This window comes from Paenibacillus sp. FSL H8-0259, from assembly GCF_037963255.1.
GTDB lineage: Bacteria > Bacillota > Bacilli > Paenibacillales > Paenibacillaceae > Paenibacillus_AQ > Paenibacillus_AQ phytohabitans.
The window spans coordinates 8,070,712-8,185,665 of record NZ_CP150147.1 but is presented as its reverse complement, the minus strand read 5'-3'; the positions used below and the strand labels follow the sequence as shown (position 1 = coordinate 8,185,665).

116 protein-coding genes, 1 pseudogene and 1 riboswitch (2 of these 118 cut by a window edge) are annotated in these 114,954 nt (G+C 48.9%); of the genes and pseudogenes, 85 read left to right on the top strand and 32 right to left on the bottom strand.

The window, feature by feature from the left end; translation table 11 throughout:
- Nucleotides 1-211: the 5' portion of a helix-turn-helix transcriptional regulator gene (locus NSU01_RS35290; protein ID WP_081972309.1), read on the bottom strand. Its footprint begins 47 nt before the window's first position; only the first 211 of its 258 coding nucleotides appear in the window; it begins with the start codon at nt 209-211; its stop codon lies beyond the left edge, outside the window.
- 218 nt (nt 212-429) lie between these two features.
- Between NSU01_RS35290 and NSU01_RS35285 the strand changes: the two genes are divergently transcribed.
- From NSU01_RS35285 to NSU01_RS35250, 8 genes and pseudogenes are all read left to right on the top strand, one after another.
- On the top strand, nt 430-1,227 hold the full coding sequence (locus NSU01_RS35285) for a DNA-binding protein (protein ID WP_144026066.1): 798 nt from the start codon (nt 430-432) through the stop codon (nt 1,225-1,227).
- 5 nt (nt 1,228-1,232) lie between these two features.
- Entirely contained in the window at nt 1,233-1,568 is a 336-nt protein-coding gene (locus tag NSU01_RS35280; protein ID WP_076243721.1) for a helix-turn-helix transcriptional regulator, read from the top strand.
- A 199-nt stretch (nt 1,569-1,767) separates the two neighbouring features.
- Nucleotides 1,768-4,011: a U32 family peptidase gene (locus tag NSU01_RS35275; protein WP_076243720.1), complete on the top strand. Its 2,244-nt coding sequence runs from the start codon at nt 1,768-1,770 to the stop codon at nt 4,009-4,011.
- 224 nt (nt 4,012-4,235) lie between these two features.
- Nucleotides 4,236-4,682: a hypothetical protein gene (locus tag NSU01_RS35270; protein ID WP_042140572.1), complete on the top strand. Its 447-nt coding sequence runs from the start codon at nt 4,236-4,238 to the stop codon at nt 4,680-4,682.
- A gap of 1 nt (nt 4,683) precedes the next feature.
- Nucleotides 4,684-4,911, top strand: coding sequence for a helix-turn-helix transcriptional regulator (locus NSU01_RS35265; protein ID WP_042140571.1), 228 nt, complete (start codon nt 4,684-4,686; stop codon nt 4,909-4,911).
- A gap of 23 nt (nt 4,912-4,934) precedes the next feature.
- On the top strand, nt 4,935-5,852 hold the full coding sequence (locus NSU01_RS35260; protein WP_076243719.1) for an NAD(P)-dependent alcohol dehydrogenase: 918 nt from the start codon (nt 4,935-4,937) through the stop codon (nt 5,850-5,852).
- A gap of 84 nt (nt 5,853-5,936) precedes the next feature.
- Nucleotides 5,937-6,104, top strand: a pseudogene (locus tag NSU01_RS35255) (HTH domain-containing protein); the annotation flags it as partial.
- A gap of 177 nt (nt 6,105-6,281) precedes the next feature.
- Nucleotides 6,282-6,686 (top strand): VOC family protein, encoded by a 405-nt coding sequence (locus NSU01_RS35250; RefSeq protein ID WP_042140569.1) that lies wholly within the window; start codon nt 6,282-6,284, stop codon nt 6,684-6,686.
- A gap of 99 nt (nt 6,687-6,785) precedes the next feature.
- Here the strand turns inward: NSU01_RS35250 and NSU01_RS35245 are convergent, their stop codons facing one another.
- Nucleotides 6,786-7,199, bottom strand: a complete 414-nt coding sequence (locus tag NSU01_RS35245) for a MerR family transcriptional regulator (RefSeq protein ID WP_042140568.1) — start codon at nt 7,197-7,199, stop codon at nt 6,786-6,788.
- Between the two features lie 138 nt (nt 7,200-7,337).
- Between NSU01_RS35245 and NSU01_RS35240 the strand changes: the two genes are divergently transcribed.
- Nucleotides 7,338-8,282, top strand: a complete 945-nt coding sequence (locus tag NSU01_RS35240; RefSeq protein WP_083705490.1) for an MBL fold metallo-hydrolase — start codon at nt 7,338-7,340, stop codon at nt 8,280-8,282.
- A gap of 93 nt (nt 8,283-8,375) precedes the next feature.
- Here NSU01_RS35240 and NSU01_RS35235 read toward each other — a convergent pair whose 3' ends face one another.
- Nucleotides 8,376-9,230 (bottom strand): LysR family transcriptional regulator, encoded by an 855-nt coding sequence (locus NSU01_RS35235; RefSeq protein ID WP_076243760.1) that lies wholly within the window; start codon nt 9,228-9,230, stop codon nt 8,376-8,378.
- 128 nt (nt 9,231-9,358) lie between these two features.
- Here NSU01_RS35235 and NSU01_RS35230 point away from each other — a divergent pair, with 128 nt between their 5' ends.
- The 13 genes from NSU01_RS35230 (at nt 9,359) to NSU01_RS35170 (ending at nt 28,352) form a co-directional block, all read left to right on the top strand.
- Nucleotides 9,359-10,348, top strand: coding sequence for a zinc-binding dehydrogenase (locus NSU01_RS35230; RefSeq protein ID WP_042140566.1), 990 nt, complete (start codon nt 9,359-9,361; stop codon nt 10,346-10,348).
- A 276-nt stretch (nt 10,349-10,624) separates the two neighbouring features.
- On the top strand, nt 10,625-11,308 hold the full coding sequence (locus tag NSU01_RS35225; RefSeq protein ID WP_042141824.1) for a response regulator transcription factor: 684 nt from the start codon (nt 10,625-10,627) through the stop codon (nt 11,306-11,308).
- Nucleotides 11,309-12,310 carry a HAMP domain-containing sensor histidine kinase gene (locus NSU01_RS35220; RefSeq protein WP_076243718.1) on the top strand — a complete coding sequence of 334 codons (1,002 nt, stop codon included), beginning with the start codon at nt 11,309-11,311 and terminating at the stop codon, nt 12,308-12,310. It begins immediately after the preceding gene.
- A 101-nt stretch (nt 12,311-12,411) separates the two neighbouring features.
- On the top strand, nt 12,412-13,350 hold the full coding sequence (locus NSU01_RS35215) for a VanZ family protein (protein WP_076243717.1): 939 nt from the start codon (nt 12,412-12,414) through the stop codon (nt 13,348-13,350).
- A gap of 24 nt (nt 13,351-13,374) precedes the next feature.
- Nucleotides 13,375-14,058, top strand: coding sequence for an ABC transporter ATP-binding protein (locus NSU01_RS35210; RefSeq protein WP_076243716.1), 684 nt, complete (start codon nt 13,375-13,377; stop codon nt 14,056-14,058).
- Entirely contained in the window at nt 14,055-16,646 is a 2,592-nt protein-coding gene (locus NSU01_RS35205; protein ID WP_042140562.1) for an FtsX-like permease family protein, read from the top strand. Before NSU01_RS35210 ends, NSU01_RS35205 begins: the two co-directional genes overlap by 4 nt.
- A gap of 51 nt (nt 16,647-16,697) precedes the next feature.
- Nucleotides 16,698-17,618 (top strand): YafY family protein, encoded by a 921-nt coding sequence (locus tag NSU01_RS35200; protein ID WP_076243715.1) that lies wholly within the window; start codon nt 16,698-16,700, stop codon nt 17,616-17,618.
- Between the two features lie 94 nt (nt 17,619-17,712).
- Nucleotides 17,713-18,606: a DUF2785 domain-containing protein gene (locus NSU01_RS35195; RefSeq protein ID WP_076243714.1), complete on the top strand. Its 894-nt coding sequence runs from the start codon at nt 17,713-17,715 to the stop codon at nt 18,604-18,606.
- Between the two features lie 39 nt (nt 18,607-18,645).
- Complete coding sequence (locus NSU01_RS35190; RefSeq protein WP_076243713.1) at nt 18,646-19,314, top strand: cyanophycinase; 669 nt, start codon at nt 18,646-18,648, stop codon at nt 19,312-19,314.
- 322 nt (nt 19,315-19,636) lie between these two features.
- The gene (locus NSU01_RS35185; protein WP_076243712.1) at nt 19,637-25,168 is read left to right on the top strand and encodes an S-layer homology domain-containing protein; all 5,532 of its coding nucleotides are present in this window, start codon (nt 19,637-19,639) and stop codon (nt 25,166-25,168) included.
- A gap of 310 nt (nt 25,169-25,478) precedes the next feature.
- A complete protein-coding gene (locus NSU01_RS35180; protein WP_076243711.1) occupies nt 25,479-26,681 on the top strand; it encodes an AraC family transcriptional regulator in 1,203 nt (400 codons plus the stop codon).
- Nucleotides 26,682-26,766: 85 nt separating this feature from the next.
- A complete protein-coding gene (locus NSU01_RS35175) occupies nt 26,767-27,774 on the top strand; it encodes an ABC transporter substrate-binding protein (protein WP_076243710.1) in 1,008 nt (335 codons plus the stop codon).
- Nucleotides 27,771-28,352, top strand: a complete 582-nt coding sequence (locus NSU01_RS35170) for a nitroreductase (protein ID WP_305954199.1) — start codon at nt 27,771-27,773, stop codon at nt 28,350-28,352. Before NSU01_RS35175 ends, NSU01_RS35170 begins: the two co-directional genes overlap by 4 nt.
- 233 nt (nt 28,353-28,585) lie before the next feature.
- Here the strand turns inward: NSU01_RS35170 and NSU01_RS35165 are convergent, their stop codons facing one another.
- Nucleotides 28,586-28,963 carry a MarR family transcriptional regulator gene (locus NSU01_RS35165; protein ID WP_231575465.1) on the bottom strand — a complete coding sequence of 126 codons (378 nt, stop codon included), beginning with the start codon at nt 28,961-28,963 and terminating at the stop codon, nt 28,586-28,588.
- A 238-nt stretch (nt 28,964-29,201) separates the two neighbouring features.
- On the opposite strand from NSU01_RS35165, the gene NSU01_RS35160 reads away from it, so the two are divergent.
- The 5 genes from NSU01_RS35160 to NSU01_RS35140 all read left to right on the top strand — a co-directional run bounded on the left by NSU01_RS35160 (nt 29,202) and on the right by NSU01_RS35140 (nt 34,107).
- A complete protein-coding gene (locus NSU01_RS35160; RefSeq protein WP_042140553.1) occupies nt 29,202-30,482 on the top strand; it encodes an amidohydrolase family protein in 1,281 nt (426 codons plus the stop codon).
- 573 nt (nt 30,483-31,055) lie between these two features.
- The gene (locus NSU01_RS35155; protein WP_042140552.1) at nt 31,056-31,622 is read left to right on the top strand and encodes a TetR/AcrR family transcriptional regulator; all 567 of its coding nucleotides are present in this window, start codon (nt 31,056-31,058) and stop codon (nt 31,620-31,622) included.
- A 120-nt stretch (nt 31,623-31,742) separates the two neighbouring features.
- A complete protein-coding gene (locus NSU01_RS35150) occupies nt 31,743-32,864 on the top strand; it encodes an FtsX-like permease family protein (RefSeq protein WP_042140551.1) in 1,122 nt (373 codons plus the stop codon).
- Nucleotides 32,864-33,541, top strand: a complete 678-nt coding sequence (locus tag NSU01_RS35145) for an ABC transporter ATP-binding protein (RefSeq protein WP_042140550.1) — start codon at nt 32,864-32,866, stop codon at nt 33,539-33,541. The genes NSU01_RS35150 and NSU01_RS35145 overlap by 1 nt, the downstream gene beginning before the upstream one ends.
- Nucleotides 33,542-33,654: 113 nt before the next feature.
- Nucleotides 33,655-34,107, top strand: coding sequence for a VOC family protein (locus tag NSU01_RS35140; protein WP_042140549.1), 453 nt, complete (start codon nt 33,655-33,657; stop codon nt 34,105-34,107).
- A 108-nt stretch (nt 34,108-34,215) separates the two neighbouring features.
- Here the strand turns inward: NSU01_RS35140 and NSU01_RS35135 are convergent, their stop codons facing one another.
- Together NSU01_RS35135 and NSU01_RS35130 are read right to left on the bottom strand one after the other, a co-directional pair.
- Nucleotides 34,216-35,925 carry an AarF/ABC1/UbiB kinase family protein gene (locus tag NSU01_RS35135; RefSeq protein ID WP_076243709.1) on the bottom strand — a complete coding sequence of 570 codons (1,710 nt, stop codon included), beginning with the start codon at nt 35,923-35,925 and terminating at the stop codon, nt 34,216-34,218.
- Entirely contained in the window at nt 35,922-36,272 is a 351-nt protein-coding gene (locus tag NSU01_RS35130; RefSeq protein WP_076243708.1) for an AbrB/MazE/SpoVT family DNA-binding domain-containing protein, read from the bottom strand. Before NSU01_RS35130 ends, NSU01_RS35135 begins: the two co-directional genes overlap by 4 nt.
- Nucleotides 36,273-36,564: 292 nt before the next feature.
- Here NSU01_RS35130 and NSU01_RS35125 point away from each other — a divergent pair, with 292 nt between their 5' ends.
- Nucleotides 36,565-37,740 (top strand): discoidin domain-containing protein, encoded by a 1,176-nt coding sequence (locus tag NSU01_RS35125; RefSeq protein ID WP_076243707.1) that lies wholly within the window; start codon nt 36,565-36,567, stop codon nt 37,738-37,740.
- A 146-nt stretch (nt 37,741-37,886) separates the two neighbouring features.
- Here NSU01_RS35125 and NSU01_RS35120 read toward each other — a convergent pair whose 3' ends face one another.
- Together NSU01_RS35120 and NSU01_RS35115 are read right to left on the bottom strand one after the other, a co-directional pair.
- Entirely contained in the window at nt 37,887-38,663 is a 777-nt protein-coding gene (locus NSU01_RS35120) for an isocitrate lyase/phosphoenolpyruvate mutase family protein (RefSeq protein WP_076243706.1), read from the bottom strand.
- Complete coding sequence (locus NSU01_RS35115) at nt 38,647-39,717, bottom strand: trifunctional transcriptional activator/DNA repair protein Ada/methylated-DNA--[protein]-cysteine S-methyltransferase (protein ID WP_179093502.1); 1,071 nt, start codon at nt 39,715-39,717, stop codon at nt 38,647-38,649. The genes NSU01_RS35120 and NSU01_RS35115 overlap by 17 nt, the downstream gene beginning before the upstream one ends.
- A 211-nt stretch (nt 39,718-39,928) precedes the next feature.
- Here NSU01_RS35115 and NSU01_RS35110 point away from each other — a divergent pair, with 211 nt between their 5' ends.
- The 7 genes from NSU01_RS35110 (at nt 39,929) to NSU01_RS35080 (ending at nt 46,412) form a co-directional block, all read left to right on the top strand.
- On the top strand, nt 39,929-41,074 hold the full coding sequence (locus NSU01_RS35110; RefSeq protein WP_179093501.1) for a hypothetical protein: 1,146 nt from the start codon (nt 39,929-39,931) through the stop codon (nt 41,072-41,074).
- Nucleotides 41,075-41,261: 187 nt separating this feature from the next.
- Nucleotides 41,262-42,785, top strand: a complete 1,524-nt coding sequence (gene mqo / locus NSU01_RS35105) for a malate dehydrogenase (quinone) (RefSeq protein WP_076243704.1) — start codon at nt 41,262-41,264, stop codon at nt 42,783-42,785.
- Nucleotides 42,786-42,931: 146 nt separating this feature from the next.
- Complete coding sequence (locus tag NSU01_RS35100) at nt 42,932-44,188, top strand: acyltransferase (protein ID WP_076243703.1); 1,257 nt, start codon at nt 42,932-42,934, stop codon at nt 44,186-44,188.
- A gap of 104 nt (nt 44,189-44,292) precedes the next feature.
- A complete protein-coding gene (locus tag NSU01_RS35095) occupies nt 44,293-45,147 on the top strand; it encodes an ABC transporter ATP-binding protein (protein WP_076243702.1) in 855 nt (284 codons plus the stop codon).
- Complete coding sequence (locus NSU01_RS35090; RefSeq protein WP_042140540.1) at nt 45,140-45,796, top strand: ABC-2 transporter permease; 657 nt, start codon at nt 45,140-45,142, stop codon at nt 45,794-45,796. The genes NSU01_RS35095 and NSU01_RS35090 overlap by 8 nt, the downstream gene beginning before the upstream one ends.
- Nucleotides 45,793-46,158: a GntR family transcriptional regulator gene (locus NSU01_RS35085; RefSeq protein WP_076243701.1), complete on the top strand. Its 366-nt coding sequence runs from the start codon at nt 45,793-45,795 to the stop codon at nt 46,156-46,158. Before NSU01_RS35090 ends, NSU01_RS35085 begins: the two co-directional genes overlap by 4 nt.
- An 86-nt stretch (nt 46,159-46,244) precedes the next feature.
- Nucleotides 46,245-46,412 (top strand): hypothetical protein, encoded by a 168-nt coding sequence (locus tag NSU01_RS35080; RefSeq protein WP_179093500.1) that lies wholly within the window; start codon nt 46,245-46,247, stop codon nt 46,410-46,412.
- A gap of 69 nt (nt 46,413-46,481) precedes the next feature.
- Here NSU01_RS35080 and NSU01_RS35075 read toward each other — a convergent pair whose 3' ends face one another.
- Nucleotides 46,482-47,111, bottom strand: a complete 630-nt coding sequence (locus NSU01_RS35075; RefSeq protein ID WP_231575256.1) for a pentapeptide repeat-containing protein — start codon at nt 47,109-47,111, stop codon at nt 46,482-46,484.
- A 151-nt stretch (nt 47,112-47,262) separates the two neighbouring features.
- Here NSU01_RS35075 and NSU01_RS35070 point away from each other — a divergent pair, with 151 nt between their 5' ends.
- From NSU01_RS35070 to NSU01_RS35010, 13 genes are all read left to right on the top strand, one after another.
- On the top strand, nt 47,263-47,706 hold the full coding sequence (locus NSU01_RS35070) for an SMI1/KNR4 family protein (RefSeq protein ID WP_042140537.1): 444 nt from the start codon (nt 47,263-47,265) through the stop codon (nt 47,704-47,706).
- Nucleotides 47,696-48,904 carry a hypothetical protein gene (locus NSU01_RS35065; protein ID WP_076243700.1) on the top strand — a complete coding sequence of 403 codons (1,209 nt, stop codon included), beginning with the start codon at nt 47,696-47,698 and terminating at the stop codon, nt 48,902-48,904. Before NSU01_RS35070 ends, NSU01_RS35065 begins: the two co-directional genes overlap by 11 nt.
- Before the next feature lie 31 nt (nt 48,905-48,935).
- Nucleotides 48,936-49,508 (top strand): hypothetical protein, encoded by a 573-nt coding sequence (locus NSU01_RS35060; RefSeq protein WP_076243699.1) that lies wholly within the window; start codon nt 48,936-48,938, stop codon nt 49,506-49,508.
- A 68-nt stretch (nt 49,509-49,576) separates the two neighbouring features.
- On the top strand, nt 49,577-50,587 hold the full coding sequence (locus NSU01_RS35055) for a hypothetical protein (protein WP_042140534.1): 1,011 nt from the start codon (nt 49,577-49,579) through the stop codon (nt 50,585-50,587).
- Nucleotides 50,588-50,601: 14 nt separating this feature from the next.
- On the top strand, nt 50,602-51,348 hold the full coding sequence (locus NSU01_RS35050) for a hypothetical protein (RefSeq protein ID WP_076243698.1): 747 nt from the start codon (nt 50,602-50,604) through the stop codon (nt 51,346-51,348).
- Between the two features lie 42 nt (nt 51,349-51,390).
- Nucleotides 51,391-51,951, top strand: coding sequence for a DUF4303 domain-containing protein (locus tag NSU01_RS35045; RefSeq protein ID WP_076243697.1), 561 nt, complete (start codon nt 51,391-51,393; stop codon nt 51,949-51,951).
- A complete protein-coding gene (locus tag NSU01_RS35040) occupies nt 51,927-52,979 on the top strand; it encodes a sigma-70 family RNA polymerase sigma factor (RefSeq protein ID WP_256703844.1) in 1,053 nt (350 codons plus the stop codon). Before NSU01_RS35045 ends, NSU01_RS35040 begins: the two co-directional genes overlap by 25 nt.
- A 76-nt stretch (nt 52,980-53,055) precedes the next feature.
- Nucleotides 53,056-53,478, top strand: a complete 423-nt coding sequence (locus NSU01_RS35035) for a VOC family protein (RefSeq protein WP_042140530.1) — start codon at nt 53,056-53,058, stop codon at nt 53,476-53,478.
- A 177-nt stretch (nt 53,479-53,655) separates the two neighbouring features.
- Nucleotides 53,656-54,045, top strand: coding sequence for a hypothetical protein (locus NSU01_RS35030; protein ID WP_042140528.1), 390 nt, complete (start codon nt 53,656-53,658; stop codon nt 54,043-54,045).
- Between the two features lie 103 nt (nt 54,046-54,148).
- Complete coding sequence (locus NSU01_RS35025; RefSeq protein WP_076243696.1) at nt 54,149-55,084, top strand: LytTR family transcriptional regulator DNA-binding domain-containing protein; 936 nt, start codon at nt 54,149-54,151, stop codon at nt 55,082-55,084.
- A 104-nt stretch (nt 55,085-55,188) separates the two neighbouring features.
- A complete protein-coding gene (locus tag NSU01_RS35020) occupies nt 55,189-56,034 on the top strand; it encodes an ABC transporter ATP-binding protein (protein ID WP_076243759.1) in 846 nt (281 codons plus the stop codon).
- Nucleotides 56,031-56,741 carry an ABC transporter permease subunit gene (locus NSU01_RS35015; protein ID WP_076243695.1) on the top strand — a complete coding sequence of 237 codons (711 nt, stop codon included), beginning with the start codon at nt 56,031-56,033 and terminating at the stop codon, nt 56,739-56,741. The genes NSU01_RS35020 and NSU01_RS35015 overlap by 4 nt, the downstream gene beginning before the upstream one ends.
- 203 nt (nt 56,742-56,944) lie before the next feature.
- Complete coding sequence (locus tag NSU01_RS35010) at nt 56,945-57,325, top strand: hypothetical protein (protein WP_076243694.1); 381 nt, start codon at nt 56,945-56,947, stop codon at nt 57,323-57,325.
- A gap of 76 nt (nt 57,326-57,401) precedes the next feature.
- On the opposite strand, the gene NSU01_RS35005 is transcribed toward NSU01_RS35010, so the two are convergent.
- The gene (locus NSU01_RS35005) at nt 57,402-57,947 is read right to left on the bottom strand and encodes a MerR family transcriptional regulator (protein WP_042140524.1); all 546 of its coding nucleotides are present in this window, start codon (nt 57,945-57,947) and stop codon (nt 57,402-57,404) included.
- Between the two features lie 461 nt (nt 57,948-58,408).
- Here NSU01_RS35005 and NSU01_RS35000 point away from each other — a divergent pair, with 461 nt between their 5' ends.
- Together NSU01_RS35000 and NSU01_RS34995 are read left to right on the top strand one after the other, a co-directional pair.
- Nucleotides 58,409-58,966, top strand: a complete 558-nt coding sequence (locus NSU01_RS35000) for a sigma-70 family RNA polymerase sigma factor (protein WP_076243693.1) — start codon at nt 58,409-58,411, stop codon at nt 58,964-58,966.
- Entirely contained in the window at nt 58,963-59,907 is a 945-nt protein-coding gene (locus NSU01_RS34995; RefSeq protein ID WP_076243692.1) for a hypothetical protein, read from the top strand. The genes NSU01_RS35000 and NSU01_RS34995 overlap by 4 nt, the downstream gene beginning before the upstream one ends.
- Before the next feature lie 63 nt (nt 59,908-59,970).
- Here NSU01_RS34995 and NSU01_RS34990 read toward each other — a convergent pair whose 3' ends face one another.
- Nucleotides 59,971-61,125 (bottom strand): MFS transporter, encoded by a 1,155-nt coding sequence (locus NSU01_RS34990; RefSeq protein ID WP_081970592.1) that lies wholly within the window; start codon nt 61,123-61,125, stop codon nt 59,971-59,973.
- A gap of 246 nt (nt 61,126-61,371) precedes the next feature.
- On the opposite strand from NSU01_RS34990, the gene NSU01_RS34985 reads away from it, so the two are divergent.
- Both NSU01_RS34985 and NSU01_RS34980 read left to right on the top strand, forming a co-directional pair.
- Nucleotides 61,372-61,953: a TetR/AcrR family transcriptional regulator gene (locus NSU01_RS34985; RefSeq protein ID WP_042140520.1), complete on the top strand. Its 582-nt coding sequence runs from the start codon at nt 61,372-61,374 to the stop codon at nt 61,951-61,953.
- A gap of 41 nt (nt 61,954-61,994) precedes the next feature.
- On the top strand, nt 61,995-63,002 hold the full coding sequence (locus NSU01_RS34980; protein ID WP_076243691.1) for a phosphotransferase: 1,008 nt from the start codon (nt 61,995-61,997) through the stop codon (nt 63,000-63,002).
- A 132-nt stretch (nt 63,003-63,134) separates the two neighbouring features.
- Here the strand turns inward: NSU01_RS34980 and NSU01_RS34975 are convergent, their stop codons facing one another.
- Nucleotides 63,135-63,782, bottom strand: coding sequence for a glycosyltransferase (locus NSU01_RS34975; RefSeq protein ID WP_179093499.1), 648 nt, complete (start codon nt 63,780-63,782; stop codon nt 63,135-63,137).
- Nucleotides 63,783-63,936: 154 nt separating this feature from the next.
- Between NSU01_RS34975 and NSU01_RS34970 the strand changes: the two genes are divergently transcribed.
- A complete protein-coding gene (locus NSU01_RS34970) occupies nt 63,937-64,443 on the top strand; it encodes a hypothetical protein (protein ID WP_076243689.1) in 507 nt (168 codons plus the stop codon).
- On the opposite strand, the gene NSU01_RS34965 is transcribed toward NSU01_RS34970, so the two are convergent.
- Complete coding sequence (locus NSU01_RS34965; protein WP_076243688.1) at nt 64,436-64,912, bottom strand: VOC family protein; 477 nt, start codon at nt 64,910-64,912, stop codon at nt 64,436-64,438. The two genes, NSU01_RS34970 and NSU01_RS34965, sit on opposite strands and share 8 nt — an antisense overlap.
- A 161-nt stretch (nt 64,913-65,073) precedes the next feature.
- On the opposite strand from NSU01_RS34965, the gene NSU01_RS34960 reads away from it, so the two are divergent.
- From NSU01_RS34960 to NSU01_RS34940, 5 genes are all read left to right on the top strand, one after another.
- Entirely contained in the window at nt 65,074-65,496 is a 423-nt protein-coding gene (locus NSU01_RS34960; RefSeq protein WP_076243687.1) for an Lrp/AsnC family transcriptional regulator, read from the top strand.
- Between the two features lie 45 nt (nt 65,497-65,541).
- Complete coding sequence (locus NSU01_RS34955) at nt 65,542-65,955, top strand: VOC family protein (RefSeq protein ID WP_042140514.1); 414 nt, start codon at nt 65,542-65,544, stop codon at nt 65,953-65,955.
- A 200-nt stretch (nt 65,956-66,155) separates the two neighbouring features.
- Complete coding sequence (gene pnuC / locus NSU01_RS34950) at nt 66,156-66,833, top strand: nicotinamide riboside transporter PnuC (protein WP_042140513.1); 678 nt, start codon at nt 66,156-66,158, stop codon at nt 66,831-66,833.
- A complete protein-coding gene (locus NSU01_RS34945; RefSeq protein ID WP_042140512.1) occupies nt 66,830-67,843 on the top strand; it encodes an AAA family ATPase in 1,014 nt (337 codons plus the stop codon). Before pnuC ends, NSU01_RS34945 begins: the two co-directional genes overlap by 4 nt.
- A gap of 27 nt (nt 67,844-67,870) precedes the next feature.
- Nucleotides 67,871-68,761 carry an NUDIX hydrolase gene (locus NSU01_RS34940; protein WP_076243686.1) on the top strand — a complete coding sequence of 297 codons (891 nt, stop codon included), beginning with the start codon at nt 67,871-67,873 and terminating at the stop codon, nt 68,759-68,761.
- Nucleotides 68,762-68,825: 64 nt separating this feature from the next.
- On the opposite strand, the gene NSU01_RS34935 is transcribed toward NSU01_RS34940, so the two are convergent.
- Nucleotides 68,826-70,301 carry a DHA2 family efflux MFS transporter permease subunit gene (locus NSU01_RS34935; RefSeq protein WP_076243685.1) on the bottom strand — a complete coding sequence of 492 codons (1,476 nt, stop codon included), beginning with the start codon at nt 70,299-70,301 and terminating at the stop codon, nt 68,826-68,828.
- A gap of 165 nt (nt 70,302-70,466) precedes the next feature.
- Between NSU01_RS34935 and NSU01_RS34930 the strand changes: the two genes are divergently transcribed.
- On the top strand, nt 70,467-71,021 hold the full coding sequence (locus NSU01_RS34930; protein WP_076243684.1) for a TetR-like C-terminal domain-containing protein: 555 nt from the start codon (nt 70,467-70,469) through the stop codon (nt 71,019-71,021).
- 60 nt (nt 71,022-71,081) lie between these two features.
- On the opposite strand, the gene NSU01_RS34925 is transcribed toward NSU01_RS34930, so the two are convergent.
- From NSU01_RS34925 to NSU01_RS34900, 6 genes are all read right to left on the bottom strand, one after another.
- Nucleotides 71,082-72,461 carry a HAMP domain-containing sensor histidine kinase gene (locus NSU01_RS34925; RefSeq protein ID WP_076243683.1) on the bottom strand — a complete coding sequence of 460 codons (1,380 nt, stop codon included), beginning with the start codon at nt 72,459-72,461 and terminating at the stop codon, nt 71,082-71,084.
- Nucleotides 72,449-73,111: a response regulator transcription factor gene (locus NSU01_RS34920; RefSeq protein ID WP_042140507.1), complete on the bottom strand. Its 663-nt coding sequence runs from the start codon at nt 73,109-73,111 to the stop codon at nt 72,449-72,451. Before NSU01_RS34920 ends, NSU01_RS34925 begins: the two co-directional genes overlap by 13 nt.
- Before the next feature lie 29 nt (nt 73,112-73,140).
- Nucleotides 73,141-73,899 carry a lantibiotic immunity ABC transporter MutG family permease subunit gene (locus NSU01_RS34915; RefSeq protein WP_076243682.1) on the bottom strand — a complete coding sequence of 253 codons (759 nt, stop codon included), beginning with the start codon at nt 73,897-73,899 and terminating at the stop codon, nt 73,141-73,143.
- Nucleotide 73,900: 1 nt separating this feature from the next.
- A complete protein-coding gene (locus NSU01_RS34910; protein WP_076243681.1) occupies nt 73,901-74,629 on the bottom strand; it encodes a lantibiotic immunity ABC transporter MutE/EpiE family permease subunit in 729 nt (242 codons plus the stop codon).
- The gene (locus tag NSU01_RS34905) at nt 74,622-75,338 is read right to left on the bottom strand and encodes a lantibiotic protection ABC transporter ATP-binding protein (protein WP_076243680.1); all 717 of its coding nucleotides are present in this window, start codon (nt 75,336-75,338) and stop codon (nt 74,622-74,624) included. Before NSU01_RS34905 ends, NSU01_RS34910 begins: the two co-directional genes overlap by 8 nt.
- A gap of 166 nt (nt 75,339-75,504) precedes the next feature.
- Nucleotides 75,505-75,762 (bottom strand): GlsB/YeaQ/YmgE family stress response membrane protein, encoded by a 258-nt coding sequence (locus tag NSU01_RS34900; protein WP_039296107.1) that lies wholly within the window; start codon nt 75,760-75,762, stop codon nt 75,505-75,507.
- A 220-nt stretch (nt 75,763-75,982) separates the two neighbouring features.
- Between NSU01_RS34900 and NSU01_RS34895 the strand changes: the two genes are divergently transcribed.
- The 3 genes from NSU01_RS34895 to NSU01_RS34885 all read left to right on the top strand — a co-directional run bounded on the left by NSU01_RS34895 (nt 75,983) and on the right by NSU01_RS34885 (nt 78,896).
- Nucleotides 75,983-76,681 (top strand): response regulator transcription factor, encoded by a 699-nt coding sequence (locus NSU01_RS34895; RefSeq protein ID WP_076243679.1) that lies wholly within the window; start codon nt 75,983-75,985, stop codon nt 76,679-76,681.
- Nucleotides 76,682-76,698: 17 nt separating this feature from the next.
- Nucleotides 76,699-78,078 carry a HAMP domain-containing sensor histidine kinase gene (locus NSU01_RS34890; protein WP_339302388.1) on the top strand — a complete coding sequence of 460 codons (1,380 nt, stop codon included), beginning with the start codon at nt 76,699-76,701 and terminating at the stop codon, nt 78,076-78,078.
- 95 nt (nt 78,079-78,173) lie between these two features.
- Nucleotides 78,174-78,896 carry a hypothetical protein gene (locus tag NSU01_RS34885; protein ID WP_076243678.1) on the top strand — a complete coding sequence of 241 codons (723 nt, stop codon included), beginning with the start codon at nt 78,174-78,176 and terminating at the stop codon, nt 78,894-78,896.
- 2 nt (nt 78,897-78,898) lie between these two features.
- Here the strand turns inward: NSU01_RS34885 and NSU01_RS34880 are convergent, their stop codons facing one another.
- The gene (locus NSU01_RS34880; RefSeq protein WP_076243677.1) at nt 78,899-79,984 is read right to left on the bottom strand and encodes a GntR family transcriptional regulator; all 1,086 of its coding nucleotides are present in this window, start codon (nt 79,982-79,984) and stop codon (nt 78,899-78,901) included.
- Between the two features lie 281 nt (nt 79,985-80,265).
- Here NSU01_RS34880 and NSU01_RS34875 point away from each other — a divergent pair, with 281 nt between their 5' ends.
- The 5 genes from NSU01_RS34875 to NSU01_RS34855 all read left to right on the top strand — a co-directional run bounded on the left by NSU01_RS34875 (nt 80,266) and on the right by NSU01_RS34855 (nt 86,770).
- Nucleotides 80,266-81,879, top strand: a complete 1,614-nt coding sequence (locus NSU01_RS34875; RefSeq protein ID WP_076243676.1) for an FGGY-family carbohydrate kinase — start codon at nt 80,266-80,268, stop codon at nt 81,877-81,879.
- Nucleotides 81,880-81,882: 3 nt separating this feature from the next.
- Nucleotides 81,883-82,578 carry an L-ribulose-5-phosphate 4-epimerase gene (locus tag NSU01_RS34870; RefSeq protein ID WP_042240989.1) on the top strand — a complete coding sequence of 232 codons (696 nt, stop codon included), beginning with the start codon at nt 81,883-81,885 and terminating at the stop codon, nt 82,576-82,578.
- A gap of 40 nt (nt 82,579-82,618) precedes the next feature.
- A complete protein-coding gene (araA, locus tag NSU01_RS34865; RefSeq protein WP_039296120.1) occupies nt 82,619-84,043 on the top strand; it encodes an L-arabinose isomerase in 1,425 nt (474 codons plus the stop codon).
- Between the two features lie 460 nt (nt 84,044-84,503).
- A riboswitch (glycine riboswitch) is annotated at nt 84,504-84,583 on the top strand.
- Between the two features lie 150 nt (nt 84,584-84,733).
- A complete protein-coding gene (locus NSU01_RS34860; RefSeq protein ID WP_039296123.1) occupies nt 84,734-86,110 on the top strand; it encodes an amino acid permease in 1,377 nt (458 codons plus the stop codon).
- Nucleotides 86,111-86,173: 63 nt separating this feature from the next.
- A complete protein-coding gene (locus tag NSU01_RS34855) occupies nt 86,174-86,770 on the top strand; it encodes a Crp/Fnr family transcriptional regulator (RefSeq protein WP_076243675.1) in 597 nt (198 codons plus the stop codon).
- Here the strand turns inward: NSU01_RS34855 and NSU01_RS34850 are convergent.
- Nucleotides 86,727-87,434 (bottom strand): DUF4386 domain-containing protein, encoded by a 708-nt coding sequence (locus NSU01_RS34850; RefSeq protein ID WP_076243674.1) that lies wholly within the window; start codon nt 87,432-87,434, stop codon nt 86,727-86,729. The two genes, NSU01_RS34855 and NSU01_RS34850, sit on opposite strands and share 44 nt — an antisense overlap.
- 219 nt (nt 87,435-87,653) lie before the next feature.
- Between NSU01_RS34850 and NSU01_RS34845 the strand changes: the two genes are divergently transcribed.
- Nucleotides 87,654-88,475, top strand: coding sequence for a methyl-accepting chemotaxis protein (locus tag NSU01_RS34845; RefSeq protein WP_042140495.1), 822 nt, complete (start codon nt 87,654-87,656; stop codon nt 88,473-88,475).
- Nucleotides 88,476-88,498: 23 nt separating this feature from the next.
- Here NSU01_RS34845 and NSU01_RS34840 read toward each other — a convergent pair whose 3' ends face one another.
- Nucleotides 88,499-88,867 carry a DUF1304 domain-containing protein gene (locus tag NSU01_RS34840; protein ID WP_042140494.1) on the bottom strand — a complete coding sequence of 123 codons (369 nt, stop codon included), beginning with the start codon at nt 88,865-88,867 and terminating at the stop codon, nt 88,499-88,501.
- Nucleotides 88,868-89,012: 145 nt separating this feature from the next.
- On the opposite strand from NSU01_RS34840, the gene NSU01_RS34835 reads away from it, so the two are divergent.
- Nucleotides 89,013-89,516 (top strand): GNAT family N-acetyltransferase, encoded by a 504-nt coding sequence (locus NSU01_RS34835; protein ID WP_076243673.1) that lies wholly within the window; start codon nt 89,013-89,015, stop codon nt 89,514-89,516.
- Nucleotides 89,517-89,627: 111 nt separating this feature from the next.
- Here NSU01_RS34835 and NSU01_RS34830 read toward each other — a convergent pair whose 3' ends face one another.
- The 3 genes from NSU01_RS34830 to NSU01_RS34820 all read right to left on the bottom strand — a co-directional run bounded on the left by NSU01_RS34830 (nt 89,628) and on the right by NSU01_RS34820 (nt 93,895).
- A complete protein-coding gene (locus NSU01_RS34830) occupies nt 89,628-91,034 on the bottom strand; it encodes an S-layer homology domain-containing protein (protein WP_063779816.1) in 1,407 nt (468 codons plus the stop codon).
- A 103-nt stretch (nt 91,035-91,137) separates the two neighbouring features.
- The gene (locus NSU01_RS34825; RefSeq protein WP_042140492.1) at nt 91,138-92,061 is read right to left on the bottom strand and encodes a phosphotransferase; all 924 of its coding nucleotides are present in this window, start codon (nt 92,059-92,061) and stop codon (nt 91,138-91,140) included.
- Nucleotides 92,062-92,230: 169 nt separating this feature from the next.
- Nucleotides 92,231-93,895 carry a diguanylate cyclase gene (locus NSU01_RS34820; RefSeq protein ID WP_083705487.1) on the bottom strand — a complete coding sequence of 555 codons (1,665 nt, stop codon included), beginning with the start codon at nt 93,893-93,895 and terminating at the stop codon, nt 92,231-92,233.
- A 149-nt stretch (nt 93,896-94,044) separates the two neighbouring features.
- On the opposite strand from NSU01_RS34820, the gene hprK reads away from it, so the two are divergent.
- Together hprK and NSU01_RS34810 are read left to right on the top strand one after the other, a co-directional pair.
- Nucleotides 94,045-94,962, top strand: coding sequence for an HPr(Ser) kinase/phosphatase (gene hprK / locus NSU01_RS34815; RefSeq protein ID WP_039296145.1), 918 nt, complete (start codon nt 94,045-94,047; stop codon nt 94,960-94,962).
- A 64-nt stretch (nt 94,963-95,026) separates the two neighbouring features.
- Nucleotides 95,027-95,311: an alpha/beta-type small acid-soluble spore protein gene (locus NSU01_RS34810; RefSeq protein WP_039296148.1), complete on the top strand. Its 285-nt coding sequence runs from the start codon at nt 95,027-95,029 to the stop codon at nt 95,309-95,311.
- 75 nt (nt 95,312-95,386) lie between these two features.
- Here NSU01_RS34810 and NSU01_RS34805 read toward each other — a convergent pair whose 3' ends face one another.
- The 3 genes from NSU01_RS34805 to NSU01_RS34795 form a co-directional block, all read right to left on the bottom strand.
- Nucleotides 95,387-95,965, bottom strand: a complete 579-nt coding sequence (locus tag NSU01_RS34805; RefSeq protein ID WP_042140491.1) for a class I SAM-dependent methyltransferase — start codon at nt 95,963-95,965, stop codon at nt 95,387-95,389.
- A 24-nt stretch (nt 95,966-95,989) separates the two neighbouring features.
- Nucleotides 95,990-97,489: a GNAT family N-acetyltransferase gene (locus tag NSU01_RS34800; protein ID WP_076243672.1), complete on the bottom strand. Its 1,500-nt coding sequence runs from the start codon at nt 97,487-97,489 to the stop codon at nt 95,990-95,992.
- Between the two features lie 64 nt (nt 97,490-97,553).
- Nucleotides 97,554-98,351: an AIM24 family protein gene (locus NSU01_RS34795; protein ID WP_039296152.1), complete on the bottom strand. Its 798-nt coding sequence runs from the start codon at nt 98,349-98,351 to the stop codon at nt 97,554-97,556.
- A 216-nt stretch (nt 98,352-98,567) separates the two neighbouring features.
- Here NSU01_RS34795 and NSU01_RS34790 point away from each other — a divergent pair, with 216 nt between their 5' ends.
- The 5 genes from NSU01_RS34790 (at nt 98,568) to NSU01_RS34770 (ending at nt 103,847) form a co-directional block, all read left to right on the top strand.
- On the top strand, nt 98,568-99,806 hold the full coding sequence (locus tag NSU01_RS34790; RefSeq protein WP_076243671.1) for an ATP-binding protein: 1,239 nt from the start codon (nt 98,568-98,570) through the stop codon (nt 99,804-99,806).
- A gap of 89 nt (nt 99,807-99,895) precedes the next feature.
- A complete protein-coding gene (locus tag NSU01_RS34785) occupies nt 99,896-100,363 on the top strand; it encodes a tetratricopeptide repeat protein (protein WP_076243670.1) in 468 nt (155 codons plus the stop codon).
- Nucleotides 100,364-100,383: 20 nt separating this feature from the next.
- Nucleotides 100,384-101,196: a sugar phosphate isomerase/epimerase family protein gene (locus tag NSU01_RS34780; RefSeq protein WP_076243669.1), complete on the top strand. Its 813-nt coding sequence runs from the start codon at nt 100,384-100,386 to the stop codon at nt 101,194-101,196.
- Between the two features lie 289 nt (nt 101,197-101,485).
- Entirely contained in the window at nt 101,486-103,192 is a 1,707-nt protein-coding gene (locus tag NSU01_RS34775; protein WP_076243668.1) for an ABC transporter ATP-binding protein, read from the top strand.
- Between the two features lie 79 nt (nt 103,193-103,271).
- Nucleotides 103,272-103,847 carry a GNAT family N-acetyltransferase gene (locus NSU01_RS34770; protein WP_076243667.1) on the top strand — a complete coding sequence of 192 codons (576 nt, stop codon included), beginning with the start codon at nt 103,272-103,274 and terminating at the stop codon, nt 103,845-103,847.
- A gap of 418 nt (nt 103,848-104,265) precedes the next feature.
- Here NSU01_RS34770 and infC read toward each other — a convergent pair whose 3' ends face one another.
- Nucleotides 104,266-104,778: a translation initiation factor IF-3 gene (gene infC, locus NSU01_RS34765; RefSeq protein WP_076243756.1), complete on the bottom strand. Its 513-nt coding sequence runs from the start codon at nt 104,776-104,778 to the stop codon at nt 104,266-104,268.
- 192 nt (nt 104,779-104,970) lie between these two features.
- Between infC and NSU01_RS34760 the strand changes: the two genes are divergently transcribed.
- Nucleotides 104,971-105,552, top strand: a complete 582-nt coding sequence (locus NSU01_RS34760) for a sigma-70 family RNA polymerase sigma factor (protein WP_042140486.1) — start codon at nt 104,971-104,973, stop codon at nt 105,550-105,552.
- Entirely contained in the window at nt 105,545-106,390 is an 846-nt protein-coding gene (locus NSU01_RS34755) for an anti-sigma factor (RefSeq protein WP_076243666.1), read from the top strand. Before NSU01_RS34760 ends, NSU01_RS34755 begins: the two co-directional genes overlap by 8 nt.
- Nucleotides 106,391-106,589: 199 nt before the next feature.
- Here the strand turns inward: NSU01_RS34755 and NSU01_RS34750 are convergent, their stop codons facing one another.
- Nucleotides 106,590-107,840 (bottom strand): MFS transporter, encoded by a 1,251-nt coding sequence (locus tag NSU01_RS34750; RefSeq protein ID WP_076243665.1) that lies wholly within the window; start codon nt 107,838-107,840, stop codon nt 106,590-106,592.
- Entirely contained in the window at nt 107,837-109,009 is a 1,173-nt protein-coding gene (locus NSU01_RS34745) for a serine hydrolase domain-containing protein (RefSeq protein ID WP_179093498.1), read from the bottom strand. The genes NSU01_RS34750 and NSU01_RS34745 overlap by 4 nt, the downstream gene beginning before the upstream one ends.
- Before the next feature lie 176 nt (nt 109,010-109,185).
- Between NSU01_RS34745 and NSU01_RS34740 the strand changes: the two genes are divergently transcribed.
- From NSU01_RS34740 to NSU01_RS34710, 7 genes are all read left to right on the top strand, one after another.
- A complete protein-coding gene (locus NSU01_RS34740) occupies nt 109,186-109,644 on the top strand; it encodes an Lrp/AsnC family transcriptional regulator (protein ID WP_076243664.1) in 459 nt (152 codons plus the stop codon).
- A gap of 138 nt (nt 109,645-109,782) precedes the next feature.
- Nucleotides 109,783-110,829 (top strand): DUF4097 family beta strand repeat-containing protein, encoded by a 1,047-nt coding sequence (locus tag NSU01_RS34735; RefSeq protein ID WP_076243663.1) that lies wholly within the window; start codon nt 109,783-109,785, stop codon nt 110,827-110,829.
- Between the two features lie 24 nt (nt 110,830-110,853).
- Nucleotides 110,854-111,531, top strand: coding sequence for a response regulator transcription factor (locus NSU01_RS34730; protein WP_076243662.1), 678 nt, complete (start codon nt 110,854-110,856; stop codon nt 111,529-111,531).
- A gap of 9 nt (nt 111,532-111,540) precedes the next feature.
- Nucleotides 111,541-112,923, top strand: coding sequence for a HAMP domain-containing sensor histidine kinase (locus tag NSU01_RS34725; RefSeq protein ID WP_076243661.1), 1,383 nt, complete (start codon nt 111,541-111,543; stop codon nt 112,921-112,923).
- 162 nt (nt 112,924-113,085) lie between these two features.
- Complete coding sequence (locus NSU01_RS34720; protein ID WP_076243660.1) at nt 113,086-113,409, top strand: metalloregulator ArsR/SmtB family transcription factor; 324 nt, start codon at nt 113,086-113,088, stop codon at nt 113,407-113,409.
- Between the two features lie 19 nt (nt 113,410-113,428).
- Nucleotides 113,429-113,938 carry an SRPBCC domain-containing protein gene (locus tag NSU01_RS34715; protein ID WP_042140480.1) on the top strand — a complete coding sequence of 170 codons (510 nt, stop codon included), beginning with the start codon at nt 113,429-113,431 and terminating at the stop codon, nt 113,936-113,938.
- Nucleotides 113,939-114,189: 251 nt separating this feature from the next.
- A protein-coding gene (locus tag NSU01_RS34710) for an Imm51 family immunity protein (RefSeq protein WP_076243659.1) crosses the window boundary here: on the top strand, nt 114,190-114,954 show its 5' end (the start). The gene runs 966 nt beyond the window's last position; 765 of the gene's 1,731 nt are visible here — the first part of the coding sequence; its start codon is at nt 114,190-114,192; its stop codon lies beyond the right edge, outside the window.

Genomic DNA, 114,954 nt, shown 5'->3' with positions numbered 1-114,954 from the left:
AAAAATCAGATGGTTTGATTTTCAGTCCCTTGCAGAGATCAAATATTTTCGTGACGGAAGGCTCATTTCTGCCAACCTCAATCATGGAAATGTAGGATCGGTCGACATTGCATTCATGGGCCAGATCTTCTTGGCTTAAACCTTGTTTGATACGTATAGCTTTAACGGTTTTTCCGATTATCTGCTTAATGATGTTGGACGGATCGCTCAAGGAAAATAACCCCTTTTAAGTCCATTATCAATCTGATATAATGGTCGTGACAGATAAAGTATTCAACAAAAAGTAAAAAATATACATATTTCGAGCCTCTTCTGCACTTCCCTGTAGTTTCTCTATGATTCAAAGTTGCTCAGCCCAAAACATGCCTTACAGATAACGTACCTTCATCTAATTAAAAATATTCTTACAGTCTAAAGGAGGCCCTACCCGTGCGCCCTTCCTTTCTAAAATCACTCAACCTTGATGTTATTGTGGAGATGATAGAGATGGCTTGCCGCTTGGAGAAGTGGGACAAAGTCATTGAGACATCGGAGATTTTGTATGAATGTGTGCAGTACTTGTATCAGGAACAGCAGTATCGGAAGGCTAAAGCTTCACCACTTTTGACAATCGGGCTAGAGCATCCACTGGTCTATTATTACGGATTCAGTTATCTGACTCGGGGGATGGCTTATCAAACGAAAGAGAACTATGAGGAAGCACGGGCATACATAGATAAGTATGCCGAGTTGGGATGGTTGGAGGATCTAGGTGAGGACGGGCTGGAAGTTGTAGAGGAATTCCGATTTCTAGCACAAGCAAACGGATATGCACTTGAACTTATGTCTGGGCGGGGGGGCGTTCTGACTTCTTATACTGCCTTTCTGCGAGAGAATCCAGAAGAAGTACTGCCCGGATTGGATGTGATTCTGCAGGCTGCGCTGCGGTATGGGCTGGATTTGGACGAGTTGCTGATGATGTTCGCGGAGCATACAGCAGAATTCAGCACATATGAGGATGAGGGAAATCTAGAACACTTTTATCGCTTCAGTCATCATTTGGCGCTGTACTATAAGCGGGCGGGAAGAATGGTGGAAGCACTGGAGCAGATACTGCAAGCAGTGAGGCTGGCCTATCGGTCGGGGAACGACAGTCATTCTACTAGAAGTCTGGCGCTCTTTGAATCGTTACGCGATTGGGCAACGGTGGAGCAGGTGAACGAGGTTCAGGCGTTAATTAAGGGGTGAATACCGTGATGGATAAGGAAATACTGAAGCTCGTCGGAGCCCGGATTCGTGCTCTTCGGAAAGAGCAGGGCTTGTCGCAGGAGGCGCTTGGGGAGAAAGGCGGATTTCATTTTTCATACATAGGGCAGATTGAGCGTGGTGAGAAGAACGTTTCTTTATTGAATTTACATAAGATAGCGGAATCGCTTGAAGTTAATTTAGTTCAGCTGTTTGCGTATCAGAATGAAGAGTTTATGGTTACCTCAGCTGAGAGCGATATTCAGGATATTGTAGGTATGCTTCGTGACGCTAATGATGAGAAGATACGCGTGGCGAAAAATGTACTTAAAGAATTATTATGAGATACGTCCCTCAGAGCAAATGAGGTCATTTAAAACAAGCGCACAAGCCATTGGCTTGTGCGTTTTGCGGTAGCTTAAGTATAGTTCTTATTTTATGATTAATGGCAATAGTCTGAAGTTTGAGGCGTAACAAAAAAATCTTTAATAAAGAAATGTCGCTTTAACTAGCGTACAATTTATGGGTCACAAGGAGGAAGAAATGACTGAATTACTAGCTCCAGCAGGCAATATGGAGGCTTTAAAAGCTGCAATATCTAATGGTTGTGATGCCATATACTTAGGAATGCAAAAATTTGGTGCACGCGCATACTCATCTAATTTTGATCTAGAATCGTTAAAAGAGGCTGTTACGTATGCGCACCTGAGGAACGTTAAAATCTATGTTGCCATGAATACCATCGTTTTTGAAAACGAAGTTGAAGAGATGAAAGAGCAGATACACGAATTAAATAAAATCGGTGTTGATGGCATTATCGTCCAGGACCTGACTGCTTTCGATTATATCGTTAAAAACTTTGTTGATATGGAAGCACATTGTTCAACTCAAATGGGAATCGACGATCTAGACGGAACTTTATTATTTAAAGAACTTGGTGCGAAAAGAGTTGTTCTGTCCCGTGAGGTCAAGGTTGAAAAAGTAAAAGAGATCAAAAGAATAGCTGAAATACCTTTAGAAATTTTCGTTCACGGTGCTTTATGTGTATCTTATTCGGGAAACTGTCTAATGTCAGGATTACTCGGCAATCGATGCGCAAATCGCGGAAGATGTGTGGGTTCATGCCGTAAGGAGTATGAACTAATCGATAAGACAACAGATACATCTTTAGGGAAAAGCTATATTCTATCTACTAAGGACTTAAACACCATCGATTATATCCATGATTTAAAAGAAATCGATTCTTTAAAAATAGAAGGCCGAATGAAGGCGCCTACGTATGTTGCTAATGTTGTATCCAAATATCGCAAGGCCTTAGATCATAAAATAACCGAAGAAGACAAAGAAAATCTGAAAAAAACATTCAATAGAACATTTACTAAAGGGTATTTGTTTCACGAAGACAGGAGAAATATTACAAACATCTTAAGACCTAATAACTTTGGTTATGAAATTGGAACAATCAGCGGGATTGTTAAAGACATGTATGAAATAACACTTACACGTCCTTTAAATCAGAACGATACCATCCGAATCAGTCACAACAATGAAGATGTTAATCTAACGGTTGCCAAACTGTACGATAAAGATGGCGAATTAATCAATAAAGCAGAGGATGTCTGCTATATCAAAATCAAAGAAAAGATGTCTAAGGGAGATTTAGTCTATAAAACGAAGGATTATTTCTATAACAAAGAATTAGAAGCATCACTGGAAAAAGAATTTAAGCGGTTTAACCTCGATATTAGAGTATATGCATGTCCAGATTCAAAGCTTGTCATAGATGCGGAGGGCTTAGGCTTTAATTATTCCTATGAAAGCGAGGAAATACTGGGCGAAGCCATTAATAATCCAACAACGAAAGACCAGGTAATCAAGCAATTCTCAAGATTGAATGATACTATATTCGAACTTCATCATGTCGATTATGAGGAATGCAATGCATTTATTCCAGCTAAACTGTTAAATGCAGCAAGAAGAGATATTGTACTGGGCTTGTATGACTTAAAGCTTAACAGCCAGCAGAAAAGAACCAAGGCTTTGGAAGCAAAAGAAAAAATAAGCTTTACCCCTGGAAAACCATACCTTACGGCCTCTGTAACGACTAAGGAACAGTACGATGCTTGCGTGAGCTGTGGAATTAAGGAAATCTATTACGAAAATGTGGTTAGAAGAAATCAGAATGATTATAAGGAACAAGAAGGACAGCTACTAATTGGAGGATATGGGGGGATTAATCACTATAGAGAAACAAACCCGTTTGTTACGGACTATTCTCTAAATGTTATTAATGCCACTAGTTGCTATGAATTATATAAATTAGGTGCTAAACGAGTCACTTTATCTTATGAATTGAATAAGAGCCAAATTGAAGATTTAATGAATGCCTATTATAAAGAAAATGACGGCTATCCTGCACTGGAAATGATTGTATATGGCAGGGCTCCTTTGATGTTTACGAAATATTGTCCGATGAAAAAAATGAATCAATGCAGAATTTGCAAAACGAAGAGCTATGAGTTAAAAGATGAGCACGGAACATTCCCTATCATTTCCCATAATGATTGTACAACGACTCTCCTTAATGGGAAGACGCTTAATCTGTTGGATGAGCTACCAAACATCAAAGGAATCGAGGCGCTCAGATTAAACTTCACAGTTGAATCCAAAGAGCAGGTTGTGAAAGTCATTAATATGGCCTCAGGCAAATTAAATGGCTCAATGAATAATGCTGTCTTTAATCAGGAAACAGACACAAGAGGACATTTTAATAAAGAGATTGTGTAGGTAGCCAAGGGATGGTTCTGGCTATATGATGGCGGGACGAGTGCAGAGTGAATAGCGAATGGGTTAAGGTATGAAGGAATAGTGAGGCCTTCAATTTCGTTCTATATAGGTGTGGAGAAGGTTGGTTTAATCTTTTTTCATTTAATTTTGTATAACAGAGTTGACTTGATGTATAGTTTGGTATACATTGTGTTTAGTACACTTTACTAAAGGCGGTGTCATACATGACTTATCAAGAAAAGAAGAGCATCGTATCGCTAATCAGCACCATACTCATTTTTACAGTGTATTTGCTGTACAGATACCCACAGTATCCCAATGAGGTGTTGGATTCAAAAGTAACCTTCCATTACTGGGGATCCTTCATTCTTGTATTGACCTTGGTTTCCATCGCGGCACATATCGTGATCAGCATTGTTTTTAACATCATCTTCCGTATGACTACGGGTGAAAAGGAACCTACATTCGCGGACGAACTGGATAAGCGCATCGACTTGTTGGCCTTTCGAAATTCATTTGCTATGTTTGTCAGTGGCTTCCTTCTGGCTATGGGCTCATTGGTTACAGACCAGCCTTTGAGGGTGATGTTCATCGTCCTAATCGTCGCTGGATTTCTTTCAGACGTAACCGGTTCAATATCGAGACTGTATTACTACAGGAGAGGAGTCTAAGATGGGTAAAGTTCCTGTTGGCAATTACATCAGAAAATTACGATTCAATCTTAATGAAATGACCCAGCAGCAGCTGGCCGACAAGGTAGGTGTAACCAGACAAACGATCGTAGCTCTTGAAAAAGGAAATTACTCTCCTTCACTGGAGTTGGCCTTTCGTATTGCTCACGCCTTTAACCTGCCGCTTGAAGAGGTATTCTTTTACGGGGAAAACTCACAGGAGCCATGAGGGAAATAGATAGGGGGTAAAGGATGAGAGCAATGGTATATGCCAAATACGGAACGCCTGATGTGCTTCATCTGAAGGAGCTAGAGAAACCTACACCGAAGGATAATGAAGTCCTTGTCAGAATATATGCGGCAACGGTAACAGCGGGGGACTGGCGTATGCGAAAGGCCGACCCATTCCTTGCAAGATTGTACAATGGTCTCTTAAGGCCTAAAAAAATAACGATATTGGGGTTTGAGTTAGCTGGGGAAGTTGAAGCCGCAGGCAAAGATGTAACACGATTTAAGAACGGTGATCAAATATTTGCGTCTTGTGGTTTTGGCTTCGGTGCATATGCCGAGTACAAATGTCTGCCTGAAGATGGATTGGTGGTCATGAAACCGGTCAATGTGAGCTATGAGGAGGCTGCCGCTGTTCCCATCGGGGGGATAACCGCGTTGAACTTTCTAAGGAAGGGGAATATCGCGAGCGGAATGAAGGTTCTTATTTATGGAGCCTCTGGAAGTGTGGGGACTTATGCGGTGCAGCTTGCCAAATATTACGGGGCAGATGTAACAGGGGTATGCAGTACTGCTAATCTTGAGATGGTAAGATCTATAGGAGCCGACCGGGTCATAGATTATACGAAACAGGATTTCATGGCGCTTGAAGAAAGCTATGATTTAATCTTTGATGCCGTTGGGAAAACGATATCGAAAATCAAAAAATCGACATTCAAAAAAGCACTGCGAACGAACGGGAAATATGTGAGTGTGGATATGTCACACAAGCCTCGCGTTGAAGATCTTATCTTCCTCCAAGAGCAGCTTGAGGCCGGTACCCTTAAGCCAGTTATCGATAGATGCTATTCGCTGGAACAAATTCCGGATGCCCATCGTTATGTCGAACAAAAACATAAGAAGGGGAATGTCGTTATTACTGTAAGTGAAACTTGCCGTTAGTGAAAGTGCGGTTACGCTTATCATAAGTAGGGGCAAGATTCTGTTGCACAGCATACTGTTTCGAGGGGGCAGCAATGAATAAAACAGACCGTTTATCGGGATATTCAGGCGATCAGCGAAGCAGGTGTACCGATTATAGGCACTACAGGTACAGGGTATTCATTAATGGAGGGATATTTTCTGCCGCCGATCAGCTTCACTATAGAGGAAGCCGTGACCTTACACATAGGGACGGATTTTATCGAGCTTCGCTGCAATGGGTGCTCAGCTGGGGAGCGGGTGTAATCGTATTGGAGCCTGAATTATTCCGGAATAAGATTCGTGAGGAAGCCCTGAAAATTTCAGAACGCTACTGACATAACGCTGTCAGTAGCGTTGTTTTATTATCAGGTATGTAAACATAAAGGAGTATAGGAAGGAGGGTGTTTTGTGAATTTTGCTTCTGTACGCATCATTACCGACGATGTTAATCGTCTCGCCGAGTTCTATGAAAAAGTCCTGGGTGTTTCGGCGGTGCACCCCGCGCCTGTTTTTGCCGAACTCGTTATGCCGGCATGTACCCTGGCAATCGGCCACTCCCAAACGGCGCAGCTATTCGGCACTGGTTCCGTAGTGGCAGCGAGCAATCACACTGTCATCATCGAGTTCCGCGTCGACGATGTCGAAGCCGAATACGCACGCTTGAAGCCAATTGTCCATGATTGGGTAAAAGAACCGACCACGATGCCGTGGGGAAACCGTTCTATGCTGTTCCGTGATCCCGACGGCAACCTGGTAAACCTCTTCGAGCCGGTGACCGAGGAAGCGATTAAACGGTTTAGTGGCAGGCATTGATTAACTGATCCTCATGAGGGTTATGTCGAGTAACTGGCACAGGGTGTCTGATTTTCTACATCAGACACCCTGCAGTGTTCACGCAGGATTACGCCGCTATTATCTAGTATTTACTATGTCTTCTTTCGTAAGTTCCTGGTATAGGGTAAGTTTCTCTTCGGCGAGAGAAATCATGTAATCAATTTCTTGCCGCCTGGATTCCAGTCCCATCAGATGTTTCTCAAGGATTTCAATCCGCTTTTTTAAGGTAGGATTATAATTAGAGGGATTCTCCCCTTGTTGAATTTTATCCATTACACAGCCCTCACGAGTAAACTCCGTAATCTCCTCAAGCGATAAGCCCAATTTTTTTAGTTTATTTAGACATTGAATGTAGGATACCTCGCTTTCTTTGTAGACACGTGCCCCTCCACTACTACGCTTGGGTTCATGTAGTACCCCGATTTTTTCATAATAACGAATCGTATAAGGAGTTAATCCCGTTTGTACTGACACCTGACTTATCGTAAGCATCCGATTTCTGTCCCTCCTTTTTAATGCTGGTATTGAAAAATATTATACCCTGAAAACTCTCTTGACTTCTAGTTGACTCTAACTTGTAAGTTAACTTTACGAATTGAAATACAGGAACAAACACTAAGGGGTGTAACAATGAACAACGAATATTTCACGATTCAACAAGCAGCGGAAGGGATCTGGGGTGCTATTTCGGTTCCAGGCAGCGGTTCTCTGGGGAATGCAGCAATTATTGATCTTGGGGATTTAACCGTTGTAGTGGATACAACCAACCTGCCGCATTCTGGTGCTTTGTTACGTCATACTGCTGAACAACTAACAAACAAACCGGTTAAATATGTAGTGAATACACATTTTCATGGAGATCATGTCAACGGCAATCAGGAATTTATGAAAAGCGAATTTATATCTACTGTATGGACAAGAGATTTGCTATCAGATATGGGTGAAGTGAATGTTGATTTCATGCAGCAAAACATTCAAAAGTTAATGACTAGCCTAAATCATGTACGTTCAAAGCAAAGAGATCCCCACATGCTAACTGAAATCGACTATGATCTTTCGGTACAGCGGGCCCTTTATGATGCCATCCCTTCCCTATGCAGGGTGATCCCCACGATAACTTTTGACGATAAACTCGTTATTCAAGGAACAAAGCGATCAATCGAAGTTTTATCTTACGGAGGCGGTCATTCTTTAAGTGATGCTGTTGTGTACGTTCCAGAAGAGCAAACCTTGATCGCTGGTGATTTAATATCGACTAAGACCATTCCGGTCATACCCTACGGTAATCCATACGCTTGGATACGCATCCTTAAACGCATTCAAAAAGACCTCAAGGTCAATACTGTCGTTCCGGGACATGGAGATGTATCTAATTCAGATCGAATCACGGATGTCATACAATTTTTGGAGAAAACGATCACTTATGTTTCTGGAGCTGTAAAAAGCGGGAAATCAGAGTCTTACTGGCTGGAACAAGGGGTTTTAAAAGGCTATGAGGATTGGCATCTGCCCCAGTATTTCAGCTGGAACTTTCGCTGGCTCTTTAACAGTATGCTTGTTCAAAACAACAGATGAGACAACATGAAATAGAGATCTTGAAAAAAACGAAGTAATGGAAGTTGCTGATGTTGGTCTACCACCACTTCTTATTCAGTAGGTTAGGCATGTCTATGGCTGTTGAATCATTTGGAATAATCTTGACAACGCACTGGAGAAAATGGAATTCCGGCGATGTACAAACCATACATGCAAGTCCCGGTACCCTTCAGGAAGACGATGGGAAGATATTTGACCCGCCTCTTCCGCCTTGGTAATTGACGATTGTGGCAGCATAGACACGCCGAATCCAGCGGCTACACCACTTAGAATTACTTCTAACGTTCCAAACTCCATAATCTGATAAGAGCTCATCCCGCTTTCTCCTAGGAATTTCTCAGCTTTTGCACGATGTGTACATCCAACGTCGAAGAACAACATCGGCTTCGTAAGCAATTCGCGCATGTCACTCTTACCCGGTTCCGAGATCAGCACCAACTCCTCGTTGAAAGCCACAACATGTTCTATATCAAGCTGGTCAATGGGTCCATAGACAAAGGCTCCATCTAGTTCGTAATCAAGCACCTTTTGTAAGAGACCATGCGTTTCGCCAGTGATGAGCGATAGTTTGACATCGGGATATCGTAAGTGATACTTGGTCAGAAGAGGAGTCAGATGAATAGCTGCTGTCGTTTCAATGGAACCTAAGCGGAGAAGGCCCGCAGGATGCTCCGAGTATTGTGTGGATTTCACAGCCTCGTCCATCAGAGTCAGTATTTTATCCGTATACTCCAGCAAGTTCTCACCTGCCGGCGTTAACGTCATCCCCCGATTGGATCGACGAAAAAGAGGGAGCTTCAACTCAGCCTCAAGGTACTGAATCCGGTTCGTCACATTGGACTGCACATAGTTCAAGACTTGCGCGGCCTTCGTTATGGTGCCCTCGCGAGCAACAGCTTGAAATATTTTCAAATCTCCACTTTCCATTTCCATGTCACCTGCCTGGTATAATTCTTTATGATAGTCGCCTTCAGTTTTGATCATTTTACTGGATTATATCCTTTATGTACAATTTAATATAGATTCATTAATAACGACTTAAGGGAGTAATCAAGATGAAAGCAATTGTACATGCTGGACAAAGTGGCCTGAAGGGCTTGAAATATAAAGATATTAGGGACCAAAAGCCGGGGGTTGGCGAAGTAAAAGTAAGGATAGAGGCTGCAGGGCTGAACCATAGGGACTTGTTCATCATGGCAGATCGAACAGAACAGGATGTCCCTCTGGTTATTGGTTCTGATGGCGCGGGCAGGATAGAAGCAGTAGGTGAAGGCGTATTCAGCCATCCATTAGGTGCCGATGTCATCATTAATCCATGTATCGGATGGGAATCCGCCGATAATGTTCCGTATGTTCCAGCCATTGTAGGAGGTCCTTCAGATGGTACATTCGCCGAGTCTATCATCATTCCTGCGCAAAATGTCATCAGCAAGCCAGCTTACCTGTCCTGGGAAGAAGCGGGTGTGCTACCCCTGTCCGCCTTGACGGCCTATCGAGCTCTGTTCACGAGAGGCCGCTTACAGCAAGGTGAACACGTCCTTATTCCTGGCATTGGTGGTGGTGTTGCGACTTATGCCATGAAGATGGCTTCAGCGGTGGGTGCGCGTGTTAGTGTGACATCACGTAGTGAAACGAAAAGACAAGCTGCACTCATTAATGGGGCTGACCATGCATTTGACAGTCATAGCGATTGGAGGGAAAGTATGGATGGAGACACCGTCGATCTCATCCTCGACAGCATCGGACCTGCGACGTTCCCACATTACTTTGACATTATTAAACCGGGTGGCCGTATTGTCACGTTTGGGGCAAGCTCGGGAGATCGAATGGAGATCCCGATGCGGTCCATATTTTTTCCCCAAATTAGTATCATTGGTACCTCCATGGGAAGTAGTGAAGAATTTGCTGCTATGCTTCAATTTATGGAACGCCACTTGCTTCGTCCTATCATTGATCGAGTATATCCTTTACAAGATACAGTTCAGGCATTTCACAGAATGCAGAAGGGGGAGCAGTTCGGTAATATTGGAATAAGAATAGATTGAACAGACAACAGGGCAAATGAGGTCGTAAGAAGCGGTTCAGGCTAAATGTTATGCTGACCATAATAAAGTTCAGGTTATGACCGTCCGCGACAAAAGCGATATAAATCTGAGCAAAGAATATCTTTAGCGTTGTGGGGTGTTTTTTGTCCCTATCTTGCCCCTTCAGAGTTGTGAAAGTCATTAATATGGCATCAGGTAAATTAAATGACTCAAAGAGATTGTGTAGTCGTGGAATTCATTAAATGTTCTAAAATCAATCATAAGGATGACCTTCAGATGAAAATATTATTAGTTGAAGATGATAAGACGATCGCGTCGGGACTGGAATATTCGCTGCAGCAAGAGGGTTATTGGACCGTTCTCTGCCATGATGCCGCTTCAGCCCGAAAGGTGCTCGCCGAAGACATCGATCAGTTCACTTTGTGCCTGTTCGATTTACAGCTTCCAGACGGAACTGGCTATGAATTATGCAAGATGGTGAAGGAACGACGCGATATCCCGGTCATTTTCTTAACAGTGATTGATGATGAGGTCAATGTCGTGATGGGACTCGATATGGGAGCCGATGATTACATTACCAAACCTTTTCGGGTTCGCGAGCTTCTCTCCCGGATCAAGTCCGTCTTGCGGAGATACCAGAAGCTGTCCCATGCCGGAGCGGTCATTGACATTGACAATGTGCGCATCCATACGCTGGAAGGCAAAGTATATAAAAACGGTGCCGAAATTTCGCTAACCGCCTTGGAATACCGCTTATTGCTGATCTTTGGCAACCACGTTGGACAGGTCCTCACCAGGAATCAGCTCTTGGAGCAAATCTGGGACGTGGCCGGGGACTTCGTGAATGACAACACGTTAACGGTCTATATCAAAAGGCTAAGGGAAAAGCTGGAGGATAATCCAGAGCAGCCGGCTCTGATCAAAACGGTACGCGGTTTAGGCTATAAGGTTGGTGATTAGATGCTGCGCAATCGGGAAAATCAAATATTATTACTCGTCATGGGTTCGATCAGCTTATCGGCGATCGTCATTGCTGCTTTCATTTCGTCTGTCACCGCAGCCCTGGTTATTATTGTATCCGTGCTGCTTACCGGCACAGCTTTATTATTCACAAAACGGAGATATTACGAGCTAGAGAAGCTGTCCGTCTATTTGCGGGAAATTAGCAGCGGCCAGGCCTCCCTTGACCCTCGCGATAATCAAGAAGGTGAGCTTAGCATCTTAAAGAATGATATTTACAAGGTGACACGCATGCTCTCCGAGCATCGTTCGCTATTGCAGCGGGATAAGCTTCAACTGACCGATGCCATCTCCGATATTTCACATCAGCTCAAAACACCGATCACCTCTATGACAGTCATGGCAGATCTGTTAAGTGCCCCTGATCTGCCTTCACTCAAAAGAACGGAGTTCACCCATCATATTCGCATTCAGCTTGAACGGATCGATTGGCTTGTTTCATCCTTATTAAAGCTAGCGAAAATGGAAGCGGGAACTATCCCGTTCAAAAAAGATCGAATACACATGGGAACCCTAATCGAAAAGGCACTGGAGCCGGTTATGATTCCGATGGATATTAAGGGACAGACCGTTTCCATCACAGGGGATGACAACGTCTCTTTTGCCGGCGATTTCCGTTGGACTGCTGAAGCGGTTATCAATATTTTGAAAAATGGAGTGGAGCATACACCTGAGGGCGGTGCGATTACCATCACATTTTCCGACAACGTGCTATTTACGGAAATCGTTATTGCTGACAACGGAGAGGGCATTCCGAAAGAGGATTTGCCTTATATTTTCAAACGTTTTTATAAAGGAAAAAATGCTAATGAAGGAAGCATCGGTATAGGGCTTGCGATGGCTCACAGCATCATTGCAAGCCAGAACGGCGTGATTGATGTAACGAGCGACAGCGGGACTGGTACAGAGTTTCGGATCAAATTTTATAAGCATGTGATTTAACAGCACTCCGTAAGTGACTGAACTGTCACCTCCAACGTCACTGTAAAGTCATTTTGGACAGATAAAATGATATTCATCAGATGAACAATGGAGGTACAACCATGCAAATGAAGCAGCAGCGCAAGATTACTTTTATTATCACGATAGGCTACGCCCTGATTATTCTTTATTTTATGCTTTTTGCTTTCGGCAGAGCGGATAAGGTAGATCAAATCAGTCAGTACACCTTTATTTTTTTGCCGGACGGTTTTTTTAGGGTGCCGGGTCTTTCCGATCTTCTACATCCGACACTGATGGACTTGGTGGGTATTGGAAACTTTGCAGCCTTCATACCTTTGGGCATACTGTTTCCGTTGTTATACCGCACCAGCTTTGTTCGCTTCATGACAGGGTTTATCCTGTCCATTCTTGTGGTGGAGACCATCCAGGCACTAACATTCCTCGGCAGCTTTGACATGAACGACGTCATACAGAACTCATTGGGCGCTGCTATTGGATTCGGGGCGTACAAGATTGGCTTCCGTACAAAAAACTACTGGAGAAATATCGCTGCTACGGGAATTGCCAGTGCTGTCTTAATGATCGGCGTGTGGGGGGTCTTCGGAGTAGTTGATCAAGTGTTCACCAAAGAGTTGGCCCCTTTTGTAGCGATAAACGAATGGGAAGATAGTACCGGAAATCGAGTAACGGGAACCAAACAGGACAGTCTTAAGATTGGCGGTCAAGACGTGACACCCCAATATAATGTGTATGGCATCGAAGGTAAAAAGAAGGAAACATATACGTATTCGCTAGGCAATAAGGGAGATCTGTATCTTAGCTTGAATTATGGAATTCCTGATCATAAGGATTTTCAGGGCAGCCTTAAGGTTACCGTTGACGGGCATGAGCTCCTGTCTGTATCTGCAGAAGATCAGCTCCATGAGCCGGACAATAGGATCCTTCATCTCACCGGGGCTAATGAGCTTAAGATAACCATTGAGGGGAATGAAATCCTTTGGGATGTTGGATATAGAGAGATGGTATATAACTGGAATTGAGCATCTAGGGAAGGAGGGATGGCAATGGAGATTCTAACCATTGAAAATTTGTCCAAAATATACGGCACAGGCGAATCGGCGGTGAAGGCGCTTGATGATGTTTCCTTTTCGGTCCAAAAAGGTGAATTCGTCGTAATTATCGGACCTTCCGGATCGGGGAAATCGACACTCCTTCATATGCTGGGCGGTGTGGATCGACCGACTGGCGGGAAAGTGTATGTTCAGGATACGGATATGTATACCTTGGACGAAACGCAGCTGGCCATCTTCAGACGCAGGCAAATCGGGCTGATCTACCAGTTTTTCAATCTGCTTCCCGTCCTGACGGTGGAAGAGAATATTACGCTGCCGCTCTTGCTGGATCAACAAAAGGTAGATCAAAAGCAATTGGCTGATCTTGTGAATACGTTGAATTTGCAGCATCGATTAAACCATCTGCCGAATCAGCTATCCGGCGGACAGCAGCAGCGTGTCTCGATTGGCAGGGCGATCATCGGCAATCCTGCGATCATGCTGGCCGACGAACCCACCGGGAATCTGGACAGCAGGAATAGCAGCGAGATCGTCGATTTATTGAAAATGCTGAATAAGACCTATCATCAGACCCTGCTCGTAATCACTCATGACGAACGGATCGCCCTGCAAGCCGACAGAATCATTTCAATTGAAGATGGGAGGATTGCCAAAGACGAGGTGATAAGGCGATGAATATTGTCAATACATTAACCATCCGGCATCTGAAGCAGAACAAGAGACGAACACTTGTGACTATTCTTGGCGTAATTATTTCGGTATCCATGATGACCGCTGTCATTACGCTAATTTTTTCCTTTGCGGATTTAATGATCAGACAAACGATCACAGATACAGGGGAGTGGCATATTCAGTATCAAGATATAACCAAGGAACAGCTTGCGGCGATACAGGGCGATGATGCAACCAAAACGGTTGCAATCACAAGAGACCTTGGATATGCCCCATTAGAAGGGGGACAAAATTCCAATAAGCCGTACTTGTTCATTAAGGAATATGATGTGCAAGGGTTCACACAATTTCAGATTGAAATAAGCAAGGGGCGTCTTCCGCACACGGACAAGGAGGTTGTGATCTCCGAGTCTGTTGCAACAAATGGCAAAGTGAAGTACGAAATCGGCGACCGTCTAACGCTTCGCGTCGGCGACCGATTCGAACAAGGGGGCGATCATCCCCTGGATCAGACGGAACCGCTGCGCAGGGAAGACGGCACATTGACCGAGACATTACAGCATAGCATAATTAAGGATTATACGGTGGTAGGCTTCATTAAACCTCCGGTGTCGGAACCGGCTCGGGCCCCGGGTTATACGATCATTAGCTATGTCGATGATCATATCATCGGGGGGGACGATCGGGTCGATGCGTCGGTGGTCTTGCAGCAGGTCAATCCGTTCTTGTTCGCACATGCAGAGAAGCTGGCTGAGAAAAACCAAATTGACACTGTCCAATATAATAACGATTTGCTTCGTTATTATGGCTTGTCCAGCAGCGGAGCCTCATCCAGCATGATGTTCTCATTATCGGCAATCATTATGGGGGCCATTATAATTGGCTCGGTTGGGCTCATCTATAACGCTTTTGCGATATCCGTCTCGGAACGTTCCCGCCATTTAGGGATGCTCGCGAGCGTGGGGGCGACGAAAAGGCAGAAGCGAAATTCCGTATTTTTTGAAGGTATCGTCATTGGTTTGATCAGCATTCCCATTGGCATCTTATGCGGTCTTGCCGGAATCGGAATCACCTTTTCGTTCATGAACACAATGATTGAAGGAGCATTATGGACTAGTGAAAAGCTGAGGCTTATCGTCACGCCGTTATTGCTCTTGATTACTTGTCTTGTTTCGATGCTGACGATTTTCGTTTCGGCGTATCTCCCGGCGATTAAAGCATCCAGGGTATCTCCCATGGACGCGATTCGCCAAACCACCGACGTAAAGCTTACGGCCAAAGCAGTGAAGACGTCGAAGATCATTCGTAAGCTCTTTGGAATCGAAGCAGAAATCGGGCTGAAAAACTTAAAAAGGAACAAACGAAGATATCATGTTATTCTTTTTTCTCTGGTCATCAGCATCGTTTTGTTTTTGACGATATCGTTTTTCACGACTGGCCTGACACAATCTCTGGCATTGTCGCTGGAAGGCATCAATTACGATATTGAAGTGTCGTCCAGTAATGGCGAAAGACTAGATGACCGGTTGATGCAATCGCTTGTATCTCTGGATGGTGTCACGGAATACAGCGTCAGTCATGAGTTAGTCAGGAACGCTTGGGTCGATGCAGCAAGCATCGCCGACGAGTTGCAAGAGAAGGTTAAGCAGGATAAGAGTATGCTGCAAGACGGGAAATACCCTTACGAAATTAAGCTCTATGCACTGAATGATTCGAGCCTGCAAGCCTATGCCAGAGCGGTCGGCGCAGATTACGAACAGCTTACGGATCTGGATCATCCCGCCGCAATCGTGATGGATACGATTCATTACAAAGATATAGATACGGGTAAATATATTCAGACGAAGTCCATATATGCGAATATCGGTCAACATATCGAGCTAACGAGTTTTTTTAATGAGAGCGGGGAAGAAACGAAGGCAAATAAAGTGATATTTGCCGCATTGACGGATAAGGCACCGATGGGGATGAGCCCGGTAGGCGTAGGCGGGTTAAATATGATCGTGTCGGAACGCGTCATGAATCGGCTGGCAGACGGCGAGGAGCTGGCTAACGCTTCGATGTACCTCCATTTGAAAAGCACGGAACCGGTGAAAACGCAGCAGGAAATTGAAGCGATGAATGAGACCAATCTGAATGTCTACAATGTATATCAATCCAGAATAAGAGAAGAACAACAGATTCTGCTGATGAACGTCTTTTCTTACGGTTTTATCGTATTAATCTCTGCGATTTCCGTTGCGAACATCTTTAATACGATCTCAACAGGGCTGGCTCTTCGCAAACGGGAATTTGCGATGCTGAAATCCGTAGGTGCGACGCCAAAGGGGTTTGCAAAAATGCTGAACTATGAGAGTGTTTTTTATGGGGTCAAGTCGCTCTTGTATGGGCTTCCTGTCAGTTTCGCCGTGATGGTTCTGATCTATAAAGCATTTGCGAACAAATTCAGCTATGGGTTCACCCTGCCCTGGATGAGCATTCTGTCTGTCATTGTGTGTGTATTTGTCATTGTCAGCTCTGCGGTTGTTTATTCCGGAGCTAAAGTAAAAAAGGAGAATATTATTGATGCATTAAAGCAAGAGAATATATGATTCACTTACTTCACCCAGAGGAGGAGACGTCACCCGACGTCACACACAATCATGCGAGTCGACCGATTGCTCTCCATGCTGCTGATTATCTCCGGTAAAGGTACGGCAACGGGCAAGGAGCTTGCCGAGCATTTCGAGGTATCCTTGCGGACGATCTACCGGGATATCGAAAAAATAAGCGAAGCCGGCATACCAATTGCCTCCTCCAGCGGCAAGGGCGGAGGATACTATATTATGGACAGCTATAATATAAGCGGCCTCTTTTTAAACCGGGATGAAGCTCATACGTTTGTAGCTGTAATGAAGAATTTACACGGCTTGTTTGGCAGGAACGAAGCTTTTAATGACATCATGCTAAAGGTTGAGCATACCTATAAGCGGGAGCCCGAGAAGCACAAGCTGACTCTGGATATGTCCCATTTCAGCATGGAGCAGGAAATTAAAGAATACATGGGGATCATAAGCAAAGCCATCACGGATAACAGACTGCTGGTGTTCGACTATATCAACAGGGATATGGAATATCTGGAGCGAACGGTAGAGCCAAGCTGGATTGACTTTCGCCATGGCCATTGGTATGTGATAGGTTTTTGCCGGGTCAGAGAGGACTACCGCAGATTCAAGCTCGTGCGGATTAAGCAACTGAGACAGGGGCCGCCTTTTGCAAAAAGAGAGCTGCCGGAAGACCAGGTCGCCGAGGTTATTAAGCAAAGCTATTCGCAGCGGGACATACAGGTTGTGCTCAGATTCACTCCGCGAATTGGCGCGCAGCTTCCCGAGTATTTTGAGAAAGAGAAGATTAGCCGGCGTGAAGACGGCTTCTATCTCGTGAGGGATACTTATCCTTATGAGGAGGGTCTGCTGAAATTCATTCTAAGCTTCGGCAAGGAGTGCGAGCTGCTGGAGCCTCGTGAATTACGGGCGGAGCTGCAGCAATATATGCAGAATATGCTTCTATCCTACAATGACTGACGCCCTGGTGTCAGTCATTGTGTTCTATAGTAGGGATATCGGCGGGAGAAATACATAACGTCCGCTATAACTAGGCTAGGAGTGAAACGATTAAATGAAAGCCGGCATTGTGTACAATGATTGCAATGAATGGGATACGGAGAACACACGAATAGAACTGATACTGAAGCTGCAAAGATTGGAGGAGGAACGCTATATCCTGCGTGAGGGAGAAAGGTTACAAGACTTTACCAATCTGATGCTGCGCCATATTGGCGATCCGGAGTCTGAGCTGCGTGAGCATATCTATTCCACTTTTCACATATGGCTGAAGCGCGATAATAAGTTCTCCTGTGCGGAAATGCGGCAACTTTTGGCTGTCCTGATGGATGACCGGCATTTGTTCTATCGGATTGGAACCGAAGATGACAATAGCGTACTCACCAGGGCGTTTGCGGTTCTGCCTGTCGTTCTTATTGTACAGCGGCACAGGAATAATTCATTCTTGACTCCAAATGAGTTCCGGCATCTAAAGTATTCGCTGCTTCGCTACTACCAGGAGGAGAAGGACCTGCGCGGTTATCTGGCAGTTGAAGGCTGGGCTCATGCCGCGGCCCACGGGGCGGATGCCCTGGAGGAGCTGATCCGCTGTCCGGAAAGCGATAGTAGGGTGCAGCGCGAGGTGCTGGGGGCGATTACAGGGATGCTGCATAACGGTGTCCGGATTTTTGACGAGGAGGAAGACGAGCGCATGGCCAGCATTGTGGACACGATGATTAGCGAAGCGCTGCTTCCGCAGCAGGAGATTGCCGACTGGATTCATAGCTTGTCGCTGTGTACGGAATGGCCGGATACGCGCGCACAGAGAGTCGCCAGAGTAAACGGGAAAAATTTTGTGCGCAGCCTGTATTTCAGATCAAGGGTCCGGAGTGACGGAAATAATCTTATTCTTACCGGTGCCATGCTGACGGCTGAAGCTAAATTAAACTGCTTTAAAGAGGCTAATTAAGAAGTGCGCTAGAAATGATACATATGGAGGTAATTAAGTTTGAGTACTCACTACTATTTCAGTTGGTTTAATCATTTTTTTCCAGAGAAGCTGGTCCATTGTTTGCAGGAGGATATACAAGACAGACAATCGCTTGTTATGATTAGCGCTGACCCGTCTGGTTACACAGATGAGCCAATTAACTTTGATGAACTTTCTGAATGGACATGGCTGAATCAGGCTAACATTATTTTTGATGAATATCATTTCATTGATTACCGTATGCAGAAGGAGGATGCCCAGAGGTTCATTCACAACGCTTCTGTCATTTTATTATGCGGCGGGTATCCTGTTTTGCAGAAGGATTTCTTGGCAGATTATGAATTATCGGATGTTATTAAGAACAGCAATGCCGTTATACTGGGTGCCAGCGCTGGTGCGCTAAACATGTCTGCTCAATGGTTAAGCTTGAATGACACTGGTCATGAAGTTGAAACGAGTACTATTTATGAGGGGATTGGCTTTGATCATTTTGCCTATGAATCCCATTCTAAGCGTGGCTACGCCACGTTTGTTCAAGGCTACCTGTTCCCCTTGTCTGAAGAGATTGATGTTTATGCGGCAGAACAGGAGAGCGCTATACGTGTAAAGGACGGCAAAATAGAAACAATGGGTCCTTTATATTTAATTTCCCGCTCAAAGATTCAGAAATTGGTTGAGACGCTCTAATTAGGGAGAGGGGCTACCGAAATGAAATGCTCAAATAATAATTAGTCACCTCTCAATATGGACCTGTATCCAGAGTATCCCGGTAAGCGGCGAAGAGATAAACTCTCTTCTGCCGCTATTTTTTTTAGATGAACATCATTTCCGCTCTATTTCTACTTCCATTATTTAAGCTAAAGTTAAAGTTTTCTTTAAGTTTCAGATGAGGGTTAAATTGCTATGCTAACATAAATGAATATAACAATTGGATGCACAAGAGGCTGGACATTGCATAGGGTGTCAGTCGTTTTTTTTCATGTAATTCATTTATTAGGGGGAATAGTCTTTGTACAAACGGATTATTAGTTTAATGTTTGCAGTGTTATTGTTGGTCTCCCTAGTATCGCCAGGCTTGACATCGGCGCAAACGAGCAGCTCTAGTGATCTGAATGGTTTCAGCGGGTCAAGTAGTTTTAGTGATTCCAGCAATCCTAGTGAGACTAGAACAGAATCGTTGGAATTACCTCCATCCAATGAGCTATCAAGTGGCTGGAGTAATATCGCGCAAAATATCAATCCGGTTGCCGACGCACCGAATTTGACGAATGGGAATACAGCAAGTTCTTTCAATGATGTGAAGCAAGGCAATTGGTTCTTCGAAGCAGCAAATTATGTGTATCAGAATGGCCTGTTCCAAGGTACAGGGGAGCACACTTTCTCACCACAAGGCACAATGACACGTGCAATGTTCGTTACTGTTCTTGGACGTGTAGCAGGAATTGATTCTTCCCAATACACCTCAGCCTCCTCATTCACGGATGTGTCCGCGGGTTCTTATTATGCACCGTACGTAGAATGGGCAAATAAGAACGGTATTGTAACAGGGGTAGGCAATCGTAAGTTTGCACCAAACAATACGGTGACTAAAGAGCAAATGGCTACTATTATGGTTAGATATTTCGAGGAATTTAACATCGACTATCAAACAGGAAATCCTATTAATACAGAGCCAAGCGATATTGGTAATGTTTCAAGCTGGGCAAAGGATGCTGTATTAGCATTATGGAGAGCTGGTCTAATCAATGGAGACCGGAGCGGTAATTTCAATCCAGCCTCCAATGCAACTCGTGCTGAAGCGGCTTCGTTTGTCATGCGCAGTAATGAGGTGATTAAGAAAAACACTTCACCGGCATCCACAGCGATCCCAACATCCACATCGACACCAACACCGACATTAACATCAACATCTGCATCTACATCAACATCCACACCGGTATCTACGCCAACTCCAACTCCATCTCCAACATCAACTAGCGGAACCTTCACCATTACATTTAATACAAATGGCGGAACCGCTATAGCGAATAGGTACGTTGTTGCAGGTCATTCACTAGGCGAATTACCAACTACGCAAAAAGAAAATTACACGTTCCTAGGCTGGTATACGGATAGTGAGTTTACTACGGAGGTTTCTTCAGATGCAATTGTAACCAGCGACATGACACTATATGCCAAATTCGAAAGATTATCGGATCAAGCACTCGAAGTTCAAAGTATACCTGTGATTAGTAAGCTGGATCAACCAAGCACATTTTCAATTAAAGTCGTTGATAGCTCTGGAGAATTAACAGAATCTATGATTAAGAATGCGATTAGGTTTAGTGCATCTACGCATCTTGATTTTGTGAAGTATTCAGGTATTTCCATAACTAAGGTGGATAATGAATACATTATTACTGCCAATAACAAGAGTAAGCAATTTCCTGAGGGAGGTACATTCAAGCTCGTATTGACTGAAGATGCTTTAGTATTCAAAGAAGGCGATACGGAATATGATTCATCCACAAGGGAAGTTGATTTTACGACAGCTAAGGCTGAAGTCAACAATCTTAAATTCAATCCGGACCTGAAATTTATAAGTGCAGCTGAAGTGTCTTTGATGAGTCAAGATGGTCAGCAGGCTAAGTTCATTGCGAACCCGTTATATACGTATGAGATCAATAAGGGAACTACGGAAACAACCGTAAACGACTTTCAGGATGGCTACTTCATTCATGAGGGTGGCGGGATCGAAGTAGGAGATACCGTTGCCATTTATGACGGTGCTAATCCAAGTGAGCATAATGGAAGCGCGCCGTTAGAGGATGAAGGAAACATTTCTTACGTCCAAATTTTTTCAATCAAAAATGGCAATGAGTATCATTACGGCGCGCCAGATGTAGCGGATATTATTTTTGTACCAGATGTTTTACCCGTAAATGCTGCTGAGGATACGGATGGTGATCCGAACAATAATTCAATCACGGTATCTGAATCAACGATGGATTTCTCGGATGCAAAGTATGCGGGCTTTAATTTCAAAGAAGATCTTACCGTCGAGCCAGGAGATTTCATCGCATTCTATACAGGGGAATTGAGTGAGGCCTCTCAGCTTCTCAACTATGCACAGATCAGAGCAGTTAATCTTGCTAATAATACGTATACGATTACTTATGAGGCTATTAGCGAAGAAGCAATGCGCAGCTCATTCGATTATTATAAAAAAGATCAAAAAGTAGAGAATGAAAAGCTGCTTAGTGATGATAGCATTGCCCATCTTGAAGCAGAGATGACTAGTGAAGCAATGGATAGCGGATTTGCAAAGCGCGCTTCAGGCTATCTTGCGTCGATGGCACTGCAAACAGACAGCTTTAAGGAGCTTAATGTAGATAACCAGTTCAGCGACAGCGATATTCAGTATCTCAGTGAAAATGCAGCTGCAGGTACTAGCTTGATGAAGATAGCCGGCTCAAAGGTGGAAGTATCTGTTGAACAAGTAAAGGTAGATATTTCACCGAACCTAAACCACTTCGAAGGAAAAACAGGTATCCGCGCCGCTTTACAAATTGAAGCAGAGGTAACCATCGAGGTTAGTGCAAATCACGAAATTAAAATTAAATTAACAGGGACATTTGAGCAAGAATTTTCAGTTAACCTTAGTGCTGGTGGGAATATTTACTGGGAAGAATTCTGGTTTTTCTCAATACCCGTCGATTATTCAGTATATGCCAATCTTGATGTATATACGTATACGGCCGTAAGATTCGATGCCAATCTCGGTCTATTCGAGAAAGAGGAAGATATTGATTGGAATAGTGATGATGTTATTAACGTCGCCAGACAAATTAAGAAGGTTATGGAAGAGTCTGAAAAGCACACAGATAATGAAATTGATGAGATCTCAGACAGCTTGCCGGATCTATATGCAGATTTCCTGGACAATGAAGATATTGATTGGGTTGATATCGTTACACAAGAAATATTTAGGACCCAAGTGCGAGTCGTTAATGGTATTTTTGAGATTGTATTTAAGGCAGAGTTCGTAGTTAGTGCAAAGGTTAATATCTCGGTTGGAATTATATATACGTATGAAAATGGTCAACGCTATGGCTTCAATATGCGCATCATTGCAGCTGAGGTTAGTAACTCTCAAACTACGCTTGTACCTGAAAAGTATAACTTTACCTTCTATGCGATGGGTGAATTAGGGTTAAGAGCCGGGATTCGTCTTACGGTAGAGGTTGGTGCCTTATCCACGGAGCTTAATAGTATAGGGGTGCAAGCAGAGCTAGGAGGGTATATAAAATTATGGGGCTTCTTCTATTATCATTATGAGAGGACTGAAGGGAAACCTGCGATTTCTAGTATGAAAGGGGCTTATCATGCAGAGATCGGGCTGTATTTAGAAATAAAAATTATTGCGCAGGCGTTTAAGGGAACCTTCTCGGTCGTACCTTACTCGACGACCTATGAGAAGCCTCTATTTGAAATGGGTACACGTAGCGCGATCCTGGATTTCTCTTACGAACAGGATGATGTTGAGCCGATAGAGATGCATGGTGAGTTTGGAAAGACGTCTTATCAATTACCACTTGAATACTTTATGATGGATAAGATGGATTTACACGATGGTGAACTGACTTCTTCTCCACAAGATGTTTCTTACTTTAGAATCAGTTTCTCGAATAGGGACAACTTCAGGTATGATCCCCGCAACCGTACTATCACACCTGATCGTGATGATGAAACCGGATATGATACAGAATTATATATCACTTATGACGGGCCAAGCGCATCATTAGGTTCTGATCCTCTGACTCGTACCTATACAGTCTCATATGATAATCTTAAAGACAGCTATACGATGACATTAAAGGAACTTGATGAAAAATTACCAATTTCTGATATGAGAATTATGCGGCAAATTAGTGGTAAATATTTGTCGGCAATTCCTCAGATCCCGGATCCTACCAAGCTAGGGTATACATTCATAGGCTGGTATAATGAGAGCCTGGGAACGATAGGCTGGAAGGTTCCGCTTCCAACTGTAATGGATGCCAAAGATCTTAATTTCTATGCTGCATTTCAACCTGCTACGGATACGCCGTATCTGGTAGAAACCTATACTGAAAATTCATATGATGATGGCTACACATTAGTTGATACAGAAAAATTAAGAGGAAAAACGAATGCTGTACCTTCAGTAGGTCCGAAAGACATCCCAGGATTCATTACGCCTCAAAAGACTCAAGTGGTTATTAAGGCAGACGGATCAACTGTAATCAAGTACTCATATAAACGCGAAATGATCGAGCTAACCTTCCAGCTTGACTATTCGAAGGCAACAGATGATGTACCAATTGCCGCAACGCAATATATTGAATATATGAAGTATGGGGCCAGTTTGGATGTTCCGAGCTATGTGACGAATATTAAAGGTCTTACTTTCCTTGGATGGGAATCAATGGATAATATTGTTCCGGCTACACCGAAAACCTACACGGCCTATTTCGATTTGAAGAAGGATATGAGGGTACTTGTAGAATATTATTCAAGAGACAGCTACGAAGGAGAATTCTCGAAAGTGGGCAGTGAAATTTATCTGGCAACTGCATACAAAGTGTTCAATGCACGTACCCAAGCGGCAGGCTATTATAACAGTCCCAATGAGTACGAGTTAGCAGATGATTGGGGTCTTCCAACAGATTATACATTTGTAGTAGATCCGGAACGTCCTAAAAATGAGCTTGTAGTGAGGCAATATCTACAGCGTAAATATGAGCTAACGTTTGATTCGAATGAAGGAACTTTTGCTGATGGTGTTTCTGGAAAAAGCTATTTAAGTGCAGGAATGCCTTATCAAATACCATCTGACCCAACGCGTGAAGGTTATACATTTACAGGCTGGTCACCAGCAATTCCGTCAGAGAATCGTGAAATGCCAGCGGAAAATCTGACCTACACTGCACAGTGGACGGAGGCTGCACAACGGCAAAAGTATACGGTGGAGCATTATCAAAGAGGTACGGGTATTGATGCTCCATTTGAATTAGTGGATACAGAAGAGCTAGAAGGAATAGTAGGGGACACGGTAACTGCAACCCATAAAACCTACTCTGGATTCTATGCTCTAGAAGGAACGGGTACCGATTATGCAACCATAAGCAGTGGAGTGGTTGACGAAGATGGCAGTACGACGCTCCAGCTATATTATGATAGAAATGTGTATAAGGTGAAATTTATCTACATTGATCCATTTACACAAGAAGAAAAGCTAATCAATGAGGAAACCTATCGTTTCGGCGTACAATTCACGATTCCAAGTAAATCTGTCTGGGGATTAGGAGTGACTGGAATTGGCTGGAAGGCGTTAGACGGGGCACCGGAAATTGATGAGTATGCTATGAACTTAGTACCGGCACAAAATGTGACTTATGAGCTTATCTTGCCTGACGAAGGAAGCGGAGAAGGTGGAGAGGGTGAAAATCCGGGATTTCCAGGTTTTCCGGGATTTCCGGGAAGTCAATTCCCAGGCCTTACGGGTTTTATAAAGTTCTAATGTAGTTGTTATCATTTAGTTGGTTCTTATGAAAAGGTTCATCGCGGCTGACTGCTGCGATGAACCTTTTTTGCTGACTGTTCTATCACATAGATCACTTAATTTGCCGTCTTATTGATGAAGTCAATCTCATTTCTGATCCCTTTATGAGCGTCATTCCACAGGCTCTTTGTCATCATCTCGGCGTTTTTCTCGTCACATACCCAGCCCAGGTTTTCACCGATACCATCGGCCGTAATAATGCTTGCAAGCAAATATGCTATAATTTATTGGTGATAATAATTCTCAGTTAATATGAGAGGGGTCCAACATGCCGGGACAAGAATCTACAGATAAGCCCCATGGGCAACCACGTATTCATCCGCATCATGTGCAGGATTCCAGGAATAAAATAAATAGAACAGTGGTTCATATGGAAGAACATTTTGAAGAGGCCATTTCACGTGAACAGCTTGCGGTCATTGCCGGGCTTAATCCAGAGCACTATTCCAGAATGTTTAGCAAATACAAAGGAGTAAGCCCCATTAGCTATTTAACAGGATTACGAATGGAGAAAGCCATGGAGCTTATAAAGCATTCGCAGTATTCAATTGCCGAGATTGCCCGAAGGGTGGGTTACTCGGATCCGTATCACTTTAGCCGCCGCTTCAAACAATTGTATGGTGCCGCACCCACTCATTTTAAGAAGCAGGCTTGGCCCAGAGTAATCGCACTGGAAGGGTTAGGTCATTGCCAAGCACTCGGTGTTGATCCGGTTGCTGTTAATCTGGAACATACAAATGGGTATCTGCGTGTGCCTGAATCCAGTCAGATCCTGAACATTAGCCCTGATATAACCCCGAAATTGGATATCAACCAGCTTCTAGCCTTATCCCCTTATGCAATCGTGACCTCGAATCCCCTATTGGAGCAGCAGTTGGTTAAGGTAGCTCCTGTGATTAAGATTGATGTTCTCGAAGACCCCATTTATAAGCAATTGTTTGCAGTAGCTGAAGGTCTTGACCGGGAGCTGGAGGCTCTCGCTTGGGTAGAGAGTTATGAAACGCAATGTACAGTGCTGCGATCACGCTTATTTGGATTCATGGGCGGTGAGCGGGTTGCGATTTTGCGTGTGAGAGAGCAGCTTCTGCAAGTATACGGTATGCTTAATATGGGTTATCCTCTATATCATTCTTTGCAATTAACACCACCGGAAAAAATATCAATGCAATGCATATGCAACGTTCATTTTCATTCTAGTGTCATCACGATCGAGGAATTGCCGTTCTTTGAGGCGGAGCATCTCTTTGTTGTTGTTCAGCCAGATGACGGAGCGAATAAACAGTGGCAGGGGATTACTCAGACAGAAGCTTGGCGTAATTTTCCCGCAGTTCGCAGGGGGAACATACATCATCTGGATGTGGGCAAATGGCTCAGCAATGATCCGGTCTCGATCACGATGCAAATGCATGAAGCTGCAGAGAAGTTAATGAGGAGGCACCGGCATCATAATTATCCATCCCGGATGCAATAAGGGTCTATGGAGGCGGCAAAAGGACTAGGGTAAAATCTGTAGTGATAATCATTATCACTATCAAAGACTTAGCAGGAGGATAACCATGGTCCAGTTAGTTAGAGGCTCTAAGACAATACTAGTTGCGGGTGTTGCATTGTTCATGCTATTGATGATTTCGGCATGCGGCAATGCCGGGAAAGAAAACATGAGTAACCATGCAGCGCCGGATACGCCGCAACAGACAGGCTCAGTAGCGACAAAGGTTGTAACGGATGATTTGGGACGGGAAGTAGAAATACCTGTTGCTCCGCAGCGAATCATTGCGGGTGAATTTGCAAGTGAACTGCTGGAGCTTGGCGTAATACCCGTTGGTGCAGGTGACAATAGTTATAAAATTGTATATACGCTCGATCAGATGAAGGGTGTAGAGCGGATTGGAGACCCGCCGAACGTAGAAAAGATATTGGAGCTTGAGCCTGACCTCATCTTGGCGCCAACCGTTTTTAATGAGATCTATAAAGAGCAAATGGAACAAATCAGTAAAATTGCGCCGGTCTATTATCTTTCTTTTGATCAGGACCCGATTTACGACATTTTCACCAAAATAGCCAGCCTCGTAAACAAGGAGCCGGAAGCCGATGCATGGATTAAGGGCTATGAAGAGGAAGCCGATGCAGCAAGAACGCAATTAAAACAATCGCTGGGGAAGGAGACTGTCTCGATTGTTCGTGTGGAAAAGGGAAGATTGCGCATATATCTGAACCGAAACTTCGGCGGCTATATGCTTCACAGCGGATTGCAGGCGAACGCCCCTGAGGCGGTGACGGCGGAAATAGCGAAAAACCCGTTTAGCTCAGCAATCGAAATATCGCTTGAGCAGCTTCATGAATATGCCGCGGATCATATGCTGCTTATCGTTCGTAATGAGGAAGACGACAAACAGGCAATGGAGGAAATTGAAAAGCTGGGCCTATGGAAGGGTCTCCCCGCAGTCAAACATGGACGCGTTCACAAGCTAGAGACGGAAAAGTATTACGGATCCGATATCGTTACTATTCGCGAGACAATGAAGGAAGCAGTAACGATGCTCGTTAGCGGGAATGCAAAATGATGACAGATGGGAATACCCCTAAATCTAGCGAATTGGTTAGAGTTATAAGGGAACGAAGGACGATACGTGATTTTAACGGTCAACCGCTGGATAAAGATGTCCTCATGGACATTCTGCGCGATGCACAATGGGCTCCCTATCATTCCCGTAAAGAACCGTGGCGATTTATTCTCTTTATGGGAGAAGGCAGGCTGAAATTCGCTGAAGCGGTGGGCCTTACCTATTCAGATGAAGTAAGGGACCGCTGGGGAGAATGGGCGCGCAACCAGTATTGCAATCTCATACCAGCCCACCTTATCGTTACCTACGATGCAGATCCCCGCCAGAAATATTGGGAGGACGCGCTGTCTGCTGCGGCTGCTCTCATTCAGAATATTCAGCTGCTCGCTTGGGAACGGGAAATAGGGGTTGTGTGGAAAACCAACGAATGCAATTGGAACCCGGCCTTTCACCGTGCTGTCGGAGTTAAGCCGGACGAACGGATTGCTGGTATTCTACATCTCGGCTATTTTGACCGGACACCTAAGCCCCGCAAGCGTAAGGCAATTGAACAATGCTTAACGCTGATTGATTCCTAAGTTGTCCCAACCAATTTCATAATATAAAAACTTGCCATTACAGACAGCACGGAGAGGAGCCTGTATTTGCAGCATTCCAACGATAGGAGCAGGGTATGTTACGCTCCGATTGGAATGCTGTGTATACGGGCGTTTGTGAGTTTAATTGTACTACAGAGTTAATATCGCGGTAGAGCCATCTTACAAAAGGGTAGGTTGCGAATGGAGGCAAACGTTACCATCCATGACCGCTACTACATGGTGACCTTTACTTTAATTAGTAATTTCCTGAGGGACTCACTTTCTGCTTCGGTAAGGCCTTGGATAATGCTCTTCTCGACTTCCATGAATATTGTATTGAATTCTTCAACGAGGTCGCTCCCTTTTTTCAATAAATATATTTTTTTCTGGCGCTCATTATCTTCCGGAATCACCCGCTTGATGTATCCCTTTTTCTCCAGCCCTTGAAGCATACTAGTGATGGTGGCACCCTTCCGGTTGAAATGTTCAGCCAAATCCTTCTGGATTACCCCTTTGTCTTGATGTTCAAAAATATAGCCCATCATTTGCCCCTGCTGGGCGTTCAGGCCCAGCTCCGACAATCGGGCGTTCGCCATGCTTCTAATCTTCATTCCAATGGATCGGATTAAATCCGAATACGGGGTAAGTGAAACATGTTCTGTCATAATACACACAGTTCCCCTTCTATACTTAGAATTCTAACTTTAAGAAAATCATAATGTCCTTTCATCTAACTGTCAATTACACAATGTTTCCACTCTAACAGATAACACGTTGACAATTAGAACTCTAACTATTATAGTTCTATCTATAAACAGTACATTCATATCATTACTGGAGGGAAACGCAATGATTACTGCAATTACCAATGCAAGGATTTTTGACGGCGAGAAAGTGATTGGAGCTGAAACGGTCCTGATCGAAGGCGAGAAGATTATATCGGTGGGCGGTGAAATTCCCGAAGATGCGACCATTATCGATGCTGAAGGAGGGACTTTGCTTCCCGGTCTGATCGATGCGCATGTTCATACTTCCGTGGAAGGTCTGAGGGACGCTCTGCAATTCGGAGTAACGACAGAACTGGAAATGATGGGCGGATTCACGAAAAATGGCCGTGAAACACAATTGAAAGGGATCGAGGATATTGCCGATGTACGATCTGCAGGGATGGGGGTCACACCTCCCGGTGGTCATCCGGATGAACTCATGCCTGGAGACGGAGAAATTCCAGATTTTGTACTGAAGGAATTGGAGAAGATGAGCGAAGAAGATCGGAATGCCCTGCTGGCTGCTCATGCACATGATCATGGAGAGGCTCCTTCGTTATCAACCCCGGACGAGGCTATAACATTCGTGGGTGATCAAGTTAGAGATGGAGCTGACTATATCAAGATTATGATCGAAGAAGGAACCGTATTAGCAGCGCCTGGACTGCCGGTCTTAAGCCAGGATATTCTGAGAGCGGCTGTAGAGGAAGCGCATCGGCAACACAAGATTGCGATTGCCCATGTATTGACTGCGGAATCCTCCCGGCAAGCGATAGAGGTTGGTGTCGAGGGACTCGCTCACTTATTCATCGACCGCCCTGAAACGACTCCGGAACTGGTGAGAATGATTGCGGAGGCAGGTGCTTTTGTTACGCCATGTCTCGTCTTGAACTCCTCAATCATCGGTAAACCCGCTTCGGAAATGGCGGAAGATCCGCGTGTGAGTTCCAAGCTTAGTCCGGAATGGATCGATACTCTGAATGCCAGCTTCAATACCTACCCGCAAGGCAGTATGGAAGACAACTATCGGAACGTAATGGACCTTCACCATGCAGGTGTTGACATTCTGGTGGGTACGGATGTCTCTGTACCGGTACCAACGCTTGGCGGACTTGCCCATGGAGTAAGCGTACACCATGAAATGCAGCTATTGGTGGAAGCGGGATTCACACCTGTAGAAGCCCTTCAGTCAGCAACTTCGAAGACGGCCCGCCGCTTCGGCTTGGATGACCGCGGTCGTATTGTGGAAGGGGCAAGAGCTGACCTGGTGTGGGTTGACGGCGATCCGACGACCCATATTTCGGATACGTTATCGATCCGCGAAGTATGGCAGCGCGGTATTCAAAAATTGGCGAAGGCCTAAAATCATGAAGGCGCAATCTGAGAATGCACAGGCAGATTGTTCATTGCGAAAGATATTACCATATTATTGACTGTCGCCGCAGGCATGTTCCTGGTTATCCTGGATAGTACGGTGATGAACGACAATGATGCAGATTAACACCCATGTTCTCAAGTCGTCGCCCAAGGAGCTTGTCAGTCGTGTAACGCCGATTACAGCCTCCGCGCAGCAAATTATGTCATCATTCGGAATCACGATAACGACTGCTTACCTCACTAGGCAGATCCGGAATTTACCTGTACAGCACACCATAGAGGATGTGGAGCGGGCATTTGGTCATTCCTTCTGGATTACGTTCTCCTTCGCGCTAGTCGCCTTGGTTTTGTCTTTTGGATAAAGGAATAGCCAGTAAGCTTTGGTAAACTTGGAGTGTTAACTCTATTGGACAAGAAGCACCCGCCTCATAGGTGGTATGTAGTTCACTCGGATCATCTCCACCTTGTGGAGAGCAGTGGTCTTATTTTTGGGAAATGCTTATAAACATATGCTAAACTGATAATAAATAAAATCAGAGATAGGACAGGAAGAGATTCAATGGGAAGAAAACAGTCTTTCACGGAGACAGAGCTGCTGGATATGACAAAAAAATTAGTGCTTGAGCATGGGTATGACGGTTTTCACCTCAAGCTGCTCTCCCAGCATCTGTCAGGAGCCCGAAGCACGATTTATCAATATTACTCCAATAAGGAAGAGATTGTGGCTGCTTGTATGAAGCGCGTAATGGCAACGGTATTAGAAAATGCATTAGCCATTGATGAGGCTGATCCTATGGACGCCCTCGAACAGCTGCTTCTCGTTTATGTAGAAGAGTCTGCACTACATCAGCTTTTAGGAAATGCCAGTAAAATTAATACTGCTAATTCATCTGCAGCCGCCAGAGATCTTGAATTTATTGAGGAAGCACATATGACCCTGAAAGTTCAATTATCACGCTTATTTGAACGCGCACAACAGAATAATGACCTGCGGCAGGATATCCCACTTCCTGTACTTATTGGTGTATTCTTTAACTTAATTGATACACCTAATATGCTGGAAATCCCAGTACCCGCTTGGGGAAAGCTGTTGTTTCAGATGTGGACCGGAGGAGCCAAGAGCTAACCTCAGTCTTGGATTTAATTTGACACAGGTGTCATTTATACTGTTTAATTAATGTTGTGGCGTGATGGCGAGTCTAAATTGACACTTGTGTCGAAAAAAGGTCGAGGAGTTGGAAAAGGAATGTTTTTAGCTATGAAAGAATTGATGCACAGCAAAATGAGATTTTTGATGATCATCATTATTTTTGTACTGCTAGCCTGGCTGGTATTTATCTTATCCGGGTTAGGGAATGGCCTGTCTACGTTAGCTGCGTCAACCTTTAAGACGATGAAGGCGGATTATGTCATTTTTGAAGAAGGATCGCAGTCCTCCATGAGCAAGTCACTACTGTCTGATCAATTACTGGCGGAGGTGGAGCTACTACCCAATGTTAGTGCTGCCGCACCTATGGGAAGTACGATGGCAACGGCGTTGAAGGAACCAAGCACCAAGAGTGAAGATAAGCTGGATATCGCAATTATAGGAATCAACCCGGGAAGCTTCTTGGAACCGGCTGTCGTGGAAGGGGAAGGCCTATCTTCTGATAACCCTACCGGTGTTGTAGTGAATTCGACCATGAAGGATGAGGGCTATAACATTGGTGACACTTTTCAATTAGATGGCACGATGGAATCACTGACGATTATAGGCTTTGCCGAGAACCAGACCTATAACCACGTTGCATCCGTATTCACTCCGATGGCGGAATGGCGGAAGATTACCTTCGCGGCTCCGGGTTCGGATAAAGGAGTTGCAGGGCCCGTTAATGCGATTATGTTACAAGGCAAAGATATCGATCCTGATGTAATGAATAGCAAGCTGACCAATACGGACACGGTTACCCGGGCGGCCGCAGTTCAAGGAATGCCAGGGTACAAGGAAGAGAACGGTACTATCTTAATGATGCTGGCATTTCTGCTCGCAATCGCCGCATTCGTGCTTGGGGTATTCTTTTATGTAATGACGATGCAGAAAACTAACCAGTTCGGCATTATGAAGGCTATAGGTGCCAGTAACAGGTTCTTGAGCAAAGCCATTGTATCGCAAGTGTTTGTGCTTTCGATGACTAGTATTGTAGTCGGAGTCTTACTGACTTATGGAACAGCTGCCATAATGCCGAAGGGTATGCCATTTAAGCTGGAGCCTGGTCTTGTCGTCTCGTATTCTGTTATCTTGCTTATTATCGCTATGTTAAGTTCGCTGGTATCAGTACGAAAGATTACAAAGATTGATCCGCTCAAGGCGCTCGGGAGGGTTGAATAATGAATAAGGGATTACAAATGAGTGAAGTTACCAAGTATTATGCCGAAGGAAGCAATCGGATCGCGGCACTCGACCATGTTTCCATTTCAGTGGACCCGGGGGAGTTTGTTGCTGTAGTTGGACCGTCGGGTTCAGGTAAAAGTACCTTTTTGTCTATTGCTGGAGCACTGCTCAAAGCTTCAGAAGGAGAAGCAAAGCTGAATGGACATCCTATTTCTAGGCTTACTGCACAAGAACTGGCGAATATAAGACTACAAGAAATCGGATTCATTATGCAATCATCGAATTTGGTTCCTTATCTAAATGTTCTTGATCAATTGCTGATCATAAAAAAGATGTCGGGAAAGGTTAAAAGAGAGGACAAGGAGTTCGCCACTAAACTGCTGGCAGAGCTGGGTCTGGGCTCGAAATTAAATAGCTTTCCGGAAGAGCTCTCAGGCGGGGAGAAGCAGCGGACAGCGATTGCCCGTGCCCTAATTAATAATCCCAGCATCATCTTGGCGGATGAGCCGACAGCAAGTCTGGATACCAAACGTGCACATGAAGTGGTCAGTCTAATCGCGCAAGAAGTGAATTCGGGACAGAAAGCGGCGATTATGGTTACTCATGATGAGCGTATGCTTGAATATTGCGACAAGGTCTACCGGATGGAGGATGGAAAATTGTCTTTGCAGTAATGCATATCCGGCAATCCTGCTACTACTATTTGTTGAGAAATCAGTAATTATTAAATAGAATAAATTATTAAGAGGATCGGCTAATAAATTTGTACACATAAGGAGATGAAACTATGGCAGAAAATAAATTACTAAGAATGGACAACGTCGGTATCGTTGTCGAGTCTTTGGACGACGCAATTTCTTTTTTCGAGGAGATTGGCCTGAAGCTCGAGGGGCGAGCCACCGTCGAAGGTGAATGGGCAGGCCGCGTAACCGGACTGGGTTCTCAATACGTAGAGATTGCTATGATGGTTACCCCGGATGGCCACAGCCGAATTGAACTTTCGCGATTTATCAACCCGCCTGCTATATCAGATCACCGGACTGCTCCTGTAAATGCTCTCGGTTATCTACGTGTCATGTTCACCGTTGAAGACATTGACGAAATGGTATCCAGACTCACTAAGTATGGTGCTCAGCTCGTTGGCGAGGTGGTTCAGTACGAGGACTCGTATAAGCTCTGCTACATTCGTGGAACCGAAGGAATTCTGGTCGGTTTGGCGGAACAACTAAGTAATAAATAAAGATAAGAGCGGAGCATAAGCTAACAGCTTTATGCCCCGCTCTTATTTACGTTCACTCGTTTTCATGCGCCAGATCCTCTTCGCTCAAGAAAAATAACCCCCGTTTTGCTAGTGCTTAGACTTCGGCGTTTCCAATCTGCTACGCTCACGCATGGCGTTCATCTGCCTGGCGTGTCTTTCGGCACGGCGGCGTCCTCTTGTTTTGAGTTGGCTAAGCATAATGAGTAGCCCCAAAACCCCCAACCCATAAGAAACAAGATGACTCACTTCATTCCACAGGTTTGCCGCAGTCAGAAGGGATACCGCCCCGATGATTGTTGCAATAATCCGCTGTGTATTTTTATTTTGCGTATCGATCAATTTTTGCTCGAAGGAGCTCGATAGCTTTACCCGTAAATTTCCGCTATCCATTTTATCTACCGCAGATATGAACTTCTTGGTCGTAGGAAGGATTCCTTTGAGAATGCTCTTGCCTTCATCTACAACGTTAGAGAAGACATTTCCCCGCAGATCACTGCGCACAACCTCTTCGACATAAGGCTTAACGGTCCCAATCAAATCAAGTCCGGGGTCCAGTCCGGTACAAAGTCCATACACCGTGCCTATGGCTTTTCCCAAAAATGTTGTGTTTGCCGGTAACTGAAAAGGCTGAGAATAGAGGAAATCACGTAACTCTTCAGCATTATCGCCTGATGTCACGAAGCTAAGGTCAAACGTATCCCCGTTGATTTGTTCAAATAGTAACGTAAGGTTCCTTGCGAATACCTCTAAATCTACATTCCGTCTTAAAAATCTCAAACGGGTAAGGGCGTCGATTGCGCCGTGAGCATCTTTTAAATACACCGCCATCAGAAGTGCTACCATTTGCGTCTTCATATCATCGGCAATTCGTCCGACCATTCCATAATCAATTAAGGCTATGGTGCCGTCAGGCTGGACGAGAACATTGCCAGGGTGCGGGTCTGCGTGAAAGAAGCCTTCTAATAGAATCTGCTCTACGAAAATTTCTATCAGCGATGTCGCTAATTGGGTCCGGTCCACACCCCAGGCATCCAGCTGGGCAAAATCATTGATTTTTACACCCTCCAAAAACTCCATGGTTAGAACTTTCGAAGTGGTATAGGACCAATGAATGCCTGGAACCACGATATCATCCCGATGGATAAACTGCATCTGGAATTCTTCTGCATTTCGCCCCTCTTGCTCATAATCGAGCTCGTCCATAACGGTGTCGTGAAACTCATCATACACCGCATCCAGGTCCATGAAGTCTGCAATCTTCGTCTGGCGTTTCAATAACGAAATAGCAACCTGTATGGATCTCCAATCAATGGCGATAATGTCCTCGACCCCGGGACGCATCACTTTCACTGCGACTTCTTCACCTGTTCGTAAGGTCGCCCGATGTACCTGTCCTAAGGAAGCCGCTGCGATAGGAATTGTATTAAACTCAGCAAAAATCTCACTAATAGATACTCCGAGTTCGGTCTCTACCTTGTGCTTAATCTCGGAATAATCTACGAATTCTACGGAATCCTGCAGCTTGGACAGTTCATCAATAACTTCCTTCGGCAAAATATCCACCTGTGCACTAACATGCTGCCCAAGCTTGATAATTAAGCCACCCATATCCATCGCGGTCTTCGTAAAATACGCTGCCTGTTTTCGATATAAGGCTTTTGTTTTCGCCTCTAAGCGCCGTCCCGGAATAAAATACTTTTGCTTGCCCAGCCACCAGAAATCCCAGGCGAACTTAAAAATCATCCGCATGGTTCTTCTGAACCGGACATCCTTCATCAATTTAAAGAATTCGCTCATTCTTTTTCATCTACCTCAGGTTTTTTTTCAGCGGCTGCCGGCTCCTGATCATCATCTTCATCTTCTGGAATCGTAGTGCTTTTATCAAAAATCGCTTGGGCCATGCTTTCAAACTTTTTCGAAGCGCTCATGAAGAAATCCGCAAATTTATTGAACATTTCGGCTTTGACCAGAATGACAGCCCCCTTGCGCTTATTTCCGAAAACGATGAATTTCTCACCTGGCTTGATATCAAGCTCTTCCCTTGCTTCTCTAGGAATAACTACTTGTCCCCGCTCGCCCATTGAGGTTGTTCCCAGCACTTTGCCATGCCCGAATCCGTGACTATTTTCTTTTTTTTGCTGCATTCTAATCTCTCCTTAGATGATGAATCTGCACCAGTATGATGTTTCATACTAATCATATCATCAATGAATGTTGTTTGCTAAAGTCTGCAATCCGTTATTTGTCTGAAATTTGTCTAAAAATACTGTTCTAGCTCGGCGATAAACAAGCATTCTTCCGCGTTACTGTGAATACCCTTATGAATGGTGCAAAAATCCGTAATCATTAAGGTAGGAGAAAGGGGCTCGAATGATGGAAGGCTCAGGAATTAGTGAGGGAAAGAAAAGGATTAGGGCGAAAATAAGAGGTTACTTGATGGTGGTAGCTATCATCGTTTCGTTAATGACGTTAGGGACTCCTGTAATTGCCGGAGGCGATCAAGGGGGGACTCCCACGCAACTAGTCGTAACTTATGAGACGAACGGAGGCTCCACGATTGCCCCGCAACTTGTATCGGCGTCCGGAGGTAAATTGGTGTTTCAGTATACTCCGGTGAAGGAGTGCTACAGCTTCGCAGGCTGGTACTACGACAGTGCGCTGACGCAAGCCTATAGTGGATCAGATCTAATCACCAGAAATCTAACGCTGTATGCAAAATGGGCGGCTACGGGAGAAAATATGCTGTGCAGTGCGGCTACATTGACTCCGAATTTGGCATTGAACAGACCCGCGACGGTTGACAGTACGTGCAACGCCTCGCAGACTGCGGCCAAAGCCGTGGAAGGCAGCGTCATCAATGATAGCAAATGGTGCTCCAAGTCCGGCAACCGCTGGCTGCAGATCGATCTTGGCTCCGTGAAGCAAGTGAACCAATTCGTCATCAAGCATGCAGCAGAAGGCGGGGAGACCCCTTCCTATAACACAAAAGCTTACAATATTCAGGTCAGCACCGATGGTACGAACTGGAGTACAGTAGTCAAAGTGACCAATAATATGAAAAGCGTGACAGTAGATAATATCGCTTCAGTATCAGCAAGATATATCAAGTTAAATGTTACAACGCCTACGCAAACCACGAACCCTGCGGCAAGAATCTATGAGTTTGAGGTATACGGGCCTCCAAATATGGCATTAAATAAACCCGCGACGGTTGACAGTACGTGCAATGCCTCGCAAACTGCGGACAAAGCTGTGGAAGGCAGCGTCATCAATGACAGCAAATGGTGCTCCAAGTCCGGCAACCGCTGGCTGCAGATCGATCTCGGCTCCGTGAAGCAAGTCAATCAATTTGTCATCAAGCATGCATCGGAAGGCGGAGAGACCGCCTCCTATAATACGAAGGCCTACAATATTCAGGTCAGCACCGATGGTACGAACTGGAGCACGGTGGTCAACGTAACCAATAATACGCTTGGTATTACGGTAGACAATATAACAGTAGTATCGGCCCGGTATATTAAGCTGAACGTAACGGCGCCTACACAAACCACGAACCCTGCGGCCAGAATCTTTGAGTTTGAGGTATACGGACCAGGTTCTATTTCACCGTAAGGGATTTTTTCGAGAAGTCGTGCGAAGGATAGTAATATAGTTCGCTTGTTGATCTGTAGAATATTTATTAAAATAATCAAAAAACGGCTGGCTCAGGGAAACCTGACCAGCCGTTTTTTTTGGAATCTCCTAGGTTAGGATGATGACTATTCCTGTAAATCCAGGGCTCTCACAGTAGCTTGTTTTAAGGCATCCATCAAAATCAAATAGGGACGCGGACCGTAGCTGATGCGGGCAACGCCTAACGATGCCAGTTTCTGGAGAGGGGGTGAATCCGGGGAGATCATAACGTTAACAGGTAGTGAAGACTCCTGGCATAATTTCTCGATCAGCATTTCATTACACAAGCCCGGCATGAAGAATCCGTGAGCGCCGGCTTCGGCATAGGCGTGTGCCCTTTGAAGGGTAGCTTCCAGGTGAGTCTCATCATGCTCGTGGGCGGCGGTCTGTAAGAAGATATCGGTACGAGCATTAATAAAAAGAGGAATCGATGCCTCCTCAGCGGCTTCCCGCACAGCTGCGATACGCAAGACTTGCTCCTCTATGGAGTGTAGTCCCGGTTCATGGATCTTCCGATCTTCAAGATTGACGCCTACGGCTCCGCACCCGATGATTTTCAACACATTGTTCTTGATAATCTCCGGAGAAGGTCCATAACCGCCTTCTATATCAATGGTAATGGGCAGATCTACACTATTGCTAATCCGCTGAAGATTGGATAGAACGAGCTCGAAAGGAAGCTTCTCCCCATCATCGTATCCATGCGCTGCAGCTACAGACCAACTGCCGGTAGCAATAACCTGGCCCCCCGCTCCTTGAATAATTTGTGCGCTTCCGGCATCCCAGGCATTGACGAGGACTAGCGGGCTGCCGCTTCTGTGCAATTCGTGAAGCTTCCGTGCCTGTTCAAGTTGACTTTTCATTGTATTGACCTCCGATTTTCTCATGATTTAGCAGCCATTCTTTGCGTGCGACTCCGCCGCCATACCCGCCGAGTTCGCCGCTGGTGTTAATTACGCGATGACAGGGAATGACGATGGCTATTTGATTGGCTCCATTCGCTTGTGCTACCGCACGATAGGCGGCGGGCTTGCCAAGCGCCAGTGCGATATCTGCGTAAGAACGGGTATCGCCCGGTGGGATTTTCTTTAGCTGTTCCCACACGCTCTTCTGAAAAGGCGATCCCACCAGATGGAGAGGCGTCTTAAATTCGGTTAACGTTCCCTCAAAAAATTGACTCAGTTCTCTCTCCATCGACTGAATATGGGGTGTCTGTCCGGGTATAATCGCCGCCTTCAATCTTGTCCTTAACCGTTCAACCTCGCGTTCCAGACCCCGGCGGTCTACGAACTCCAGGAGATACAGCCCACTGTCGTCCGCTACTGCCATCATGGGGCCGAGCGGCGTGTCCAGCCACGATGCTCTAAGAATAAGGCTATCCTCTAACCGAGTAGGCGCTGCGCCCATAATGCGGGAGAAGGCATCCCGGAATCCGCTGCTGGAATCATAGCCGGAGGCTAATTGTGTATCGATAATCTTCCCTCCCGACCGGATGCTCTTCAAAGCGAGTCCCATTCGACGGGACCTGGCGTACTCAACGAAGGTCATACCAAAGCGCTTTTTAAATTGACGGCGGGCAGTGGATTCATCAATGGATAGCTCTTTGAAGTCTTGTCCCTTCCAGCGCTTCTCCGGGTTCTGCTCAACGGCCTCGACAAGCAGCCGGACGATATCAGAGACATGATTCGGATGCGACAAGGGACGGCAGCGCTGACAGGGGCGGAAGGAGGCCAGTAGTGCCTGCTGCGCGGTCTCGTAGAACTCACAGTTATCATACTTTGGTTTCCTGGCTGGACAAGTCGGACGGCAAAATACCCCGGTGGAAGTGACGCCCACATAGAAGACACCTTCGTAGTCAGATTTTTTCTCGAGCAGAGCTTGATAATATTCGGCTTTACGTTCCTCATTATGGATCATGATCACACCTACATATTTAAGGATGAGATTAGTATACCCCTTGCTAACGATAGCCGTAGCCGAAAATCAGGCACTTATTTTGTATTCGAATGGGGACACTGGCTTTGTGCGTTTTGCTGCAGCATTAATGTCTCTCTTATTTTATGATTAATGGTAATGATTTGAAATTGATATTTATGAAATTCTTAAACATGAAAGGTTGATCCTACTTATGAATGACAACAACATCACCCGCTTAGCCCAAACGACAATAAGGCTTGTACGCTCTTTGCTGGTTGCCTTGATCGTTGCAATGGTGGCCAGCAGCCTTGCAGCCTGTAACAATTCCACCGTAGGTGAGACAGCGAGCGTGTCTGCGCAGCCGACTCAGAAAACGCCTGTGGTGACGCAAGCCTCCGGCAGCATCTATCTGTACGGTGAAGCACATGGCAATGCCAAGATTATGGACAAGGAGTATGAATTGTGGTCTGAACATTATCATAACGAGGGCATGAGACACTTGTTTGTCGAGCAGTCCTATTTCACCGCTGAATACTTGAACCTATGGATGCAATCTGATAATGACGAACTTCTGGAGGAAATCTATGACGATTGGGAGGGGACAGCGGGTCACACTCCATATACTAAGACGTTCTTTCAGAAAATAAAAAGCGAGTGTCCTGAGACGATTTTCCACGGCACAGATATCGGGCATCAGTATGATTCGACCGGCAGTCGGTTCTTATCTTATCTTGAGGCAAACGATCTGACAGGATCGGAGAGCTATACTTTAACAAAAGAAGCGATCCAGCAAGGGCAGTTATTCTACAGCAAGGAGGACGGCATATACCGGGAAAACATGATGACGGCAAACTTTATCCGTGAATTTGAAAAGCTGGGCAGTGAGAGCGTCATGGGCATTTACGGATCAGCACATACCAATCTTGATGGAGTGGACTATAGTACCCAATCCATCCCTTGTATGGCCAATCAGTTACAGAAGCACTATGGCGGCAACCTTCATTCCGAGGACCTCAGCTGGATTGCTAAAGATATTGAACCTACCAGAGTAGAATCCATCACCTTACAGGGCAAGAAGTATACGGCATCGTATTTTGGAAAGGAGGACTTGAGCGGGTTCAAGGATTACGCCTATCGGGAGTTTTGGCGGTTGGAGGATGCGTATGGAGATGTCAAAGACCTGCCACTGGAGGAAAATGTCCTTCCTTACGATCAATACCCAATGCTGATTGAGACAGGCCAGGTCTTTGTGATCAGCTACACCAGAACAGACGGTTCAGTGGAGACTGAATACCATCTGTCTAACGGAAAGATTTGGGAAGGCATGCGTTCAACACAACAATTCATTGCAGACTGAGCGGTTTTCATAGCTTTTCCATAAACATTGTTTTCATAAAATATTAGATAAATCTTAAAATTTATATTCAATAGTGATACACTAAGATCAGGATTGATCCCAAGCAGGTGTGTGGCCAAGTTATGCGTGCCAGAGCAGGAGTGCCTGCATCCTTCCTGCAAATCGTAGGGTAGAAGGACGGTAGAATATGAGCAACCAACAGACCAAAACAGACGTGATTTTAATTGGTGCCGGAATCATGAGTGCAACACTGGGTTCACTGCTTAAGGAATTAGTGCCTGATTGGAGAATCACTGTGTTTGAGCGGCGTGCGGGTGCCGGGGAGGAAAGCTCCAATGAATGGAACAATGCGGGAACAGGGCATTCTTCATTGTGCGAGCTTAACTACACCACGGAGCAGCCGGATGGATCTATCGACATTAGCAAGGCTATCAAGGTGAATGAGGAGTTTCAGTTCTCGAAGCAATTTTGGTCTTATCTGGTGAACAGCAGACGCATACAAGATCCGCAGGAATTTATCGTACCCGTACCACATATGAGCTTTGTCGAAGGACAGACAGACGTAACCTTTTTACAAAAAAGATTTGAAGCGCTTTCAGGACATCCGCTGTTTCAAGGCATGGAATTCTCCGCTGATCCGGTGCAGCTGATGAAATGGATTCCGCTGATGATGAAGAACCGGACACTCGGCCAGCCGGTGGCGGCAACCCGGATGGAGTCGGGAACGGATGTTAACTTCGGGGCGCTGACACGCATCCTGTTCGGCCACTTGCAGAGCAACAACGTCGATATCCGGTTCAACCATCAGGTTGAGGACCTTAAGCGCACGAAGGACGGCTCTTGGGAGCTTAAGGTGCGGAATGCCGGCAACGGCGCTGCTGAGCGGCATACGGCGAAATTCGTCTTCATCGGGGGCGGGGGAGGAAGCCTGCATCTGCTGCAGAAATCCGGTATCCCGGAAGGCAGAGGGATTGGCGGATTCCCGGTAAGCGGACTGTTTATGGTGTGCCGGAAGCCGGAAGTTGTGGCGCAGCATCATGCCAAGGTATATGGTAAAGCAGCGGTTGGTGCGCCCCCAATGTCTGTTCCGCATCTGGATACAAGGGTGATCGACAAGCAAGAATCGTTGTTTTTCGGACCGTTTGCCGGCTTCTCGCCCAAGTTTCTGAAGTACGGTTCAATGTTTGATCTGGTCACCTCCGTTAAGCCGGGTAATCTCGTCACGATGCTGGCGGCAGGCGCCAAGAATATGCAATTGACCAAATATTTAATCGGGCAAGTCATGCTGTCGAAAGAGCAGCGGATGGAAGCCTTGCGGGAATTTGTCCCGAACGCCAAAAGCGGGGATTGGGATCTGGTGGTGGCGGGCCAGCGTGTGCAGATTATTAAAGATACAGCTGCCGGCAAAGGTACACTTCAATTCGGTACAGAGGTGATCAGCAGCGCCGATGGCTCGATAGCCGCATTGCTTGGTGCTTCTCCTGGGGCCTCTACCGCCGTTTCTGTCATGCTGGAGGTCATCAGCAAATGCTTCCCGCAGCATATTGAAGCCTGGGAGCCGAAGATCAAACGAATGATCCCTTCCTACGGCCTGTCTCTGCAGGGCAACACAGAGCTCTTGAACAAAATCAATACTTTAGCAGCAGAGTCGCTAGGGCTGACGAATGGACCAGGGGAGCCTGTGCAGCAGATTAAGGTAAAGCATTCATAGGAGCAGGTGAGAACTTTCCCGGTGCGGAAGGTTCTTTTTTTGTGCGCGGAATTATTCCCTCGAAGCGTTGCAGGGTTTTTCTATTATTTATGGAAATATGTGAGTGCCTGGAATCAAGTTATTGAGGGAAAGAGGGAATGTAGCTGATGTCCAAGATTCAGTTAGGCCGTACCCGGTTAGCAGGAGCGGATGGCATTCGTGCGATCGCCTGCCTGTCCGTCATCCTGCATCATCTGTCACAAAAGCTGGTGATGCCCGCACAAAAGCCCTGGCTTCAAGAAGTGCAGTCGGTTCTCTTGCTTGGGAACAGCGGGGTCAGCTTGTTTTTCCTGTTAAGCGGATTTTTGCTGTCGTTCCCCTTTTGGAGCGCTTACCTGGAAAATAAGCCGTATCCGTCTATCCGGACGTATGCCGTACGCCGCGCTGCAAGAATTATGCCCGGCTTCTATGTATCATTCCTGGTTTGTCTGTTGCTCGTATGGAGGCTGGACATTCCTACGGAGTACCTGTGGCGGAGAATCATAACGGGGTTCACATTTACGTCAGGCTTCCACTATACAACCTTTTTCCCGTCTGACTTGAATGGGCCGTTCTGGTCGATCAGCTTCGAGGTGTTTAGCTACTTGCTTATGCCTGTGTTTATGGCTGTATTGTTTGTGCTCGGCAAGCGGCGTTCGTTCGGAAAAGCGATCTTGTTCTGGGTAGCCGCGTTTGGGTTGGTGCTTGCCATAAACTCCCTCGTCCATCAGTGGTTTACGCCAAGCGGGCAGGGCCGGGGCTGGGATTATGGCCAGATTGGCGGTGCAAAATACTGGATGCCGAATTACAATCCGGTCGGATTCTTCGGCCACTTCGCTATCGGCATCCTGGCTGCTGGTATAACGACCGCGTTCATGCAGCTTGGTGCTAAGGTGGAGCGGCTACGCAAGCTTGGAGTATTCGACGCAGCCGGAGCCGCCGCTTTGGGTCTTGCCGGTCTGTTGATCTGGCGTATGCGCCACCAGGGCGAATTTGACTTCAGCCTCCAGCACCAGCCCTATTACTTCCCGGCTTATGCCATTTTGTTCGGAATCGTACTGCTGTCAGCACCGTTCAGCGTGATCGTAGGGCGTTTGCTGGATAACCGCTTTTTCCGGTTTACCGCGAAGATTTCGTTCGGCCTGTATATTTGGCATTACTTGTTCATCACACTAATCGAGAAGTACGGCATAGCCGATTATCACTATTCCGGGATCAGGGATGTGTGGCGCTGGCTCGGTATCAGTGTAACTGTCCTCGTCATCTCGTATGCGGCGGCGGCAGTCTCTTATTATGTCATAGAGCAGCCGTTCATCCAATGGTCGAAAGGCAAGCCTTTCTTCCGGCGCAAGCGCAAGGATGCATCATCGGTTAGTGCCGCATAAGTCAGCTCATATGCTGTACTGCTTGTTGTACCCGTTGACTTTTGCCAAAGCCTCGTGATACATTGTGCATATACGGAATACACAATTTATTAAGGAGGTAGGGTATGCTGGCATTAGATGTTCGAAATTTAAATAAAAAATATCCGCAATTTCAAATCAAGGATGTATCTTTTCAATTGGAGAAGGGCTACATTATGGGGTTCATCGGGGCCAATGGCGCCGGTAAAACGACCACGATCAAATCGATCTTGAACATGGTTCATGTGGATAGCGGCGAGATATACATTCTTGGCAAGAACATCGCTGATCACGAGATTGAATTGAAGCAGGAAATCGGATGCGCATTCGGTGATATCGATTTCTATACACGCAGCAAGATCAAGACGCTGACCGATATTACCAGGAAGTTCTATAAGAATTGGAATGATGAAACTTACTACAATTATCTCAAACGGTTCAAGCTGGATGAGAACAAAAAAATAGCGGAGCTGTCCCGGGGAATGAAGGTAAAGTACAGCTTGGCCCTTGCTTTATCGCATGGCGCAAAGCTGCTCATCCTGGATGAACCGACCAGCGGACTCGATCCGGTCTCCAGAGACGATCTGCTCGATATCTTTCAGGAGCTCATCATCGGCGGCGAGATCAGCATTCTTTTCTCTACTCATATAACCTCTGACTTAGAACGATGTGCGGATTATATAACCTTCATTGAACAAGGACAAATTATTGCCAGCTCCGAGAAAAATGAATTAAAGGAGTCTTACCGTTTGCTTAGCGGCAGCGAAGCCCAATTAAGCGAAGTGAAGGAGCAGTTGATTTCCTACAAAATCAACTCGTTCGGCTTTACCGGATTGATTCATACCAAAGACATTGATCCATCCTCCAGCCTGAGGGCAACCACGCCGAGTCTTGATGAAATCATGATCTACTTTGCGAAAAAGGAGAATGTATATGTATAATTTGGTGATGAAGGATTTGAAATTAGGCGTAAACCCGTGGTTCTTCGTATTACCCTTAATTATGGGGGGATTGATGCTTATTCCGGGTTGGGTCTACTTTATCGTCCCGTTGTATTTCTGCTTCATAACGATACCGAACATGTTTGGCGGATTCAAAAGCCAGAATGATCTGATGTTCAGCACGATGATGCCCGTGACCAAAACAGACATCGTGAGTTCCCGGATAATCGTTGTCGTCATTCTTGAACTCATGCATCTTCTCGCTGCCATGGTCTTCAGTATATTTACGTTTCGCTTGTACCCTCATCTGACTTATATTTTCTATCCGCCGCATATGGGTTTTTGGGGCTTATGTTTCATCATGCTGGCCATCTTCAACATCCTATTTATATCCATGTATTACAAGACGGCGTATAAGTATGGCGCGGCAACGACCGCATCCACCACGGCTGCCATACTATTTGCCGGATTGGCCCAATGGGCCGGAATCCAAAGTCCCTGGGTAAATGACATTTTCTATGGCTCAGGGACGGATAACACGGCGCTGCAGCTTTCCATTCTGATCGCAGGTATTATCATTTTCATTGCATTCACGCTGATTGCCTATAAGATAGCGGTAAAGAGATTTCTGAAAGTGGAGATATTATGAATGTAACAATTTCGAATACATCGGAGAAACCGATTTATCAACAGCTGTACGAACAGATCAGTGCACAAATTCTGAAGGGAGAGCTGGAAAGCGGATATTGTCTGCCGCCCATCCGGCAGGCAGCCCTGGAGCTGCATGTTAGTGTGATCACCGTTAAGAAAGCCTGGGAAGAGCTTGAGCGAAGCAGTCTGATCAATACGGTAACAGGTAAAGGATGTTTTGTAGCCGAATTCTCGCAGGAGGAGATGCTGCGGATACGCAACGAGATGGTCCTGAAGCAAATGGAGAACGACACCTCCTACTACAAGTCCTTCGGCCTCACCCTGGATGAAGTGATGGGGCTGCTGAAGAAGATTTATTGACAGCTAAAGCCGGTATAAGCAAACGCACAAGCCATTCGCTTGTGCGTTTTGCTGTAGGCTGGAGCTATTGTAACGGAGGTGAATTCATGAGCTTCAAAAAACTTTTTCTCATAGGCATTGCCGTTGCAGTATGGGTTGTGGCGACAGGGTACCTCTTTACTGATATGTACTACAGGGCGAAATATGATATTTTCAAGGAGCATTCACAGTTGTTTGAGATATTGTGTATTGCGAGAGCCGCGATATACTCGTAAATCATTATGAAGGGTAACTGGTATGGGATGACGCTGAAATAGCAGGCTGCTCATTGCTTCAAGCAGACATCATTCATGGATTTTGACATTGTCCAGTATCGTATTTCCCCAAACAGGGAGCAGGCCTGCCTCTCCCGTAAAGCGGCTTCCGGCTACCGAGCCGTCCTGAAAGAAAGCTCCATCAAAGCTGCATTCCTCGAACCGGCAATACAACAATAAGGCACCGCGAAAATTAGCGTTGGCAAAACGGCAGCGTGTAAAGGATACATCGTTCGCTATCACTTTACTTAAGTTGCAGCCTGTAAAATCGCAATTGTTAAACTCCTTGCTGATCCTGGCATTATTCAGCTTGGCTCCCCGGAAAGAACAGTGGCTGAAGGTATGAGTCACATATCTGCTATCCAGTTTAACCCCGTCAAAGCAACAATTTGTAAAGGTTGAGGTGTTCAAGCTTGCAGAATCATCGAAACGTGCATAAGACAGATCGGCATCCTGTACTGTAAGGTATTGTATGGTCTCAGTCAGGGTAACTCCCCGGTAATCATCAAGCCCAGCCTCATTTTGTCCATAGGGGGAGGATGGAAAAGAGCGGTCTTTTTGATGCAGATTAGGTTTGCCTGTAACAGCGGAGAGCAACCGGTTCACTTCATTAAGCTGGTCATCGTTCCATCTTGCAATGAGTGACTTCTTGTTCAACATAGATCCTCCTCTGATGCATAGCTCTTATGGCGATTATACGTAATAATGCTGACTTTGCCAAAAAAGGTAAAAAGAGCTCCATATAGTTTATATAATTAGTATGACTGTAGCCAGAGGCGCAGGATTACCTGTGGCTGGAAGGAGATTATCTATGAAGGATGCGTTAATGAAGCGATTGGAAGTTTTTCTCCACCGGGAGGATAACAGATCATTACTAGGTATTCCGGCGAGCCCAGAGGAAATCGTTAAAGCACAGCAGCAGCTGAATGTAAGCTTTCATGAGGACTACATAGACTTTATCAAAATGTTTGGGGGAGCATATGCAGGTCTTGCAATACATGCATTTTCGAATGGCTCTAGCCTCGGGAACGAAACAGTTGTTGATTTGACGCTGGGGTTCCGGGAGCAATTTAAGAACCATCCTTTTGCAGAGCTTCTAGCAACCTGTTATGTTATTTCCATGGATGGCTCCGGCGATCCGATACTCATTGACCCGGCAGGACAGGTTACTATCTGTTATCACGATAGCGGGGAGAGCAAGCTATTAGCAGACTCTTTCGAGGAATTGATCGAGGATAATTTCTATGAATGGTGATAACCAAGCTCGTCCTCCTGCTGGTTCGGTTAGAGAAGCTGGCAGTTATCCCATCGACCTGACAGGCCCCCGCAGTCACACTCTCGCCATTCAGCCTGGGGTGGGCAGTCTTTCCATCGGACCTGCGGAATTGGGGAAGAAGGCCGAGCTTCATGTTGAGCCTGACGCGCAGATCGATTGGACCGTATTCGATGCCTTCGCCACACCGGCCGGCTCGCCCTGGCCGCGATTTCTACACTATACAGGAGATAATACGGGCTTCTTTGACTGGGCGCAGGAACGTCCCGTTGAAGAGCTGACATGGACACCCATCCTGTCTGCAGACATGGCAGCAGACGCCAGCAAATCCTCTATTCACGGCTTGCATATCGTGCTGAAACCGTCCGGGGGGCACCTGACCCTGCGGCTTCCGGAGCGTGATTTCCGCCTGAGTGTGTCCGGTAATCTATCACACTTGTCGGCTACGGGCGGTGTGCCATCTTCTCTGACACTGGCGCCACGCACTAGCAGGCGCAAGAATGATGCTCCATTCTTGCTGCCCGGCCTGGGTGAATTGCACCAAGTGACAAGCCTGACGCTACAGAATGCGCCGCTGGGACAGCCCATCTCGCTGGAGTGTCTAGACCGGTTCCCGGGCCTTGACTCACTGAGTTTGTGGGGGAACTTCTGCGGCTTGGACCTGTTGGCCCGTCATGTCCGGTTAAGAAATCTGGAGCTGCGTTTCATGCCGGATTTGGGGGATTTGCCGCCCTTGAGTGCCTGGCCGCAGCTTAGCAGGTTTATCGCCTACAATGTGGAAGAGATTACGGGCAAGCGCCTCAAGCAGCAAATGAAAGCACGCGCTAACACCCGCCCGTGGACCGAGCATGCTTCGGTGAGCCAATTGCGAAAGCCGGAGTGGTGGACGGCCGAGTATGGCCGCCCGTTCTCGTCCTGGCCTAAACGTCTGGCCAAGCTGGCTAACGAAGCTTACAGCACTGCCCAGGCAGCGTTGGCGAAGGCCCGCAGCTTCCACGATGCAGAGGCTGCCATTACTGCTTTTACCGTACGCTTCAATACCCTCAAGGGCATCGAAACTACAGAACGCGAAGACCTTAGCGAAGCGGTATGGCAACTCAGCCAGTCTGAACATCTAATTGGCCAGCCTGTAACAGAGGAGATGGCCCAGCGCTGGTTCGATGCAGCGCGCGATTACTGAAGAATGAGGAAATGAAGGAGGGGTTCACCCCGTGGGGAGATCATTTGCAAATTTGCATATCAAGTCGAACAATCTTGAGAAGACTGTCGAGGCTTTAAGGGAGCTAAGCGAAGGGCATGCTTCAGTGTTAGGCAAGTCAAAGGACGAGGCTCCAGAGAGCAAAGTTGTCATATATGTAAGCAAAAGTAATGAGAACTGGATCAGCGTGCTCCATGACTATTTTGTATGGGGTACGGTCAAGGAGATCGGCAGAACGCTGTCCCGGCTTACCCGAGAGCCAGTAATGACTGCCGGATATATAAATGAGGAGATATTCGAGTTGTCGTTGTTCGAGAATGGAGACATTCAGGCTGAAAGAATCTTTTGTGAGCAGTGGACGAGGGATGAATATGAACAACTTCAGGAAGAGCGCATCGATGATGACTACTTGCAGCGGGCGCTGGATATCCGCCATGAGGATTTTGACGGCTTTATTGGGATTACCAGCCCGGAACAAGCCGTAGATAAGCTGTCAGAGCTTGTAGGCATGTCTTTGTGGTGCGATTGGGAGTGGGTCCCGTACGAAGAAACGCTCGGAGAACGCTTCAAGAAATATGAATTTTGAAGGAGTGCCGGTGAATCAGAAATGGACAAATGAAAGCATAGCGGATTATATAAATAGGAGGATCACGTGTGCGGAAAATATGGAAAAAACGGATTCTGATCAATAATCCGGCTACGCTGGACCGGATACAGATGGAGCAGGATTTGCGCAGTGGCAATCAGGTCATTGTACAGTTCTCACACCCCGAGTTCTATGGCACTATATTGGAAGAAGTGGATGAGCTTTGTGCGCGCTGGGATGAGAATTTCGGAGTTCGCTTCTATGCCCACTATTCGCTGTCTTTTGATTGTCATACGCTCTTGCGGGTCCCTAATGTCAAAATGCTGCACCTCGATAGCCTCACTCAGGCCCATCACACCGATGCCTTGGACCACTTGGAGCACCTGCGCAGTCTAAGTATAGGCATATACGAGCTGGAGAACCCGGAAATTCTGGGGCTTGATACGTTGCGCACTCTGAATAAATTAACCATTATGTCAGATAAAAAAACGCTCAACCTCCAGCATTTCAAAGAGTACTCCGATCTGGAGGAGCTTCATGTAGGGGGCAAGGTTAAAAACCTTGAGGCTATAGGTGATCTGGAGGACTTGAATTATCTCGCGCTGCATTCAGTCAGCAAGCAGCCCTTGCATTTCGTTAACCGGCTGAGGAAGCTGGAGCATCTGCGCATTCTGCTTGGAGGCCGGGAGAATATTCAGGAAATCGAAGAGAATACCATCGGGAACCTGGAGATCACCCGGGTCCGGGGATTTCATGATCTGACTAATATTGCAGCCTTTCAGGGGCTGGAGAGACTTGTGATTGAGGATCAAATTCAGCTGCAGACAATCAGCTTTGACCGGCAAATGAATGAACTGGAGGAGCTGTCGATCAGGAATTGTAAAGGCTTAACCCGTCTGACGGGAATGGACCAGCTACCTTCGCTGCACACCCTTCGCATTCTCGGAACAGCGATCAATTATGATTCCTTTATCCAACAGAAACTTCCGAATTCTTTATCTTCAGTGGAGTTTGCAACGTTCAAAAGTAAAGCAGACCGGGAAATACAGCAATCCCTAGCGGCACTGGGTTATCAATAAAGGGGGAAGTATTTATGTACATCGTATCCCGGCCTAAACCGCTGTCTGAGGGCCAGAACCAGGTGCTTGCAAAGGAAGCTGCTAATGTGTATCCACCAGCCTACCTTCGGTTCTTGCAGCGATTCGGTGAAGGGACTTATAGAGGGTGGATGAATGTCCAGTTTCCGGATGCGGAGGTGCTTAAGCCTTTTGCGGAGTACGGGTTATGGGAGCATGACGATGACAGTCCTATTACTGAAGAGCAGATTGGCGAGTGTATTGTTATAGGCACAACGGTGGATGGTGATTTTCTGGCCGTGCATCCCCGGATGGATGGTCTGCTCTGGCTGCCCCGGCATGCGGAGCGCGTAGAGGCGATTTCCCTGCAGGCACGGGGGCCGGAAGATGAAGCGATGTACGTCTTGGTGCTGGACGAAATATATCGTCAGGTGTATGGGAGAAGCCAGGAGGAGCCCGTCTATTATGAACCGTGGACGGGTACCCGGAGCCATCACTTTCTGCGTTTACCGCAAGGGCAGGGACTGCTTACGCTGCCCGGACTGGCCGGATTATGCCAAAAGGAATTTCCGCCGGATCTGTCCATTGAGAATGCCTATGCCTGCTTCCTGTTCTACCGGCAGCTGGGCGGCTATGTACGATTAAATTATGCCTACCAGCAAGAGGTGGCCGTCTTCTATGAACAGGATGCAGAGCAGGCGTTTGCCGTTATGGAGCAGTGGCTCTTGTCGAATGGATGCGAAGCGGTTTCAGACAATAACTGATCATCCGGGTGCTGCCCGGCTAACGGAAAGGAGAGTCATGTCATGAAGCCGATGCAAGAAATGGAGTCGCTGGCGTTAGCGATTGCCGATGCTGCCAGAACGTCTTTTCGGACTCTTTTTGAAAATGGTGAACGTTACTATTACTGTACGCTATATACTACCGGCGAGGGACATGCGCCAAGCCTCTCCGCCTGGTCATGGGAGGCTTTGGAGCGGGAAGCAGCCAGACAAGGAGAAGAAAGCGGCGCGCCGGAAGCAACGATTGCGGAGCTCATCAAATGGTCCTACGCCGATTCACCCTATTGCAGCTACGGGGATGAGAACTTTGTCGGCGTCAAACAATTGTTTATGGAGCGCCCTTCCATCTGGGAGCTTGAAGAGGACGAAGGTAACCGCGAGTTTGATATGAGGCTGAAGGCGATGGAGCTGGCTATGAAAATGCTCGATGATCAAGGTGTGTTTATCTTGAATCAACCGCGGGAGTCCATATGCATCCTTGTCGAGGTCATGCCGCCGGATAAGATCAATACTGAAATCGCCCTGCGCTTGAACCATGCAGATTCTCCGGCTATGCAAGCCTGGCTGGCGGAAGCCGCCGAGTAGCAGCATCTGCTTCCGGCAACTCTAGCCGATCCCAAAGGAGGAAACGTAATATGAGCCAAAAGCATGGAATAGACATGCTTGAGGAGCTGCGCTCCGAACTAACCGGATATTGTTACCGGATGATGGGGTCCATCTTTGAAGCGGAGGATGCAGTGCAGGATACCTTGCTCCGCGCCTGGCAGAGCTGGGACCAGATCCGGCAGGATTCTTCGCGTAAGTCCTGGGTGTACCGGATTGCCACTAATGTTTGTTTGGACAGGCTGAGGAATGCCAAGCGGCGGGCACTTCCGATGGATCTCTCTGAACCCGCGGCTATTATTAGGGAGCCCAGTGACAGCTTGCCCCGGAATTCCTGGATATGGCCGGCCCCCGATAACGCTACCGACCCCGCCAACATCGTGGTCAGCAGGGAAACCGTCCGGTTATCTTTTATTGCGATCCTGCAAATACTTCCGCCCCGGCAACGCGCTGTACTGATCCTGCTTGATGTCTTCCGGTGGTCGGCTAACGAGGCAGCACATGCGATGGGAATGACCACGGCAGCCGTCAACAGTGCTGTGCAACGGGCCCGGTCGGGTATCGCCCGGTCCAATCTCCGGTCCGAGGAGTTACAAGGGGGAGATGCCCAGGCAGATCAACAAGTGCTTGCAAGTTATATGGAAGCCTTCGAACAGTATGATATTGATGCATTGTTGGTTTTATTCCACGAGAACGGCAGCTTGTCGATGCCGCCATTTACGATGTGGGTTCGCGGCACCTCTAATTTGTCGTCATTCTACACTATTACACGCAGCCATTGTTTGGGCTCCAGATTGCTGCCGGTCCGGGCTAACGGGGATTGCCCTGCTTTTGCCCAGTATGTACCCGCCGGTCCGGATGGACGGCTGGTTCCGTGGAGCATTCATATTCCGGAGCTGAAACAGGGGAAGATCGCTCATATCCATCATTTCATTGATCCTGAGTTATTTGTGCGATTTGGATTACCGGCAGATTTGGACGCGAGGCAGAATTTTTCAATCGGCCGATGAGTTTGCGGCGGCCGGATCGTCTATACTAATGAATCACAAATGCGGGTTCAATCCAAACTCAAGGAGGAATAATCTTATGACGGTAAAACTTACCCCTTACATTACTTTGGAGGGCCGGGTAAAGGAAGCCATTCAGTTCTATGAACAAGCGATCGGCGCACAAGTCCTCTCTATGATGACTTACGGTGACATGCCGGACATACCCGGCACGTTCACAGACGATCTGAGGAGTCTTGTAGCACACGCCAAGCTCAAGGTTGGAGGTACGGAGCTTATGTTATCCGATGCTCCAGGCGGTTCGCCTGCTGGAAACGGAAAACGGGTTACCATCTGCATTACAACGAATGATGTAGAAGAATCCAAGCGGATCTATGAAGCCTTACGGCAGGAGGGCGAGGTCAATATGCCGTTTAAAGAAGAACCCTTCAGCCCGGGGTTTGGTGATGTAACGGATAAATTCGGCGTGACCTTTCAAATATATACGGAGCTTGAAGATTAAATTACGGATAATGAGCTGCACCCGATGAGGGTGCGGCTCTTTTTTGATAGTTGTGGGGTTATTCTTTATGAAGTCTGAATTTACGTCAGGCGCATGTACACTGGGCATCCGCCCAAGCGCCTTCTCCGCGAATGCATATGATGATTATGCCTACTCACTTGAAAGGAGCGATCACATATGGGATTTTTTCCAACACCGGGAACCGGCGGCGGATTTCCGGGGATTCCGGGAGGACCAGGAGGACCTGGGTTTCCAGGTGGAGGTCCCGGCGGATTTCCGGGCACTCCGGGACCTCCGGGAGGCGGACCGGGAGGCGTTCAGGCGCCGACGTCCCCTCCGCCGCAATTCGTGCCGCAAATGCCGGTTACCACATTCGCCATCGACCCCGGAGGAATCAGACGATGCCTGTTCCGCAACACATACATTTGGCTGAACAATGGCGAGCAATTCTGGTTCTTCCCGATATTCGTCGGGCGCAGTTCAATTGCAGGGTTCCGATGGACCGGTTTCTTCTGGACGTACTTCGGCATTGATCTGAACCGGGTCAGCTCGTTCACCTGCTTCTAATAAGGCAGACAGCGGAAGAGAACAGCATAAGGGCTGTTCTCTTTGTTGCGGTACTTATATAATTGGCATATATATCTATAGCAGCACTGACCAGGAGGACGGTATGCAATTTCAACCCATGTATGAAGGCGGGGAATTATTCCTGCCGGAGATCGAATTCAATATGACACCGGGCCAGCCGGTTGGCATTATAACGGACTTGAAGCGGAAGCAGCTTGTAATGAATCAATTAGCGGAGCATGCCGGGTTTTATTTATTTCGGGTGCAGCAAGGCGAGTACATGCGTTTAACGGTAGAGGAGCTAATCACATTTTTAATTCATGTGTCGGAGAGGCAGGAGCATGCCGCTTTGCTCATGGAGTATTTTGCATTAAAAGAAGAACGGAAGGTAAAGATCAAGGATCTAAGCTCATCCAAAAGGATGTATGTGACCTTGCTGCGCGTCTTTTTTGCACATCAGCCTGCACTTGTCCTGGAGGAACCGTACTTTTATCTGGAAGAGCAGGACCGCCGTCAATTCAAACGGGTTCTGGATGACCTATCGGCAGACAAGCAGATTATAATCCTAACTTCGAATTTAGAGGATGCTCTGATTTCCTGTGATGTCATTTACCGGTTGAATGAGTCCGGATTCCATCCGCTCGATATCCGGGACTCCGAAGAGGACAAGCAGGATGTACATAAACAGGACGAGCCTAATATCACCTTGCAGAAGATCTCTACCAAACGCAATGACAAGGTGATTTTATTTAATCCGCCTGAAATTGATTTTATAGAAAGTGTAGAGGGTTCGATTCTTGTTCATGTGGGCGGGGAGAATTACGATTGTGCGCTGACGCTGACCGAGCTGGAGCAGAGGTTATTGAATTTCGGGTTCTTCAGGTGTCACCGCTCCTACATCGTTAATCTGCAAAAGGTAAGAGAGATTATTACCTGGACGAAGAATAGCTACAGCCTGCGGTTAAACACAAGCCAGGATGCCGTAGTTCCGTTATCCCGCTCGAAATTGCAGGAATTAAAGGCACTGCTGAACATTTAAATGGTACCATTCAGCCGGTTACAGCTACATTTCGGCGGGTTTTGATGGCAGGAAGCGTGCATTCTTTATATATTTATGCCATCAACGCTAAGGATGTGGAGTTCATGGAGGTTATCCAGGTAGAACGTGTCCGCAAGAGCTTTGGACCAAAGGATGCGTTAGCAGATGTATCCTTTTCTATTCCTAAGGGAGAAATTTTTGGGTTTCTCGGTCCGAGTGGCGCAGGCAAAACAACATTAATCAAGATTCTCACGGCACAGCTAAATCCGACAAGCGGACAGGCAAGTGTATTTAACCAGCCGGCGGAGAAGATGCGGCAGTCTGCCCAGAAGATGCGCTTCGGCATTCTGACGGATAACAGCGGCCTCTATGAGCGGTTATCGGTTGAGGAGAATCTGGAGCTGTACCGTAAGTTATACGATCTTCCCAAAGCTGCGGTCGATAAGGTACTGCAGTTTGTGAACTTAAGCGGGGAGCGCAAAAAGAAAGTTAATCTCCTATCGAAGGGGATGCGTCAGCGTGTTATGCTGGCCTGCGCGATTATCCATGAGCCGGAATTATTATTCTTAGATGAACCTACCTCGGCGTTGGACCCGGTGAACTCTGCACATATTTATAAAGGCTTGCGCTACCTGAATGAGAAAGGGACAACGATTTTTCTGACTACGCATGATATGGCGGAGGCAGAATTGATGTGCAACCGTGTAGCCATTCTGTATCAGGGACAAATTCAGGTCATCGGCTCACCGAAGGAGCTTAAACGGCAGCACCGGAAGAATGCAGTTAGTGTTGACTTGACCAACGGGGAAGCTTATGAGCTTCCAATCGGTGGGGAAACAGCTGATCGAATCGCGGATTGGATGAAGCGGGGGCTCATTGACCGGATCGAGACGAAAGAGCCCAGTCTGGGTGATATTTTCATTAAAATGACAGGAAGTGAGCTGCTATGAGTATCTCATTGAAACGGGCCCGGGCGATATTTGTGAAGGATTACAAAGAGTTCTCGCGCAATTATGCGATCTCGATTATTCTGGTATTTCCCATACTCTTCGCATTTCTTTTTCGAAGTGCAGGCTCAGCCTTACCTGGAGCGATCGGTTTTCTTCTGAATACATCGTTAGTGATCCTGACGAGTCTGGCACAAGCCTGCCTGATCGCAGAGGAGAAGGAGCGTAACACTTTAAGGTCATTAATGCTGACTCCGGCCACGACCATGGATGTTCTGATCGGAAAAAGCAGCCTGGTTTTTGTCATGTCCGCTGTTGTTCTGGCTATTTCAACGTATATATTGGGCTATGAGCCAGCTAATATAGGAACGTTTACGGCAGCAATCATTCTTTCGATTATTCTATACACAGCAGCCGGTACAATCTGCGGTTTATTCTCCAAGACGGTGCTTGAAGCCTCATTATCTATACTCCCGGTGGCGTTCATATTTACCGGTGCACCCTGGGGAGCAGTACTGGCCAAGGATTACCCGGTCTTCAAGGTGCTGGATTACATGCCAAGCAGCCAGCTTGTGCATTTGCTGGGTCTAAGCGATACAGGATATACAACGGGAGATGTCTTGAAACCCCTTCTCATTATTTTGGCATGGACGGTTGTATTAACGGTTGTGTCGGTTGTTCTGTATGTGCGGCGGTTGAAGGACGAGTAAGGGAGCTCTGAAGGGACTTTAGCCAGCCTCCGGTGGGTCTTTGGTAGGGCCGAAACAAGCGGCCGACTGAGACTATACGACGATTATTGTCCAGTTGCAGTTCTGATGTTGTCATAACGGGGCACGCTGGGTAATAAAGATGATTAGAACTTACGAATTTGGCTGAATTTGGAGCAAGAGCCAAGGAAACGGAGGGAAAGATCATGGCGGCACAGACAGTATCAGGCATTAGCTCCGTACAGCCCATAGCGGCCTATGGCGGTACACAGAGTGATGTCAGTTCCCTGGAGAAACAGCGCAACCAGCTGATGATGGAACTGGATAAAGTGAATGCGGCGCAGGGAAGTCAGATGCAGACTCCGTACCGGCGGGAGCAGCTGCAGCGGCAAATCCGGCTGCTGGAGTCCCAGCTCGTATTGAAGAGCGGAAGCAGCACCCCTGCCAATTTCGTACCGGCATCTCCGCTTCAGGATCACCTCCCCCTCTGGCGCAATGAAGGAACGGGAGGCTTCAAGGGTATCGGTCTCACCGATCCCCGGACGGCCACGGTGGACGCGGAGGGCCATTTCAACGCATTAATTTAAGCTAGAGAGTGAAGGTGCGGCGAGCGTCTGGTGATGAACCGGGCTTGTCGCACCTTTTTTGTGTGAATAGGCGGGCCTATAGGAATGGGAAAAAAGAGCGCAATAGACCGCGCTTCCTTGGCGGAGACGTCAGCCTGCCGGCGGCAACCGGATGAAGCTCTTCATACGTGGAGAGGGATTTACTGCCGGGCTTCTGCATCGTTTCCAGCGTTGCGGATAATTGCTTAATCATTACACGCATATCTTCAAGTTCAGCACGCTGCTGGAGCAACTGAATCGAAACCACCTCGTTTGCTTTCTGATCCAGTGCGTGTTCAATATACCCGATCCGGGACCATATTTTATTCATAGGGTCATCGTCTGTATCCGGGCTTAGCTTCTCTTGCAGCGGACCCCTTGGCAGGTTGTCCTTCGTGAGATCCAGATGGATGCCTTCCAGCGCTTCCCCCTGATTAATACGGTCTTTAATATGATTGAGCTGGCTGATCTCCCGCTTCGAGAAGGTATAGTGTCCAAGACGGTCCTTTGGAAAGAAATCGGGGAACATGGCCGCCCAGCGTTTGATCGTAGTCTGGCTAACGGACAGCAGCTCCGCAGCTTCCTTTGTTTTCAGAATTTCCATTTCAATCCCTCCAGTTTAGTAGTCCTTCTATGAGTAATTCGTTGTTCTTTGGCGGCCCCCTGCACAGGTGACAAAGGAAGTGCTGATTCGCTAAGCAAAGTGTTATTACGACTTTTCCTGCTCTCCAGAGAGCAACATCCCGCCAATCATCAGCGACGAGCGGTATCAACCGTTAGCGTGGAGCTCCACGGAGGCGGGCAAGCCGGGAACGTTTACCATTACTGATGTGGGATATGAGGCCGAGTACCTTCCCTCTGTGGCAGGCGCTGGACGCCGAATGATCACCTTTTAAATTGCTCTAAAGAGGCTGCAACCTATAGATAACTTCACAATCCTGGACAGTAAGAAGCTTATCACTTCTTATATGCCAGGGTTTTTTATGAGAGAATTATAGTATTCGTGCAACCCATTTTACGAACTGTCTACTATATAGATAAGAGCTTTTATAAGGAGAATAGCAGATGGAAGATCAGGCAATAGTCCACCTATACTTACAGCGTTCACAGCAGGCCATTGTAGAGACCAAGAATAAATACGGGGCTTACTGCAGAGTAATTGCCCGAAACATCCTTTCGAATCTCTCAGATATTGATGAATGTGAGAATGATACATATTTGGCTGCGTGGAATGCAATTCCGCCAACGATGCCCGGGAAGCTATCTGTATTTCTAGGAAGAATCACCCGTAATATAGCGCTTGATAGATATAGTTATAATACAGCCAAGAAACGCAACCGTCAGTTTGATGCCATTCTAACCGAACTGGAAGGATGCATAGCTTCCCCGGATACGGTTGAAGGTGAATATGAAGCGGGTGAAACCGCAAGCCTGATCAATGAATTTCTATATGGCATAGAGGAGCAAGCCAGAAATATATTTATTAGGCGGTACTGGTATTCAGATTCCATAGAGGAACTTGCTATGAGATTTCAGATGAGCAGCAGTAAGGTGAAGTCCATTCTTTTCAGAACAAGAAATAGGCTTAGAGTTCATTTAGCCAAGGGGGGAGTTCACCTGTGAAAAGAGAAGAGTTATACCGCGAAATCGGACTCATTGATGAAGATTTAATCGAAGCAGCCGGATCGGGCGGAGCGGAGAAAAGGAAGAAGGGCTTTTCTAAAAAATGGGTGGCTCTGGTTGCCTGTCTTGTACTCTATAGTTCAACCGCTTCTGCGTTATTAGCAACCGAATATTATAAGAAGCAGAACGAAGAGCCGTATATCCGTTATCTGAGAGCTGAAGACATGGAGTTACTGCCCGCTCCCAAGTATGATGGGATGAAATTTCTGCAGGCCCTCAAAAGTGATAATGAAGAACATGTATATATTGCTATCAACCGGCTGGTGGAAGGCTTCAATGATCCAAGCTTAAGAGCAAAGGCGTTGAATAAACTTCAGCCGTTTGCACGAAATGAGAATCCCAAAATCGCCGGTGCGGCTGCTTTTGCCATAGATATTCTCTCACAAAGTTACCGGAGTCCGTATATTGTTAAACTGGCAGACGGCAGTATGTTATTTACGTTATTTAATCATTATTCGGATTATGGAAGCCAGAATGTCCTATGGAGGATCAAAGACAATAAGCTGGAGGAATATTCAAGCTTCTCTGCACCCTCTATGTATATCACAGAGATGATTCCTTCCCCCGATAAGAGGTTAGTTGCGGTCGTCACCTGCTCTAATAAAAGTGAATTTGTGCAGATTATTAATGTGGAAGCAGGAAGAACCAGTCCGGAATTAATAGAATCCGCAAGAGTCAAATATGGGGCGGAGCAAGAAATAGACACATGGATCCGCCCGGATTATGAAAATTATAGTGATGCCAGTAACATCGTCTGGAAGGACAATGATACCTTGGAGTTCAAGGGTTCCCTGGCCTATCAGGATACGGAGATTATAGAGAATGTCAGTGTAACGTACCAGTTTAGCAGCAAGGTAATGGAAGTGACCAAACTTAACTAGTCTGCGCAATGCACTGAATATAAGAGAGCCGTGAGCCGCCTGTAAGGGCGGCTTTATATTTATCTATTTAAGGCGGCGGGTTAATGCCCAGAACAGCAAAGCCAGGGCACTGACCATTGCACCTAACAAGCATACTCCGTTCCAGCCTGAGTAAGCATAGATGCTGGTAGATGCGATGGACCCGGTGGCGCTGCCAATGGAATAGAAAATCATGTAACCGGCAGTAAGCCTGCTGCGTGCCTCCGGGTGCAAATTAAGAATCATGCTCTGGTTGGTGACATGCACAGCTTGTACTGCCAGATCAAGAAGGATAATACCTGCGACTAATGAGGGAAGCGAATGCTCCGTATAACTTATGGGCAGCCATGACAGAAGCAGCAGAATCAATGCAGCGCCAGTAGTCCTCTGCCCTAAACCCCGGTCGGCAAGACGGCCTGCCCGCGCTGCTGCCAATGCTCCAGCCACTCCGGCGAGTCCAAACGCGCCAATTGCAGTGTGGGATAGAGACAGCGGCGGAGCGCTGAGCGGCAGCACCAGGGAAGTCCATAATATGCTGAACGCGGTAAAAATCAGCAGAGCCAGTACAGCGCGGATGCGCAGAATTCGCTCCTGTGCGAATAACGTGAACAGCGAACGCAGCAGCTGCAGATAGGACAAGGCTTCTCTTGAGGGCTCATCCTTGGGCAGCACCCGAAACAATACGCCAGCCATGATTAGTGTTAATCCCGCAGAGACCAGGTAGACAGAGCGCCAACCGGCTACATCCGTCAATACACCGGCGAACGTCCGTGCAAGCAGAATTCCAATAACGATTCCGCTGGTTACCACGCCCACGGTACGTCCGCGCTCAGCCGGGTCTGCCAAAGTTGCCGCGAAGGCAACCAGTGTCTGTGTGACTACGGCAAGCAATCCAACCGCAGCTATGCTTATGAATAACACCCTGCTGGTAGGGGCGGTGCCAACCACAATCAGAGCCAGGACGGATATTAGCATCTGTCCGGCGATCAGCCAGCGCCGGTTCAACAAATCACCGAGGGGCACCAGCAATAGCAGTCCAAGCGCGTAACAGACTTGAGTAATGGTAATAACAAGGCCAACGGAGGAAGGAGTAATCCCGAATTCTTGTGAGATAGCGTCCAGCAGGGGCTGCGCATAATAAATATTGGCGACTGCCAGTCCGCAGGCGATGGCAAATAAGAGCGCAACACTCCGGGACATTGGAGATACTGGAGCAGATTCGGATGCTGCATGCGGTTGTTCGACTACCTTTTCCAAAGAGACACCTCCTTAAATTCTATGTGGGCAAGAGATTTCATACTGAACGGTATAAAATAATCCCTGATAAATGTAACTCTGATAAATGATAACTGTCAAGATCTATTGCATAATCTCAATTAGATTGACAATGCAATCTGTGAACAATAGAATTATAATATACTGAACGATATGAAAAGAGGGGTTATATTGGCCCGGCAACGTGAATTTGATGAAGACAAGGTGTTGGATGCAGCGATGCAGCTATTCTGGGAGAAAGGATTCGAAGCTACCTCTTTGAGCGATTTGACTTCAAGAATGGGCATTCAGCGCCCCAGCCTATACTCCGCCTTTGGAGATAAAAAAGGACTATTCGAAGCTGCGCTGCGCAAATATACGAGTGCTCACGCTGCCTCTATCCGGGGTAAACTCCAGACTAATTCTTCTGTTAAAGAGGCATTCCGCAGTTTTTTTGAGAATCTGGTGGCAAAGGAATATGGGAAAGATCCGAACTGGGGATGCTTTTGCCTCAACTCGATGGTGGAGCTTGCGCCTCATGATGAGAAATTTGCGATCCTGACCAGAGAACATCAGATGTATCTCTCGGTAATCTTCCAGGAAACGGTTGAACGGGGGTTGCGTTCAGGTGAGCTTGATCCCGGCATTAACGCAAAGAGTCTGGCGCAGACACTGGTCATATCATTAATCGGACTGACTGTGTTCATGAAATCCCGGCCTGAGCGGGCCTTTGTTGATAATTCTGTCAGAGAAATATTGACATTGTTGAGATAGAATCATGAATAGGGGAATCTGATTAGAGGGGTTGGCTTAGAATGCTGCTGACGACTGAGGACCAATTAATTGGCGAGATCGCAGGCTGGCTGAAGAAGCATTTTGAGGCTGAGCTGCTGTCTGCCGGGCGTGTGAATCGCGGACTATTGAACGAGAAGTGGATCATCGGGACGAATAAGGGACGGCTATTCGCCAAAAGCTATCACCCCGGGCGGTTCAAGATGGAGGATCCGGAGTTTCGCGGCAAGATTGAGAATGCGCTGCAGCTGCAGCTCCTGTGGTATCAGTCGGGAGGACCGTGTCCCGAGCCGTTAACGCTGGAAGGGCGCTGCATGCACATCCTGCCCTGCGGAAGATACATGACCGTCATGACATGCTGTCCGGGTGCTATGGTACCCGCCGGCAGAATCGGTGAGCAGGGAATGCATTCACTCGGACGGGCTGCTGCGGATATGCATACCGTCTGGGGTGCCGCGGCGGCATCGGGGGTCGGGGCAGCAGTGCCGGCGGGTAAACCGGCCTGGCAGTTGTCGCGCGAGGAGATGGAGCTCGCCTGGGAGGTAAGCTGGGAGGCAGCCCGCGGCTCGTCCGGGCGTGTCCGGGACGCGCTGCAATTACAGAAGGCGGTTACTGATTCACTTGGAGATCATGACTTTATGCCTCTGACAGCGGGCTGGGCCCACCTTGATCTGTGGGCGGACAACCTGCTGTTCGAAGGGGATGCGCTGACAGCCATCGTTGACTTCGACCGGGCACGCTACTCGTTTCCGGCGCTGGACCTCGGGCGGGCGGTCCTCTCCGGCACACTCGGCGGGAGCGGATTCCGCAGGGATGCGGTTGCTGCTTTCGCTGAAGGCTACCGTAGTGTACACCCGCTGCCGCCGGGCGCTCTTTTGCGGGCAGTCAAGTATGTCTGGTGCATCGAGTCGCTCTGGTGGATCAAGCCGCCGCTCGATTCGTCGAGCAGGGTCCCTGCCCGCTTTGCCGAAGAAATGATTCATACTGCGGAGCATTGGGATCAGCTTGATACACTTCTTGGGGATATTTAGCTGGGTGCATTCGTCTGATATGGGGAGGACATATTTGACGCCAGACCTTCATCCCCATTAAAAAAGCTTTCCACAACCCCCTCCCGGGCGATTATGAAAAGCTGTCTTACATACGGTGTTTATTACACTCCCCTAGAATTTCTCCGGGAACTGCTTGATAATGCCTGATGACAGAACATCCGCTAAATGAATCATATGGACCTCATTCTTGTCGGTCGCGGCAATATCTGCTTGCCAGTCTCCCTTAAGGCAGCTCAGCACAATGTCTGTAACTAACTGAAGGTGTGTATACAGCATCTCTTGTACCACTTTAAACGGCCAGTTTGGATTCAATGCGCTCAAAAAAGTTGCAATCTCATCGGCATTCTTATGCCAATCGTCCTGCAGCTTCTTCACATCAGCCTGATTGCCCGCTTTGGCGGCTGCTACAATCTTGCCTGCAATCCCAATATGCTCTTTCAACAGCTCCGCCAGCTTATTGCCTGCAGCCTCCCCGTAATACGGTTTGAATACATCGCCAATGTCCTGCTGGTTTCTCAGCAGCCGGTTCAGTACGTCCTTCTGGTCCGGGTTATTGGAGATGGCACTGACAATATAGCTTCGCGTCCATATGGTATGGTCAATCCATACCTTCTGCATATCGCTTTTCAGCTGAACCATCTTGGGGCTGAAGCAAACCGCTTCTTTCTTGTCGCCAGCCTGTGCCTGTAGGGGTCCTGCTGCTTGCGTCAAGGTGAGCATGAGCACCAATGTTAACGCCAGCAGCCATTTGTTTTTCAAATTCATCTGCTCCTTTATGTGTGCGAATGAAATGGCTTGTATTATTATGGCTGAAGCGTGGGGTTATATGCAGAGAAGACTTGTCCACTCCTCTTTTTGCAAATAGTATAGATTCATAAGCGTCTCATTCTGAAAGGGTCAGGCAGGTGGAGCTATGGGCCGCACTAGAATCGTCTTTATAGGTATTGCAGCTGCAGTGATAATTGTGGCGTTAGGGGTGATCATTAACTATAACCATTCCAGCACGAAATATAATGTTTACAGGGATCATCGTGAGCTGTTTGAGGCTGTGAAGGATGAGACCGGGCTTCTTATGACCAGCCGCGATAACCGGAGTGATATAGGAAATACCTTTATCTACTCCAATAACGGAAATGCTGTGGGCCATCAGTTCCTGGATGGTGCGAATGCGGATCTGCAGGACAAGGTAGGACAGATTATTGCGGTATCAGAGGACAAGCTGAACTTTCTTAGGTACAGCAGACAGGATGGGAAGAGCCTCCTAAGGTTCGTGTTTGACTGGGAAGGCGAGAACGGCAACACCTATCATATCGTGTATTGTGACAGTCAGGATCTGGTCGAGAAGGCTTACAATGAGGAGCCTGCTAACTACAAGCTGGATCAACTGGCGGATGGCTGGTACGGGATAGAGATCAAGTGATCTTGCTCTGGGTAGGGTTAAATCCGGACCTGTCAAAATCAACCTCTTCAATAAATTCGATAATTTCCCCGTTAGGGCTGTGAATGAGTGCGTTCTTCACCAGCAACGGCGGTTCGCCAAGTGACAGGGTATCCGGTTCTACGAAAGTCCTTGCTCCGTGAGCAAGGGCTTTTTGATATATTTCCTCCACATTATCTACATAAAAGGCAAAATGCAATAACGCTCCGTGGGCTATTTCTTCTTCAGATGAAGCTTTCTTTCCCTGAGCAGGAATCACGGCATCGTTATCAAAAATTTCAAGGCAGGTTCTGCCGTCCGGTGAAATCAGCATCGAAGCTTCCTGGATGTGAAATGAGGGCAGACTCCAGTGATGGCCCCGCTTAAACCCCAGAACTCCGGTATAAAATGCAATAGTCGCTGTATAATCTCTAGCTTGGATCGCTACATGTGCCAGACCTTTTACGCCCATCTCATTACCGCCCCCTTATCTGATATAGATTAATTATAGATATAATAGAGCTTGAGATATATGTGAATAACAAGGGATTTATAGTAGTATAGGCTTATATTATGAGGTGATTTAGATAATTTAGTTTATTAACTAAGGGGGTGCTCTGGATAGATAATCTTATGGATGACATTGATACAAAAATCATGACCTTACTGCAGTACAACGCACGAATGTCAGTAGCTCAAATCAGTAAAGAGGTGTCCATGTCGCAACCTTCGGTGAAAGAAAGAATGATGAAGCTGGAGGAAAAGAATATCATTTCCGGCTATGTCACTACGTTTAGTCTGCGGGAGCTGAACCGGGGGACGACAACTTTTATCCTATTAAAGACAGAGCATTGCAACGAGCTCACTGACTTTTGCCGGGAGGCTATTGAAGTAACGGACTTATTCCGTATCAGCGGAGAATATAATTATCTCATGAAGGTGCAGACTGCATCGATTGAAGAGCTTGCTGAATTTCAGGATTCGCTGATTAAGTTCGGCCCTTCCAAGTCGCATATCAGTCTGAAGAATATACTGGAGAACAGGGTTTTGCTGTAAGAGTTATTAATATTCCCGGATAAAACGAAAAGGTGGGATTATGGCATGAGGATGAAATTAGAGGGGATTACTGTATTGGCGCTGGATGTTGCCGTATTAACCGGCTTTTATCGGGATGTGCTGGGGTTTAAGATTGTTGTGGAAGAGGAGCATTATGCTGAATTTGAGAATGAGGGAGTTCGTCTGGCGGTCTTCTCGGCACCCCTAATGGCAGACAACACGAATGGCCATCATTCTTTCTTGGAAGAGCGAAAGGGACAAGCCTTCGAGCTCAATTTCGAATGTGATTCTCCCGAGACGGTCCGCGTAAAGTATGATGAATTTGTTGCAAAAGGGGCTACAGGGATAACTGCACCGAAGGTGATGTCCTGGGGGCACACTACGGGATTCTTTGCAGATCCGGAAGGCAATATTCATTCCCTCTTTGCGGTTAACCCCGTTAGAGCAGAGAATACATGAGAGACCCGGCTTGGAGAACCATAGCACAGCAGACCGCTATCCAAACAGGAGGGCGGTCTATTTCTATTTTTTGGCGAGAGGAGAATCGGGCTTGCATCCTGCCGCAGTTTCTGTTATCTTGATATTAACAAAATGTAATTATCAAAATGTTAATAAGTTAATCCCATCAAGAATAGGTGCAGAAAGCGGAGGGATGCAGCGTGAAGAGGATTGCAGGGAACTGGAATGGGTTCGAAATCGTCTGGCTGGTTATATTTACTTTGATTGCAATCGGTTTTACAATTGTTTCCAAGGATTCGTTTCTTGGGTTCACGGTCTTTATTACCGGGGTGCTGTGCGTGGTGCTTACGGCGAAGGGAAAGCTGATGAGCTATGCCTTTGGGATGTATAACACCTTCGGCTACGCCTACCTGGCTTATATTAACGGATTATTCGGAGAGGTTATGCTGAATCTGCTATTCTTCGTGCCGATGAATGTCGTAGGCTTCTATATGTGGAAGAAGAATATGCAGAGCGGCAAGCTGTCCATGCGTCAGATGGAGGCCAAAGGCATGCTCCTCACGATGGCAGTCTGTATTTCCGGGGCGCTGCTGCTGGGGTATAGCCTGTCGTTGATCCCGGCGCAGAACTCGCCTTATATTGATGCCATCACGACCGTGTTATCCGTAGTGGCCACGATTCTGATGGTGCGGAGATTCAAGGAGCAGTGGCTGGTCTATATTGTGCTGAATCTGTTCACGGTGCTGCTCTGGGTGATCCGGACGGTGGAGGGCAGTGGTGAAGGTCTGCTGATGATCGTCATGTGGAGTGCCTATCTGGTTAACGCGGTATACGGCTACTATAACTGGAACAAAGGGGTTAAGGAGGCGCTGGCATGAAGACACTTGGATTAACCCTGGGGAAGTTCGCTCCGCTGCATAAAGGGCACCAGCTCATGATCGAAACGGCGCTGCAGGAGGTCGATGAATTGATCGTGGTGATCTATGAAACGTCCGTCTCTCCGGTCCCGCTGCATATCCGGGCGAACTGGATACGCAGGCTGTATCCCTCATCGGTGCGGGTAATTGAAGCGTGGGATGGTCCGGACGGGTACTCCGATGACCGTGAGCATGAGATCCGGGAAGAACAGTATATTCTCGGGCTGCTGAAGGGCGAGCAGGTGACTCACTTTTACTCCAGCGAGTTCTATGGCAGGCATATGAGCATTGCCCTGGGCGCCATAGACCGGCGGGTGGATGAAGCACGTCAGCAGGTGCCGGTATCGGCCACCATGATCCGCTCTGATCCTTTTAAATACCGGCAATATGTAAGCGGCATTGTATACCGGGATCTAATTACGAAGGTTGTGTTTGTAGGAGCGATGTCTACCGGCAAATCGACGATTACTGAAGCGCTGGCGGAACAGTATAGGACGGCTTTTGCCAGCGAGTACGGGCGGGATTATTGGACGGAGCATCAGGTGGACCGCCGGATCGGCATAGAGGCTTTTGACGACATTGCCGTGGGCCATATCAAGCGGGAGGAACAGGCGCTGCTTACAGCAGACCGGTATCTGTTTGTTGATACGAATGCGATTACCACTTACATGTACGCCCTGGATTACCACGGCCGGGCTCCGGAGCTGCTAACCCGGCTGGCGCTGGAGAATGCACAGCGGTACGATCTGTTTTTCCTGTGTGACGACGATATTCCTTATGACGATACTTGGGACCGCAGCGGGGACCAGAAACGGCATGTTTTTCACAAGCAGATCATAGCAGATTTGAAGGAGCGGCGGATTCCCTACATTACGCTTAGGGGGACGCTGGAAGAACGCATGCGTAAGGTAGACGATGTACTTGCGAAGTTCAAGCCTTATGGGAACTACTTCGGAGAGCTGCAGCACTAGAACAAAGAATCGGGGAGGCGGAGACGCTTGGAATTGTTAGATCGTAATGGACTTACAGAACGTGAATTTCTGGAGCAATACCGGGCGGGGGATTATGAGCGGCCTTCGGTGGCGGCGGATATGGTGGTTTTTACGGTCACGGACAAGGAGGCAGACGACTCTCTCAAGCTCCCGGACAAAGAGCTGCGCATTCTGCTCATCCGCCGGGGAGGGCATCCCTGCCTGGGATGTTGGGCGCTGCCGGGCGGCTTCATCCAGCCGGATGAGACCGGGGAGCAGGCGGCTGCGCGTGAACTGTATGAGGAGACCGGCGTTGCTGATGTATACCTGGAGCAGCTCTATACCGTTACCGATCCCGGCCGCGACCCCCGTACCTGGGTGATGAGCAGCAGCTATATGGCCTTGATTGACAGCAGCCGGTTCCAGCTGCAGGCGGGAGATGATGCCGAAGACGCGGCCTGGTTCACGGTAAGCTACCGGCTTCTAGGAGAACACAAAGAGCTGCTGGAAGAAGGATACGTCAGAACCTTTACTTACGAGCTTAAGCTGGGTGCCGGAGAAGGAGAGCTGACAGCGGTTATAGACCGGAGGGTGACAGCCAAGCCGGCCTCCAGATCAGTCACTTACTCTATCCAGTCCAATGAGGGGCTCGCTTTTGATCACGGGAAAATCATTGCCCGCGCCATCGAACGGCTGCGCCAAGAAACGGAGCAGACCGGCATCGCGCTGCACTTAATGCCTAAGCTGTTTACCTTAACGGAGCTGCAGCAGGTTTATGAGGTGATTCTGGACAAAGAACTGCCGGAGGCTGTCCTCCGGGACAAGCTGGCGGGTCTGGTGGCTGAGACTGACCACTATACGGACAATACGCTGCAGCATGCTTCCCGCTTGTACTGCAGGAATTGGGAAGAGGACTGATAGAGAAGCACTTCTTCAACGTACTGAAGAGGTGCTTCTCTATTCGTTGTGATCACAAGCCCGGTTACAGCAGAGGATCTTCCTTGCTGACTGCATTCGCTTTTTTATCGGGCAGCATCTTACTCTTCACCGGCATGAATAAGGTGATTACAAACGCGGCGGCAGCTAGAATCATCATGAAGTAATAGGCGTCACTTGCCCCCAGCATCGAGGCCAGGGATTTAAGGTGCTCAGCTGTAGTAGAAGGGTTGCTGCGCAGGACTGTTGCTGCATGACTTGTAGTCTGCACGGTATAGATCGTAATGACGACAGCCGTACCAATGGCCCCGGCGATCTGGCGCACGGTATTATTCACGGCGGTGCCATGCGTACCCAGCTGCCTCGGCAGTGCGTTGAGTCCGGCTGTATTGAGCGGCATGGTAATGAAGCTTAGGCCAATCCGCAGGCCAATGGTACGAATCATCAGATACGTATATGTTGTAGATTCCGATAAATCGGTTACCGCCCACATTGCCGGAATAATAAACAGTAAACCAATGATGAACAGCGGCTTCGCGCCGAACCGGTCATATAATTTGCCGGTAACGGGGGACATGAACGCATTGACAAGCGCGCCCGGCAATAATAACAGTCCTGCATCAAAGGGGGTGAAGCCGCGTCCCTTCTGCAGATAAATAGGCAGCAGGATCATATCCGCGTACATCATCATGGTAATTAATACGTTAATGAGGGAAGTTAAGGTAAAGACTTTATTCTTGAAGACCGACAGGTTCAGCAGCGGATCATCCGACTTGATTTGCCGGACACAGAATAGGGCCGTTACAGCGACTCCAACCGCCAAAGTCAGGATCACCACCGCATCGCCCCAGCCTTTACTGCCTGCACTGCTGAAGCCGTATAGAATAAGACCGAACCCGATCGTCGATAAAAGAACACTTACTACGTCAAGCTTCGACTTGGCCGTATCGGATACATTCACCAGATACTTGAAGGCCAGCACGATAACAATGAGGACAAGCGGGATGAGACCGATAAATAACCAGCGCCAGGAGTGATATTCTACAACAAATCCCGAGAGCGTCGGACCAATCGCAGGAGCGAAGATCATCGCCAGCCCGAGCAGTCCCATCGCACTGCCGCGCTTCTCAACCGGGAAGATGGCGAGCACAACACTCATCAGGAGCGGCATGATAATCCCAGCACCGGCTGCCTGAATCATCCGGCCGATCAAGAGCACACTGAAGCTTGGTGCTGCTGCACAAGTTATAGAGCCCATCAGCAGAAACAACATGGCACTCAGAAATAATTGCCGTGTTGTGAAACGTTTCATTAAATAGGCTGTGGCCGGAATCAATATCCCGTTGACCAGCATGAAGCCTGTTGAAATCCATTGTACGGTGGTTGCCGTGACATCGAATACATCCATCAGACTGCTTAAAGCGACATTCAATAACGTCTGATTAAGGGTAGATAAGAAACAGCCAAAGATTAAGATGGTCAGTAAAATCCCTTTATTTATGGTCTTGGATTCTTCTTGCATAGCGTAGGCCTCTCTTCATTGCTTTTTCAACACAGTGTCAATAAAATGAATCATATCAGGATTTAGGCGTTAATCCTATTTGCAGTTTCCATAGAAGTGTCGACTAATCGATAGTCTGGGCGAATGCGTTGACGAAGTGCCAAATAAACGAGTTAGAGGGATGAAATGCCAGAACACAAAAGGGTTGATCCAAGAACCATCCGTTCGAAAAAGATGCTGAAGGATGCTGTTTTTTCATTGTTGGCCGATAATGTGGAGATATCTCAATTGACTGTCAAAAGAATCGCCAGCCGCGCCGAATTGAACCGGGCAACGTTTTATTTGCATTATGAGGATATTAATGATCTGCTGCGCCAGCTGGTTCATGAGATCTTTGATGAGCTGTCCAAGAAGGTGGAGCCGTTATTACAGGTGAAAGGCAGCAACGAACAGCAGCAGCTGATTATCTTTTTGAATTATTTCTATGAGTACCGGAAGGTTCTTGCTGTATTGGTGGAGCATAAGGGCTTCGCCAACCACTTGAGCAGCCTGCTCAAGAATACGATCGAGAAACGGCGGAACGCCAGAAATATAAGCGCCGCCAGGGAAGTGGCTTCGGTTGATATTATTACAGCTTCTTTGCTGGGGATTATCATGTGGTGGATTAAGGAGGGTACAGAGTATAGCGCGGAGTACATAGCGGGTCAGATTACTCTGGTGTATAAGAGAAGGTACATTTGACGGGCGGCTGGCGGCTAAAAAGGGGATTAAACCAAGCAACCCTAATTCTCTCAAGGAGAATCAGGGTCGCTTGATTTGTGAAATGCTCAGGGTCACCTTCCCTCCGCCGGAGGGGGATACATTATCCAGACTAAGGCTGCCCCCGTGCTGCTCGGCCACAGACCGGGCGATGTAGAGCCCCATCCCGTGATGGTTGCCGGAGCTTCGGCTCCGGTCGCCCCTGTAGAACTGATGGGTTGCTTCTTTCAGATCGGCCTGCGAGAAGCCGCGGCCGGTATCAGTAATCATGAAATGAACAGTATCAGCACCGCCCTCTACGAGCAGACCGATGCTTCCCTGCGGAGGTGTATGCTCTGCCGCATTCGCGAGCACGTTAACAATCCCCCGCAGCAGCAGCTCTTTATTAATGAAGAGGAACTCGGGCAGGTTCTTCTTCTGGACAGAGGTATGCAGGTTCTTCCCGGAGGAGAGGGCCTTCAGCTGCAGCTCCAATTCTTCAATAAATTCCCCTGTTGGCACAAGAGATTCCCGGCGCTCCGCCCCAGCCTGCAGGCTGGACAGATCAATAACCTCCTGTACGAAGGCTTCGATGTCCCCGGCGCTGCGGAGAATATAGCTGTTATACTCCTGCTGGGCATCATCCTGTGAGGTCTCCTGCAGCAGCTCTGCGTTTCCCCGGATGATGGTGAGCGGTGTCTTAATGTCGTGGGCCAGCGCGGAAATCTGTTCTCTGCGGGAACGTTCCAGCTCCCACTGCCGCATAAGCGAGGTATTCAGGGCTTCCTTCATCCGGTCCAGGGAGGCCAGCACCTCATCGATCTCGCGGATTCCGGAGGGCTTAATGGTGAACTCCAGATTCTCACGCTGGATGTGCCCGGTCGCTTCCTGCAGCCCGGCCATTTTCTTCGACAGTCTGCTGCCGAACAGAGCGGCGAGCAGGGCGGCCTGGAGCAAAACACCGGAGATGAAGAGGAGGATGGCCAGCAGCTGGGGATTCGGCAGATAGCTGCGCAGCAGGGAAGAGGCGTACTGCGGCGTTAAGCTATACCGGAATATCCAGATTTCCTGCCCGTGCCGGGCGGTTGTATAGAAATGAGAGCGCTGGCTATCCCCATGCTGCACGATCTCCCAGGCATGTATTGCTTCCTGGCGTTTCAGGTTACCGGCGAGCAGCTCTCCATCTCCGGTGAATACGGTATAATCCACCCGGTCCGGAACCATCTGCGGCGTTACTGCTTCGCTTGAGGCCAGCCGTTCCTTGAACGCTGCAATCTCCTTCTCGGCATAGTTTGCAGGCAGCACGGCATCCCAGGCAAAAGCCAGTGTGAACAGGCCGAGCAGCACGCCCAGCAGCAAGATCGTTCCCAGGCTTAAGAACAGAAGGTATTGCAGGAAAAAGGTGCGAAGGCGTACAGTTTTGGTTAATTTTACAGCTTCCACTTATATCCGATCCCCCAGATGGTCTCAATGACATCCATTCCATATTTGCTCAGCTTGGCCCGGATATTCTTAATATGCTCCGTAATAGCGCTGCTGTCGCTTTCCCCGTCATACCCGAAGACCGCTTCATAGATATTTTCCTTGGAGAAGACCTGTCCGCGGCTGCGGGCCAGGAATTCGCAGATTTCATATTCGCTTTTGGTCAGAGGCACCTTGTCCGCCTGGACAAACAGCTCTTTGCCGGAGAGATTGAAATGTATGTTCTCCAGATACAGCACCTTCCGCTTCTCCCTGCCCTCCCGCCTGAGGTGGGCATCAATCCGTGCCCGCAGCGCCCCTATACCAAAGGGCTTCACAATATAGTCATCTGCCCCGAGGCCCAGGCCGTACATCAGATCGCTTTCCTGTGTTTTGGCCGTTAAAAAAAGAATGGGGCAGTCCACTGCCGCGCGGATCTCCCGGCAAAGGGTAAAGCCGTCCACCCCCGGCATCATGACATCCAGCATAATAAGATCATACGCGCCAAGGTCGGACTGGCGTACCTGGGTGGAATCAGAGATCACCGTCACCAGATGCTGATCCGTACGGAGTGCATTGCGAATCAGCGACAGGATGGCGGGCTCATCGTCTACTACGAGTATTTTGGCCATATTCATTCCCTCAATTATAAGTTGTAGGTCTAATTCTCCGTTGATCGTCCTTCCCAGCGCCTGAACCATAAGAGGCATAGCAGGGAAGCGGTGATTGTTCCCGGTATGCAGACCGCAATTCCGGTATTCAGGCCGGATACGGCAGGGGATAACGTGATACCGGAAGCGTGGATTGTCCATAAAGAGATGAAGCGGACACCCCAGGCGAAGGGGATATAGGGCCAGATCGAATCGCCCAGTCCTGTGAGCATTAAGGCGGACACCAGACTTCCCGCCAGCCCCGTTCCAATAGAAGCCCCCCGGCCAAATTGCAGGCTGGCTGTCAGATGAAGCAGGTATAGAAATATATTGCTCCCGAACAGAATAACTGCCCCGGTGAGGTAAAAGGGTAATCCCAGTCTGTCCTGCTGCAGAATCTTGCTAAAGCCCAGGCCAAAGAGGCTGTAAGCGAACAGGACGGCTCCGAAGCCAAAACACAACAGGAGCAGCAGCTTACTTATATAGGTTGTGATTCTGGCCGCAGGCATAGCAAGCATTCCTTGATACTGTCCTGCATTCGCTTCCTGTTCCGCCGCCATGGAGCAGACGAGCCCGATCAGGGCAGGAAGGGCACAGCCCAGAGACTGCATGAATGCCAATGCCTTGTCTGAGGCGCTCCATGGGGAGTAAGAATAGTAGGCCAGGAACACGGCAGCTCCGGTTAAGGGGGCCAGCAGATGAATCAGCAGAAACGGTGTGTGCCGGGTTTTGAGCAGATCCGCCCGCAGCAATCCCAGTAGTGTGGCCATGTTACTTCGCCTCCTGCTTATGGAACCATAGTGCAGTAAGCAGGAACAGTAATCCGAACCAGACCAGGGAGACCAGCACATCAGCCAGAATCATGTCTGTGCTTCTCAGCGGACTGTCCGCCGGTACCGGGAGGCCATTCGGCAGAATGGACAGCACCGGGCACATGAGTCTGAAAGTAATCGTATAGGGGATGTAATCCCACAGTCCTCCGGCATCGAAGGTAACCACGCCCACGACAGTACCGAACATATTAAGCAGAACAGCGGCGAATAATCCGAGCCGTGCGGCCAGGAACAGACACAGTGGAATCTGCCACAGAAACGTAATGAAGATCAGCGCGCTGCCGGCCAGGCTGTTCAGCAATGGAATGGTCTGGCCAAACAGCATTCCCCCTGCTGTAATGCCAATCAGGAACAGGAGGAGAGCAGCGGACAGCCACTGCGCACAGGCGATGATTTTCCCGGCCCAGAGGATCTTCGGATCGACGGGAAGTGCCAGCAGTCCGCGGTATTTCATCTTGGCATCCTTATGCAGAGCCAGTGAACAAGTGAGTGTCAACGCCCCCGGCAAGAGCATGGTGTACCACCAGTTATAAGCCCCGGTCTGAAAATAGCTTCCTCCCATTAGAATGGCACACAGCAGCATCGTGAATACAGGGGCGATCCAGACCAGACTGGGGATGAAGGTGCGCCGCCATTTTAAACGTTCAGCCCTAATATGATTAAGCATGAGGCGCAACCTCCCTCCGGCCTGCTGCTGCCACCTGCATGAACAAGGCTTCCAGCTCTTGGCCGTGGGGAATGGCACCCTGATATCCCAGCACTCCGCCGGCGATAATCCCGATCTGATCCGCTACCTGTTCGACCTCGGAGAGCATATGACTTGAGAGAATGACAGTGATTCCCTGCCCGGGGAAGGAACGGATCAGCTCCCGCAGCTCCTGAATCCCGATAGGGTCAAGCCCGTTGGTCGGTTCGTCCAGAATGAGCAGCTCCGGCTGGTTCAGGAGTGCAATCGCGATGCCGAGCCGCTGCTTCATCCCCATGGAGAACTGTCCGGCACGCTTCTTCCCCGTCCGGGCCAAATCCACGGTGGTGAGCACCTCTTCGATCCGGGACTGCGGCAATCCGAGGGCAAGTGTACGTACCTTGAGATTCTCACGGGCGGTCAGGTTCTCATATAACGGCGGCGCCTCAATCAGTACACCAATTCTGCGTAAGTCCTTCCGGGTCCAATCATGCCCTTGAATGCGGATGCTGCCGGAATCGGGGCGCAGCATGCCTGCGAACATTTTGAGTGTTGTTGATTTGCCGGCGCCATTCGGACCAAGCAGTCCATAGATCGAGTTGCGCGGTACCGCAAGTGATACATTGCTCACAACGGTTTGATGCTTGAAGCTTTTGCACAGATTCTCGGTTTCCAGAATAATGTCCTGCATAGTATATCATCCTTTCTATCTCCACAGTCTAAGAGGAGATTCTAAGGATTCTATAAGGATAACGGAGGGTTCCCCAGCAAGAATGAAGGGTTATGCATGACAGAGACCCTCCCCGGTACTGCAGGAGGGTCTCTGTTATGAAGCTGAAGCTAGAGCCGGCGGGATTCTAACGTTTCCGGAATGCGCCCCCGCGGGCCAGTGCAAAGAATATCAGTAAGGCGATAATTGAACCAACAATGGCTGGAATGATATGGAATCCACCAACAACGGGCCCCCTCGGCCCCAGCAGCTCGGTACCCAGCCAGGAGCCGACAAAGCCGGCAATGATATTTCCCAGCACGCCTCCTGGAACATCGCGTCCAATCAGATTGCCGCTTAGCCAGCCGATAATTCCGCCGATAATCAACACCCAGAGCAGATACATTGATTTGTCCCCTTTCCAGTGGTTTATTCAAGGTATGTTAGGAAAGGGAATAGGTGAACTGCTTATTGAATAATTTTTTTGGTTTTCGCCCTGACTATGAACTTCATAGCTTGTGCGGTTAACCCTATAATGTAGTGTTATTATTAGAAGGGAAAGCCACCAACCTGACTATTGGCGGGAAGCTACCTGTGAATGCTTCTACTGAAGGAGGAAGGATCGATTGAAAAAAATTCTCGTGATTGATGATGAGGCGGCCCTTAGAGACTTGATTGAGCTTGTACTCAGGAGAGAAAACTACCAGGTGCAGACGGCAGAGAACGGAAGCACGGGACTACAGATCCTGGATTCTTTTCAGCCGGACCTGGTGTTGCTGGATTTGATGCTGCCGGATTGCTCGGGCTATGACCTATGCAAAGAAATCACTAAGAAGCAGGCGATGCCTGTGATTATGTTATCGGCCAAGAATGAGATTATAGATAAGGTATTAGGACTTGAGCTGGGGGCAGAGGACTACATCACCAAGCCTTTTGATAACCGGGAACTCCTTGCCCGGATCAAAGTTGTGCTTAGAAGATATGACAATAGTGACCCGAAGCAAAGTGATGAGAATACCCGGATGAAGCATGAAGAACTGGCGTTTGATCTGGAGACCCGAGTGGTGCAGAAAAACGGTGTGCCAATTTCGCTGACGGCAAAAGAATTTAAAATTCTCGAAATGCTGCTGAAAAGGCCGGAGAAAATTTATACAAGGGATGAACTGCTGGAGCTCGTGTGGGGATATGATTTCTTGGGGGACAGCCGCAGCGTAGATATGACCATTATGCGGTTAAGGAAGAAGCTGGAGGATGATGCCGAGAATCCGAAATACGTTAGAACGATTTACGGATTTGGTTATCAGCTTGGAGGTGGCTCCGCCTGAAATATGCAACCCGGCTTTTGTTGAATTATTTATTGTTCTCGGTGTTGTCCTTTGCCGTTATTATTATTTCAGTCAACAAAGCGATCGAATACTTCAGCTTCGTAACCATAGAGAAGAAAATGATGGAAAAGGCAGATTTATGTGAGCTGTCCTTCAGGGAAATTCTCACGAAGCATGATAAAGCAGCGGAGGAAGGCCAGCCCACGGATGTGCCGAGAAGTGCTCTGGAAACGTTAAAGACTTCAGGCAAGGAAGTGCGGATCTATGACAGCAATCAGAAGCTGCTGGGACTAGCTGTGGATGGGATCATAATAAATAACAAGACGCCCCTGATCTTCGCGGGGAATATCCAGAACGCGCTAAAGGGGAATTATTCTTACACGATTACTGATAATCATCTGCTGTATTTCGCCATACCCATTCAGGATAAGTATTATCAGAATAGTTATGTGTTCGAGTTCGTGGAGGATATTTCATATTTCTATGATATTATGGAAAAAATTAGGTATATTCTGTTTGCCGGTGCAGGAGGATTTATTGTACTGATCACGCTCTCCAGTCTATTCATTGCCCGTAATACAACCAAGCCGATCAAATATCTGCTTGGTGCCACGGAGAGCTTCTCCAAACAGCAGTTCCAGCAGGTGCACTTGAACAGGAAGGATGAGCTGGGGATGCTGGCTGAAGGATTGAACCGGATGGGTATCCAGCTCAGCGACTATATACAGTATCAGAAGCAGTTTGTCTCCAACGTATCCCATGAACTGAAAACACCGCTCGCTGCTATCCGGGGATTCTCCCAATATTTATATGAGGGTGAGAATGAGGATGAGGATTTGCAAAAGATATACTTTCATCTTGTAAATGAATCAGACCGCCTGACCCTGCTGATCAATGAGTTATTGATGTTATCCCGGTTTGACAAGGCGGGTCCGGAGGAGATGGGTACTGAGAAGACCGATTTAACGCAATTAGCCGGTCAAGTGGCAGCAGGGATGAGAGCCAAAGCCGATAATAAAGAAATAGAGCTGGACATCAGGCAGGGGAAACCGGCCTTCGTATATGTAAATCAAATCCTGATGTCACACGCCATCGCCAATATTCTGGACAACGCCATCAAGTATTCCAATCCCCGTACGAAGATAAGCATTGAAGCCTATATCAGACAGAACGAAGCAGTCGTGCAAATAAGGGATCAGGGGATCGGGATCGGTGAGGATGAGATTGTACGGGTTCAGGAAAGATTCTACCGGGCCAGTAATTCAAATGCTGCCAAAGGATCCGGACTGGGGTTATCCATATGTAAAGAAATCGCCGAGAAATTTGGCGGGTATTTGAGCATTGAGAGCGAAATTGACGCGGGAACCCAAGTGTCCATCGTTTTGCCGCTGATGTGATGTTACATGAATGATACAAGTCTGTTATTACACTAATAAATTGTTTCCCTATACTAACCTCATAAGATAAATAACTTAATTATGGAGGGTTAATAATGAACGCATTAAAAAAACCGGCAGCCCTAATGCTGTCCGCAATATTGCTTATGACACTTCTGGCGGGATGCCAGGCAAATGAGGCGGATTCACCATCGGCAGCACCTGCAACGGCGCCTGCTGCCAGTAGCAAGGCTACTGAAGAAGCTGCAACTCCGGCTCCGGTTGAACCTTCACCCGCTGCTTCAGACGGTAACAACTCCGGTTCCGGGGTAATCAAGGAGGGCACCATTCAAAAGGACGGGAATGTGATATTAAAAGAGCTGGCTTTTGTCTATAAAGACCATACCATTGCCATTTCCGACTTCGTGGACGATACCAAGCTGGAAAGCATGCTGGGGAAGGCGGCGGAGAAGACATCCCATACCTATTCCGCAGATGACGGGTTGAATATGGATACACTGCTCGGCTTCACGGAGAAGCAGTACAAATTCCCGGGGCTTGAGATCAAAACGATTGATGAAGCGGCTGAAGGCAAACGGTTCTATATCTTCAGTATTAAAATTACCGATCCCAAATATGCCACGGTCCGCAATATCAAGGTTGGCGACAGTGTAGAGACTCTTAAAAAAGCTTATCCCGAAGGCAAGCTGGTCGGAGATGGAGCACCCAATGAAGAGGATGACTACCGGTTTGCACCGGCTAACTATGTGGATTTCATGTCATTTCACATCAAGGACGCAAAGATTGAGAGTATCCTCATCTCCACACTTCTGGACTGAACTCACTCCAGCGCCCTTACCGTCTCCCCCTCAATCAGCACAGGCTGATAATAGGTGCTGTTCCGCAAATCCTTCTTCCCCTGCAGCTTTTTAATAACCCACTCAGCGGCATCACGGCCCATCTGCTCCTGCGGATGGGTTAAGGTCGTGAGCTTGATACCCGCATTCTTGGCGATATAAGAATTATCCTGGCCAATAATTGATAAATCCCCCGGAATCGAAATCTCCAGCTGTCTGCACACATTTACGACTTCCAGGCCAACCTCATCGTTATAGCAGACAATAGCTGTTAATACCTCTTTGTTATCGGTCAGGAACTGCTTCAGGTTCTCGGACAGGGCTTGCTTGGACTCGGTATCGAAGGACAGCACCTGCTCGGGGTGAAAGCGTAATTTGGCTTCTCCAAGCGCTTTGATATAACCCTTCATGCGGTATTTGCCTTGCAGGTCATCCATTTTGGCAATAATGCCGATCTGGGTATGGCCCTTGGAGATCAGCTCTCTGGTCGCCAGGTAACTGGACTGCACATCATCAAGGCAGAAGAAAGGCACCTCCAGTTCTTCATAATAAGCATTAATCATGATAAACGGGACATCCTGTTCTTTGAACGACAGATAGTAGGCGATATTGGGGTTGTACAGATTGCTCTTCGTAGGCTCAATAATGAGACCTTCGACGCCAAAGGACAGCATCATCTCCAGCGCCTTCTTCTCCTGGGCGACATCATTATTGGTACTGGCGAGCAGCAGCGAATAATTATCCTCATTCAGTCTGCTCTCGATCCCGCGGATGATGGAAGGGAAGATGTAATCTGAGAGGTAGGTCGTGATGACACCTATGGTTTTAGTGCTCTGATTGCCCCCCGATTTGGACCGGAACTGGTTGCTTACATAGGTGCCTGATCCCTTCTCGCTTCTTAGAAAGCCCTCATTGGATAGCTCCAGGATAGCCTTCCGGACGGTTTGCCGGCTCACACCATAGGTGTCCTGCAAGGCTAATTCTGTAGGAATCTGCTCGCCCACACTATAGGTTCCTGACAGTATATTGCTTTTTATATCATCAAAAATAATCTGGTATTTGGTTTTCACCCGGCTCACTTCTTTCATGGTTGTTCATATACGAATCGGTATATCTGCAATAGTTGTACGTACACATTATAGTATGAATATATCGTTATTATAATCCAATGTCTACTATGTATAAGCGTTTCAAGGGAAATACGGATTTCTCACTGTAAAATTTGTATGTATATCTTGTGTGTTATGTTGACAAATGTACGAACAAAAAATATACTAAGTCTGTTAATAAAGGAAGCGCCTTCTTTCCATTTCTATTATAACAGTTTGGTTCAGAGAGGAGTAACGTGGGCATGGATCAGAACATCGGGCAAGCGATACTTAAGGGAGAAACTTCACTGGGTATCGAATTTGGATCCACACGTATCAAGGCAGTACTGATTGATCAGCGTTTCGAGACCATCGCATCCGGAAGCTTCGAGTGGGAAAATCTGCTTGAGGGCGGGTACTGGACGTATCATTTGACAGACATTATCAAGGGCCTGCAGGAGGCTTACCGTGAACTGAAGCAGGAAGTCCAGCAGAAATACGGTATTACGCTTACGACCGTTGGTTCTATCGGGTTCTCGGCAATGATGCACGGATATATGGCTTTTGACAGCGCAGGCGGGCTGCTGGTTCCGTTCCGGACCTGGCGTAATGCAACAACCGGTGCTGCGGCCAAAGAATTGACGGAGGTCTTCCAGTTCAACATCCCTGAACGCTGGACCATAGCGCACCTGTATCAGGCGATACTGAACGGGGAAGAGCATGTGCCTCAGGCGGAGTTCGTAACGACGCTGGGCGGGTATATTCACTGGCTGCTGACCGGCAGCAAGGCAATCGGGGTCGGCGATGCTTCGGGGGTTTTCCCGATAGATGAGGCTACGCAGGATTACAATGCAGCGATGGTTGCACAGTTCGATGAACTCATTGCAGACAAGCGCTATCCTTGGAAGCTGAAAGATATTCTTCCTAAAGTGTATACTGCGGGCGAGCAGGCAGGGCTATTAACTGAAGCGGGTGCGTTAATTCTGGATGCGTCCGGGGATCTGCAGCCGGGTATTCCGCTGTGTCCTCCGGAAGGTGACGCCGGAACAGGTATGGTTGCTACGAACAGTGTCCGCAAACGGACCGGTAACATCTCCGTAGGCACTTCCGTGTTTGCAATGATCGTGCTGGAGAAGGATCTTACAGCCGTATATCCGGAGATTGATATGGTTACTACTCCAGACGGCAGTCCGGTCGGCATGGTTCATGCCAACAACTGTTCCAGTGATCTCAACGCCTGGATCGGCCTGTTCCGTGAATTCTCGGAGGCGATGGGCTTTAAGTCTGACCCCGGCCAGCTGTTCAGTGTCCTGTTCAATAAGGCACTGGAGGCGGATGCCGATGGCGGCGGTCTGCTGAGCTACGGGTATTTCTCCGGGGAGAATATTACCGGGATTGAGAAAGGCCGGCCGTTGTTTGTACGCTCACCGGAGAGCCGCTTCAATCTGGCCAACTTCATGCGGACGCATTTATTCTCCGCTTTTGGCGCGCTGAAGATCGGAATGGATATTCTGACCAAGCAGGAGCAAGTGTCGATCGACAGCATTCTGGCTCACGGCGGATTATTCAAAACTCCTGTTGTCGGGCAAAAAATCGTGGCCGCTGCAATGAACGTCCCTGTCTCGGTCATGGCAACAGCCGGAGAAGGCGGCGCATGGGGGATGGCGATTCTGGCCTCTTACATGCAGAACAAAGCACAGCAGGAGCGTCTTGATGACTTCCTTGACCACAAGGTATTTAAGGATGTGGAAGGACAAATCATCCATCCGGATGCGGCTGATGTGAAGGGCTTCGAGCTGTTCATGGAACGTTATACTGCAGGGATCGCGATCGAGCAGGCTGCTGTAGATCATCTGGTAGAAAACGGGAGGGGTTAACCTATGTTGGAGCAACTGAAAGAAGAGGTATTCGAGGCCAATCTGGACCTGCCTAAGCATGGACTCGTCAAATACACCTGGGGCAATGTGAGCGCAGTTGACCGTGAGAAAGGCGTATTCGTCATCAAACCAAGCGGCGTCAGCTATGACAAAATGAAGCCTAGCGATATGGTCGTAGTGGATTTCGACGGTAACGTGGTTGAAGGGGAGATGAGACCATCCTCGGATACACCGACCCATGCCGTACTCTACAAGCATTATGCAGAAATCGGCGGCATCGTGCACACGCATTCGACCTGGGCGACCATCTGGGCGCAGGCCGGGCTGGATGTTGCTGTAATGGGCACGACACATGCCGACACCTTCTATGGCGCGGTACCCTGCGCACGCTTCCTGACGCAGGAGGAGGTTGACCGCGGGTATGAAGCGGAGACCGGACGCGTGATCATTGAGACTTTTGAACAGCGGGGCCTTGATATTATGGCAGTTCCCGGCGTCTTGCTGAAAGGCCATGGCCCGTTCACCTGGGGGAAGAATGCCCATGATGCAGTGATGAACAGCGTGGTGCTGGAGGAAGTGTCCAAGATGAACCATTTTGCCCGCGAGCTGAACCATTTCGCTGAAGAATTGCCGCAGCGGATTCTGGATAAACACTATCTGCGCAAGCATGGTAAAGGCGCTTATTACGGTCAGAAATAATCTGATTTATATATTATCCAAGAGAAGAGGATGAAATAATATGTCAACAGTAAGCGCTAAGCAATTCTGGTTTGTTGTAGGATCACAGCATCTGTACGGAGAAGAAGCCCTCGGTGAAGTTAAAGCTCATGCACAGGAGATGACGGATGCCCTCAATAACAGCGGTGTGCTGCCTTATCCGCTGGTGCTGCAGGATCTGGCGGTCAGTGCAGACAAAATCACTTCGATCATGAAAGAAGTCAACTACCGTGACGAGGTTGCCGGTGTGATTACCTGGATGCATACCTTCTCCCCGGCCAAAATGTGGATCCGCGGCACGAAGCTGCTGCAGAAGCCGCTTCTGCACCTGGCTACACAGTACAATGAGAGCATTCCTTGGGCTACACTGGATATGGACTTCATGAACCTGAACCAGGCTGCCCATGGCGACCGTGAATACGGGTTCATCAATGCCCGCCTGAAGAAACAGAACAAAGTGGTGGTAGGGTACTGGGAACGCGCCGAAGTCCAGAAGCAAATTGCCGAATGGATGGACGTTGCCGTTGCGTATAACGAAAGCTTCAACATCAAAGTGGCCCGCTTCGGCGACAACATGCGTAACGTGGGCGTTACCGAAGGCGACAAGGTAGAAGCCCAGATTCAGTTCGGCTGGACCGTGGATTACTTCGGGATCGGCGACCTGGTTGCGTATGTAAACGAAGTGAAGGAAGAAGAAATTGATGCGCTGTTCGCTGAATATGCAGAGCAGTATGATTTCGATTACGGTTCATACAGCAAAGAAGCATGGGAAGCCAGCGTGAAGGTACAGGCCAGCTATGAAATTGCCCTCAAACGCTTCCTGGATGCCGGCAACTACAATGCGTTCACTTCGAACTTCGAAGACCTGCACGGCATGAAGCAGCTTCCGGGTCTTGCCGTTCAGCGTCTGATGGCACAAGGCTACGGCTTCGCCGGCGAAGGGGACTGGAAGACAGCGGCCCTGGACCGCCTGATGAAGGTGATGAGCCACAACCTGAACACCGGATTCATGGAAGATTACACCTACGAAATGGCTGCCGGACAGGAAGCGATTCTGCAGTCCCACATGCTTGAGGTTGACCCGAGCCTGGCCAGCAACAAGCCGAAGGTGCTTGTGTCTCCGCTGGGAATCGGCGACCGCGAAGATCCGGCCCGTCTCGTATTCGACGGCAAGGCTGGCGAAGGCGTCGTGGTATCGATGGCTGACTTCGGCACTCATTACAAGCTGCTGATCAATGAAGTTACTGCCTTCGAGCCGACGGTTCCGGCTCCGAATCTTCCAGTGGCCCGTGTGCTCTGGCAGGTGAAGCCTAACTTCCAGGATGGAATTAAGGCATGGATCGAGAATGGCGGCGGCCACCATACCGTGGTGTCGCTCAACTTGACTACAGATCAGATCGTAACCTATGCCAAGCTGGTTGGCCTGGATTATGTAATCATTAAATAAATAGCGTAATAATGTTGGATCAAATGAGCGGATGGGCTGTTGCCTGTCTGCTTTTTTTTAATGCAGAGCCAAGGTATTACCGGCAAACTCATCCTCCGTGCCCGTGATTTTCTAAAATCCTGTACAAAATACAACATTCGCTTCATTAAATTGGACTAAATCGAAAATTGTTGTACAAAAGGCAGCATTTCTCCTCCTTCATACGGTTTAGCGTGGAAATTCTTGTATTTCATACAACAATCTATCTAAACAACCGGGTATCTGCGCATCCAAGTTGCAAAACGTACAACATTTATGCCGCTACAAATAGGAGCGCATATAGACATATAAAACACGGGAGACTTTTATCACTGTTCAATACTCACATGCCGAGTAATATGTTAGAATATCAGAATGCATTAACGCTTCACCAATTTAATACATCACACGGGCTATGATTGCTATGGATCACACTATAGCAGGAGCAGCTTCTGGAGAGACTGCGGGAGACCGCAGCGCCGAAGGGTTCACAATCTCAGGCAAAAGGACAGAAGAGTACGGAATTTGTATTTGTTATGCTGATTAATTACGGTCAGCGGCGCAGGTAGCTTATTTTGATATTCTTATGAACCGGGAGATTGGATGATATCCAATCTCTTTTTTATGTTATTTGGCAGCATAGCGTTGTACACATTAAGGGGGAAAATGGCAATGGCACAGACAGAATTAAAGAGAGATTTGGCGAACCGTCATGTACAGCTGATCGCTATCGGCGGCACGATTGGTACAGGGTTATTCCTGGGATCAGGCAGAGCGATTCAGCAGGCCGGGCCGTCCATTATGATCACGTATTTACTCGTGGGAATTGCCGTGTTTTTTGTGATGAGGGCGCTGGGTGAGCTGCTGCTCTCCAAAGCGGGATATCAATCTTTTACGGACATTGCTGAAGACTATCTGGGGCCGCGGGCTGCGTTCATTACAGGCTGGACCTACTGGTTCTGCTGGATTATGACGGCGATGGCGGATGTGATTGCAGTGGGCGTTTATGTGCAGTACTGGTTCGATATCCCGCAGTGGGTACCGGCCGTCATCTGCCTGATTATTCTGTTAGGACTCAATCTGCTGACGGTCAAAAGCTTCGGCGAACTCGAATTCTGGTTTGCCCTAATCAAAGTCGTCACGATTCTTGCCTTAATTGGCCTGGGAATCATTCTGCTGGTCATCGGGTTCAAGACGGATGCGGGATCGGTGACGGTCCGCAATCTCTGGGAGCACGGGGGCGTGTTCCCGAACGGTGTCAAGGGCTTCTTATTTTCCTTCCAGATGGTTGTGTTCGCTTATGTCGGTGTGGAGCTTGTGGGTGTATCAGCCGCAGAAACAGCAGATCCGGAGAAAAATATCCCCTCGGCGATTAACAAGATTCCTCTGCGGATTCTCTTCTTCTATGTGGGCGCGCTCTTCGTCCTGCTGTGCATTAACCCGTGGACCCAGCTCAGTGCGGCTGAAAGTCCTTTTGTGCGGACCTTCAGCCTGGTCGGGATTCCGGTTGCAGCGGGTATTATCAATTTCGTCGTCTTAACCTCAGCGGCTTCCGCCTGCAACAGCGGGATGTTCTCGACCAGCCGGATTCTGTATAATCTGAGCAGAAGGAATCAGGCCTCCCCGCAGCTCGGCAAGCTGAACCGAAATCATGTGCCTGCTAACTCTTTATTTATTTCTACAATAGTTATATCGGCCGGGGCGCTGCTTAGCAAGCTTATTCCGGGCCAGGCCTTCGGCATCGTTACAACGATCAGTGCCATTTGCTTCATCTGGGTGTGGGGGGTTGTGCTCGTATGTCATATCAAATATAAGAGGAACCGCCCGGACTTACATGCCTCGTCCAAATTCAAAGCACCGTTCACACCGGTTATCAATTATGCGGTATTAACGTTGTTTGCTGCTATTCTGATCATTATGCTATTCGCAGATGATACCCGTCCGGCGCTGCTGTTTACGCCCCTATGGTTCATTCTGTTGTTCGTCCTGTACTCCATGCGGAGCAAGAAGGAGAAAAGTGATGCCGATGTCAGTATAATCAATACATGAGTGCAAGAATGTTCAAACGCTACTGACATGTTGTCAGTAGCGTTATAAGGAGGAATCCGAAACATGAAGCATAGATTACTCCAATATATGACCCGGCTGACCTCCCTCAGTGAAGAGCAGCAGCAGGCCATTCTGGAGGAGATTCTTGTTGAGGAATACAGCAAGGGAGCCACGCTGCTTAGGCAGGGGGAGGTTCCCGGTCATTGCTATTTCGTGTTAAAAGGATGCGTACGGCAGCATAGTGTTGACGTCACAGGCCGCGACATCACCTCGAATTTCTACACAGAGGAGCAGGCGATCGCTATCTTCAATGCGCATAAAGAGGATGCCTCGTCGGAATACAGCCTGACTTGTCTGGAGGACTGCGTACTGGTTGTCGGTTCGCTGAATACCGAGAGGGAAATGTACGCCAGACACACGCAGCTGGAGCTGATGACACGCCGGATGATCGAGGAGAATTTCGGACAGGTGCAGGCGGAATTCGCCGCCTTCATTGCGGCATCCCCCGAAGACCGCCTCAAGGCACTGCTGCATCGGAGGCCCGGCCTGATCAGCCGCGTCCCCCAGCATCAGCTGGCCAGCTATCTCGGGATGACACCGGAGTCGCTCAGCCGGATTAAGAAGCGGCTTGAGCGCGAACACGCGCAGCCGGGACTTTGAACAGCAGCCAGATGCCAAGCCCCAGCTCCCCTGCGGTCATCGGCAGCATGAACACCCATTTGATGATTTGGAGGAATTCTCCATACCCGGGCACAAGTGTGCCGCACAGATGAACCATAATATAGCCGAAGCCTGCCAGCAGCAGCAGCACACTGACGGGCTTCGGAATATTCTCCGAAAATACCGCCAGCACACCTATAATCAGCAGATGCCCCCCGAACAGAATCAAACCAGCCGACCATACCGCTTCAAAAGCATGAAGATTAAGCATGACCTCCGCCTGCAGCTCCCCTCGTGTGAAGCCGGAAAGCGTAACCTCCCTGTTACCGGTAAGAAGTGATACCACGATCAGACTGGAGACAGCACCCCCCAACACTGCCGTATAAGCCAGGCGCAGCCATGCTCCCAGCAGGGACAGGCCCGGATGCACAGGCTTCAGCACCAGATATAAGGCCCAGGCAGCTGCCACATCACAGGCCATAATCAGTACCCAGCCCAGAATCCCGGCCCTGAACAGCGACGGAGAGGCCTGAAGATTGGCGAAGGTACCAGCGGCATCTCCATCCACTACCAGACTCCCTTGGACATATCCGTACGAGAGCGCGGCGGCAACCGCCATTACAATGAGCGATATTCCCCCGGTTCGAGCCACTGCAGCAGACATTAGCATAACCCCCTGATTGATTATTGATTGTGGTTATATTGTACTAAGGCGCCTGCAGGGCTTCATTGACTTAAGTTAAGAGGACATGATTAAATTTTAAATATTAAGTTTTTGAATAAAGGATAGTCATTGAAAAATGTCGAACCTTAATCTAGATATTTCTGTACTGTGCAATGAAGCGATTTAATGAAGTGATTTAATGAAGGAGAACCCACATCCATGAAGAACATTATCCGCTCCCTTGAAGATATAGTGAACCTGGCACCGGTCCTGAAAGCTGCTTTTCCCTATGATGTATCTATTGCTGTCTGTGATGTGGAGAAGTTCATCGCTTATTTCCCTGGAACGTCCATTGATCTGGGAATTCGGGCAGGACAGATAATTCTTGCGGACGAACCTCTGTATCATGCGCTGAGAAATGATGAATTCTCGAAAGCTAATGTCCCTAAGGACTACTATGGGTATGAATTCGTCGGTACGGTTCTTCCGGTACACGGAGAGGATGGAAGCGTCTGCGGGGCGGTCTGCATCCAGGTCCGCAGACAGACCGAGCTGCGCGAAATCGCTGATCAGATCTCGGTCTCCCTAAATCAGGCTAACGCCCGGATTGGGCATGTGGCAGAGGGCTCGGGGCTGCTTGCCGATTTCTCGCAGAAGCTGCTGCTCCAGTCAGAAACGACCGCCGAAAGTGTCAAAAAAAGCGATGAAGTGCTGGCTGTCCTCAGAAAGGTCGCCGACCAGACGAATCTGCTCGGGATTAATGCAGCCATTGAGGCTGCCCACGCAGGAGAGAAGGGGCGGGGATTCGATGTTGTAGCGAAAGAAATCCGCAAATTCTCGAAGGAAACCGAGCAGTCTGCGCAGCGGATCCGGGATACCCTGGGGGAGATCCAAGCCGCGATGAAGCAGATCAGCCAATCCATCCATCAGATTGCGTCAGTCGGGCAGGAGCAGGCTGCTTCAACGAATGAAATCTCCAGCTTCATTGAGGAGATCCGGACGATGTCCGAGCAGCTGAACCAGTTCGCGCAGAAGCTGTGAGGGAAGAGCGGCCATTCACATAATTACAGATTCGCCAGAATAACGGCAAGCAGAGCAATGAAGGCCGGGAGGCCCTGAACCAATAGAATGGATTTCTTGGCCGTGATGCCGCCATAGATGGCTGCAACCGCAACGCAGATCAGGAAGAACAATTGAAGCTGAACACTGAAGGTATCATTCGGATGCAGCAGGCTCCAGACTAGACCGGCCGCCAGAAAGCCGTTATATAATCCCTGGTTGGCCGCCAGCGATTTCGTTTCCCGGGCGAACTGCGGAGTGGTGCCGAACGATTTTTGCGCCCGCGGGGTAGTCCACAGGAACATTTCCAGCACTAGAATATACACATGCTCCATTGCAACCAAGGCCACGAGTATTAAACTCACGATCATCATAGTAAATCCCTCTTTTCATAATTATGTAAGATTGATTAACGGAGAAATTAAATTGTTCAAAATATAATTTTACACTGTATAATATAGCCAAATTCTGCAATTTTGTCAATTTGGAATCCCTAAATTCCTTGAGGAGGCAAACCTGTTGTACCTAAGAATGCTGACATCCGTGGATGCGGAGGTTTACCGCGAGCTTCGGCTACAGTCGCTGCGGCTGCATCCGGAAGCCTATCTCAGCTCCTATGAATCGGAAAAGAAGCTGTCTATAGTCACCACACGCATCAGGCTGGAGCCCTCGGAGAATAATTTCACGCTGGGAGCTTTTGATGGTGAGGAGAGGCTGGTGGGCATCGTCACTTTTTTCCGGGAGAGCCGGCCCAAAATTGATCATAAAGCTAATATATATTCAGTATATGTGGATTCAGATGTCCGTAAACAAGGAGTGGGCCGCCGCTTGATGGTGGAGCTGATTGCCCGGGCGAGGCTGTTGCCGGGGCTCGAAATTCTAAATTTAACGGTAACCTCGAATAATGTAGCTGCCAAAAGACTATACGAATCTCTTGGATTCATCTGCTATGGCACAGAGCCGAAGGCGATGAAGCTTGGGGATGAATATCTGGATGAGGCTCTGATGATTCTGATGCTGTAGCTCTATCGTGTTGACAAGCTTCCTGGCGGCGATCATAGAATATGCAAAAAAGCACAAGCCTCTGACTTGTGCTTTTTGAGCTGATTGTAGTTGCCGGAATTGTTCCGGGTATTATTGATTCGCAGCAGCCCGCTTCAGGATCTCCTGAACCTGGCTAACCATAGCGGCCGCGTCTGTACGGGTGATTCCAGCCTGCGGATTGAACTTGCCGTCAGCATCCAGCTTCACGATCTTCAAGGCGATGGCCGTCTGAATGGCTCCCGAGTTCAGGATATTGATCTTGTCATTATCCTTGATCTCTACCGGAATCAGATTAAGCAGCGGCAGCTGGCCGCTGGTCTGGAGGGTATGCACCAGCAGGTAGGTGAACGATTCGCGGGTCATGCTGGCTGCCGGATCAATCTTGATCTGCAGATCAGCCTTCGGTCCTGCGGCTTCCTTGATCAACTGAACAGCTTGCTCAGCCGTAAGAACTTCGCTCTCTGCTGCGGGTGCTTGATGAGCCTTCAAGTATTCCAGCGCTTTATTCACGATATCCGTACCGGCGGTACGTGTAATATCACCCTTCGGATTGAAATTGCCGGACTCATCCAGTGTAACGAAGCCAAGCGCCAGTGCGGTTTGAATAGCGCCTGAATTGGAGATATCCATCTGACTCTCATCTGCAACTTCAACTGGAATAAGCTTGAACATCGGCAGCTGGCCGCTGGTCTGGAGGGTATGCACCAGCAGGTAGGTGAATGATTCGCGGGACATGCTGGCAGCCGGGTCGATCTTGATCTGCAGGTCTGCTTCCGGACCTACAGCCTCCTTAATCAATTGAACGGCCTCTTCGGCAGTAAGCGTCTCACTCAGCGCAGCCGGTGCCGGATGTGCCTTCAGATACGCCAGCGCATTGCTGATCGCTACAGCTGCTTCAGCCCGGGTGATTTCCTGCTTAGGCTTAAGCTTGCTACTTTCATCCAGCTTCAGGACACCGTAGTTCAGGGCGCGCTGGATCGAACCGGAATACTCTGCCTTAACTTGATCCTGGTCCTTATAATCAATAACAACCGGCTTGATCATCGGCAGCTGGCCGCTGGCTTCAATCGCATCAATGAGCTGGTGCGTGAATTCTTCACGCGTCAGCTTCTGGTTGGGCTTCAGGTCGGCGGGCAGATCCAGCCCGTGGACACCGGCAATAATGAGCGCTTCAGCGTACCAAGCGGAATCATTGGCATTCTTGAAATAGTCGGTAGCATGCGGCTCCTTCACAAACCGGATCAGATCAAGGTTCAGGTCTAGTGCATTTACGATCATCTGCACTCCTTCAGCCTCCGAGATACTGATATTCGGACCGAACAGGTCTTGGCTGATCCCTTTGATCAGGCCGCTATTCTGCAGAGCGATGATCTTGTCTTTGTCCTGCACATTGTTAATATCCTTGAAGGCTGCCGCGGAAGCGAACTGTTGTCCCGCGAAGCTGAGCGCCAGAGCAGCAGCAGCAGATATAGTAATGATCTTGAATGTATTCTTCATTGTCAGTCACCTCATAGAGTAGTTTGTGGTTTATTTGTGATCTTAGACGTGCCGTCCTGCAAAAAGGTTACAGCAGGTTTGAATTATCCGGAATTCCGGTTTATTAGGGTTTGCTCAGACAAAGCTCCCGCCATTTCATAAGCCAGCCATACTGCTCATCGCAGAACGCCTTGGATACCGACTGCAAACCCTGGCAGCGGACAATTCTGGAGATGATCTGATAATGCCTGACCGCAATGAAATCGAATACGGCTGAGTACTCCTTGTCACTCAAGGTCCGTACCTTACTATATCCGGAATAGAACTGCTCAAACAGACGCCGGGTATCATCATACATGGACTCGTGAAATAGATTAAAGTGAGTGTTATCAGACATATAGGCAACATCCATGGCCGGATAATCACCTGAAGCGTCATCGAAGTCCATAAGCACGTATTGCCCGCGGCTGTCCCTGAGCATGTTGCCTGTATGCAGATCGCCATGACAAAAGTGTCTAGGCAAATCTGACATACGGCTCCATAGTTCATTGCCATAGTGTTCGAGCGCAGCAACGGACTCGGAAGCACAGTCCAGTTCGCGCATAATGGAGAGATAGTCACCGATGTAGTCGGTTTTTGTCCGGTGGATCAGTTCATCCGGGTAGCCCTGCATGAGCTGATGCAATTCTCCGGTTTGTTGACCGATAACCTCTGCTTCGGCTATCCCATCGGGCGTAGCCCCCTCGGCATAGCGGAAGAGCACCGCTGCCTGCAAGCCATCCTGAGCTTCAAGAAGGATATGACTCTCCTGCCCCGCCGTCCGCAGAACAGTAACGGCAGGATAAGAATGAGCCTCTAAATAATCAAGAATACGAACGGACTGCAGGGCATCGGCTGTCTTGAAGCTGCGGTATATTTTGAGTACATAACGCTTACCTTCGCCCTCTGCGAAATACACCCCGCCGATCATCTCCCGGTGAAGCCGGATCTGCTCAATATGGAGCGGGTAGGAGCGGTTAATCTCGCGGATAAGATGATCATAATCCATCGGCTGTATCCCCTTTTAACGAATTGTTCTAACTGTTATTCATTATCCTGCTTGGCGAAACCGGATGTATAGAGAAAGCTTAGCTATAATTAAAGTTACAGTAGGGAACAGCCCCGCGGACAAAAGTTAAGCCACCCGTTTCCTGAGCCGGGTGGCTTATGTGCATTCGCTATCTTTTCACGGAAACAATCTGATTGCGGCCCTGATGCTTGGCTGCGTACAAGGCTTTGTCTGCCGATCTGAACAAATCGTTCAAGTAAGTTGTTGTGCTCATGGGCGGTGTGACCTTGAATTCCCCGATGCTGAGCATTCCTATGCTGATGGTGATGGATATAGGCTCGTCTATATGATCAATTCTGATCTGGTTGGACTCAATGCTTGATTTAAGCTGCTCTGCCAGCACATACGCCTCATCCTCTTCCGTATCGGGCAGGTAGATAAGGAACTCCTCGCCGCCATAACGGGACAGAATATCAGAGTGGCGCAGATTACGCTGCAGGACCTCTACCGTACTGCAAATGACCTCATCTCCGGCCAGGTGGCCGTAGCGGTCATTGACCATTTTGAAATAATCGATGTCGATCAGTATAATGGTCGAAGGGACCCTGGGATCCCGGTCCTTCATTAATTCATTCTCCAGCTGCTGCATGAGATAATGGCGGTTGTAGCAGCCGGTCAGGCTGTCGGTGATGGCCATCTTCCGGAGCTTGGCGTTCGTCTGGAATAGCTCTTCCTGGACTTTGATTAAGGCGGAATTGCGCTCCTGCAGAATGGTGTTCTGCTGGTTCGTCTCATCAATGAGGCGCCGAAGCTCGGTTATATTCTGGAAGGTGACAATCCGGCCCACCCTCACACCGCTCACCATAATCGGTGCGGCATGAATGCTGATGTACATTTGGAGTGCGGGATACATTAGTTCTGTCTCGGCTACCTCAAGCGGATGGTCACGGTAGGTTTGCAGGAACTGTTCAGTCTTCACGATATTGGCGCCGGGCAGGTGGCGGGCCATATCGAACCTCTGCCCGGGATTCAGCCGGATCTGGGGAAGCAGAGCCTGGTTGATCTCGACCACCTGTTCTTGATCGTCGAGGACAAGAATTCCGTATTCCATCGTATTGATAATATCCTGGTGGGCGATAGTTACAATATCAAACACTTTGTCCTGGTGAATGGTAATCACGAAGAAGGTAGCTGACACGACAATGCCTAGCGAAGTAAAGCCCGGAATGACCGGAAGGTAATCGTCCAGCACTACGTTCAGGAACACATCGATCATCAGGAAGACACAGACGGCAAGAATCCCTTTTAGCATATACATGATCTGATTCTTGATTCGCGGCGCCTGATCGGAGACCAGAGCTACATAAATGATATACAGCGATACGATGGCGTGTAGAATAACAATAGACATGTTGATCCAGAAAATAGGTCCGTAGATCCGCTCAACATATCCGCCGTTTACCGGAAGAACAAACCAGCCGTTCGGATTCAGCACCACACCCAGCGACGACAGGAATGCCGGAACGAGCAGGGCGATTAATATTTTGCGGTTAAGAAATTGCGATTGGCCAGAGAGCAGAATGGTGAAGAAGATCCACCCCGTAGTCAGCAGGGAGGCATCGATAAAGGCAAGCTTCACATAGAATAGCTGATAGATTGGATCATCAACGGTCCGGATGGCAAACTGGCAGTAAGGCCAGATCATCATGGAGAAATGAAAACCAAGGTAGACTTTGTGCAAATTGGTTATCGTACCTACAGAAGCAAATATGTATATAAACAAAAGGAACAAGACAAAGCACATCATCAGATCAATCCAAGACTCCAAGGCCAATATACTACACCTTCTTGATATATTTAGTGTTTTATTGATTTTTCTGGGTCAAAGGTCTTATATATTGATTTTAATATATAATTAGCGTGTGCAGATTACAAGATTTTTAAGTGATTCTATCGGAAGAATATGGTTGGGAGGAGAACAATATGAAATCTATCACCGTTCAGAATCTTACGGACAAGTTTCATTTGGAAGTGCTGGCAGGGGCAGAACGCATGGACCGCGTCATTACCCGTCCACGGACGCACAGACCCGGGCTTGAGTTCGTCGGTTATTTCGATTTCTTTCCGATGGCGCGGGTGCAGGTACTCGGCCGCAAGGAGATCAACTATTTATTGACGCTGAGTGTAGAGGAACGCATGCTGCACATCGGCAATATCGTCAAATATCATCCGCCTTGTTTCATTGTAACGAGCGGCCAGCAAGAGATCCCTTACCTCACCTTATACTGTAATCAGGAGGGCATTCCGCTGCTGCGGACACCAGAGGTGACCACGGAGTTTATTGCCAAGCTGGACAGCTATCTGGTAAAAACGCTGGCGCCGGAGCTGTCGATTCACGGGGTATGTGTCAATGTGTCGGGCATCGGGATTCTGCTTCGGGGCAAGTCCGGGATCGGTAAAAGCGAAACGGCGCATACGCTCATCCGGCGGGGCCACCGGTTCGTGGCCGATGATATTGTAGTGCTCAAGAAGCTGGGGCCGGCAACGCTGCTCGGGACGCATAATGAGACGACCCGCGAATTCCTGGCGCTGCGCAGCATCGGCCTGATCAATGTCGTACGCCAGTACGGGCGCAGGGCCTTCCAGGATGAGACGCGGATTGTATTAGATATCGAGCTGGCACCGTGGCAGGAGAATTCACTCAACAATGACCTGGAGCTGGTTCCCCAGTTCACGGAATATCTCGGCGTTCAAATCCCGCATATCGAGGTTCAGCTTCAGCCGGGGCGCGATGTGGCCGGCCTGATCGAAGCTGCTGCGAATAATTGGTATCTCAAGCAGCTTGGATACAGCGCGGTAGAAGACTTCATGAAGCGGATTGAAGACGGGATGCAGTCTTAAGGCGGGATAATCCCATACACTCCAGGGCAACTTAGATAAAAGACAGCAGAGGAGTGTATCCGAAATGGCGAGAAGAAACAGGAAATATGCGGTGCCCGGGTCAGCCCAGGGCATGCAGACCTTCAAAGCAGAGGTCATGAAGCAGGAAGGATACCATGTGGATCCGAATCATCCGGACGATGTGAAATACGAGGTGGCTAAGGAGCTCGGTATCCCGCTGCAGGCGGGCAATAACGGCAATTTGACCACGGAATCTGCGGGGCAGATTGGCGGCAGAATCGGAGGCTCCATGGTCCGGGAGATGGTCCGCCTGGCACAGGAGCAGTTAGCGGATAAGGGCAAATCCTAGAAATACGCGGTCCCTCCATTGGCCCAAGGCAGCGGCATGCTTTTGGGCTATTTGCAGTTTCTACGCAGCTGATATTCAGAAAATGTAGACATACACCTTCGTCCGGAGCCGGTCCGGGCAGGTGATGATGCGGACCGGCTGCTTGTCCGGCAGAGCGAAACAGACACTGATCACGGCTGCGCCCGGCGGCAGCTCCTGCCTGAACTTGGGAGCAAGCCGTTCCATGGCACCGGGGAACAGATAACAGAGCACAATATCGGCATCGCTATAAGAGCTTCTATATATATCGCCCCGCCTAAAAATGACCTTGCCCCGCAGCCGCTCCCGTTCGCCCTTCACTGGCAGGAATCGTGTGCATACTACCGCAAACAGCTGTGAGAACCATAGGGGAAGCCTTGAGTTCTCTATGCCGGTCAGCCGTTTGCCGGGGCAGCGGCGGATCACTTCCAGGCCCAGCGTTCCCCAGCCCGACCCTGCCTCCAGAACATTGGCATATCCCGGGATACGGTTCACCTCCCCGGCTACTGCCGCTCTTGCAGCCCTGGACGCGGGCATCGGCGATATTCCGTTCTTCCAGCTTACGAGCACAATCCAGACTACGGATAGCAGAATGAGAAATGCGGCAATCCAGGGAATACTCTCGGTAACGGGCATATATCGCTCCTTCTTAATCTGTGCTTACTCCAGGCTGCCGCTGTAATATTTATACTCGAAATTGATCTTGAAGCCGGCATTGAGGTAGAGGGTCAAAGCCCGCTCATTCTCGGTCACAACACCTAGACGGATCGAAGAATAGTTCTTCTGCAGCAGGAGATCAACAGTCTGCCGGAGCACCTTCCCGCCATACCCTTGGCCCTGGCAAGCGGGCAATATGCAGAAATTATGGATAAACGCTGTTGCCTCATTCACGTAATTCACCCGGATCAGGCCGATCCGCTGGTTGCCCGCCCAGGCAATATAGGTGATACGCTCCGGTTCATTCGTCTGCAGGAAATACTCCCGGGTGGCGTCTTCGGAGTCTCCGAAGGCCCGGGACGAGCAGGAGACCATGAATTCGAGGTCCTCCGGCAAGGAAGGCAGCAGACGCAAATCTGCCGGAGCCTGTTCTCTGCCGGACTCTGTATGGGCATATGACATCGAGTATTCAGAGCGGTCATAATCAGCACCGATAGCCTGGGCCGCGCGGAGTCCTGCCTGTGAGCGGCTCGGAACCCTGTAGCTGAGCCTGTGTACGGCGAGAGGCGCAATATCTTCCTTGGCCCGCTGCACAAGACTGCGGAATACGCCCTCACGGCGGTATTCCGGATGGACCATGGCATTAATCTGCGCATAATCGCCTTCGGTAGCAAACCAGCTCAGCAAACCTATGAGCTGGTTTCCGCGATAGCAGAGCAGGGCATGGTCGCCATCCTCTTTGACGAGATGCTCAAGATCTGAGCTTAATTGGAGCGAGTCCGCGTGGCTGCACTGCTGCTCCAGTACAGTAATGTCCGCCGCTTGCTGCTTGGAATGGTACGTCATTGCAATGATGTTATTTAACTTGAGAAGCTTCCGGAACTCATCAACACTGTCAAACACACCATCCGGCGGGACATCGTAAGCCTGGCTCTGGAAGGTGGACAGCCAGCGGACACCGTAGGTCGGCAGTCCGGCAGCCTTGCCCGCGAGAATATCCGCATTACTGTCCCCTACGAATACAGCATTGGATGAATCAATGCCAAGTGTACGCAGCGCGGAGAGAATGCCTTCGGGATCAGGCTTAGGCTTAACGACATCATCTCCGGTGATGGAGATATCGAAGAAGCGATCCAGATCCAGCGCCCCGGCCGATATCTGATAGGCCCGTCTGCTTTTACCGGTAATGACGCCAAGCTTCATCCCTTGCGCCTTCAGGGCCTGAAGTAATTCTACAATATGCCCGTCGTTCTGAAATTCTCCGAAATGCCCCTGCTCATATAACGAATAATAATCCTCTATAGCTTGCGGAACGGAAGACGGGTCAGCGAAATTGCCGCCAATGATGTCCTCCTCGGTGGGGCCAAACATGGCGACAAGTTCATCGCGGGTGACTTCTCTATGATCATATTGCTGAAATACGGCCTGGAACGCATGGAAGGACAACGGCAGCGTATCTGCGAGTGTTCCGTCGAAATCAAATAGTACAGCTTGAATAGACATACGGATGGCCCGTCCTTTAGATGAATTTAGGTTGGATGGAGCATTGCCTCAAGTGGCGTCAGAATCAGGAGGTAGGTGCAGCCTGAAACAGGCTGTTCTTGTAATTCATGAGCGGTGCCAGCCAGACCATACCGGTTCCCCGGTAGACATTGACCAGGCCTTCGCCGGATACGGCAGAGCCCATGCGGGTCTTCCCTGATTTCTCTACGGTAAAGTCAAGCGAGTTCGACCACATCAACGCGAAATTGCCATCTACCTTCAGCACGTCATTCTGCAGCTCGACCACCACGGCTTCCTCGGATGGAATAGGAGCCTCAAGAGCGATAATCCCTTTACCCCGTGCGCTCAGGTTGAACAGCCCTTCTCCGCCGAGGACGGCTGAGGATACATTCTTGCGTGCAGCGACAGCAATATCCAGCGTAGTCTCGCAGGCCAGGAACATGCCGTCATCAATCACGATATGGTCGTTGTCGACATCAATCAGCCAGAGATATTTGTAGGTGGTTTCGAGCATAATCGTCCCCGTCCCTTTATAGAGCGGTTTGATGGCACTCGTGCCGGTTGCTGCACTGGATATTATATTGCGCATCAGACCGCCGACACCTTTGACACCCGACGTCATTTCGATATTGCCGATCATATACTGCATAGCGCCTGCGCTCAGCATAACCTCGCTATTCGTAAGCTCAATCATCAGCTGCTTGTTGCGCATATTGCTCTTGCTCATGAAGAAGTTGGCCTGGGCTTCCAGCATGGAGGTGCTGCTAAGATCCTCCTTGTATTCAATGACCGAGAATCCGCCAAGCTGTTCTTTAATCACAACATTAGGGTTATCCTTCAGATTATTAATGGTAAAAGCCATAATGCTTCCTCCCCTGAGATGCAGTTATTTAGGCATGTCCATTGATTATAGCAGAGTCCATAACATGTGGTAAAATAATGGAAAATCATAGAAGATTATAATAGTAATCTGGTTTAGCTTTACTTATAATAATAGATTAGCGTAATGTTCTAAGTATAGTGCACAGAACACAAATGCAGATACCATACCAGTATTGGAGCCGAAAGGAAGTTAACCTTGTTTGAGACGTTGCTTCTTAATTTCTTGTTTATGCTGTTTCCGGTACTTATCTTTCTGATCTTCTTTGAGAATAGGCCGCACGCCTATAACCGGAAGATTCTTGTGCTGCTCACAGCTATAACCATGATCCTGTGTATCGCCAAGCCGATCCGGCTGGAGACGGGGTTTATCTTTGACCTGCGGTATGTTCCGTTTCTTATCGCAGCTTTGTATGGAGGGTACAAAAATGTTCTTCCGCTCTATCTGATACTAAACGTATACCGTTTCTATATAGGCGGAGAGGGAACGATTCACTCGTTTCTTTTTTCAACAGCAGTTCTGATCGTTGTGCCGTTATTAAGTTCAAGATTTATCCGTTCGAAGCCAAGGACACGGATCAGCTGGGCAACCGTCATTGCCGTGCTTACGATGGGCTGTTATCTGATTGTGCTGAGCATGGTTATGGAGTCGCTGGATATGCAGTTCTGGATGCTCACCTTCTATGCTTTGACCACTCATGCAGCGGTGATGGCGGTCTTAATGATTCTGCTGGAGCAGATCATTACCAATCTTAAGAATCGTGACCGGATTATGCAGTCGGAGCGGCTTAATGTGGTTAGCGAGCTGGCGGCCAGCGTCTCCCATGAGATGCGGAATCCGTTAACCGTGACGAGCGGGTTCCTTCAGCTGCTGAACAAATCGAAGACGCTTACGCCCGAAGAGAAGGGATATATTGAACTGTCGCTGCTGGAGCTGAACCGGGCGGAGAAGATCATCAGCGATTATCTCTCTTTTGCCAAGCCGCAGTCGGAGAATATGGTCTACTCCAACCTCCAGGCTGAGTGTGAGTACACCAAGAATGTCATCATGCCGTATGCCACAATCCACAAGGTAGCGGTCGAGTTCAGCTTCAACAACTCACTCTGCGCCCATTATGACCGGAATCTGATGCAGCAATGTCTGATTAATCTGTACAAAAACGGAATCGAAGCGATGAAGGGAATGGAAGACGGCGTTCTGACCATTGATATCTCCGAAAGAAAACAGAATATTATTATTAGCATCCGCGACACCGGCATCGGGATGACGAAGGATGAAATCTCACGTCTGGGCAAACCCTACTATTCCACCAAAGAAGAAGGTACGGGTCTGGGAATGCTCATGGCTTACAGTGCGATCAACAAAGTTAAGGGAGTTATCGAGGTTAGAAGCGAAAAAGGAAAGGGAACCACCTTCGAGATCGCCATCCCGGCTTAGGACGGACAGGGCAACAGTGGGAAACTCTCCGTGAAAATGATAAAGTAACTCTTAGAGGAATGGATATATTAACCGGGAGGCTGTTTGTAATGAGACAAGAGTTAATTGCACAATTGAATGCTTGGCATGAGGAAGATGAATTCGAACAAATCGTATCCCGCATCAAAGAGGTTCCTACCCCGCTGATCGATGATGAGCTGGCGGTTCATCTGGGCCGGGCGCTCAATAATCTGGGACGTTATAAGGAAGCGCTTAAATGGTTCAACAAGACTGCCGACAAAGGCAAAAAAGATCCGCTGTGGCATTTCCGCGTCGGTTACGCGCATTATTATCTGGACCAGTATGATGAGGCGATCAAGGCTTTTGAAAAGGCTCATAAGCTGGACCCTGAGGATCAGGACATTATTGAGTTCCTGGAATGGAGCCGGAATGAAGCGGGCGTGCAGGAGAGTCCTGACGATTCTGAGGATTCTGAGGATTCTGGGGATGCTGAGGATTCGGCCGAAGAAGCGGAAGGTAACTCGGATTCTAAGGATACAGAGGATACTAAGCGTTAGGCTGAGAGGGGCTGGAGAGCTTGAAGCTATCGGTATTTTACAATCATATTGTGAAGGCAAGCGAGCAGAGCGGCCTGCCGCTTACGGATGTACTGGACAAAGTGTATGCCTATGGCATTGAAGCGGTAGAGCTTGATCTGGAAGAGGCGCTGACCGGTACAGAGGCGATGAAAAAAAGGCTGGATGCAGCGTCGATCTCCGTGGCGTCGATGTATGCTTTTTTTGACTTCGGCAATCAGCCTGCACCGGAGCCGGGGTATGCATTCATTGATACAGCAGCCTATTTGGGAGCCGGCAAGGTGCTGGTCATTCCGGGTTTCATGGAAAAGACGGCCAGCCCGGAGCAGCGGAGTCAGGCTCTTCAGAGCATGGCTGCTGCGCTGAATGCCATTTGTGATTACGCGGAGCGTAAGGGCATCCGTGTAACGATGGAGGACTTCGACGATATCCGGGCGCCGTTCTCGTCGGCGGACGAGCTGCTCTGGTTCCTGGAGCAGGTGCCTAAGCTGGCGATCACGTTCGATACCGGGAACTTCATCTACCGCGGCGAGGATGAACTGGAAGCGTTCACGAAGCTGAAGGACCGGATAATCCATGTCCACTGCAAGGACCGGTCGCTGGAAGACAGCGGCGGGCAGCCCAGAATCAGCGCAAGCGGGATTCCGCTGTATCCGTCCCCTGTAGGTTCAGGCTGCATCCGGATCGCCGAGGTGCTCCGGCTGCTGAAGGCAGAGGGATACGCAGATACGCTGGCCATCGAGCATTTCGATGCTGTAGACCAGCTGGGTTATATGGAGCAATCGGCGGCTTGGCTGCGCTCCATGCTGGATTAGGAACAAGACAATCTTACAATCGGGGTGAAATGGATGCCATACCGTACCGTCGTAAGGAACTAGTTATCGGGCTGGGTTGAACGCGTACCAGCCATCAAGGGGGCAGTCTGCCTTTTTGATCACATGATAACTATAACCTTGGACGGTGCCAGGCATTCATTTTTAGAGCCGGGACACTGAGTTATCCAACGTAAGGACCATACTGCATATGCAGGGGGTTCATTAGCGTTGGGTGGCGAAGCGTGGTCCCGGCTTTTTTATACTCATTTCAAGATTGGAGATTGTAATTATGCTGCGGAAATGTCTTGTCCACCTCAAAGGGTGGATTGCTCTGTATATCCTTCTTGGTTTCATCATTCAGTTCATAAGCAGTCTGGGCATAGTGGTCTTTCAGAAGATTCTCGATCAGGCGGTGGATGGAACGGGCTTCAGTGAAATCACACATTGGATTGTCGTCTACGGGGTGCTGCTGGGCGCGAATGTACTTCTGAATTATGCGGATGAATATCCGGGCGCCCATCTGTCAAACAGCATCACGGAAAGGCTGAAGATCCTGGCCTTGTCCAAAATCTCCAGAATGGATTATACCGCCTATCAGAATATGGGCACAGGCCAGATGATCAAGGTAATTGAGAACGGCGCGGCGGCCGGGAACAGCATTCTGTTTACTTTTATTCTGGGGACACTGCATGAGCTGCTGCCTACCATCCTCTTCAGCTTGTTCTTCATCAGCTATTATGACCTCAGAATCATGCTGGTGATTGCGGGCGGGTATGTGGTGATCTTCGTGATCACGAATGTGCTGCTGAAATACCTCTACCGGATTAAAGCGGCTGTGCTTAAGGAGCAGGAGTCCATGTCCCGCTATTCAATCCGCGGATTCATGGAGCTGGTTGTGTTCCGGACCAATAAGAAGTATGCGCAGGAGATCGGCAGATTGAACGAGACCGCACGGCAGATTATCAGCAAAAGCGCTCAGCTGCAGATGATCCATGAGTCTTTTTTTGCCTTATTCGAGTTGTTCATTACGGTCATTAAAGTGATTGTCCTGCTCTATGGAGTGAAGAATGTGGTGTCCGGGCAGGCCTCGGTCGGGGTGATGGTGGCCTTGTTCATGTTCATTGAGAAAATATATACACCGATTGCCATCTTCAACGTGTTATTCGTCGGCTACAAGCTGAACAGGGTGACCTATCAGCGGTTCGGTGAATTTCTGAACGCTCCGGAGGACGCCAACCTGGAGAAGGGGAAGGCGGTGGCCGGGCTGCAGGGCGATCTTGAATTCAGGGACGTGTCCTTCGGCTACGGGGAGGTTCAGGTGCTGGACCGGTTGTCCTTCTCCATCACGCACGGAACCTCGGTTGCACTGGTTGGCTTAAGCGGAAGCGGAAAGTCGACGGTCATTAAGCTGATTACGGGCCTGCTGAAGAAAAGCGGCGGCAAGCTGCTGGTGGACGGCACGGATATCGATGAGCTGAGCCTGAACAGCTACTATGATCATATCTCTTATCTGTCGCAGGACAGTCCGGTATTCGATACTACGATCAGGGGCAATATGGTGTTTGACCAGGATGTGCCGGATGAGGAGCTGTATGCGGTTCTGGATAAGGTCCATCTGAAGGAGAAGGTGCTGGAGCTGCCGGAGAAGCTGGAGACGATGGTGGGTGAGCGGGGCCTGAAGTTGTCGGGGGGTGAGCGGCAGCGGCTGGCTTTTGCCCGGGCGCTCCTGCAGAAGCGGAATCTGATCATCCTCGATGAACCGGTCTCGGCGCTGGATAATATTACGGAGAAAAGCCTGATGGAAACGGTGTTTGCAGAGTTCAGGAACAAGACGGTTATTATTATTGCGCACCGGCTGAATTTCATCAGCGGAGTAGACCAGATTCTGGTGATGGAGCAGGGAAGGCTGGTAGGGGAGGGGAATTTCGATTCCCTGATCCGCAGCTGTGATTCCTTCAGAACGCTGTGGAATAACGGCAGGGGGCAAACGGATTAAATCATCTTTTACCTTGTGGACCTTCTTTCGCTTGTACTATGCTGGGTTACAGACAGGACTTGAAAGCGGGGCCACCTAAATGAATATAACGTTAGCTGCGATGAGGCTCGAAACAGAGCGTCTGATCATCCGTCCTTATATTGAAAGTGATCTTGGCGCCTCCTTCGCGCTGATGCAGAATCCGGAGGTGCTGGCCTTCATGCATATGGAGGTCATGCAGCGGCATGAATATGAAGGATTGTTCCGCTGGCTGATGTTCAGCTATCATACGCCGTTTGAGCTGCCGTTCAAATATTCGTTCGCGGTTTGCAGCAAGGCAACCGGACAGCTGATCGGCTGGTGCGGCCTCGGCGTACTGGATTTCAGCGCACCGGATACCGAGCTGTATTATCTGATCGGGCGTGAGCATTGGGGCCGGGGGTATGCCACCGAGGCCGCCCGGGCGCTTACGGCTTATGCCTTCAATGTAATCGGGCTGGACCGGTTATATGCCAAGGCAGATCCGCGGAACACAGCGTCGCTCGGAGTATTCCAGAAGCTGGGCTTCCGGTTTGAACGGGAGCTGGCCGGACTAACCGGCGATTATGAGGACTGCAACGGTGAGCTGCTGCATGTGCTGGAAAGGTTGCGGTTTGCTGGGCGGCTTGGCAGTTGAAGATAACCCTAGGATGAGCGGGAGATGTATGGGAGACGAGTAGAAGATGAGCGGCCCGGCGGGGCAAGATGAGTGGAAGAAGATGGGGTTCAAGAATAACGGCTTTGCCGTCCTTTTACAGGACAGCAAAGCCGTTTCCACTTCATAGATAAGAATGTATATGCTTCGAACTAGAGAGAACGAACGGACAAGCTCGGATGCTATGAGGACCGGAAATAGTTGGATATTGTCCACTTGCTGTTGAAAGATAGAACCCTGCTCCAATAATAGTTGGACAAACAGCACTTAAATCCTCCCTTTTCACTCACAGTAGCTAAACCTAACAATATTAGATGTTGTTTTTCCACTTGCTTCGGTCCATCCCTCAGAAACAGGTAAATTAAGATACTTTTTTCCACCTGTTGCTCTCACAACAATATTACGTACGCGGATTTACCCGTACCTGTGCACCTTTGCCGCTGGTCTGAATTCCTGTGGTTTTGCTTCCGGCCTCTTTCAGATCTGCAAGCAGACGCTCCAGGACTGCCTTCGCGGCAGCCGCTTCCTTCGCACCGGAAGACTTCACAACCAGCTGCACCGGCTTGCCGGAGCGCAGATGCTTGTCCGCCTGACGCAGCTTCGTGTCGTAGTCATGCTCTTCAATATGGGCGGTGAAGCGCAGCTCCTTCACCTTCTCATGGCTGCCTCCGCCGCCTTGCGGACGGCTGGTATCGCCCTTGCGGGCCGCTTGCGCAGCGGCTTTGCCTTTGCCCTTGGCGACCAGGCTGCAGGGCGGCGGACTGCTCATCAGCGAGGTGCAGACCAGATCGGCTCCTGCGGATCTGGCCATAGCCAGCGCCTCGTCTCTGGATACGGTGCCGAGCTTCTGGCCCTTCAGCCCGGTAAGCTCGACCTCAGCTGCTCTAATCTGTTCATTAATAAGTACGGCCACGGAAATGAATCCTCCCTTTGCGGATATGATATAGCTATCATATATGGAAGCCGGCCTGGCTTCAATTCCGGAGGGCATGATCTTTGATTCAAAGTTGAGCCGCTTGTGCAAAGCGGTTATACTCAGTGAAACGCAGGAAGTTCAGCGCTGGAGTGCCGGGGTACTAAATTTTTGTTGAATGGGGGATGGCAATTGAATGACACAGCTGACGATAAGCAGTTAATTCTGCTTATTGCACAGAAAGACTCGAATGCCCTCGAACTGCTCTATGACCGATATGAACGGGTAATCTATAGTTTCGCTTACCAGATCGTGAAGGATTCGATGGCCGCTGAAGAAGTAATGCAGGAACTGTTCCTGCGGGTATGGAAGAATGCGGAGCAGATTGATTTCGGCAGGGGCAAGCTGCTTACCTGGATGTTCGCAGTTACCCGCAATCTGGCGATTGATGATCTCCGCAAACGCAGCTCCCGGCTGCCGCAGCAATCTGCAGACTCCGGGAATCTGGATATGATTCAGGACCATACAAAGCTGACCGAGGATCTCGTTGAGCTGCAGATGGCCGGGGAACAGATCAGGGACGCGCTGCTGGGGCTCAGCCGGGATCAGCAGCAGGTGATGGATATGATTTATTATCAGGGCTATACCCAGCAGGAAGTAGCGAACCTTGCGGCAATTCCGCTGGGGACGGTCAAAGGAAGGGTCCGATTGGCAATGAAGCAGCTGCACAAATCATTACGGCACTGGGGAAGGAGGGATCATGCGCATGAGTGAACATAAGGATGATCTCTGTGAACTGGCCGAATTATATGTTCTGGGCGCACTGACGCCAGAAGAGACAGCGCAGTTCGCTGCCCATGCAGAAGCCTGCAGTGAATGCAAGGAGCTGGTAAGTGAATACCGGCAGGTACTGGACCATCTTCCCCTTGCTTCCGAGCCCGCAGAGCCGCCTTCCGGAATGAAGGATCGGATATTATCACGGGTATTAGAGTCGGAAAAGTTGAGTACACCGGCTGCTCCGCCAAAAGCCAGCCCTAATATTCAGCCTGCGGCAGAACGCACCATTTATCGTGAGTCCGTTAAGGTGGCACCTATAGAACAGGGCCTGCCCAAGGCGAGAATCCCGGAGCCTAGAAAGACCCGCTTCTGGGGGTACTTAAGCCTCGGACTGGCTGTGGCCGTGCTGCTGCTGATTGTCTATACCGGCCAGCTGCGCGGCGATGTAGACCAGCTGCAGCGGCAGATTGCCTCCGGCACCGGGCCCTTGCAGGGGCTTAAGGTGAATGAGACGGTGGCGCTTAGCCCGTCGGGAGAGGCTGTTTCGGCCAAGGGTGTAGCGACCATTGTCACTGATACATCCGGGACCCACCTCGTAATCCAGGCGGAGGATCTGCCGGAGCTTACAGGCACAGAGGTCTATCAGGTATGGCTGATCAAAGGGGATACGCCGCAGAATGCGGGCACCTTCATCTCACAGGACGGAAACGGGGCACTCTATTATTCGTTTGATCCGAAGGCCTACGATACCGTGGCAATTACGCTGGAGCCGGATGACGGGGGAGACGCCCCGCGGGGACAGATCATTCTGGCAGCGTCGATTAAGCAGGGGTAGCAGCTGAATTCCGCAATGCCGATATTGGCGGGAACCTAATGTATATTGAAGAACAGCCGGGAGGGTTCCCGGCTGTTTTTGCACAAATATAAGAATTTATAGGTTTCACATGATAACTTATCCTTCTATTTTCTCGTTTCCACTTGTGGACAGAAAGATTATACAGCACCTGCAAATGAGGAATAACGAGGTCGTGAAGTTATTTATCGCGATGGATGTCCATGGTTCCTGGAGGGAATCCATGCGTTCTGCTGCGCCGGACTATCCATACAGAGAGGGCCAGCAAGACAAACAACACCCATGGGAATGACATGACACCCGTTGTTTCAAGAAGAATTCCACCGATTATACCGCCTCCGCCAATGGCCAGATTCCATGCGGTTACAAGCATGGATTGCGCTACATCTGCACTCTCTCCACCTGCTGCAGCCATTGCTGTTTGCAGCAGCGTGGCTGCTCCCCCGAACGTTAAGCCCCATACAGCAGCTACTAGATAGATTACAACAGGCTTGCCGCTGCCTATGCTGAGCAGAACAGATGCCAATGCAAATGCAGTGAGGCTAATCAGAACCAGCAGCCTCAGGTGACGATCTATCCAGATACCTGTTAACCAGATGCCAAGAAGTGCTGTAATACCGAAAATAAGAAGCACCAGGTCCACGCGTCCGGTTAGCCCGGCCTGAGTAAGGTACGGTGCTATATAGGTATACAGGATATTGTGGGCCAGTACCCAGGCCAGCACGACAAACAGGATCGGCCGCACTCCGGGGCTTGTGAAGACCTTATTTAGAGGGAGCCGCTTATCTGCAGCTTCTCCCGGATAGTCCGGCAGCTTCCAGAGTATCCAACTGGTCAGCAGCAGAGCGAACAGCGACAAGACTCCAAAGATATTACGCCAGCCTGCAAGATCACCCAAAAACGTTCCGGCAGGGACACCGAGAGCCAGAGCAAGCGGCGTTCCCGCCATTGCAATAGCCATAGCCCGTCCCTTAAGCTGCTCCGGTACCATGCGCCGTGCATAGCCTGCGATCATTCCCCACAGGACACCAGCGGACACACCCGCGAAGAAACGGGCCGCAAGCGTCAGGGGATAGCTCGAAGATAAGGCAGTAACGGTATTGAATATGAGAAAACCAAGGATGCAAATGAGTAGCAAGGGTCTCCGCCTCCAGCCGCGTGTTACCGTGGTCAATGGAATGGCGGCGAGTAAAGAACCCAGGGCATAGAGGGTAACAAGCTGACCCTCCATGGCCTCTGTTACTCCAAGCCCCTTACTGATCTGAAGCAGGAGTCCGGCGGGAATCGTTTCAGTCAGAATACAGATAAACCCGGTCATTGCCAGAGCAAGTAATCCGGTCCAGGGAAGGCGTACGGAAGCAGGGGCACTGGAGCTTTGCTGCGGGGAAGCAATTGTGCTGCTCCTCCCGGCGTTCTCTTTTATGTTGTTCATGACGGGTCCAATCTGCCATAGATAGCATTGCAAAGATCAACCGTGAACGGACCCGACATGCCCTCCAGTGCGGTATTGGTGAAGGCTACCACGCTTAGACGCTGCCTGGTATCGACGAACCACGAATGGCCATAGGTGCCGCCCATGCGCCATGTACCAAGGGACTCCGCTGTGTCTGCGGCAGCAGGATCTTTAAGGACTGTGATCCCCAGGCCGAAACCCCGTCCCGGCCAGAAGGGCATGGGCAGGTCACCAATCTGGTTGGTGGTCATTTCGCGGACCAGGGATTCCGGCAGCAGGGGCGCTCCTCCTTTCCGCAACGTTTCCAGCAGCTGCAGAAAATCTCCGGCGCTGCCTACCATACCGGCTCCCCCGGAAGCGTAGGCAGTACTGTCTAACGCCCTGCCCGGGGCGAGCCGGAAGCCCGCAGTTCCTTCTACAAAGGCCAGCCTATCGGGATTCTTCATAGGCCGCAGTCCCGGAATGTCATCGGCATAAGCTGTGGTCAGGCGCTTCGGGTCCACGGCTATGAAACTGGTATCCGTCATATCGAGGGGTTGAGTAATAAGTGAGCGGATCGTTTCACTGAGTGTGTTCCCGCTAACGTTAGCAATTACTGCCCCCAGCACATCTGTGGCAATAGAATACCTCCACTGGGTGCCTGGTTTATAGAGAAGTGGGACAGACGCGAGGCGCTTCAGGTTCTCTTCAAGCGTGATACCAGACTGATCCATGCCATCAGATACACCAGCCTGCTCATAGGAACCGCCCTCTTCCTGAAAGAAGCGGTAGGTCAGACCAGCAGTGTGCGTCATTAAGTGACGGACAGTCATTGCTGCAGTCTCTCCATTCTCCAGCCGTGGCTTAAAGTCCGGCAGCCACCGGTCTACACGGTCATCCAGCTTCAGGCGATCTTGCGCCACCAGAATCAGGGCTGCCGTAGAGGTAATCGGTTTGGAAACCGAGGCAAGCCGGAACAACGCGTCCTCCCGCATAGGGTGGTTTAGCTCACGGCTAGCATAGCCAGCAGCACGGCTATAGATGAGTTGTCCATCTAACGCTACCTTTATGACAACACCTGCCAGGCGTTTGTCGGTTAGTGTCTCATCAATGACCTTGTCGATCCGCTCCGGAATACGGTTAGGGTTGATTGTGTTCGAATAGGGCATACTCAACATCCTTTCGCATAGTTAAAGCAGCAACTGTCTTCGCTTTACTATTGTAAGTAAAGTATATAAAATAAATTAACTTGAATACATGAGCCGATAAAGGTAAAACCCACATATAACATTTAAAATAAAGGCATTTTATACCGATAATCTTAAAATTAAAGGAGTGGTCAAAAATGGACTCTATTGATAAGCAAATTCTGTTTCATCTTCAAAGTCAGGCGAGAATTTCCATGACAGAGCTGGGGAAAAGCGTGGGCTTGTCTCAGCCCGCAGTAACGGAAAGAGTGAAGCGGATGGAGGAAAGTGGGGTGATCAAGGAGTACCGGACGATCATTTCTCCGGAGAAAATCGGGAAACAGGCAGCTGCCTATATCCTTTTCCACTCCAGAGAGTGTCATGCCTTTCTGGACTTCTGCCGTATCCATCCCGATGTCGTTGAATGCTATCGCATCAGCGGAGAACACAATTATCTGTTAAAAGTCATGTCAGACTCCACTCAGGGTCTTGAGGAGTTTGGAAATCAGTGTGATAAATACGGGAATTATACGATTCTAATCGTCATGTCATCCCCTATTGATCCTAAAAATCTCATTCCTTCGCTGGAAGAAGCAAGCGTAAACCTGCTTAAATAGAAAATAAACAATAGGGCTCTTTAGATCTTGGGGCAGAGTCCCCAGATATTCTCATCAAACTCTAATCTCCCTGCAAAGTCTTTCTCATCAAGGATGGTTTACCCTAAGGGTAATCACATGAACTGGAGGAGAGAGAATATGAGAATGATGTGGAAACGGCTAATCACAAGCGCCTCGCTGGCGGCGGTATTAATGTACATGGGCATAGCGGATGGAGGGAGCGCCGGTGCGCGGCCGCTGACTGAGGCGGACTTTGAATCCGCGCCAGCACAGGCTTCGGTGTCAGCTCCGGCGGCTGCAGTCTCTCTGCAGACAGCGGGGAAGAAGACGGGGACGGGATACTCTTTTGACAAAGGCATTACCCGCGTCAGCCTGCCGGCCGGCACTCAAAGTGTCTCTATTGCCAACACGAACGGAACCATCGAAATTAAGCAGGGCAATGTCAAGGAGATGGAGGTCCATATGACAGTGACCGTCCATCAGGCAACCGCGGAAGAGGCGAAGGCCGTAGCGGACAAGGCGGGGATGAAGGTAAGCAAAGGGGCTGATCTGGAGATTAGAACCTACAGCGAATCTTATGGCAATTGGCGATATCCAAGCCTTGATCTGACGGTTACACTGCCGCAGGGCATGAAGGCCGAGCTTCAGGCAGAGACGGAGAACGGCAATCTTTCTTTGTCAAAAGTTTCTAGTACAGGTAGAATTGAGTTAGCGGCTGTGAACGGAAATATATCTGCTTCCGGCATAGGCAATGCGCTCAAATTACATACGGTGAATGGCAATGTGCAGGTTTCAGAAGCGAAGGACCGCGTAGAAGTCACACTTACCAACGGCAATGTGAAGGCGGAGCAAATTGCCGGAGCCTTGACCCTGAAGGCCACAAACGGGAATTTGTCGGTGAAGGACGCATTGGCTGCTGTAGAAGCGGTCACTGTAGCCGGGAACATTCATGTGAAGAGCCGGAAGGTCGGCGGAGACTGGAAGGTAACTACAGCGGTAGGGGACGTAGAGCTGGCCTGGCCGGGGAATGCCGGAGTCGTGGTCGATGCCGAATCCGCTTTTGAAGAGATTGAAACGGACTTCCCGCTGACAGTGAAGAATCACCGGGCCAGCGGGAAGCTGGGCGCAGGTACGTATCAGATCCGTGCCAAATCTATGGCCGGGTTGTCGCTAATGCAGAACTGATCTTGTGAAGAGGTGGACGAGAGGTTGAAGGAACGCGTATTGGTTATTGAGGATGAGCCTGCCATGATCCGCCTGCTGGAGCTGGAGCTGTCCTATGAAGGTTATGACATTACGGTTGCGTGCGATGGTCTTACGGGTGCCGGGCAAGCGCTGGGGGAGCATTTTGACATCATTCTGCTCGATTTGAATCTGCCGGGCATCAGCGGAATAGAAGTATGCAAGCGGGTACGCGCGGTGAAGCAGACTCCAATTATTATGCTGACTGCCAGGGACACGGTCAGTGACCGTGTCCGGGGACTGGACACCGGGGCGGATGATTATGTGCCGAAGCCCTTCGCCATCGAAGAGCTGCTGGCCCGCATGCGTTCCCTGCAGCGCAGGCTGCACGCCGCAGAAGCCGGAGATGAGGTCCTGCATGCCAAGGATCTGATACTGGACAGGGCTGCGCACCGGGTCAGCCGCGCCGGGCGCGAGATTGAATGCTCACAGCGCGAATTCGAGCTGCTGCACTGCCTGCTGGTCCATAAGAACCGGCTGATGAACCGTGAGGCACTGCTGAACCTGGTCTGGGGCTACTCGTATGAAGGCGAGACGAATGTGGTGGATGTCTATATCCGGTATGTGCGTATGAAGGTGGATGAAGGCTTCAGCGAGAAGCTGATTCATACGGTCCGGGGCAGCGGCTATATTCTGAGAGACTGAGGTGAGCGAATGAAGCCATGGACGTTCTCCCGTAAAGTCAGCGCTTCGATTGCGCTCACTGCACTGGCCGTTGCGGCGGTGGTCAGCGGATTTGTCTATATTACCTTCAAACATTGGACAGACAGCCAGGAGACCCGGCTGCTGGATGCCAAGCTTAGACAGTTTGAGCTGCGGGTCGGAGAGGTGGAGTTCTTGCCGTCCCTGCTTCAGCCCGGATTGGGCAAGGGTAGCGGTGCAGCGGCTTTTTTGAAGCCGGATTTCTCTGTCTTTGCCCCTGAGCTGGATAAAGGGCAGGTTCTGCAAATGCTGGATGCACGCGGGCGTGTGCTCGCAGAAGCGGGCGAAGGTGAACCGGCGCCCGGTTCAGATGTTTACAGCGCAGAGAAGGAGCTGTCCTTGCCCGTGTATGGCCTTGTCCGGCTGCAGCTTACGGACAGCGGGCAATCACGCAGCGCCACCGCCGAGAAGGAGGTGGGCAGACTGCTGCTGCTGGGTCTGCTGCTGGCTGCCGGAATGGCTGTGCTTGCAGGGGGAATCGTCTCCCGTTCAGCGCTGAAGCCGATTCGCAGCATGATTGGTGAAGTGCGCAGCATCGGGACGAACAGTCTGTCCCGGCGGCTGCATGTCCCTGCTGCCCAGGATGAGCTCCAGCAGTTGGGCGAGACCTTCAACGGGTTCCTGCATAAGCTGGAGGTTTCCTTCGACCAGCAGCGCCGCTTCATTGCCGATGCTTCCCATGAGCTTAAGACACCGCTGGCCATTATTGAAGGCCATACGCATATGATCCAGCGCTGGGGCAAGCAATCGCCGGAGGTGCTGGATGAGTCGCTGGCGTTCATGATGGATGAGACGCGGAGGATGAAGCAGCTGATCTCCCAGCTACTTCTGCTTGCGGAAGCAGAGGCGGAGGCGCTGGCCCCGGAGGGCGGAGAAGAAGCCTGCAATCTGAAGTCCGTGCTGAACGAACTGCTGCCTCAGACTGTTCATGTTAATCCGGGGGTGCGGCTTGATTATGACGGCGGCTCTGGTGAACAGGCGCTGCCCATCCGGATGCCTGGCAGCGCCTGCTATCAGGTGCTCCGCAACATCGTGGAGAATGCACTGAAATATACGCCTGAAGGCGGAGCAGTAAGAATCGGGCATTCCCGTTCAGACGACGGGAGGGTGATCCTGGCCGTAGCCGATACTGGAATCGGAATATCCGCTGAGCAGCTGCCGCATATCTTCGAGCGCTTCTACCGTACGGAAGCTTCACGCAACCGCTCGCAGGGCGGCTCAGGCCTGGGACTGGCCATTGCCAAGGCAATCATGGAGCGGTATGGCGGCTCCATCGCCATCGACAGCACGCCGGGACAAGGTACAACCGTAACGCTGATGTTTGCAGGAGCATAAGCGGGCGGTGGGATGAGTAAGGTCTATTCAACGAATCAATAACCTGATGTAGCAGAGTGAATTAAAATATTAATATTCCTTGACTGGAATATTCCGATTGGGGTATATTGTAATTGTACACCACCAATAAATAATACAAGCTTTACTAAAGGAACATCTGAAATGGACACAACGACATTTAGCGCACTTGCCGAACCGACCCGCCTGCGGATGGTAGAGATTCTGAAGGACGGGCCGCTGAGCGTAGGCGATATTGCTGAGCGTCTGGAGCTGCGGCAGCCTCAGGCTTCGAAGCATTTGCGCGTACTGCTGGAAGCCGGACTGGTTGAGGTAGAGGCGGCGGCGAACCGCCGGAATTACAGGCTGCGTACAGAGCCGCTGGAGGCTATGGATGCTTGGCTGGAGGCCTATCGTAAGCTGTGGAGTGAACGCTTCGACAATCTGGATGAGTATCTCCGGAAGCTGCAATCCAAAGACAATTCATGATTATCAGGAGGGATTAGCAATGTCCAGCAAAATGATTTCGAGAGTAGAAGGTCTTGAACTGGTTCTTGAACGTGTATTCGATGCACCGCGTGAGCTTGTATTCAAAGTATTCTCCGAGGCTGAGCATCTGAAGCAGTGGTGGGGCCCGCGCGGCTGGATCGTTCCCTTCTGCAGCGTTGATTTTCGTCCGGGCGGCGTCTGGCACTACTGTATGAAATGTGTGGATGAGAAGCAGGGTGACTTCTTCGGCATGGAATCCTGGGGCAAAGGGGTCTACCATGAGATCACCGACGGCGAGAGTTTTGTCTATACCGATTACTTCTCGGATGCCGAAGGCAACGAAACCGAAGGCATGCCGTCCACGCTGGTCAGCATGTTCTTTGAAGAATACGATGGGAAGACGAAGCTGGTGAGCCGGTCGAAATACGATTCCGCGGAAGCGCTCAAGACGGTGATGGATATGGGGATGGAGCAGGGGATTACCGAAACCTGGGACCGCCTCGAGGAGCATCTGCAAGCGATTCAGTAACCGGACGGGCAGCGGAGCAGATAAGTGTAGTAAGAGCGATAATACGAAGAGGCTGTTTCCTTGCCGGATGTCGGCGGGGGATGGTCTCTTTTTTGAAAATACAGATTTATATATTGGGGGTATATCCCAAGCCTATGTTTAGACCTGTCCATTCAGGGTGAATGGGTAATAGCGATTTAACTGACTGCAAGCAGTCCGGCAGCGATCGGGTACGGGCTTATTTGCAGTGTCACAATGGGGAGGCCGAAGGCATGGATGAGGAGTTGCTGGCACAGCTGAAACGCTGGCATGAAGATAATGAGTATCAGCAGATTGTGGACCGCATTCAGGAGATTCCGCCGGATGCAAGAGATTATGAGACTATCAGCCAGTTAGCCAGAGCCTACAACAACCTGGAATATTACGGGGAGGCATTGGAGCAGCTGCTCAGTATTGCGGGGGAGGGCGGGAATGATCCGCTGTGGCATTTTCGCATAGGGTATTCCTATTATTGTCTGAAACAGTATGAACAGGCTATAAGCGCATTTGAACAGGCGGACCAACTGGCTCCCGGGGATGGGGATACCCACATGCTGCTGAAGTGGAGCCGCAGCGGCGCGCAGCGGGAGAAGCGGGAGCAGGCAAGGCGTGCCGCAGCGCTGCGTGCCTCTAATGCACAGGGGGATGCGGACGGAAGAGAGCTGAACTCTTTCATCGAATACTGCGCGGATTTCTGGGAGGACAGCGACTATGCCCGGAAGGAGTATGTGTCGGCGCCGCCTAGTGACGAACTGATTGCTTCTGTGGAGCAGGAGCTGGGCTATAAGCTGCCGTCTTCTTACATCGCGATGATGAAGCAGCAGAACGGCGGGATTCCCCGCAACACCTGCTTCCCGGTGGAGGAATCCACCTCCTGGGCTGAAGATCATATCGCAATATCGGGAATTGCCGGTATCGGCCGGGACCAAAGCTATGCCCTCTGCGGCGATCTCGGCAGCCAGTTCATGATCGAGGAGTGGGGATACCCCGATATTGGA

Excerpts from the sequence above, each read along its gene's own strand:
- NSU01_RS35275 (WP_076243720.1), top strand. The coding sequence starts at position 1,768 with ATGACTGAATTACTAGCTCCAGCAGGCAATATGGAGGCTTTAAAAGCT.
- NSU01_RS35270 (WP_042140572.1), top strand. The coding sequence starts at position 4,236 with ATGACTTATCAAGAAAAGAAGAGCATCGTATCGCTAATCAGCACCATA.
- NSU01_RS35265 (WP_042140571.1), top strand. The coding sequence starts at position 4,684 with ATGGGTAAAGTTCCTGTTGGCAATTACATCAGAAAATTACGATTCAAT.
- NSU01_RS35260 (WP_076243719.1), top strand. The coding sequence starts at position 4,935 with ATGAGAGCAATGGTATATGCCAAATACGGAACGCCTGATGTGCTTCAT.
- NSU01_RS35245 (WP_042140568.1), bottom strand. The coding sequence starts at position 7,199 with ATGCTTACGATAAGTCAGGTGTCAGTACAAACGGGATTAACTCCTTAT.
- NSU01_RS35240 (WP_083705490.1), top strand. The coding sequence starts at position 7,338 with ATGAACAACGAATATTTCACGATTCAACAAGCAGCGGAAGGGATCTGG.
- NSU01_RS35235 (WP_076243760.1), bottom strand. The coding sequence starts at position 9,230 with ATGGAAAGTGGAGATTTGAAAATATTTCAAGCTGTTGCTCGCGAGGGC.
- NSU01_RS35230 (WP_042140566.1), top strand. The coding sequence starts at position 9,359 with ATGAAAGCAATTGTACATGCTGGACAAAGTGGCCTGAAGGGCTTGAAA.
- NSU01_RS35225 (WP_042141824.1), top strand. The coding sequence starts at position 10,625 with ATGAAAATATTATTAGTTGAAGATGATAAGACGATCGCGTCGGGACTG.
- NSU01_RS35220 (WP_076243718.1), top strand. The coding sequence starts at position 11,309 with ATGCTGCGCAATCGGGAAAATCAAATATTATTACTCGTCATGGGTTCG.
- NSU01_RS35215 (WP_076243717.1), top strand. The coding sequence starts at position 12,412 with ATGCAAATGAAGCAGCAGCGCAAGATTACTTTTATTATCACGATAGGC.
- NSU01_RS35210 (WP_076243716.1), top strand. The coding sequence starts at position 13,375 with ATGGAGATTCTAACCATTGAAAATTTGTCCAAAATATACGGCACAGGC.
- NSU01_RS35205 (WP_042140562.1), top strand. The coding sequence starts at position 14,055 with ATGAATATTGTCAATACATTAACCATCCGGCATCTGAAGCAGAACAAG.
- NSU01_RS35200 (WP_076243715.1), top strand. The coding sequence starts at position 16,698 with ATGCGAGTCGACCGATTGCTCTCCATGCTGCTGATTATCTCCGGTAAA.
- NSU01_RS35195 (WP_076243714.1), top strand. The coding sequence starts at position 17,713 with ATGAAAGCCGGCATTGTGTACAATGATTGCAATGAATGGGATACGGAG.
- NSU01_RS35180 (WP_076243711.1), top strand. The coding sequence starts at position 25,479 with ATGCCGGGACAAGAATCTACAGATAAGCCCCATGGGCAACCACGTATT.
- NSU01_RS35175 (WP_076243710.1), top strand. The coding sequence starts at position 26,767 with ATGGTCCAGTTAGTTAGAGGCTCTAAGACAATACTAGTTGCGGGTGTT.
- NSU01_RS35170 (WP_305954199.1), top strand. The coding sequence starts at position 27,771 with ATGATGACAGATGGGAATACCCCTAAATCTAGCGAATTGGTTAGAGTT.
- NSU01_RS35165 (WP_231575465.1), bottom strand. The coding sequence starts at position 28,963 with ATGAAGATTAGAAGCATGGCGAACGCCCGATTGTCGGAGCTGGGCCTG.
- NSU01_RS35160 (WP_042140553.1), top strand. The coding sequence starts at position 29,202 with ATGATTACTGCAATTACCAATGCAAGGATTTTTGACGGCGAGAAAGTG.
- NSU01_RS35155 (WP_042140552.1), top strand. The coding sequence starts at position 31,056 with ATGGGAAGAAAACAGTCTTTCACGGAGACAGAGCTGCTGGATATGACA.
- NSU01_RS35150 (WP_042140551.1), top strand. The coding sequence starts at position 31,743 with ATGTTTTTAGCTATGAAAGAATTGATGCACAGCAAAATGAGATTTTTG.
- NSU01_RS35145 (WP_042140550.1), top strand. The coding sequence starts at position 32,864 with ATGAATAAGGGATTACAAATGAGTGAAGTTACCAAGTATTATGCCGAA.
- NSU01_RS35140 (WP_042140549.1), top strand. The coding sequence starts at position 33,655 with ATGGCAGAAAATAAATTACTAAGAATGGACAACGTCGGTATCGTTGTC.
- NSU01_RS35135 (WP_076243709.1), bottom strand. The coding sequence starts at position 35,925 with ATGAGCGAATTCTTTAAATTGATGAAGGATGTCCGGTTCAGAAGAACC.
- NSU01_RS35130 (WP_076243708.1), bottom strand. The coding sequence starts at position 36,272 with ATGCAGCAAAAAAAAGAAAATAGTCACGGATTCGGGCATGGCAAAGTG.
- NSU01_RS35125 (WP_076243707.1), top strand. The coding sequence starts at position 36,565 with ATGGTGGTAGCTATCATCGTTTCGTTAATGACGTTAGGGACTCCTGTA.
- NSU01_RS35120 (WP_076243706.1), bottom strand. The coding sequence starts at position 38,663 with ATGAAAAGTCAACTTGAACAGGCACGGAAGCTTCACGAATTGCACAGA.
- NSU01_RS35115 (WP_179093502.1), bottom strand. The coding sequence starts at position 39,717 with ATGATCCATAATGAGGAACGTAAAGCCGAATATTATCAAGCTCTGCTC.
- NSU01_RS35110 (WP_179093501.1), top strand. The coding sequence starts at position 39,929 with ATGAATGACAACAACATCACCCGCTTAGCCCAAACGACAATAAGGCTT.
- mqo (WP_076243704.1), top strand. The coding sequence starts at position 41,262 with ATGAGCAACCAACAGACCAAAACAGACGTGATTTTAATTGGTGCCGGA.
- NSU01_RS35100 (WP_076243703.1), top strand. The coding sequence starts at position 42,932 with ATGTCCAAGATTCAGTTAGGCCGTACCCGGTTAGCAGGAGCGGATGGC.
- NSU01_RS35095 (WP_076243702.1), top strand. The coding sequence starts at position 44,293 with ATGCTGGCATTAGATGTTCGAAATTTAAATAAAAAATATCCGCAATTT.
- NSU01_RS35090 (WP_042140540.1), top strand. The coding sequence starts at position 45,140 with ATGTATAATTTGGTGATGAAGGATTTGAAATTAGGCGTAAACCCGTGG.
- NSU01_RS35085 (WP_076243701.1), top strand. The coding sequence starts at position 45,793 with ATGAATGTAACAATTTCGAATACATCGGAGAAACCGATTTATCAACAG.
- NSU01_RS35080 (WP_179093500.1), top strand. The coding sequence starts at position 46,245 with ATGAGCTTCAAAAAACTTTTTCTCATAGGCATTGCCGTTGCAGTATGG.
- NSU01_RS35075 (WP_231575256.1), bottom strand. The coding sequence starts at position 47,111 with ATGTTGAACAAGAAGTCACTCATTGCAAGATGGAACGATGACCAGCTT.
- NSU01_RS35070 (WP_042140537.1), top strand. The coding sequence starts at position 47,263 with ATGAAGGATGCGTTAATGAAGCGATTGGAAGTTTTTCTCCACCGGGAG.
- NSU01_RS35065 (WP_076243700.1), top strand. The coding sequence starts at position 47,696 with ATGAATGGTGATAACCAAGCTCGTCCTCCTGCTGGTTCGGTTAGAGAA.
- NSU01_RS35050 (WP_076243698.1), top strand. The coding sequence starts at position 50,602 with ATGTACATCGTATCCCGGCCTAAACCGCTGTCTGAGGGCCAGAACCAG.
- NSU01_RS35045 (WP_076243697.1), top strand. The coding sequence starts at position 51,391 with ATGAAGCCGATGCAAGAAATGGAGTCGCTGGCGTTAGCGATTGCCGAT.
- NSU01_RS35035 (WP_042140530.1), top strand. The coding sequence starts at position 53,056 with ATGACGGTAAAACTTACCCCTTACATTACTTTGGAGGGCCGGGTAAAG.
- NSU01_RS35030 (WP_042140528.1), top strand. The coding sequence starts at position 53,656 with ATGGGATTTTTTCCAACACCGGGAACCGGCGGCGGATTTCCGGGGATT.
- NSU01_RS35025 (WP_076243696.1), top strand. The coding sequence starts at position 54,149 with ATGCAATTTCAACCCATGTATGAAGGCGGGGAATTATTCCTGCCGGAG.
- NSU01_RS35020 (WP_076243759.1), top strand. The coding sequence starts at position 55,189 with ATGGAGGTTATCCAGGTAGAACGTGTCCGCAAGAGCTTTGGACCAAAG.
- NSU01_RS35015 (WP_076243695.1), top strand. The coding sequence starts at position 56,031 with ATGAGTATCTCATTGAAACGGGCCCGGGCGATATTTGTGAAGGATTAC.
- NSU01_RS35010 (WP_076243694.1), top strand. The coding sequence starts at position 56,945 with ATGGCGGCACAGACAGTATCAGGCATTAGCTCCGTACAGCCCATAGCG.
- NSU01_RS35005 (WP_042140524.1), bottom strand. The coding sequence starts at position 57,947 with ATGGAAATTCTGAAAACAAAGGAAGCTGCGGAGCTGCTGTCCGTTAGC.
- NSU01_RS35000 (WP_076243693.1), top strand. The coding sequence starts at position 58,409 with ATGGAAGATCAGGCAATAGTCCACCTATACTTACAGCGTTCACAGCAG.
- NSU01_RS34990 (WP_081970592.1), bottom strand. The coding sequence starts at position 61,125 with ATGTCCCGGAGTGTTGCGCTCTTATTTGCCATCGCCTGCGGACTGGCA.
- NSU01_RS34980 (WP_076243691.1), top strand. The coding sequence starts at position 61,995 with ATGCTGCTGACGACTGAGGACCAATTAATTGGCGAGATCGCAGGCTGG.
- NSU01_RS34970 (WP_076243689.1), top strand. The coding sequence starts at position 63,937 with ATGGGCCGCACTAGAATCGTCTTTATAGGTATTGCAGCTGCAGTGATA.
- NSU01_RS34965 (WP_076243688.1), bottom strand. The coding sequence starts at position 64,912 with ATGGGCGTAAAAGGTCTGGCACATGTAGCGATCCAAGCTAGAGATTAT.
- NSU01_RS34960 (WP_076243687.1), top strand. The coding sequence starts at position 65,074 with ATGGATGACATTGATACAAAAATCATGACCTTACTGCAGTACAACGCA.
- NSU01_RS34955 (WP_042140514.1), top strand. The coding sequence starts at position 65,542 with ATGAGGATGAAATTAGAGGGGATTACTGTATTGGCGCTGGATGTTGCC.
- NSU01_RS34945 (WP_042140512.1), top strand. The coding sequence starts at position 66,830 with ATGAAGACACTTGGATTAACCCTGGGGAAGTTCGCTCCGCTGCATAAA.
- NSU01_RS34935 (WP_076243685.1), bottom strand. The coding sequence starts at position 70,301 with ATGCAAGAAGAATCCAAGACCATAAATAAAGGGATTTTACTGACCATC.
- NSU01_RS34930 (WP_076243684.1), top strand. The coding sequence starts at position 70,467 with ATGCCAGAACACAAAAGGGTTGATCCAAGAACCATCCGTTCGAAAAAG.
- NSU01_RS34920 (WP_042140507.1), bottom strand. The coding sequence starts at position 73,111 with ATGGCCAAAATACTCGTAGTAGACGATGAGCCCGCCATCCTGTCGCTG.
- NSU01_RS34915 (WP_076243682.1), bottom strand. The coding sequence starts at position 73,899 with ATGGCCACACTACTGGGATTGCTGCGGGCGGATCTGCTCAAAACCCGG.
- NSU01_RS34910 (WP_076243681.1), bottom strand. The coding sequence starts at position 74,629 with ATGCTTAATCATATTAGGGCTGAACGTTTAAAATGGCGGCGCACCTTC.
- NSU01_RS34905 (WP_076243680.1), bottom strand. The coding sequence starts at position 75,338 with ATGCAGGACATTATTCTGGAAACCGAGAATCTGTGCAAAAGCTTCAAG.
- NSU01_RS34900 (WP_039296107.1), bottom strand. The coding sequence starts at position 75,762 with ATGTATCTGCTCTGGGTGTTGATTATCGGCGGAATTATCGGCTGGCTA.
- NSU01_RS34885 (WP_076243678.1), top strand. The coding sequence starts at position 78,174 with ATGAACGCATTAAAAAAACCGGCAGCCCTAATGCTGTCCGCAATATTG.
- NSU01_RS34875 (WP_076243676.1), top strand. The coding sequence starts at position 80,266 with ATGGATCAGAACATCGGGCAAGCGATACTTAAGGGAGAAACTTCACTG.
- NSU01_RS34870 (WP_042240989.1), top strand. The coding sequence starts at position 81,883 with ATGTTGGAGCAACTGAAAGAAGAGGTATTCGAGGCCAATCTGGACCTG.
- araA (WP_039296120.1), top strand. The coding sequence starts at position 82,619 with ATGTCAACAGTAAGCGCTAAGCAATTCTGGTTTGTTGTAGGATCACAG.
- NSU01_RS34860 (WP_039296123.1), top strand. The coding sequence starts at position 84,734 with ATGGCACAGACAGAATTAAAGAGAGATTTGGCGAACCGTCATGTACAG.
- NSU01_RS34855 (WP_076243675.1), top strand. The coding sequence starts at position 86,174 with ATGAAGCATAGATTACTCCAATATATGACCCGGCTGACCTCCCTCAGT.
- NSU01_RS34850 (WP_076243674.1), bottom strand. The coding sequence starts at position 87,434 with ATGTCTGCTGCAGTGGCTCGAACCGGGGGAATATCGCTCATTGTAATG.
- NSU01_RS34845 (WP_042140495.1), top strand. The coding sequence starts at position 87,654 with ATGAAGAACATTATCCGCTCCCTTGAAGATATAGTGAACCTGGCACCG.
- NSU01_RS34840 (WP_042140494.1), bottom strand. The coding sequence starts at position 88,867 with ATGATGATCGTGAGTTTAATACTCGTGGCCTTGGTTGCAATGGAGCAT.
- NSU01_RS34830 (WP_063779816.1), bottom strand. The coding sequence starts at position 91,034 with ATGAAGAATACATTCAAGATCATTACTATATCTGCTGCTGCTGCTCTG.
- NSU01_RS34825 (WP_042140492.1), bottom strand. The coding sequence starts at position 92,061 with ATGGATTATGATCATCTTATCCGCGAGATTAACCGCTCCTACCCGCTC.
- hprK (WP_039296145.1), top strand. The coding sequence starts at position 94,045 with ATGAAATCTATCACCGTTCAGAATCTTACGGACAAGTTTCATTTGGAA.
- NSU01_RS34810 (WP_039296148.1), top strand. The coding sequence starts at position 95,027 with ATGGCGAGAAGAAACAGGAAATATGCGGTGCCCGGGTCAGCCCAGGGC.
- NSU01_RS34805 (WP_042140491.1), bottom strand. The coding sequence starts at position 95,965 with ATGCCCGTTACCGAGAGTATTCCCTGGATTGCCGCATTTCTCATTCTG.
- NSU01_RS34800 (WP_076243672.1), bottom strand. The coding sequence starts at position 97,489 with ATGTCTATTCAAGCTGTACTATTTGATTTCGACGGAACACTCGCAGAT.
- NSU01_RS34795 (WP_039296152.1), bottom strand. The coding sequence starts at position 98,351 with ATGGCTTTTACCATTAATAATCTGAAGGATAACCCTAATGTTGTGATT.
- NSU01_RS34785 (WP_076243670.1), top strand. The coding sequence starts at position 99,896 with ATGAGACAAGAGTTAATTGCACAATTGAATGCTTGGCATGAGGAAGAT.
- NSU01_RS34775 (WP_076243668.1), top strand. The coding sequence starts at position 101,486 with ATGCTGCGGAAATGTCTTGTCCACCTCAAAGGGTGGATTGCTCTGTAT.
- NSU01_RS34770 (WP_076243667.1), top strand. The coding sequence starts at position 103,272 with ATGAATATAACGTTAGCTGCGATGAGGCTCGAAACAGAGCGTCTGATC.
- NSU01_RS34755 (WP_076243666.1), top strand. The coding sequence starts at position 105,545 with ATGAGTGAACATAAGGATGATCTCTGTGAACTGGCCGAATTATATGTT.
- NSU01_RS34750 (WP_076243665.1), bottom strand. The coding sequence starts at position 107,840 with ATGAACAACATAAAAGAGAACGCCGGGAGGAGCAGCACAATTGCTTCC.
- NSU01_RS34745 (WP_179093498.1), bottom strand. The coding sequence starts at position 109,009 with ATGCCCTATTCGAACACAATCAACCCTAACCGTATTCCGGAGCGGATC.
- NSU01_RS34740 (WP_076243664.1), top strand. The coding sequence starts at position 109,186 with ATGGACTCTATTGATAAGCAAATTCTGTTTCATCTTCAAAGTCAGGCG.
- NSU01_RS34735 (WP_076243663.1), top strand. The coding sequence starts at position 109,783 with ATGAGAATGATGTGGAAACGGCTAATCACAAGCGCCTCGCTGGCGGCG.
- NSU01_RS34725 (WP_076243661.1), top strand. The coding sequence starts at position 111,541 with ATGAAGCCATGGACGTTCTCCCGTAAAGTCAGCGCTTCGATTGCGCTC.
- NSU01_RS34720 (WP_076243660.1), top strand. The coding sequence starts at position 113,086 with ATGGACACAACGACATTTAGCGCACTTGCCGAACCGACCCGCCTGCGG.
- NSU01_RS34715 (WP_042140480.1), top strand. The coding sequence starts at position 113,429 with ATGTCCAGCAAAATGATTTCGAGAGTAGAAGGTCTTGAACTGGTTCTT.